Origin of the sequence: Zobellia galactanivorans (assembly GCF_000973105.1) — a bacterium.
In the GTDB taxonomy this organism is placed as follows: domain Bacteria; phylum Bacteroidota; class Bacteroidia; order Flavobacteriales; family Flavobacteriaceae; genus Zobellia; species Zobellia galactanivorans.
In genome coordinates this window covers 3,014,922-3,130,264 of sequence record NC_015844.1, presented here as the reverse complement: position 1 = coordinate 3,130,264, position 115,343 = coordinate 3,014,922, and the positions used below count along the sequence as shown (strand labels likewise).

104 protein-coding genes and 1 pseudogene (2 of these 105 cut by a window edge) are annotated in these 115,343 nt (G+C 42.8%); 63 read left to right on the top strand and 42 right to left on the bottom strand.

The genetic code is table 11. The features are described from left to right. Together ZOBGAL_RS12645 and ZOBGAL_RS12640 are read right to left on the bottom strand one after the other, a co-directional pair. A protein-coding gene (locus tag ZOBGAL_RS12645; protein WP_013994018.1) for a SusC/RagA family TonB-linked outer membrane protein crosses the window boundary here: on the bottom strand, positions 1–1,987 show its 5' portion. Its footprint begins 1,091 nt before the window's first position; only the first 1,987 of its 3,078 coding nucleotides appear in the window; its start codon is at positions 1,985–1,987; its stop codon lies beyond the left edge, outside the window. Positions 1,988–2,229: 242 nt separating this feature from the next. Continuing rightward, on the bottom strand, positions 2,230–3,393 hold the full coding sequence (locus ZOBGAL_RS12640; protein WP_013994017.1) for a DNA-binding transcriptional regulator: 1,164 nt from the start codon (positions 3,391–3,393) through the stop codon (positions 2,230–2,232). A gap of 376 nt (positions 3,394–3,769) precedes the next feature. Between ZOBGAL_RS12640 and ZOBGAL_RS12635 the strand changes: the two genes are divergently transcribed. The 4 genes from ZOBGAL_RS12635 to ZOBGAL_RS23065 all read left to right on the top strand — a co-directional run bounded on the left by ZOBGAL_RS12635 (position 3,770) and on the right by ZOBGAL_RS23065 (position 5,495). Beyond that, positions 3,770–4,360 carry a TetR/AcrR family transcriptional regulator gene (locus ZOBGAL_RS12635; protein ID WP_013994015.1) on the top strand — a complete coding sequence of 197 codons (591 nt, stop codon included), beginning with the start codon at positions 3,770–3,772 and terminating at the stop codon, positions 4,358–4,360. A gap of 68 nt (positions 4,361–4,428) precedes the next feature. Beyond that, positions 4,429–4,887, top strand: a complete 459-nt coding sequence (locus ZOBGAL_RS12630) for a hypothetical protein (RefSeq protein ID WP_013994014.1) — start codon at positions 4,429–4,431, stop codon at positions 4,885–4,887. A gap of 2 nt (positions 4,888–4,889) precedes the next feature. Next, positions 4,890–5,192: a DUF3817 domain-containing protein gene (locus ZOBGAL_RS12625; RefSeq protein ID WP_046287482.1), complete on the top strand. Its 303-nt coding sequence runs from the start codon at positions 4,890–4,892 to the stop codon at positions 5,190–5,192. A 93-nt stretch (positions 5,193–5,285) separates the two neighbouring features. Continuing rightward, positions 5,286–5,495, top strand: coding sequence for a hypothetical protein (locus tag ZOBGAL_RS23065; protein ID WP_013994012.1), 210 nt, complete (start codon positions 5,286–5,288; stop codon positions 5,493–5,495). A 119-nt stretch (positions 5,496–5,614) separates the two neighbouring features. Here ZOBGAL_RS23065 and ZOBGAL_RS22705 read toward each other — a convergent pair whose 3' ends face one another. The 3 genes from ZOBGAL_RS22705 to ZOBGAL_RS22700 all read right to left on the bottom strand — a co-directional run bounded on the left by ZOBGAL_RS22705 (position 5,615) and on the right by ZOBGAL_RS22700 (position 13,463). Continuing rightward, positions 5,615–8,353, bottom strand: coding sequence for a right-handed parallel beta-helix repeat-containing protein (locus tag ZOBGAL_RS22705; RefSeq protein WP_013994011.1), 2,739 nt, complete (start codon positions 8,351–8,353; stop codon positions 5,615–5,617). Between the two features lie 71 nt (positions 8,354–8,424). Next, a complete protein-coding gene (locus ZOBGAL_RS12615) occupies positions 8,425–10,368 on the bottom strand; it encodes a CBM96 family carbohydrate-binding protein (protein WP_013994010.1) in 1,944 nt (647 codons plus the stop codon). Positions 10,369–10,520: 152 nt separating this feature from the next. Further along, positions 10,521–13,463 (bottom strand): carbohydrate-binding protein, encoded by a 2,943-nt coding sequence (locus tag ZOBGAL_RS22700; protein WP_158499728.1) that lies wholly within the window; start codon positions 13,461–13,463, stop codon positions 10,521–10,523. Between the two features lie 1,129 nt (positions 13,464–14,592). Between ZOBGAL_RS22700 and ZOBGAL_RS12605 the strand changes: the two genes are divergently transcribed. From ZOBGAL_RS12605 to ZOBGAL_RS12590, 4 genes are all read left to right on the top strand, one after another. After that, on the top strand, positions 14,593–15,018 hold the full coding sequence (locus ZOBGAL_RS12605; protein ID WP_148560707.1) for a hypothetical protein: 426 nt from the start codon (positions 14,593–14,595) through the stop codon (positions 15,016–15,018). Positions 15,019–15,031: 13 nt separating this feature from the next. After that, positions 15,032–15,844, top strand: coding sequence for a helix-turn-helix domain-containing protein (locus tag ZOBGAL_RS12600; RefSeq protein WP_013994007.1), 813 nt, complete (start codon positions 15,032–15,034; stop codon positions 15,842–15,844). A gap of 74 nt (positions 15,845–15,918) precedes the next feature. Further along, entirely contained in the window at positions 15,919–16,494 is a 576-nt protein-coding gene (locus ZOBGAL_RS12595; RefSeq protein WP_013994006.1) for an NAD(P)H-dependent oxidoreductase, read from the top strand. A gap of 99 nt (positions 16,495–16,593) precedes the next feature. After that, positions 16,594–18,006 (top strand): alkaline phosphatase D family protein, encoded by a 1,413-nt coding sequence (locus ZOBGAL_RS12590; RefSeq protein WP_013994005.1) that lies wholly within the window; start codon positions 16,594–16,596, stop codon positions 18,004–18,006. A gap of 24 nt (positions 18,007–18,030) precedes the next feature. On the opposite strand, the gene ZOBGAL_RS23930 is transcribed toward ZOBGAL_RS12590, so the two are convergent. Next, the gene (locus tag ZOBGAL_RS23930; protein ID WP_013994004.1) at positions 18,031–18,162 is read right to left on the bottom strand and encodes a hypothetical protein; all 132 of its coding nucleotides are present in this window, start codon (positions 18,160–18,162) and stop codon (positions 18,031–18,033) included. 175 nt (positions 18,163–18,337) lie between these two features. Next, positions 18,338–18,559: a hypothetical protein gene (locus ZOBGAL_RS12585; protein ID WP_158499727.1), complete on the bottom strand. Its 222-nt coding sequence runs from the start codon at positions 18,557–18,559 to the stop codon at positions 18,338–18,340. Positions 18,560–18,759: 200 nt separating this feature from the next. On the opposite strand from ZOBGAL_RS12585, the gene ZOBGAL_RS12580 reads away from it, so the two are divergent. From ZOBGAL_RS12580 to ZOBGAL_RS12570, 3 genes are all read left to right on the top strand, one after another. Beyond that, positions 18,760–19,725 (top strand): alpha/beta fold hydrolase, encoded by a 966-nt coding sequence (locus ZOBGAL_RS12580; RefSeq protein WP_013994002.1) that lies wholly within the window; start codon positions 18,760–18,762, stop codon positions 19,723–19,725. Between the two features lie 312 nt (positions 19,726–20,037). Beyond that, positions 20,038–22,050 carry a histidinol-phosphatase gene (locus ZOBGAL_RS12575; protein WP_013994001.1) on the top strand — a complete coding sequence of 671 codons (2,013 nt, stop codon included), beginning with the start codon at positions 20,038–20,040 and terminating at the stop codon, positions 22,048–22,050. Beyond that, positions 22,031–22,327: a hypothetical protein gene (locus ZOBGAL_RS12570; RefSeq protein ID WP_013994000.1), complete on the top strand. Its 297-nt coding sequence runs from the start codon at positions 22,031–22,033 to the stop codon at positions 22,325–22,327. The genes ZOBGAL_RS12575 and ZOBGAL_RS12570 overlap by 20 nt, the downstream gene beginning before the upstream one ends. A 758-nt stretch (positions 22,328–23,085) precedes the next feature. Here the strand turns inward: ZOBGAL_RS12570 and ZOBGAL_RS24095 are convergent. Further along, positions 23,086–23,229 (bottom strand): annotated as a pseudogene (locus ZOBGAL_RS24095) (transposase); the annotation flags it as partial. Positions 23,230–23,488: 259 nt separating this feature from the next. Between ZOBGAL_RS24095 and ZOBGAL_RS22695 the strand changes: the two are divergent. From ZOBGAL_RS22695 to ZOBGAL_RS12510, 12 genes are all read left to right on the top strand, one after another. Beyond that, positions 23,489–24,319: a hypothetical protein gene (locus ZOBGAL_RS22695; RefSeq protein WP_013993997.1), complete on the top strand. Its 831-nt coding sequence runs from the start codon at positions 23,489–23,491 to the stop codon at positions 24,317–24,319. A 207-nt stretch (positions 24,320–24,526) separates the two neighbouring features. Then, positions 24,527–25,165 carry an energy transducer TonB gene (locus ZOBGAL_RS22690; protein WP_013993996.1) on the top strand — a complete coding sequence of 213 codons (639 nt, stop codon included), beginning with the start codon at positions 24,527–24,529 and terminating at the stop codon, positions 25,163–25,165. 282 nt (positions 25,166–25,447) lie between these two features. Next, on the top strand, positions 25,448–25,711 hold the full coding sequence (locus ZOBGAL_RS12555; protein ID WP_013993995.1) for a hypothetical protein: 264 nt from the start codon (positions 25,448–25,450) through the stop codon (positions 25,709–25,711). Between the two features lie 347 nt (positions 25,712–26,058). After that, positions 26,059–26,526 (top strand): DinB family protein, encoded by a 468-nt coding sequence (locus tag ZOBGAL_RS12550; protein WP_013993994.1) that lies wholly within the window; start codon positions 26,059–26,061, stop codon positions 26,524–26,526. Between the two features lie 670 nt (positions 26,527–27,196). After that, positions 27,197–27,739, top strand: a complete 543-nt coding sequence (locus tag ZOBGAL_RS12545; protein WP_013993993.1) for a hypothetical protein — start codon at positions 27,197–27,199, stop codon at positions 27,737–27,739. A 4-nt stretch (positions 27,740–27,743) separates the two neighbouring features. Beyond that, positions 27,744–28,967 carry a DUF4407 domain-containing protein gene (locus ZOBGAL_RS12540; RefSeq protein ID WP_013993992.1) on the top strand — a complete coding sequence of 408 codons (1,224 nt, stop codon included), beginning with the start codon at positions 27,744–27,746 and terminating at the stop codon, positions 28,965–28,967. A gap of 15 nt (positions 28,968–28,982) precedes the next feature. Beyond that, on the top strand, positions 28,983–29,909 hold the full coding sequence (locus tag ZOBGAL_RS12535) for a DUF4407 domain-containing protein (RefSeq protein ID WP_013993991.1): 927 nt from the start codon (positions 28,983–28,985) through the stop codon (positions 29,907–29,909). Continuing rightward, positions 29,902–31,545 (top strand): hypothetical protein, encoded by a 1,644-nt coding sequence (locus ZOBGAL_RS12530; RefSeq protein ID WP_013993990.1) that lies wholly within the window; start codon positions 29,902–29,904, stop codon positions 31,543–31,545. The genes ZOBGAL_RS12535 and ZOBGAL_RS12530 overlap by 8 nt, the downstream gene beginning before the upstream one ends. Further along, the gene (locus tag ZOBGAL_RS12525; RefSeq protein WP_013993989.1) at positions 31,542–32,042 is read left to right on the top strand and encodes a hypothetical protein; all 501 of its coding nucleotides are present in this window, start codon (positions 31,542–31,544) and stop codon (positions 32,040–32,042) included. Before ZOBGAL_RS12530 ends, ZOBGAL_RS12525 begins: the two co-directional genes overlap by 4 nt. Before the next feature lie 2 nt (positions 32,043–32,044). Beyond that, positions 32,045–32,344, top strand: coding sequence for a DUF6804 family protein (locus tag ZOBGAL_RS12520; protein ID WP_013993988.1), 300 nt, complete (start codon positions 32,045–32,047; stop codon positions 32,342–32,344). A 201-nt stretch (positions 32,345–32,545) separates the two neighbouring features. Further along, on the top strand, positions 32,546–33,295 hold the full coding sequence (locus tag ZOBGAL_RS12515; protein ID WP_013993987.1) for a carboxypeptidase-like regulatory domain-containing protein: 750 nt from the start codon (positions 32,546–32,548) through the stop codon (positions 33,293–33,295). Positions 33,296–33,543: 248 nt separating this feature from the next. Then, on the top strand, positions 33,544–34,224 hold the full coding sequence (locus tag ZOBGAL_RS12510) for a VOC family protein (RefSeq protein ID WP_013993985.1): 681 nt from the start codon (positions 33,544–33,546) through the stop codon (positions 34,222–34,224). A 49-nt stretch (positions 34,225–34,273) separates the two neighbouring features. Here the strand turns inward: ZOBGAL_RS12510 and ZOBGAL_RS12505 are convergent, their stop codons facing one another. After that, on the bottom strand, positions 34,274–35,275 hold the full coding sequence (locus tag ZOBGAL_RS12505) for a sugar kinase (protein WP_013993984.1): 1,002 nt from the start codon (positions 35,273–35,275) through the stop codon (positions 34,274–34,276). A gap of 254 nt (positions 35,276–35,529) precedes the next feature. Between ZOBGAL_RS12505 and ZOBGAL_RS12495 the strand changes: the two genes are divergently transcribed. Beyond that, the gene (locus ZOBGAL_RS12495; protein WP_013993982.1) at positions 35,530–36,030 is read left to right on the top strand and encodes a shikimate kinase; all 501 of its coding nucleotides are present in this window, start codon (positions 35,530–35,532) and stop codon (positions 36,028–36,030) included. A gap of 188 nt (positions 36,031–36,218) precedes the next feature. On the opposite strand, the gene ZOBGAL_RS12490 is transcribed toward ZOBGAL_RS12495, so the two are convergent. Beyond that, positions 36,219–36,572, bottom strand: a complete 354-nt coding sequence (locus ZOBGAL_RS12490; protein ID WP_013993981.1) for a hypothetical protein — start codon at positions 36,570–36,572, stop codon at positions 36,219–36,221. A gap of 11 nt (positions 36,573–36,583) precedes the next feature. Then, positions 36,584–37,525, bottom strand: a complete 942-nt coding sequence (locus tag ZOBGAL_RS12485) for a hypothetical protein (RefSeq protein WP_013993980.1) — start codon at positions 37,523–37,525, stop codon at positions 36,584–36,586. Between the two features lie 454 nt (positions 37,526–37,979). Between ZOBGAL_RS12485 and ZOBGAL_RS12480 the strand changes: the two genes are divergently transcribed. From ZOBGAL_RS12480 to ZOBGAL_RS12455, 6 genes are all read left to right on the top strand, one after another. Beyond that, the gene (locus tag ZOBGAL_RS12480; protein ID WP_013993979.1) at positions 37,980–39,599 is read left to right on the top strand and encodes a M28 family metallopeptidase; all 1,620 of its coding nucleotides are present in this window, start codon (positions 37,980–37,982) and stop codon (positions 39,597–39,599) included. 24 nt (positions 39,600–39,623) lie between these two features. Next, on the top strand, positions 39,624–41,303 hold the full coding sequence (locus tag ZOBGAL_RS12475; RefSeq protein WP_013993978.1) for an amidohydrolase: 1,680 nt from the start codon (positions 39,624–39,626) through the stop codon (positions 41,301–41,303). 100 nt (positions 41,304–41,403) lie between these two features. Next, positions 41,404–42,081, top strand: a complete 678-nt coding sequence (locus tag ZOBGAL_RS12470) for a response regulator transcription factor (protein WP_013993977.1) — start codon at positions 41,404–41,406, stop codon at positions 42,079–42,081. Further along, positions 42,078–43,364 carry a sensor histidine kinase gene (locus ZOBGAL_RS12465; RefSeq protein WP_013993976.1) on the top strand — a complete coding sequence of 429 codons (1,287 nt, stop codon included), beginning with the start codon at positions 42,078–42,080 and terminating at the stop codon, positions 43,362–43,364. Before ZOBGAL_RS12470 ends, ZOBGAL_RS12465 begins: the two co-directional genes overlap by 4 nt. Positions 43,365–43,440: 76 nt before the next feature. After that, complete coding sequence (locus ZOBGAL_RS12460; RefSeq protein WP_013993975.1) at positions 43,441–43,884, top strand: PepSY-like domain-containing protein; 444 nt, start codon at positions 43,441–43,443, stop codon at positions 43,882–43,884. A 1-nt stretch (position 43,885) separates the two neighbouring features. Further along, positions 43,886–44,695 carry a DUF2490 domain-containing protein gene (locus ZOBGAL_RS12455; protein WP_013993974.1) on the top strand — a complete coding sequence of 270 codons (810 nt, stop codon included), beginning with the start codon at positions 43,886–43,888 and terminating at the stop codon, positions 44,693–44,695. A gap of 7 nt (positions 44,696–44,702) precedes the next feature. Here ZOBGAL_RS12455 and ZOBGAL_RS12450 read toward each other — a convergent pair whose 3' ends face one another. Beyond that, positions 44,703–45,431 carry a ribonuclease activity regulator RraA gene (locus ZOBGAL_RS12450; RefSeq protein WP_013993973.1) on the bottom strand — a complete coding sequence of 243 codons (729 nt, stop codon included), beginning with the start codon at positions 45,429–45,431 and terminating at the stop codon, positions 44,703–44,705. A gap of 22 nt (positions 45,432–45,453) precedes the next feature. Continuing rightward, positions 45,454–46,422 carry a sugar phosphate isomerase/epimerase family protein gene (locus ZOBGAL_RS12445; RefSeq protein ID WP_013993972.1) on the bottom strand — a complete coding sequence of 323 codons (969 nt, stop codon included), beginning with the start codon at positions 46,420–46,422 and terminating at the stop codon, positions 45,454–45,456. A gap of 519 nt (positions 46,423–46,941) precedes the next feature. Here ZOBGAL_RS12445 and ZOBGAL_RS12440 point away from each other — a divergent pair. The 15 genes from ZOBGAL_RS12440 (at position 46,942) to ZOBGAL_RS12370 (ending at position 64,866) form a co-directional block, all read left to right on the top strand. After that, on the top strand, positions 46,942–49,191 hold the full coding sequence (locus ZOBGAL_RS12440) for an alginate lyase family protein (RefSeq protein WP_148560706.1): 2,250 nt from the start codon (positions 46,942–46,944) through the stop codon (positions 49,189–49,191). A gap of 9 nt (positions 49,192–49,200) precedes the next feature. Next, on the top strand, positions 49,201–49,551 hold the full coding sequence (locus ZOBGAL_RS12435; RefSeq protein WP_013993969.1) for a cupin domain-containing protein: 351 nt from the start codon (positions 49,201–49,203) through the stop codon (positions 49,549–49,551). A gap of 5 nt (positions 49,552–49,556) precedes the next feature. Then, positions 49,557–50,309, top strand: coding sequence for an SDR family NAD(P)-dependent oxidoreductase (locus tag ZOBGAL_RS12430; RefSeq protein ID WP_013993968.1), 753 nt, complete (start codon positions 49,557–49,559; stop codon positions 50,307–50,309). A gap of 458 nt (positions 50,310–50,767) precedes the next feature. Beyond that, entirely contained in the window at positions 50,768–53,893 is a 3,126-nt protein-coding gene (locus ZOBGAL_RS12425) for a SusC/RagA family TonB-linked outer membrane protein (RefSeq protein ID WP_013993967.1), read from the top strand. A 33-nt stretch (positions 53,894–53,926) separates the two neighbouring features. Further along, complete coding sequence (locus ZOBGAL_RS12420) at positions 53,927–55,357, top strand: RagB/SusD family nutrient uptake outer membrane protein (RefSeq protein ID WP_013993966.1); 1,431 nt, start codon at positions 53,927–53,929, stop codon at positions 55,355–55,357. Positions 55,358–55,387: 30 nt separating this feature from the next. Continuing rightward, entirely contained in the window at positions 55,388–56,269 is an 882-nt protein-coding gene (locus tag ZOBGAL_RS12415; RefSeq protein ID WP_013993965.1) for a PKD domain-containing protein, read from the top strand. Between the two features lie 44 nt (positions 56,270–56,313). Further along, positions 56,314–57,201 carry a polysaccharide lyase family 7 protein gene (locus ZOBGAL_RS12410; protein ID WP_231854760.1) on the top strand — a complete coding sequence of 296 codons (888 nt, stop codon included), beginning with the start codon at positions 56,314–56,316 and terminating at the stop codon, positions 57,199–57,201. Positions 57,202–57,442: 241 nt separating this feature from the next. Beyond that, the gene (locus ZOBGAL_RS12405) at positions 57,443–58,171 is read left to right on the top strand and encodes a FadR/GntR family transcriptional regulator (protein WP_013993963.1); all 729 of its coding nucleotides are present in this window, start codon (positions 57,443–57,445) and stop codon (positions 58,169–58,171) included. Between the two features lie 230 nt (positions 58,172–58,401). After that, positions 58,402–59,679, top strand: coding sequence for an MFS transporter (locus ZOBGAL_RS12400; protein ID WP_013993962.1), 1,278 nt, complete (start codon positions 58,402–58,404; stop codon positions 59,677–59,679). Between the two features lie 36 nt (positions 59,680–59,715). Beyond that, positions 59,716–60,471 (top strand): SDR family NAD(P)-dependent oxidoreductase, encoded by a 756-nt coding sequence (locus ZOBGAL_RS12395; protein WP_013993961.1) that lies wholly within the window; start codon positions 59,716–59,718, stop codon positions 60,469–60,471. A gap of 54 nt (positions 60,472–60,525) precedes the next feature. Next, a complete protein-coding gene (locus tag ZOBGAL_RS12390; protein WP_013993960.1) occupies positions 60,526–61,566 on the top strand; it encodes a sugar kinase in 1,041 nt (346 codons plus the stop codon). A gap of 18 nt (positions 61,567–61,584) precedes the next feature. Continuing rightward, positions 61,585–62,811: a 6-phosphofructokinase gene (locus tag ZOBGAL_RS12385; RefSeq protein ID WP_013993959.1), complete on the top strand. Its 1,227-nt coding sequence runs from the start codon at positions 61,585–61,587 to the stop codon at positions 62,809–62,811. 56 nt (positions 62,812–62,867) lie between these two features. Beyond that, positions 62,868–64,136, top strand: coding sequence for an NRAMP family divalent metal transporter (locus ZOBGAL_RS12380; RefSeq protein WP_013993958.1), 1,269 nt, complete (start codon positions 62,868–62,870; stop codon positions 64,134–64,136). A 165-nt stretch (positions 64,137–64,301) separates the two neighbouring features. Continuing rightward, complete coding sequence (locus ZOBGAL_RS23060; RefSeq protein ID WP_013993957.1) at positions 64,302–64,463, top strand: DUF1328 family protein; 162 nt, start codon at positions 64,302–64,304, stop codon at positions 64,461–64,463. 82 nt (positions 64,464–64,545) lie between these two features. Next, entirely contained in the window at positions 64,546–64,866 is a 321-nt protein-coding gene (locus ZOBGAL_RS12370) for a hypothetical protein (protein ID WP_013993956.1), read from the top strand. 58 nt (positions 64,867–64,924) lie between these two features. On the opposite strand, the gene ZOBGAL_RS12365 is transcribed toward ZOBGAL_RS12370, so the two are convergent. The 3 genes from ZOBGAL_RS12365 to ZOBGAL_RS12355 all read right to left on the bottom strand — a co-directional run bounded on the left by ZOBGAL_RS12365 (position 64,925) and on the right by ZOBGAL_RS12355 (position 67,273). Further along, positions 64,925–65,110 (bottom strand): CsbD family protein, encoded by a 186-nt coding sequence (locus tag ZOBGAL_RS12365; protein ID WP_013993955.1) that lies wholly within the window; start codon positions 65,108–65,110, stop codon positions 64,925–64,927. Between the two features lie 102 nt (positions 65,111–65,212). Beyond that, the gene (locus tag ZOBGAL_RS12360; protein ID WP_013993954.1) at positions 65,213–65,623 is read right to left on the bottom strand and encodes an arsenate reductase family protein; all 411 of its coding nucleotides are present in this window, start codon (positions 65,621–65,623) and stop codon (positions 65,213–65,215) included. Between the two features lie 69 nt (positions 65,624–65,692). Further along, positions 65,693–67,273, bottom strand: a complete 1,581-nt coding sequence (locus tag ZOBGAL_RS12355; RefSeq protein ID WP_013993953.1) for a hypothetical protein — start codon at positions 67,271–67,273, stop codon at positions 65,693–65,695. 216 nt (positions 67,274–67,489) lie between these two features. On the opposite strand from ZOBGAL_RS12355, the gene ZOBGAL_RS12350 reads away from it, so the two are divergent. Continuing rightward, on the top strand, positions 67,490–68,068 hold the full coding sequence (locus ZOBGAL_RS12350) for a M48 family metalloprotease (RefSeq protein ID WP_013993952.1): 579 nt from the start codon (positions 67,490–67,492) through the stop codon (positions 68,066–68,068). A 20-nt stretch (positions 68,069–68,088) separates the two neighbouring features. Here ZOBGAL_RS12350 and ZOBGAL_RS12345 read toward each other — a convergent pair whose 3' ends face one another. After that, positions 68,089–69,606, bottom strand: a complete 1,518-nt coding sequence (locus ZOBGAL_RS12345) for a GH3 family domain-containing protein (protein ID WP_013993951.1) — start codon at positions 69,604–69,606, stop codon at positions 68,089–68,091. Between the two features lie 196 nt (positions 69,607–69,802). Here ZOBGAL_RS12345 and ZOBGAL_RS12340 point away from each other — a divergent pair, with 196 nt between their 5' ends. Continuing rightward, complete coding sequence (locus ZOBGAL_RS12340) at positions 69,803–71,188, top strand: exonuclease domain-containing protein (RefSeq protein WP_013993950.1); 1,386 nt, start codon at positions 69,803–69,805, stop codon at positions 71,186–71,188. A 342-nt stretch (positions 71,189–71,530) separates the two neighbouring features. Here the strand turns inward: ZOBGAL_RS12340 and ZOBGAL_RS23925 are convergent, their stop codons facing one another. Beyond that, positions 71,531–71,659 carry a hypothetical protein gene (locus tag ZOBGAL_RS23925; RefSeq protein WP_013993949.1) on the bottom strand — a complete coding sequence of 43 codons (129 nt, stop codon included), beginning with the start codon at positions 71,657–71,659 and terminating at the stop codon, positions 71,531–71,533. Between the two features lie 605 nt (positions 71,660–72,264). Between ZOBGAL_RS23925 and ZOBGAL_RS12335 the strand changes: the two genes are divergently transcribed. From ZOBGAL_RS12335 to ZOBGAL_RS12325, 3 genes are all read left to right on the top strand, one after another. Further along, positions 72,265–72,804: an ASCH domain-containing protein gene (locus tag ZOBGAL_RS12335; RefSeq protein ID WP_013993947.1), complete on the top strand. Its 540-nt coding sequence runs from the start codon at positions 72,265–72,267 to the stop codon at positions 72,802–72,804. Between the two features lie 477 nt (positions 72,805–73,281). Continuing rightward, the gene (porA, locus tag ZOBGAL_RS12330; protein ID WP_013993946.1) at positions 73,282–74,814 is read left to right on the top strand and encodes a beta-porphyranase PorA; all 1,533 of its coding nucleotides are present in this window, start codon (positions 73,282–73,284) and stop codon (positions 74,812–74,814) included. Positions 74,815–75,317: 503 nt separating this feature from the next. Continuing rightward, complete coding sequence (locus ZOBGAL_RS12325) at positions 75,318–75,767, top strand: DUF7079 family protein (RefSeq protein WP_013993944.1); 450 nt, start codon at positions 75,318–75,320, stop codon at positions 75,765–75,767. An 80-nt stretch (positions 75,768–75,847) separates the two neighbouring features. Here ZOBGAL_RS12325 and ZOBGAL_RS12320 read toward each other — a convergent pair whose 3' ends face one another. From ZOBGAL_RS12320 to ZOBGAL_RS12280, 9 genes are all read right to left on the bottom strand, one after another. Then, entirely contained in the window at positions 75,848–77,257 is a 1,410-nt protein-coding gene (locus tag ZOBGAL_RS12320; RefSeq protein ID WP_013993943.1) for an MBL fold metallo-hydrolase, read from the bottom strand. Positions 77,258–77,389: 132 nt separating this feature from the next. Further along, a complete protein-coding gene (locus tag ZOBGAL_RS12315) occupies positions 77,390–79,120 on the bottom strand; it encodes a SulP family inorganic anion transporter (RefSeq protein WP_013993942.1) in 1,731 nt (576 codons plus the stop codon). Between the two features lie 84 nt (positions 79,121–79,204). Then, on the bottom strand, positions 79,205–80,386 hold the full coding sequence (locus tag ZOBGAL_RS12310; RefSeq protein ID WP_046287474.1) for a cytochrome c peroxidase: 1,182 nt from the start codon (positions 80,384–80,386) through the stop codon (positions 79,205–79,207). Positions 80,387–80,490: 104 nt separating this feature from the next. Beyond that, the gene (locus tag ZOBGAL_RS12305; protein ID WP_013993940.1) at positions 80,491–81,351 is read right to left on the bottom strand and encodes an SDR family oxidoreductase; all 861 of its coding nucleotides are present in this window, start codon (positions 81,349–81,351) and stop codon (positions 80,491–80,493) included. Positions 81,352–81,423: 72 nt separating this feature from the next. Beyond that, the gene (locus ZOBGAL_RS12300) at positions 81,424–81,975 is read right to left on the bottom strand and encodes a TetR/AcrR family transcriptional regulator (protein WP_046287905.1); all 552 of its coding nucleotides are present in this window, start codon (positions 81,973–81,975) and stop codon (positions 81,424–81,426) included. 94 nt (positions 81,976–82,069) lie between these two features. Next, positions 82,070–82,702, bottom strand: coding sequence for a Crp/Fnr family transcriptional regulator (locus tag ZOBGAL_RS12295; RefSeq protein ID WP_013993938.1), 633 nt, complete (start codon positions 82,700–82,702; stop codon positions 82,070–82,072). Between the two features lie 9 nt (positions 82,703–82,711). Next, positions 82,712–83,491, bottom strand: coding sequence for an aldose epimerase family protein (locus ZOBGAL_RS12290; protein WP_013993937.1), 780 nt, complete (start codon positions 83,489–83,491; stop codon positions 82,712–82,714). A gap of 63 nt (positions 83,492–83,554) precedes the next feature. After that, positions 83,555–84,535 carry a PLP-dependent cysteine synthase family protein gene (locus tag ZOBGAL_RS12285; protein ID WP_013993936.1) on the bottom strand — a complete coding sequence of 327 codons (981 nt, stop codon included), beginning with the start codon at positions 84,533–84,535 and terminating at the stop codon, positions 83,555–83,557. A gap of 75 nt (positions 84,536–84,610) precedes the next feature. Further along, positions 84,611–85,852: an ABC transporter permease gene (locus ZOBGAL_RS12280; protein ID WP_013993935.1), complete on the bottom strand. Its 1,242-nt coding sequence runs from the start codon at positions 85,850–85,852 to the stop codon at positions 84,611–84,613. 3 nt (positions 85,853–85,855) lie between these two features. On the opposite strand from ZOBGAL_RS12280, the gene ZOBGAL_RS12275 reads away from it, so the two are divergent. Continuing rightward, positions 85,856–87,112: an exo-beta-N-acetylmuramidase NamZ family protein gene (locus ZOBGAL_RS12275; protein ID WP_046287904.1), complete on the top strand. Its 1,257-nt coding sequence runs from the start codon at positions 85,856–85,858 to the stop codon at positions 87,110–87,112. On the opposite strand, the gene ZOBGAL_RS12270 is transcribed toward ZOBGAL_RS12275, so the two are convergent. From ZOBGAL_RS12270 to ZOBGAL_RS12260, 3 genes are read right to left on the bottom strand one after another with little or no spacing between them, the layout of a single operon-like run. Next, complete coding sequence (locus tag ZOBGAL_RS12270) at positions 87,113–87,973, bottom strand: sterol desaturase family protein (RefSeq protein WP_013993933.1); 861 nt, start codon at positions 87,971–87,973, stop codon at positions 87,113–87,115. Between the two features lie 41 nt (positions 87,974–88,014). After that, positions 88,015–88,497, bottom strand: coding sequence for a GyrI-like domain-containing protein (locus ZOBGAL_RS12265; RefSeq protein ID WP_013993932.1), 483 nt, complete (start codon positions 88,495–88,497; stop codon positions 88,015–88,017). Between the two features lie 23 nt (positions 88,498–88,520). After that, positions 88,521–89,018, bottom strand: a complete 498-nt coding sequence (locus tag ZOBGAL_RS12260) for a YkgJ family cysteine cluster protein (protein WP_046287473.1) — start codon at positions 89,016–89,018, stop codon at positions 88,521–88,523. A 75-nt stretch (positions 89,019–89,093) separates the two neighbouring features. On the opposite strand from ZOBGAL_RS12260, the gene ZOBGAL_RS12255 reads away from it, so the two are divergent. Next, positions 89,094–89,801: a class I SAM-dependent methyltransferase gene (locus ZOBGAL_RS12255; protein WP_013993930.1), complete on the top strand. Its 708-nt coding sequence runs from the start codon at positions 89,094–89,096 to the stop codon at positions 89,799–89,801. A 48-nt stretch (positions 89,802–89,849) separates the two neighbouring features. After that, the gene (locus ZOBGAL_RS12250) at positions 89,850–90,779 is read left to right on the top strand and encodes a hypothetical protein (protein WP_013993929.1); all 930 of its coding nucleotides are present in this window, start codon (positions 89,850–89,852) and stop codon (positions 90,777–90,779) included. Positions 90,780–90,783: 4 nt separating this feature from the next. On the opposite strand, the gene ZOBGAL_RS12245 is transcribed toward ZOBGAL_RS12250, so the two are convergent. Continuing rightward, on the bottom strand, positions 90,784–91,416 hold the full coding sequence (locus ZOBGAL_RS12245) for a 7-carboxy-7-deazaguanine synthase QueE (protein ID WP_013993928.1): 633 nt from the start codon (positions 91,414–91,416) through the stop codon (positions 90,784–90,786). Between the two features lie 192 nt (positions 91,417–91,608). Between ZOBGAL_RS12245 and ZOBGAL_RS12240 the strand changes: the two genes are divergently transcribed. From ZOBGAL_RS12240 to ZOBGAL_RS12220, 5 genes are read left to right on the top strand one after another with little or no spacing between them, the layout of a single operon-like run. Continuing rightward, positions 91,609–93,111 (top strand): helicase HerA-like domain-containing protein, encoded by a 1,503-nt coding sequence (locus ZOBGAL_RS12240; RefSeq protein ID WP_013993927.1) that lies wholly within the window; start codon positions 91,609–91,611, stop codon positions 93,109–93,111. A gap of 48 nt (positions 93,112–93,159) precedes the next feature. After that, positions 93,160–93,708: a hypothetical protein gene (locus ZOBGAL_RS12235; RefSeq protein WP_013993926.1), complete on the top strand. Its 549-nt coding sequence runs from the start codon at positions 93,160–93,162 to the stop codon at positions 93,706–93,708. A gap of 38 nt (positions 93,709–93,746) precedes the next feature. Next, positions 93,747–94,712: a YitT family protein gene (locus ZOBGAL_RS12230; RefSeq protein ID WP_013993925.1), complete on the top strand. Its 966-nt coding sequence runs from the start codon at positions 93,747–93,749 to the stop codon at positions 94,710–94,712. A 12-nt stretch (positions 94,713–94,724) separates the two neighbouring features. Further along, positions 94,725–95,564 carry an alpha/beta fold hydrolase gene (locus tag ZOBGAL_RS12225; protein ID WP_013993924.1) on the top strand — a complete coding sequence of 280 codons (840 nt, stop codon included), beginning with the start codon at positions 94,725–94,727 and terminating at the stop codon, positions 95,562–95,564. Between the two features lie 11 nt (positions 95,565–95,575). Beyond that, the gene (locus ZOBGAL_RS12220) at positions 95,576–96,001 is read left to right on the top strand and encodes a VOC family protein (RefSeq protein ID WP_013993923.1); all 426 of its coding nucleotides are present in this window, start codon (positions 95,576–95,578) and stop codon (positions 95,999–96,001) included. Between the two features lie 53 nt (positions 96,002–96,054). Here the strand turns inward: ZOBGAL_RS12220 and ZOBGAL_RS12215 are convergent, their stop codons facing one another. The 9 genes from ZOBGAL_RS12215 to ZOBGAL_RS12175 form a co-directional block, all read right to left on the bottom strand. Beyond that, complete coding sequence (locus ZOBGAL_RS12215; protein ID WP_013993922.1) at positions 96,055–97,026, bottom strand: aldo/keto reductase; 972 nt, start codon at positions 97,024–97,026, stop codon at positions 96,055–96,057. Positions 97,027–97,075: 49 nt separating this feature from the next. Further along, positions 97,076–97,939 carry an alpha/beta hydrolase gene (locus ZOBGAL_RS12210; protein WP_013993921.1) on the bottom strand — a complete coding sequence of 288 codons (864 nt, stop codon included), beginning with the start codon at positions 97,937–97,939 and terminating at the stop codon, positions 97,076–97,078. A gap of 9 nt (positions 97,940–97,948) precedes the next feature. Beyond that, positions 97,949–99,280, bottom strand: coding sequence for a Gfo/Idh/MocA family protein (locus tag ZOBGAL_RS12205; protein ID WP_013993920.1), 1,332 nt, complete (start codon positions 99,278–99,280; stop codon positions 97,949–97,951). A 42-nt stretch (positions 99,281–99,322) separates the two neighbouring features. Continuing rightward, positions 99,323–100,081, bottom strand: coding sequence for a 3-keto-disaccharide hydrolase (locus ZOBGAL_RS12200; protein ID WP_013993919.1), 759 nt, complete (start codon positions 100,079–100,081; stop codon positions 99,323–99,325). A gap of 235 nt (positions 100,082–100,316) precedes the next feature. Then, positions 100,317–101,639: an MFS transporter gene (locus ZOBGAL_RS12195; protein WP_231854759.1), complete on the bottom strand. Its 1,323-nt coding sequence runs from the start codon at positions 101,637–101,639 to the stop codon at positions 100,317–100,319. Between the two features lie 288 nt (positions 101,640–101,927). Then, the gene (locus ZOBGAL_RS12190) at positions 101,928–103,007 is read right to left on the bottom strand and encodes a sensor histidine kinase (RefSeq protein ID WP_013993917.1); all 1,080 of its coding nucleotides are present in this window, start codon (positions 103,005–103,007) and stop codon (positions 101,928–101,930) included. Positions 103,008–103,145: 138 nt separating this feature from the next. Continuing rightward, positions 103,146–104,030 carry a bifunctional methylenetetrahydrofolate dehydrogenase/methenyltetrahydrofolate cyclohydrolase FolD gene (folD, locus tag ZOBGAL_RS12185; protein WP_013993916.1) on the bottom strand — a complete coding sequence of 295 codons (885 nt, stop codon included), beginning with the start codon at positions 104,028–104,030 and terminating at the stop codon, positions 103,146–103,148. A 67-nt stretch (positions 104,031–104,097) separates the two neighbouring features. After that, entirely contained in the window at positions 104,098–105,435 is a 1,338-nt protein-coding gene (ffh, locus tag ZOBGAL_RS12180; RefSeq protein WP_013993915.1) for a signal recognition particle protein, read from the bottom strand. Positions 105,436–105,608: 173 nt separating this feature from the next. After that, complete coding sequence (locus ZOBGAL_RS12175; protein ID WP_052725540.1) at positions 105,609–106,955, bottom strand: hypothetical protein; 1,347 nt, start codon at positions 106,953–106,955, stop codon at positions 105,609–105,611. Positions 106,956–107,091: 136 nt separating this feature from the next. Here ZOBGAL_RS12175 and ZOBGAL_RS12170 point away from each other — a divergent pair, with 136 nt between their 5' ends. From ZOBGAL_RS12170 to ZOBGAL_RS12155, 4 genes are all read left to right on the top strand, one after another. After that, the gene (locus tag ZOBGAL_RS12170) at positions 107,092–107,604 is read left to right on the top strand and encodes an RNA polymerase sigma factor (protein ID WP_013993913.1); all 513 of its coding nucleotides are present in this window, start codon (positions 107,092–107,094) and stop codon (positions 107,602–107,604) included. Between the two features lie 195 nt (positions 107,605–107,799). Next, positions 107,800–108,702 (top strand): FecR family protein, encoded by a 903-nt coding sequence (locus ZOBGAL_RS12165; protein WP_013993912.1) that lies wholly within the window; start codon positions 107,800–107,802, stop codon positions 108,700–108,702. Beyond that, positions 108,692–111,211: a TonB-dependent receptor gene (locus ZOBGAL_RS12160; RefSeq protein WP_013993911.1), complete on the top strand. Its 2,520-nt coding sequence runs from the start codon at positions 108,692–108,694 to the stop codon at positions 111,209–111,211. The genes ZOBGAL_RS12165 and ZOBGAL_RS12160 overlap by 11 nt, the downstream gene beginning before the upstream one ends. Positions 111,212–111,260: 49 nt before the next feature. Next, positions 111,261–112,250: a serine/threonine dehydratase gene (locus ZOBGAL_RS12155; protein ID WP_013993910.1), complete on the top strand. Its 990-nt coding sequence runs from the start codon at positions 111,261–111,263 to the stop codon at positions 112,248–112,250. A 6-nt stretch (positions 112,251–112,256) separates the two neighbouring features. On the opposite strand, the gene ZOBGAL_RS12150 is transcribed toward ZOBGAL_RS12155, so the two are convergent. Both ZOBGAL_RS12150 and argS read right to left on the bottom strand, forming a co-directional pair. Beyond that, positions 112,257–113,084 (bottom strand): zinc-dependent peptidase, encoded by an 828-nt coding sequence (locus ZOBGAL_RS12150; RefSeq protein ID WP_013993909.1) that lies wholly within the window; start codon positions 113,082–113,084, stop codon positions 112,257–112,259. 51 nt (positions 113,085–113,135) lie between these two features. Next, entirely contained in the window at positions 113,136–114,920 is a 1,785-nt protein-coding gene (gene argS, locus ZOBGAL_RS12145) for an arginine--tRNA ligase (RefSeq protein WP_013993908.1), read from the bottom strand. A gap of 140 nt (positions 114,921–115,060) precedes the next feature. On the opposite strand from argS, the gene ZOBGAL_RS12140 reads away from it, so the two are divergent. Beyond that, positions 115,061–115,343, top strand: the 5' portion of a protein-coding gene (locus ZOBGAL_RS12140) for a hypothetical protein (protein ID WP_013993907.1). It continues 143 nt past the right edge of the window; the window shows 283 of its 426 coding nt (coding positions 1–283); it begins with the start codon at positions 115,061–115,063; the stop codon falls past the right edge of the window.

Here is a 115,343-nt window from a genome sequence, read left to right as displayed (position 1 = left end):
CGGTGTAGTTGCCTATTGAGTTGTTACCCGTTAACCCGTAACTCGCCCTAAGCTTCAAGCCTGACACAAAACCGTCTTCGGGAAAGAAAGATTCTTCGGAAACCCTCCAACCCAAAGAAGCGGATGGAAACAGCCCCCAACGATTGTTCTCGCCAAATCTCGAAGAACCGTCCCTACGAATGGTAGCACCTATCAAGTATCTTCCGTCAAAATTATAATTGAGCCTTCCAAAATAAGATACCAAGGTCCATTTATCAACAAGCTCCGAACTCTCTACGGTAGCCGCCGCATTGGGCGTAATAATATCATCGTTGAGCGGATAATTGCTTGCCAATATCGTTGACCTTTCAAATCGTTCCTGTTGGCTACTGAAGCCGGCCAATAGCTCTATATTGTGTTTATTGAAGGACTTTGTATAGCTTAATGTATTCTCATTAAGAAAATTGTTCAAGGTGTTCTTTTGAAATTGTCCCCTAGGAATTGAGGGTGCCGGGTCTCTATAATTTCCGACAGCCGAAGGAAAGTACTGATCTCTGTTGGAGTTATTGTGACTTACATTAAAGGTTGTTTTAAACCTCAGTCCTTCGAAAATTTCCGCATCCACATAAGCATTGATCAACAAGGATACCCCCTTGGTTTCATCCACAAGGTTTTTGAGTCGATTTACCGGATTGGCAAATTGAAAAGTACCGCCTACCCTATCACTGAACGGGCCTCCCACCTGAATATTGGGGTTGTAACTGCCATCAGGGTTATAAATTGGCCCGAAGGGCGGTGTTATAAAGGCTTGGGTAATAAGTGAATTACCATTGTGCCCTTCCGTAGGTCGGCTGTTCTGCTTGGTTAAAGTGGGAACAATATTCAAACCCACCTTTATTTTATCGGTTAAATCGGTCTCGAGGTTCGACCTAAAACTAAATCGTTCAAAATCGGTACCTAGAATAGTTCCTTCTTGATTGAAGTAACTTGCCGATATCACCGATCTTACTTTTTTCGTACCGTTGGTAATGGTCAGGTTGTAGTTTTGCATAGGAGCCACACGTGTGATTTCCTTCAACCAGTTCACCCCTTCCCCGTTACTTGCCGGATTGCGGTAGATCGGATCTAAGGTGTTGATATCGAAAGTGCTTAGGTCGTTGCCTTCATCTACCCAAAAATCTTGGGCTTTCTCGAGTTGAAATTGTGCGAACTCCGTTGCGTTCATCATTTGGGGAAAGAATTTCTGGGAAACCTGTTGCAGGCCTCCATAGGCCGTAAACTCTATGGACGATTTTCCGTTTTTCGCGCTCTTGGTCGTAATCAACACAACACCGTTAGCCCCCCTAGAACCGTAAATAGCGGTTGAAGAGGCATCCTTTAATACCGTAAGACTTTCGATATCATCAGGGTTAATGGTATTCAACGGATTAAAGCTTTTATCACTTCCCGCAACCAATGGAAAACCATCTACAATATACAAGGGGTCGTCACCTGCACCTATGGACCCCGCCCCCCTTATATTAACAACGGCGCCACTACCCGGGGCACCGGAAATTTGCCTTACCTGAACACCAGCTACTTGTGCGCCCAACTTTTGGTCAATGGCCCCAAGTGACATATTCGCAAGCCGATCGACCTTGATGGTAGAAACGGCACCGGTTACATTGGCCTTTTTCTGCGTACCATAGCCCACAAGTACGACTTCATCAAGCGCCGAGGCACTTTCTTCAAGAGCAATATTAAAATGGGTCTGTACCCCAACTGCTATTTCTTGACTGGTAAAACCGATATAAGAAATTACCAGTACGGCATCTGAACCACTTACCTCAATAGAGAAGTTACCGTCAAAATCGGCTTGGGTCCCGTTTGATGTTCCCTTTTCCAGGATATTTGCACCAGGCAAGGGCGCTCCATCCTCCGCAGAGGTAATCGAGCCCGATACTCCGCCCTGTGCCAAGAGGCACATAGGAGCTATGATGAATAGATATAAGAACAGTTTTTGTTTCATAATTTGACGGTTTAGTTAAAGTTGGAGTTATACATTTCTGCTATTTCATGAAAATGGCAATCTGAGTATTATAAGTTGGAAGTTTCGCAGAATACGCCCTTGTAGTGTTCGTTGTTGAGAACGACTAATAGTCACTAAGAGAATAGATTGAAAGAGAACCACTTATAAAACGTGGTAAAGGAAAGGTATAAACTGAAGGAGTAATTGATAAAAAACGCATATAAAATGACAAAATGCGAATTTTACTTTTTGAATTTTTCACGATATTCAGAGGGAGTCATACCGGTCTCATTCTTAAAGTAACGAGAAACACTTTCTTGATTGGAAAAATCCATTACGGCATAAATATCTTTGACCCTGATACTTTTGTCGTTCAATAATTTTTTAAAATGTGATATCCTGTATTTCTTGATTACATGAAGAACGGAAAGTCCTAGTTCCTTTTTGAACCGCATTTCCAACAACCTTCGAGAGAGGCTTGTTATTTTAACAACATCGGAAACCCTAATATTTTTTATAGGCGCATTCTCTATAATGAAGCGTACCGCCTTCTGAAGTTCAATATCCTTTACGGCTACGATATCGGTAGACTTTCGGGTAACAACACCTTCGGGAAGGGTTACAATGTTACCTGAACCCAATTGTTCCCCACGAATTAGACCGTGCATTGTTTTAGCTACCTCGAAACCCGCCCCTATAGCATTCATTCCAATACTAGAAATCTGTGGCTCGGCCAACTCGCAAATATGCACATCGTTATCGCAACCTAGCAATGCAATCTGTGAAGGACAGTGATACCCTGAAATTTCAATGGCCCTATTGGCAAGACTGCTGAATTCATCACAGGCGGCGAACAAAGCCAAGGGCTTGGGCTGTACGGAGAGCCATTCGGCCAAAAGCTCGGGAATCTCGTACCAACTCTTTTTTTTGATAAACTCAGGTGCCTTTTTATAAAATAGCCCCCTGCTTTTCACTTCTTTTTTAAAGGCCTTTTGCCTTTCATCAGACCAATGGTAATCACTATTCCCTATAAAGGCAAAATTCTCAAAACCCAATGCCATAAAATAGTCCGCCGCCATTCTACCAATTTCACGGTCATCACTATGAAAGCTGATTTCATTCTCAATAATCTTTTTATAGGGAGAAAGTATCAGAGGAACCCCCAAAGCCTTAAACTGTTCCCAACCCGTAAATGTCCGCGTAATTACACCGTCGGGAGACCACTTGATAATATTCTCGATAATCTTGTCCATATCATGGCCATGAATATAGTCAGGTGGTAAGTGATAGGTCGACCAATGCCCCATTTGCCGACTAAAATCAATGATTCCCTTTAATACGTCACGATCATACCTTCGGGCCGAATCAAGTAATATGGCAATTCTATTTGGTTTAGTTTTGATCAACAGCTTGAATGGATACTAATAAATTATTGTACGACTCGGTGTGTAAGGTTGGGAACATAAAGCGTATTAACAAACCCACATCTTATCCGTGGTAAAATACGTTATATTTTATCTATAACTTACCACCACCCCCCTTATTATTTTTCCATGCCGTCCACCAAAAACTTCCGGCGAAGGGTCAAGACTTTGTCTTTCTTAAACAAATCCGAAGGAAGAAAAGAAGGAAACGAGTCAAAACACAGGGTCCAATTCAACTCGCCCCCAACACCTTCCTCAAAGAGAAACCCAAACTAAAAACAGGCCACAGGAATTATACCGACTTCCCCTCCCAATATTTTTTTGATTACTTTGCGCAGCATACTAATTAGTATCTTTTATGACAAAGGCATCGAATACCCGACATACCATTCTCGAAAAAGCATTTGACCTAATCTACAGGAAGGGCTACCAAACGACGAGCATTGATGAGATCATAGCAACTACGGAAGTCACCAAAGGGGCTTTTTACTACCATTTCAAGACAAAGGACGAAATGGGAATCGCCATTATCAATGAAATTGTCAAACCGACCATGCAAGACGCCTTTATCGTTCCCTTACAAAATGCTTCAAGTCCCCTCGAGGCAATATATGGAATGACGGAATCCCTGCTGTTCGAAACCCCTTTCCTAAAGCTTGAATACGGATGCCCCGCGAGCAACCTGGCCCAAGAAATGACACCTTGGAACGAGGCGTTTTCCAAAGCCCTGAACGAATTGATCCTAGAGTGGCAGACTACCATAGAAAAGGCCATTCAAAAGGAAATCGAAAACGGAGCGGTACGCAGTGACGTCAACCCCAAACAAGTGGCCTATTTTGTGATGTCGAGCTATTGGGGCATTCGAAATTTCGGTAAGGCCTACAACGATACCGATTGCTATCACGCTTATTTAAAAGAACTTAAACGGTATCTAAACCAGCTAAAATAAATATCATTTTCAAAACATACTAACTAGTATGTTTTTATATCTTTGCATCAGCATTCAATACCTTACTGATGTATCAAGCACTTACTTTTGGCCATTCGGTTGTACGTTGGCTCGTATTACTAAGCCTTTTGTACTCCATTTACCGGGCGTACCGAGGTTACTTTCAAAATTTGGATTTTTCAAAGCACGACAACCGCGTCAGGCATTGGACCGCCACCCTGGCCCATATCCAACTTCTCGTCGGCATTCTATTATACACCCAGAGTCCGATCGTTAGCTATTTTTGGGGCAATACCAATGAAGCCCTAAAACATATCGACACCACCTTTTTCGGAATCATACATATGGCACTCATGCTCTTGGCCATTGTTTTTCTTACCATTGGTTCGGCCCTGGCAAAGCGAAAGCCTTCCGACCGAGAAAAATTCAAAACCCAACTGCTTTGGTTTTCGGTGGCCCTGACCATCATTTTTATAGCCATTCCCTGGCCCTTTTCACCGTTTGCCAACAGACCTTATTTCAGATAATTATGAAGAATCTATTGAAAACAAATATTGGCCGGCTCCGTATCATAGGCTTTCTAGAGGGCATTTCCCTATTGGTACTTGTATTTATTTCGGTACCCTTGAAGTATTACTTTGACTATCCGGAATTGACCAAAACACTCGGCCCGATCCATGGGGCCCTTTTTCTACTTTTCCTATTTAACGCCTTAAGTGTAGGGGTCGAGCAAAATTGGAAATTCGCAACAACTACTTGGAAGGTGCTATTGGCCTGCTTCATTCCTTTCGGCACCTTTTATATCGATAGAAGCATCTTAAGCAAACTCTAATGCCAAGCTTTTTTTGAACCTGAGCCTTCCCTTTTCAAAATACCTAAAGAAAGGCAGGCTTTCAACGAAGCCTAGACCGAAACATTACGACCTATGATACACGTCTTTAAAACAAGCGTACGGACCAAGAGCCAAATCAAAATTTTAAGGCCCCACTTAAATCATTTACTGCCGAAAAGCCATTGGAATTTTGACCTTGAGGACTGTGATAATATCTTACGGATAGAGAGTGACCATTGTTCGGAGCAGAAGGTCATAGAACTGTTACAAAAGCAGAATTTCGAATGTGAAGAACTCGAATAAAAACAGGACGGCCACAACGGTTGCAAAGGGCCAGTTGCCTTATCCGTGATTATGCGTGGGCAAAAAAAAGCTGCCTAAACCCTAAGGTCTAGACAGCTCAAAACACATGAAATGGAGGATTATTGTTTTAGGAATTGTATACTTTCCTTGTCGGAAACGGAAATAATATACACTCCCGATTTAATATCATCTAAAGGAATGGTCTCTTCCAAAGATTTTACGTGTATCTCTTTTATGACTACACCGCTCATATTTCTGATCTTAAGCCTATCGCCTACTTTTATGCCTGCCACCTTGATAAATTCGGTCGAAGGGTTAGGATAGGCTTTGATAGCCACTTCATCTACATTAAGACTGGCCGCTATCGGTAGAATTTTCCACTTTTGGTTACCATTGTCCGCCCCGTAAGAATAGGTAATGACATTCGTGTCCAAGGTGCCGTTATTCCTATCCAAACCTTGCTCTAAACAATGGTTCGGCTTAAGGCCGTAAATCGCATTGCCATTTTCGACCACTTTCCATTTTTGGTGGTCTTGTGCCGCACTGGTATAGGTTGATACCTGCACACTGTTTTGGCACTTTGCATAAGGTACTTCCAAGAAACGGCCATTGGCCTTGTTCTTTATAGTGTAGACGTTGTTCCCTAAATGGTTAAAAACCCATTTTTGATCGGTATAGTCCCCAGGGTTTACCATTCTGGCATTGTAATTTTCCAAGGCCCGGGACAATAGTCTTTGGTTAGACGTAACCGATCCTATGGTATACGTTCCGTTTTCTATGAGTTGGGGTTCTTCGGTCGAACCGTCATTTCCGCTTCCCTTGAGCAATACGATACTGGAATACGCCGGTACGGTAACACTTCCCGAATAGTTTTTATGCTTCGCGTCCACATAGTTTTCCGACCCCAAGTTTACGGCTTTGGCCGTACCTGTGTTGTTTACCACAAACTTTATAAAGGTATTCGGGTCGACCGAGGCACCGAACTTAACAGGGGCGCTTTTACCTTTATTTTCATAATTGGGGTATTTCGTCCTGAATTCGTCCAAGGTGTACTCATCGGTTTTTCTGGCCAATGTTACGCTTATTTGCTTGCTTCCGTTATAGGGCATACAGTAGTAATTGCTATTGATATCGCCCAAGAAGGTATTAAAGCCGGCATCGGTAATTTGGTTGGTGTAACGTGCGGAAACCTGGCTTGGTTTCTTAGAGAAAAATATATTGTCCACCACGGTATTGTCCGTTGCCTTTGCCGTACTTCCTCCGGCCCCAAAGCTATTGTTATAGGTAGATAATACGAGTCCGAATTCGCAATTATAGACGGTATTGTCCCTAATGGTGCTTTTACTTGACAAGTTGGCCATCAATCCCCAACCGACGATGTTATACACTGTATTTTCATATATCAATTGGTTTTGTGAGTCGTTATCGATATAAATACCGGCCGTTTTTACGCCCCTTCCTTCAGGAATGCCCCTAATGGCACCAGGACTGTCATGAACGATGTTCCCGTACACACTGTTATTCGAATTTCTGTTTCCTACGGAATATATTCCGCCCCCATCATCTTTCGTATAGCAATAGTTGCTAATATCGTTGTAGCGTATCTTTAAATTACCCCCGGAAAAAAGCATGGCATGGTAGCCTATATTTTTTAAGGTATTCTTTTCTATTACATTGGCGGAAGACCCCGATCTACTAACGAACCTTGCCCCCGTATAGCCAATAAAACTACGCGCGCCCATACCGGAGCGCATACCAATATTTATAATCTTATTATTGGCAAAAGTGAGTCCGCTTAGCCCCTCCCATCGGATGGCTATGTTATTACTTTGTTCAAAAGTGTTATTGGTAGCGGTGATATTGGTTAGGGTGTATCCTAGGGACAAGTACTCGTTTCCGTTATAAATATGACAATTGGTAAGGGTCATGTTCGATGCCCCACTAATGGCCAAGGTATATTTCAAGCCGCCTTCCAATCTTAAATCCTGAACTTTTACATAGTCAGTATTGTTAAGGCTTAGGGCACTTTCCCCAGAAGGGATTTCTACACTTAAACTGTTCGGGTTCGTATTGCTGTACAAATACAGTACGCCCGCATTGGTATCGTGGGCCCATTCCCCGTTTTTATCCAAGGTATTTACATGGTTCTGAAAAAAGTATCCGAAATTGTTTTCAATGGCATTTTCAAAAGTGGCACTTGGGTCCGATAGCCCGAAGTTGACCGTATTACCACTATGGGAAGTTACCGTTTCTACCTTTACGTTATCATCAGTAGTCCTAATGGTAATTTCGCCCCCTTGAAACCTATTTGAAGCATAGGGCAAATTAGCCCCTTCCGATATGGATTTGTTGTTGCCCGCGTGCGATTTGATCCTTCGGTACCCACCGTTGGCCGCATCAACATTGGGCTCCCTACCGATCTGCTGGGCCACATTGTTTAAAAATAGGGCCGGTGTCCTTCCGTTATCGACCTTAGCCAAGTTGGCCTTCCAGATATTTCCACTGTGACGTGTCCAGTTATTGATTTTTACCGACGCCCTAATAATGGCCTTGTCACCAGAGCCGTACGATTTCAAGACTATTGTTTTTCCCGATGAACCCTTTTTGCCCTTTAGGTCGAGTGAGCCATAGAATACATCGCCCCTATTGAAATGAATAACATCGCCCGGTTTGATGGAATTCTTTACGCTATTCAGCTTATTTATCGTTTTCCAAGGCGAAGCCTCCGATGTTCCGCTATTGGAATCGTTTCCCGAAGCACTTAGATAATAATTGTTCTGTGCGAATGCCGTAGTGGCGCACAACATGAGAAATGCATATAAAACATATGCCTTCCGTCTTTGCTTTATTGGTACCATAATCGTTTTCTTTTTTTTGTTTGACCTTATAAACCGCCCTACTTGTATGTACCGGCAGGGCGGCCTTTGTATTACTTCTTAATAAACTGAAAGCTGTTTTTTCCTTGAACGGAAAGGATGTAGTTTCCTTTTTTCAAAGGGGAAACATCTAAAACGGGCTCGCTTTGTTTGACAACTTCCCTTAGCACGATATTGCCTAGGAAATCGTACACGATAAGCTCTTCCCCAATATTCACATGAGACACGCTTATAAAGTCGCTTGCAGGATTAGGATACACTTTAACGATGGGATCGCTTCCTACCGCTTCCATACTTAGGGCTACATTTTCCGTAGCGGCATTACAATCTGACTTTAGGGTAAGCTTGGGCGCATTGCTGCCTTCCTTAGACCAAAACGATACATCGTTACCACTGCTTTGCTTTACGATCAGGGTGATGGTCTCCCCTGCCTTTAGGCCCGATAATGTCCATTGGTAGGTTTTCCCCTTGGCATAGGTATCTGTCAAAACTCCCAATACTTGGCCTTCCTGTGGCCGATTTGAGGAAGACAGGTTATCTTCCGTCCAATTGTTCGACTTGCCCTTTATAATTTCTATTCGTCCGTTGCCATTGTCGGTAGAAACCGTCAAATCTAATTTAGCGTCGGTAATTGCAGGTAGATCAGCGGGAAGGGTAAATTTGAGAAAGGAAAGCCTTTTATCCTTTTCCACCCTAAGTTCATTGGTATTGAATCTTGTAGTGCCCTGCAGGTAAGCATCCGTATCGGCAAACACGGTTCTAGAAGCATCACAAGAATTGCCCCCGCCGGTATTTCCATTCAAAACTATGGGATAGAGCGTCCCTCCAGATGGGGTTTGGCTTTGGGGCAGTGCAGGAAAATTTGTAGCGGGATCCTTCGGTTTGATTTCCTTCGGTCCCTTATACAATAGATTAGGGTCTGACCAAGGTCTCTTGTTGCCATGGTTTTCTTCTAGACACTGGTTTTTGAATATAAAATTGGGTTTTTCGGAGTTATCGTGCTGACTGGACCAAGGCCCCATAATAGCGTAATAATTGGGTTCCTTATTGCTATTATAGACGGCATTGGGCGTATCTGCCTTAGAGTTGGGCATATCATAGGGCAAGGTGATCCTGTTATTCTCGATTAGGTTATTCCCCTTATCGCCACTGTGGAAACTTACCTCTTGTCTAAAATCGTTGTCGTACACCACATTGTATTCTACGTTCCCCCCTTGAAGCGATATGTGTCTCAGATGGGTAACCTGGCAGCCCGTAATGAGATTATAGGCCCCTTGTATAAAAAAGTATCCTTGGGCCCCTCCGGCTTTTTTGTGTGCACCGTCTACCCGCAGATCCCTTAAGGTAATATGGTTAGCAGGAACCCTCACAGGGTCTTTGGCAGAATTTATGATATCGACCTTGTCCAACCAACAATCTTCCGACTTATTGAACTTCACCGATATATTATCGTTGTTCTTTAATTCGTCGTTGGCATCTAGGCTATAGTTCCAGTCGTATTTTGGTTTGCCCCAACTACCTTCGATTGTCAAGGTATATATGCCGCTTTTTTGGACCTTATAAAAACTAAAGGCATCGCCATTGTTCATCTTTACGATACACTTTACCCCCGTTCTACTCTCTCCTATCAAAGAGACATTCGATTTCATCACCACTCGTTGATCAATGGAATAGGTACCGTTTTTTAAAAGAACGGCCACCAATCCACTCGTTTTTGATGCGTCGACGATAGCCTTGTTGATGGCTTCACTATCGGCACCACTTGTAAGGGTTTTTACGACCTTGACATCCTTTAGAAAGGGAATTCCGCCTCGAACCCCTGCCTTTTGCCATTCCTTCATCTGTGGATAGCGGCTGTCATACTTGCCCGTATCAAAAGTCACCCCTGGGTCACCTACCCTTAACTGGGCACTCCCATGGTACACCGTAGACATCAGCAAGAACAAAGTACAAAGCACTTTAGGCCGAGTATGGCGCATATAAAAATTAACTTTCATAACTCATTGATTTTTTTATCTATTAACAAAATAAACAACAAGCCTTTTTTTCGATGGGTTCTTATATTCTACCATACACAAAAAGGCTTATTGTCCCCTATAAAGATGTAAGGGCCATTCGGGATAGGGTACCCGAATAGCCCTTAATCTTCTTATTCCTTAATAAACTGTAGACTCTTCTCTCCTTGAATGGAAATGATATATACGCCCTTTCTTAGGCGGTTTATATCTAGAGATACATCGGTACTTTGAGACACTGTTTGAAGCACCCTATTTCCCGAGTAGTCATATACCACCAATCGGCTCCCTGGTTTAATGCCCGAAACGGTAATATAGTCTTGGGCCGGGTTAGGATAGGCCACAAGTTTTACTTCCGCAGTCGTTTCGGCTGTAAAAAGGGCACTTGCCGCACTATCTTGCTTATCAAAATCAAGATGGTTTACATTGAACAAATAGCCCGTACCACCGGCAAAATCGAGCTTAAGGTTTTGCTCGCCCGCCTGCAGGTCAACCGTGGTCGTCAGTGTGGTCCATGTTTGCCATCCGCCTGTATTGCCAACGGTAAACTCACCTACTTTTACACCATCTGCCTCTATATTGATTTTGCCACCGGCCGTTTTACTCGCTACCCTTGCCTTTACTTCATACGTACCGGCCTCGGCAATAGTGACATTATAGGTGACATAATCTCCATTTTCTATATAGCCGATATTCTCACCTCCATTGGCATCGGTAGTATTCTCTACCTCAACCCCTGATTGTGTATCGAAGTTTTCAGCCTCTAAAAGCCCGGGAATGGCTATGGAATTATCTATGGCCCCTCCATCATCTTCACACTCTAGCTCTAGAATCAGTTTTGGGGAATAGGAACCTTCCTTTGAAGAGAAAGACACATCGTTGCCGCCCGTTTGCTTTAAGACCAAGGAAATGGTCTGGCCGGGCGTAACACCGCTCAGATTAAAAGTATAGGTAGAGCCCACGCTATAGGTGGTATTCAAGGACCCTAATTTTGTACCTTCGGCAGGTTTGTTGCCACTGGAAAGATTGGCCTCGGTCCAGCTATTTGAGCTTCCCTTATAAACTTCTATCAAACCACTGCCTCCATCGCTACCTACGGTAAGTTCCAATTTGGCATTGGTTACCGTTTTGGTGCTTGCAGGTACCGTAAACATGAGGTAGGCGATCCGGTTTCCACTCTCAACCCTAAGTTCACCACTATTAAACCTAGTGCTGCCTTGCAGATACGCATCTTGGGTCAATGTAGCATTAAGTTTATTATCGCAGTCATCTACATTGCCGTCGCTATCCTTGCTTGTGATCAAAGCCACCCAGTCGTTATTGTCAGGGGCCACCAAATTAGACCCTAGGGTCGATTTCGCCGTAAGGTCGTCGCCTGTTCTTGGGTTGAACCATTGCACATCGTACTTGTTGTTCCCTGCAGGCAAACTCAAAGAGGTACTTCCACCGTTAGGCCTATAAATAGCGTATGTTTTTCCCTCTCTTGCAAAGACATAATCATTGCCATCTGCCGTAACACCATCGTCGGAAACCATGTTTTTTAAGTCCCCCAAAAGGTTGTTCTTAAAAAATTTAAGGGCGTAGCTTCCCTCTTTGTACTTCACCCCTCTTTTTCGGTGGTCTTCACCGTTAAGGTCTCCGTCGTCACTGGTGTAACCACTGTAATATTCGACACCGGCACCACCGGCCAATAAGGTAGCCCAAAGCACCTTTTCACGGACTTCCTTATCGGAAACCCTGATACCTTCGGTGGCACTACCTTGCTCATCATTGGCAACTACCCATTTTCTACCTGCATTTTTAGAGTTTTCTACCCATCTACGAACGTCTTTATGAACGTTGGTCTTACTGGTCTGAACCGATACCCCTGTTAAGTTGGACTTATTACCGATCAAGGGATTGTATCTTTGATCTTGTTGTCCTGGGTAGGTATGCAATACAATATGATGGTCGTATGGATCCACATCTTTAATGTAGTTTACCGTAGCCTTAACCACATCGTCCTTGATCGTACTCTCTTCCGACAGGTTCCAGTTCAAGGCCAAGTGGTGTCCGAACCTTGCGATCAACTCACGGTAGTACAGTTTTCTTTCCCTTCCAAAAGTATGGCCGTCCATTTTTTCGCAATTTTCGGTCTCCATGGTCTTAAAGTGTAGGTAAACCCCCTTTTTATCGGCATATTCCATTACCTTTTCCCATTGTGCGAGTTTAGATACGTCAAAACGATCTTTGTGCAATTTGTCCCATTGCCCCGCTTTTCCGGTACTGCCATAGTCTTGGGCCGAAACTTTTAAAACATGGGGAAAAACGGCACCATCATCGCCACCGGCCGCCCAGGTTAAAAAGGACATTACATTGGCGCCTTGACCCGACAAATAATTTACGGATCCCAAAATTCCTTTACCCTTACCACCATTCCAGGTATAGGCACTTGCATCGGAAGCTACGTAGTCCTTTTCATGGGCTTGCCAAGTTTTACTTTTGGCATTACCGGCCACCGTTCCCGGAGTACCGTCAAAGTCAACATAGTGAAAGCGGTTTTCCGGTGAATCGGCACCGACTTTTAAAAACCAAGGGCCGTTCGGTTCTGTCGGATTTGTTCCGATATGCTTTAAATAGTGTTCTCCCACGTATTTTAACCTTCCTAGGCCCTTACTTCTAAAATCCCTGCCAGATTTGTCCGACTCGGCAATACTAAATGAACCGGTTGCCCCATCCATAAAGCCTCCACTCGACCCTCCGCCATTGATCGCCACATTTGTTCCCGACTTAAAGCTGGCGGTCCAATTCCAGTTTCCTACATCATCAGGGGCAAAATTCACCCGCCATTTGTTGCCCGAATCACAACCTGTATTTTCCGCATCGCCACAAGCGGCGTAATATCCGGGAACCGTATAACTCCTCCCACTGCCACCATGGGTAAAGGTTACCTCTAAACTATAATCGGAAAACGGATTTGGGGTCGAGGTTTCGGTAGTGCTCGGTCCGTTAAAGGTCAACGATAACTTATGCCATCTTTTTAATTCCCCGTCTGGAGTCTGGGCGTTCGATACTGTCACCAACAGTAATAACGCCATGAATAAATTCGATTTTAAAAAATCCATAAAACACAAAATTTAATGTTGTTTAATTAAATACCAATGAATCAGTCACAACTACTATCCTAGGTAAATCAGGGCCTAACCGTTTATTTTCGCTGACCGAAAGACACAACTTTACCTTACCACTTAAGTTTATTGGTTAAAACAGTTTGAAAACAACCACCTAACACCCATCTTTTCAACAAAAAAAATGGAGGAAACAGCGCTATGATTCATTATATATAATGGAGTAATACCGGAAAGAACACCGCCTTAAAGATCCATGACGATTTGTAAAACCTGCCGTAATCGCAAAAAAACGATTCAAAACAGACCTCACTAGGTTCTAGTTTACAAGGAAATGGAAACCACTATATCTTACATTTAAAAATACGTGCATCCAGACTCCTATCATTTCGCGTATACTAATACACCCATGAAGGCACAAACCAGAAAAGGATCATAATTAAATTGGTACTGCTTTCGGTAAAACAGTTAGACTAGCAAATCAATTTTAAGTTAAATTGAATTCGATCAAACTTGCCTTGACAAGTTCTACACTCACTAGTGCAAATAGAGTAGGTCTTAAGTAATAATTTTCTCATTTCATAATGTAATTAAGTTCATAATAAAGGGCGATCAAATTTAAAGAAATTTCTTACCTATCAAAATTTATAATTGTTAATTTTACGAATTTCCGTAAACCAAAGCTCTTTACAAAAGCTATCGCTATGACAAAAAATACTGTACAACAACACATTAACAGTTGTAAAAAGGGCCTAATATCGCATTAAATGTAACTTTTCGCTTCGTCTAAAAAATCACCAATACCTCAAAAATAAATCCCATAAGAATAGAATAAAACACATTACATTGTAAGAATTAACTGATTCATATATCATTTTAATACATAGGCATATAGAAGGATAAAACCTAGGCTTTACTCCAACAAAAGACAAAAACGAAGCCTTCCCCAAAATGACGATCGGGAGGGACACCCCGAAAACCATGAAAAAAAATAATGCTACTTTAGTGGTATCGCCGAGGATAGGGTTCCCTAGGTATTGAAACAGACGCACATACCCAACACCCCTTCCTTCTACGACCGCATCAATCGATTTGAACCGTGAAAAAAACTATAGGCTCCACCCTTCTATTTTTAAGTTTAATGGCATGCCATTACTCAAACCAACTCCGATCAGACCGTCTGTTGACCGAAAAAATCGAAGCGGAATTCAGCTCGGGAAAAAACATAAGCGACTTGGGCAAAATTGACGATTTTGAATGGACCGAACTCTTGATCCTTGCGCCCTACACCTCCATAGATGCCGTTGAAAGCGAACTCGACCTCGACCTAGAATCCTTGGAAAAAAATAATATTGAATACCTCGACTCCATATATCTTCTTGTATTTTTAAACCAAAGAAAACCCGTTAAAATTGCGGAAGTTTCAATTCGTATCGGAAGCTTTACCAACCCGGGCCAAATCATTGCGAGGAACAGGGCCCAATTCACAAAGACCCAAAGCGGAAGCAATCAACTTATCGAATAAGCCAAGTCTTAGAATGGAAAGCAAGCATCCCGACCAAAACGGCGAAAGAATAGAAGTCCCCAAAGATTTCCAAGACGTCTTCACCCATTTCTATAGGGCCGAAAATCAAACGGAACAATCCATAAGCCACACCCTTCTTCCCCACTTTCAAATTATCATGGTCTTTAGTTTGGGCACCCCAATTCAATTAAAGACGGCGGATGACACTCAAATAAGCATTGAAAAATGCCTTGTTCTCGGCCCCTTGAAACAGGCCTTTGATTACACCCTTGCCCCAGGGTCCGACATGTTGGTGGCGAATTTTAAAGACGATGCCTTTTACCGCTTCTTCGGTAAGGTTATCTTGTCCGACTACCTCCCCATACACCCAGATGCGCTCTTGGGCGAAAATTGCTTTACCAACCTCTGGCGACTTATCAAAAACGCAAGCCCTGGCGAGCGGGTCGACCTGATTCTCGATTTCTGCAAACCCTACCTAAGGGAGAGCGATACGGCTTTTCAAAATATTTCGGACCATACGGAAGACTACACCGTGTTCAACCCTATTAAGATTATCGCCCAAGAAACCCAACAGAGCGAAAGAAGCATTCAGCTCAACCACAAAAAATACTTTGGCTATACCGCCAAGGAAAAAGGCCGGTACCTAAGATTCGTCAAGGCCATTTCGCTTTTGCAAGATTCAAGTTCACCGATACATTGGTTCGACATCATCGAGACTTGTGGCTATTACGACCAAAGCCAGCTTATACACGACTTCAAGCACTTCACCGGCCATACGCCGACCCAATACCTCAAATTCCAAGAAAATATCTGCAAGCCCGAATAGCATTTCGTTTTCTTACAATTACAGCCCAAGGCCCTGGGCTACATTTGCTTTATCAATCTAAAAATCTACGGAAAATGAAGCATCTTATTATCTACGCCCATCCGAATGCCGCAAGTCTCAACCATCATTTGAAACAGACCGTAATACAAACCCTTGAACAGGGCGAGCACCAAATTGAAGTAAGGGACCTCTATCAACTCGACTTCAACCCCGTTCTTTCCTTGGCCGATATGGCCGGACAACGCAAGGGCGAGGTTTCCGAAGAGGTTCAAAAAGAACAAGAATACATCACCTGGGCAGAGCATATCACCTTTGTCTACCCGATTTGGTGGACGGGAATGCCGGCCATCATGAAAGGCTATATCGACCGCGTTTTTAGCTATGGCTTTGCCTACCGCTACGACGGGGGCGTTCAAAAAGGACTCCTCAAAGGAAAGCGAGCGACCCTTATCAATACCCATGGAAAATCGCAGGCCGAGTACAAAGGCATAGGTATGGACAAGGCCCTTTCCCTGACCTCCGACACCGGTGTGTACGGGTATTGCGGACTCGAAATAGCGCAACATTTCTTCTTCGACCAAGCGGACAGACCATCGCCCGAACGCATTCAAGAATGGACGGAAATGCTCATAGCCTCCTACCAATACTAATTCCGGGGGCCTAAAGTGTTTGGAATTGGTATATTTATACTTCCTGTTTGGTTTTTCAGAAGTTGGCCACAGGAGACCACAAGCTATACCTAAACCCACATGAAACGAACCATTACCCTAGTACTGCTGACCATCGGACTTTTTACGGGCGCTGCCCAAGACGACACCGAAGTCTATTTTACCACCGGATTCAAAATTGGGGAAGTAACCGATACTTCCGCCATTCTTCTTACCCGGCTTTGTAGATCGCCCCAGCCCGTGGCCGTCTACCACAAGCAACAGGATAAGGTATTTAGGCCTCCCATCGACTTTGACAACAACATGCCCATTTCTAAAATGGAAGGCGCGGTTGAGGGCGCCTCGGGACAGGTAAAGATCAGCCTTAAATCAAAGGACACCCTGATCAGCACGGAATGGACCTATGTTTCGGGCTATAGGGACTTTACCCTAAAACGAAAGTTTGAGGGCTTACGCCCCAACACCCACTATGACATACAGATTCAAGGGAGAAAAAATGCGGAGGCCCCGGTGGCGGAAATAAGGGGATCCTTTACGACCGCCCCGGCCGCCGACCAGGTGGTGCCGGTATTTTTTACCTCATCGACCTGCCAGTTTTATTGGTCGCATGACGATGCCGTTCGCGGTTTTAAAATCTACGACAGCATGCGAAAACTAAACCCGCTCTTCCATTGCCAAACGGGAGACTATGTGTATTACGACAAGCCTGGGCCCATGGCCTACACCGTAGAACTGGCACGACACAAATGGCACGCCATGAATTCGTGGCCCGCCCTCTTCGATTTTTATAAAACTACCCCCGCCTACCTACAAAAAGACGACCACGATCTACTGAAAGACGATGCCAATCCGTATTCCACGCCCTTTGGGGAATTGAGCTATGAGGATGGCCTGGATATTTGGCGGGAACAAGTGCCCATTATCGACAAACCCTACCGTACCTTTAGATGGGGCAAGGATGTACAGCTATGGAACGTAGAGGTACGGGAATTTAGAAGTGACAACAAATCTCCCGACGGAAAGGAAAAAACCATTTGGGGAGAGGAACAGATCGCTTGGTTCAAGGAAACCGTTGAAGCATCCGACGCTACGTTTAAGATCCTGGTCTCGCCTACGCCGGTCGTAGGGCCCGACCGCTCCAAAGGCAAGTATGACAACCACTCCAATACCTCATTCGCCACGGAAGGCAAATGGCTGCGCCAGTACCTGGCCGACCAGAATGTATTGGTCATTAACGGTGACCGACATTGGCAATATGTTTCCGTAGACCCCGCAACCGGACTACGTGAATTCAGTCAAGGACCGGTAAGCGATTTTCATGCCCAAGGCTGGAAGCAGGAAGACAAACGTCCCGAACATAAATTTCTAAGAGTACAAGGTGGATTTTTAGCGGTAAAGGTCTACCGCGAGAAAAAGGATGCCGTCATTGAATTCATCCATTACGATGTAGACGGAAACCAAGTGAACAAGGAGGTCATAAAGAAACGGGTATAGCTTCTTTAAAAGCTCTAACGGGTATTACAAAGGAAGCTCCCTGCTCAAGACTTTCAGAATAAAGAAAACGGAGAGGGAAATAAAGAAACATACGACCATCGCCAAGGTGTCCCCTCCTTCTATACGGATCTTAAGCTTTATATACATGGCTTTCATAACATATAATTTGCTACAAAGTTCCCGCTTATTTCAGGGCAAGGGGCAGAAAGCCGACCAAGTGGACCTATAGAAGATAAGCGGCATAGGGGCCATATATGGTCGTAAAACCGATACCGCACAGCGAATTTATTCCCCTAACTAAAAAATGGGGCCCTAAACCCCAAAATCACCGCTACACCACTACCCTACCGGTTTTTAGGATTCCCCCCAATGGAATGGAACAATTGGGCCTTGGCCGAAAAAAATTGTTGCACACGGCATTCCTTTTTAGTTCGGCATCTATGAGTTTGCTTTCCCGGGAGTTCACCAAAAACTGGGAACTCTCCCCAAAACCTAACTTGCGTTCTTCGGCAGCGACCGTGGTGTTGTAATTAAAAAACACATCGTCTATCAAAACGTTTTGCTTTTTTAGGGCCAGCAATGGCCTAATTACTGTTTGGCCCCCTCTACGGAGGGCCTGTTAAAAACTTTCTTAAAAGCCTTACATAAATCTGTAAGGTAGGTCTTCACAAAGGTGCTACATTAGGGGTCCTAAAAAGAAGGATATAGCATCAATAACAATATCCCATTGTTGTAAAACATTTAAAGAAAACGATGAAATTAATACTAAAAATAATAAAATGGATTGGTAAAATTTTTGCTGGACTTATAATTCTAATATTGGTATCTGGATTATGTTTCCGACTATTTAGTTCAAAACCAGTTCCTCCAGGAAAATTAGTTAATGTTGATGGAACTAAACTTCACATAAGAGCAGAAGGTCCAAAAAATCAATTACCAACTATTATCCTTGAATCAGGTGCAGGAAATGATACAGATGTATTTCATTGGGTTGCTGAGGGATTGAAAAAAAGTTTGAGAGTTGTTCGTTATGACAGGGAAGGAAAATGGTTTAGCGAGCCAAGTAAAGACAGTATTACATCAGAATTTTATGCTCGCCAATTACATAAATTACTAGAAAAGAATGGTGAAAAACCACCCTATATATTAGCAGGTCACTCTATGGGTGGTCCTTATAATCGAATATTCAGAGACCTATATCCAAATGAAATAAAAGCAATGGTCTTTATAGACTCAAGTCATCCAGAACAATGGAAACGATTAGCCGAAAATGGGTTATTTGAAGAAAATCAAATTAGTTTAATAAAAACTCTTGCAGTCCTTTCCGATATGGGACTAATGGGAGTTTATAATTCATTAAGAAGCCGAAAATCTATAGATGAGGATTTACCAAAAGATTGCCAGAATCGTAAACACAATCTTACTTCTTATTCTGGAAAAGTTTATCGTAGATATCTAAAGGAAAATCGTATAAATAATGATATTCTTTTACGGGCTAGTCAATCAAGTCGTTTGGATTCATTACCTGTTTTAGTTTTTACAGCAAAAGAACAATACGGAGATTCTCAAATATGGTACGAAATGCAAAAAGAACTGAAAGAACTATCTACTAAAGGAAAACAGTTTTATATGGATGCAAATCACGGTTCTATAATTACAAAAAAGGAAAATGCTGAAATAATCAATAAAGAAATATTATTAATAGCTGAAACCAATTGAAAGAAAAAAACGTTTTACCATAACTAAGCATTCGTGCGTTCGGCACCCCCGCTAGCGCAAGCGTCACGCTCGTGCCAGCTTGCTTCACTAACAAGCTTATAACTACTAGACATATCAACTACTTTTGCTTTTTAGATTTTAACCCTATTTTTTTTTGAGATTACGCTTTTCTGTAAGAATACAAGTGTAAGATTTTTTATATTGGCATGTATTTGGGCAAGCTAAACGATTACATTTATACCCAAATAAAGAGGTATATGTGTAATTGTACACATATACGTACGTTGGCGGTAATTTAAAAAACATACATAATTGAAAAAAATTGATTTCCATATTCACACCGTTCAATCTGTAAGCGACAGACATTTTGAATTTGACATAGAATCACTTCAGGAATATGTAAATCTTCTTAAAATTGATTGTATAGCTATTACTAATCATAATTTGTTTGACAAAATCCAATTTGAAGAAATATGTAAAAAACTAGAAATTAAAGTTTTTCCTGGAATTGAAATTGATTTAGAAGGAGGTCATTTATTATTAATATCTGAAAATGATATTCTTGATGATTTTGCTTTAAAATGCCAAAAAGTAAAAGACCTTATTCCTACCAAAGATGATTCTATAAATTATGAGCAATTAATTGATATTTTTCCTAATCTCAAAGATTACCTTTTAATTCCTCACTACGATAAAAAGCCAAATATTAAACCAATCACCTTAGAAAAATTAGGAGATAACATCATTGCAGGAGAAGTAACTAGTTTAAGAAAATTTAAAACTTGTATAAAAGAGGCTGACAAACTTACACCTCTAATTTTTAGTGATTGTAGGTTTGTTGAAAATATGTCTTCATATCCAACAAGACAAACTTATGTTGATGTTGAAGAGACAACATTAAATGCTATAAAAGGTTGTTTATATGATAAAACTAAAGTCTTTCTTTCAGAAGAAGATGGAAATGACTTTTTTCAAGCGACTGATGATGGAATTATGTTGTCAACAAGTTTAAATGTAATCGTTGGAGGTCGTTCTTCTGGTAAAACATATACACTCGACAAGATTTGCGAAAATTTTGATAACGTAAAATATTTAAGACAATTTTCTTTACTACAAAATGATAAAGAGAATTTCAAAAAATTAGTTACAACAAGACACAGTTTAGTTACGGAAAATTATCTCAAAGAATTTAAAGATGTTGTTTTAGACGTAAACGAAATAGATTTAAAATCTAATGAAATTTCGCTCGACAAATATTTAATTTCTCTAAAAAAATATGCTTCTGAAACTAATAATTTAGATACATTTTCAAAATGTAAATTGTATAATGAAACGAAATTCACACTTGATAGTTTAGAAAATCTTAAAAAGTTAATATCTGCTACAGAAACTTTACTTGAAACCAACGAGTATAAAGATATAGTAAATAAGCACGCAACAGATATTAGTTTAAAGAATTTAGCTATTGAACTAATTCAAAAGTACAATGAACTTTATGAGCAAAATCTAAAAAAAGATTGGACAAATAATTTAATAGAATCTATAAAAGATAGTTTGAAATTTCGCTCAACAACAACATCTATTGAGGAAGTTGATTTTTCAAAAATTCAATCAGAGAAAATTAAAGTTGAAAAGTTTATTAAGTTGGTTAAAAATGTCCAATCAGAAAAAATTATTGATAGTAAAGAAATACGAGGTTTTAAAGTTTTAGCAAAAACGAAACAATATACAGGAGCTGGACAATTAAAAAAGAAAAGTAAAACCAATTTACGTTTTAGTGATGCGTTCAATAATTACGAGAATCCATATAAATTTTTAATTTCTCTTCAAAACGTAGGAATCGAAGAAACTGAATTCTATAAATATTTTGTAGATATCGATTACAGAACATTAAATAAACACGGCTATGAAGTTTCAGGTGGAGAACGTTCTGAATTTAATTTACTTCACGAAATAAGTGACGCATTAAAGCACGATTTGTTATTGATTGACGAGCCAGAATCTTCTTTTGATAATATTTTTCTTAAAAGCGAGGTAAACGAATTAATTAAAGAAATATCAAAGGAAATTCCAGTAATTGTTGTTACTCACAATAGTACTATCGGAGCATCAATAAATCCTAATCACCTTGTATTTACGCAAAAAACTGTTAATGCAGGAAATGTAGATTACAAAGTGTTTTTTGGTCATCCAACTAGCAAAATATTAAAAAGTGTTGGTGGAGAAACAATTAAAAACTTAGATGTACTTCTAAACTGTTTAGAAGCAGGAGAAGATGCTTATAACCAAAGAAATATAACGAATTATGAAATTCTTAAAGATTAATAATAACCAAGCCTTTTTCCTAAAAGATAAAGCGGAACCGGAAAATTGGACTGAAATTGACAAAATAGAAAAAGAAGATTTAATGAAACTTCTAGATTTCGCAATTGAAGAAGATTTTGAAATGGACGTTTATGATGAAAATAATTTGGCGAATAAAGCACATCAAATAATCTACAAAGGTATTTATGAAAAGCTTAATACGTTCTTAAATAATAAAGACCGTTTTAAAGACGAAACAGAAGCAATTTATAAAGAAGCTTTGGAAAAATATCAATAAAAAAACTACCGCCAACACCGTGTATAATTCATTGCTGGTACTCGCCTACTTACGAAAATCCTCGCGGATTTTCTATTCGGTTTGTATTTGCTAAATTAGTTGCTGAAACACGCAACGAAATCATACACAAACACGTTAACTAAAATGGCTCCAAAAAATAATTCAAGTTTTAAAGGATGAAAAAATATTTTACAAAAAAAACATTAGTTCCTAGTCTTGGAGCACCAGTTGGAATTGCAATTTATGATTACAGTTCAACCAGTCAAATTGAGGTTCTAGAACTCGTTTTTGTGTTTGTCGTTACAATGGTATTTATAATCGCAACTTCTGAAAGGTACTAAAAACATAGGGTGTTCTAAAATAAGATTTATCAAATAAAATGGTCTTATTTGTAACAGACTCGTTACCAAAAAAACAGCTATACTAATTTGTCATTTTAAGGACGTAAGTCCTCAATTTTTGCATTTTTCAAAAGTAGGAATGGAATTCTGAGCAGGTTTGCGCAAATGGACTTTACTCGGGCGCAACTGTCACGCAGATGGACTTGACTCGAACGGAAAAATACGGGAATGGAAACGGAACGTGCTTACTCGAACGTATCGCCACATTTGCTAACAAAAGTAACCGTTGCACAAGCCGTTGATAAGCCAAAAAACGAATTTATATAAGCCTCTTTACGGGGCTTTTTTTATGTCGGATCAGAAACGGAACTCTAATATTGGATGTTTGGCAGAGCGGCCCTGTAAATATAGAAGCGCACTTTCGGGGAACAGTTGGCGCGTAGGGCTTATCGTACTGTGCCAGGGGAGCTCCTCGTCTAAATCGTAACCGATAAAGTAAAGGATGAACAACCGCAGGGAACAATGCGCCATAAGCTAAGGGTCGCTGACGATGTTCTCCAGATTGCTCTGGCCTAGCATTTAAAAAGACGTATCAAATTAGGATGCAAGCCCGAAACCAGGGCAAAACATCGAACCAACATCCTTAAAATGTTCCTTTTCTTCCTTGTGAGACCGAAATATGCGCTCTTAGACCCTATATCCCTATTTATGAAAATCCAACCTTCTTTCAGGCCGATATCCATTGTACCACAAATTGCTTAAATTTATTCAAAATCAAAGGTGGTTTTGAGACAGACTGCCGTTGTAGCTAATTTGAAAAATGAAAATACCTAACTTACCTACAGACAACTTATACAAATTTTTATCAATTTTTGGATTGATTCTTTTTGTTTTTGGAACTTACTTATATAACACCAAACCAAATGAAATCTATTTAAAAGTTGACGACTACAATGTTAAAAACCAAATACTAAAAACCAATACCGAAAAAGATTCAATAATAAACCTTCATCAAGAATTAATTAATGAGAAAATAAAATTAAATGTACTTGAAGAACAAATAAATAGGGATATAAAGAGACTTCCTAAGGAGCTGAAAATGTATTCTGTAATTGCTATAATTGGATTAATAATGATTGGCTTTGGATTTTTTAAATGGTATTTTAAAACCCAATATTACAATGACAAAATATTAAAAAACGAATCTGAAAAACTGAAAAATAACAAGGAAGCATCTATTCACAAAATACAGTTTGAAAAAGAGTTTGAAATATATAATCAACTATGGGGAGATTTAGTAAATATGCGCAATTCTACAATTACCTTGAGACCTAAATTAGACATCGTTAACCCAAAAGAATCAGAAACGGATAGAAAGAAAAGAAAACTTGAAAAATTTCGACAGTCTTTTAAAAAGTGTTTAAATACATTTGAAAATAATAAACCTTTTTATTCTGAATTAGTCTATGAGGAAATAGACAACCTAATAAAGTTAGTTAAGAAAGAAATACTTGAATATAATTTTGAAACTGAAAATGATGATGAATACTGGGAAAATGCAGAAAATAATACGTTAGAAATAATTCGTTCAACAGATAAAATTTGTAAAGAGATGCGAAAAAGAATTGGATTAGTAAGCATAAAAAACTAGCTACAACAATAGTAACCCTTGCACCACCGTCATCAGCAATAAATTGATGGTTTTTGAATTATAGAAAATAATAAAAACCCAATATATCTGTTAGTTATATTTTACAAAAAACTACCTAACAAGTAGGTATTGATGGAATTCATAGCTGCGCAACAGGCCCAATGTATAACCGCAATTTATTCACAGATGTAATTTAAATAAACATTTATGACAAAAATTTTTATCCTACTCCTGTTATTCTCAAATCTAGCTATTAGCCAGGTAGATTCTGAAATCAAATATTTTAAAGATAAATATGGTAAAACAGAAGTTGAAAGTGGACCATATATGCTGGAAATAAAAAAAATTAATGACAGCGTTACAAATCATACTTTCTCAAAAACGAAAAAAGGTCAGAAAATTTGGTCTAAATCCTACTTGGGAAAACAACCCTATGGCTTATGGACACGATATGACAAAAAAGGGAATATTGAATCGACTAGAGACTATAATTTCACTCTAAAATATGGCGAATTTATTCCTGAAAACGCAATTAGATACTGGGAATTGGGAACAGCTACTCAATCTGATCCGAATAACGAAAAAATTCAGCAACATATCATAAAGCATTTTAGATATCCTGAGATAGCCGTAGAAAACGGAACTGAAGGAAGGGTTACTGTTCAATTCACGATAGACGAGAATGGAAAAGTCGATAATCTAAGCATTACGGAAGGAGCTGACATTCTATTAGATACCGAATGTTTTGCAATTATGAATTCTTTAAAACAATTAGAACCTTATAAAAAAAATGGACAAAGTGTAGTAGTCTATAAAACAATTCCTATTACATTCAGACTGAAATAACAACTACTGCCGACAAAACCTGAACGAAATGCGGACTTCTATCCTAAATCGAAAGGTACTGTATATTTATAAAGTCCGCCAAATTGAAAATTACGCGTTGGCGAAATATTCAAAATTTAGCTTTAAACAAGAAAAAACAGAACTAAACAATAAGCTTTAGCTTCGTGCCTAGACGGAAACTGTGCCAACGCGCCAACTCGCCCACTGCTGTCGCAGATGGCGTGCCCCGTACGGTTCATAGCTAAACCGTTGGCATAAATGGCTCAAAAAAATCCTAACCTTATGAAAGACGAAGAATTAAAGAACAAAACCGAATCTGAATTAGAATCAGAAATCAAAAAGTGGAAAGGAATTTCAGGAGCCATCATAGGAGTATCACTTGTTTTAATGGTGGTTATTATTTATGGTATGATAACGAAAGGGTCCAATACGTTGGACATAAATTTGCTAGGGGTTGCATTCGCTTGTTTTGCAAGTGTTAGTGCCTTAAATAGTTATATTAAAAAAATTAAAATAGAACTATCGTCAAGGAAAAATAATAGTTGAATTTTATATGGCAACTTTATTCTGATAGACTTTACGTTTCTGAAATACCTATGTAAAAAGACCTATTGACTAATTTACGCAATGGATTTTACTGAGATGGAAATAAATACGGAAACGTAATCGTTCGTGCTTACTCGAACGTATCGCCACATTTGCTAACAAAAGTAACCGTTGCACAACCCCATAATCATTAAAATAATAACTCCCCCGCCAGCGCAAGCGTCACGCTCGTGCCAGCTTACTTCACTAAAAATAGTGTACCCCCGAACTATTGCTACTTTTTATACCTTAGACCTGCAATAAGCACACATCGGCCTATTAGCGTTACTTTTCGAAAAAAATAGCATATGACCCAATCTGAGCTCATAATTTTAAATTTTACAGAAATAAGGAGAAGAAGTATAAAACTTTGGAATGGACTACCTGAGAAATATTATAATTGGAAACCTGACGAAAAAGCAATGAGTGCGTCAGAAATGATAAGACACGTTTTGGCCGCTGATTATGGATGGAATCTTATTATTAACCAAGGTGATATGACAAATTATAAAACACCTTGGGAAAACCGACCATTCATTAGCGTTACTGATGAACTTGAATTTGCCGAACCTTATAGAAAAACATTTATAGAAAGTGTACGGCAGTTTTCGGATACGGAATTAAATGAAACCGAAATCATTCATCCAGGGAACGGAGAAAAGAAAATACTTGGAAAATATTTATTGCGGATCGGATATCACGAATCAGTTCACGCAGGACATTTTCTGTCGTATTTAAGAGCAATGAAAATTAATAGACCAAACATATGGGATTGAAAAAACACTACAGCCAATCACATGGATGGCTCCGCCATCAAATGACGGAGTACCCCCATCACCCCCGCTAGCTCAAGCGTCACGCTCGTGCCAGCTTGCTTGAATAACAAGTTTATAACTACTAGATATATCAACTGCTTTTGCTTTTTAAATTGGGATTTTGCGATATTTAGAAGCAGTAGGAAAAGGATGTTGGGAATTGAGCGAGAAATAAAAAAATGCGATAGATTACAACACTTGTTTTCTTTTAGATTTTAACCCTATTTTTTTTTGAGATTACGCTTTTACGTAAGGCTGTAACATTCAAAATGGAGATATTTGTAGCGTACCGTTTAATCCTCTTTATTTTCACAAAAACAGGAACAGAGCTATTATGCCATATATAGTTCAAAAAAGGTATAAGATCTAGACCAAATACGATGGTTATGCGGAATTAGGCGCATATCCAGTAGTTGTACGTAATGCGAGAATCGAGTTTAAAATTAAATATTTGAACTAAAAAAACCAACGCACAAACAGCACATTTGTTTTTTTGCCAACACATAAGCCAACACTAAAAAACCACAAGAGCTGTTTCTTGCCAACGCTGAATTAATGATATTACGAAAAATATAGCGAAATGAAATAATTGCAAATTGACTTTCTGAAAAAACCTGACCAACCAAACTGAATGAATATAACCATCATACCTAAAATACAATTCCTCTACACAAATTTATTGTGTTCACTTCAGTTTATTAAAAACTTGCTTTTTGCAAAAAAACTGCACATTGAACATTTTGTTTATACAACAAAATTAACTGTTCGTGGAAATGAAACACAAATAAAATGGAACGTTGTTGGTTGTCATAAAATCATCATATCAAACTTGGCGGTTTTACCAGGTAATATATCTCACCTAGAAGTAAAACTAGAAAATAGAATCAATGACTTCGAAATTACTTTTAATGGTATTGGTGGGCAAAAACAAACCAAGAAAATTAGCATAGAATCAACTTCGCCTTCAGTATTAAACACTTTTTCATCCAAAACCAATTTATCGAATTTAAGCTCAGTTCCTTTGATTAGGAGAGACTTAAAAAAGACTCTTGATGATTCATTCAATTATCAAGTTACCAAAAAAATCAAGCTAAATCGGCCTAAAATCTTATCTAAAGAATTAAGATTGGATTTCGAGCCATTTGTAAAATCTAACTATCCAATCAAACCTTAAAATTATGGAAAGAGACTTCTACAAAAGCCCTAAACCATCTAAAATTATGCGCTTCTTCTGGAAGGCCGCCGGTGGCGACAGCTACATATTAGAACGTTCAACTTATTCTGACCAAGTAAAATATATGTGTCTTGGTGGAATTATTGTTGCAACTGGACTTATGGCCGCATTAGCTGGTGGTTATGCGTTCTACACAATTTTTGAACCAAGAGGTTCAGCAATTGAAGCTGATACTGTAAGTTGGACAACATCCTTGCTTTCAATAATTTTTGGTGTTTTTTGGGGCTTAATGATTTTTAATCTCGACAGATTTATTGTTTCAAGTACAGGAACAGGTGATGGTACAGAAGCAATTACATGGGGAGAACTTAAAGGTGCAATTCCTCGACTACTTATGGGTGCAATAATTGCTCTAACTATATCCAAACCTGTTGAAATTAGAATGTTTAAATCTGAGATTGATGCAGAACTTCACTCTGCGCAAATGCAAAAGCAACAGGAATATATAGCAAGTATTGATTCTTTGTATGCGGGTCGAATTCAAAACGAAAAGGAAAAAATATCGAAATGGGAAAACGAAATTCAAACCAAAGAAGAAAGATACGTTGAACTGGAAAATCAATTGACTAAAGAAATGAGTGGTGACGCTGGCCCAAGAGGTTATGGACCAGAAGCTAAAAAGATTGAACAGCAGATGAAAAGGCTGGATTCTGAAATTAACATTATCAAAAATAAGAATACACCATTAATTGAAAAGTCATATCAAAACATTGTCAAATTTGAAAAAAACAAGCAAAAAGACATCGACAACGCTGAAGTTGTCGCATCTGGTCTTGATGGTTTATTAGAAAGAATTAAACTCGCGCACAAGATAGCTGGCTTTTGGATTTCTCTTTTTATAACACTACTCTTTTTAGCTATTGAATTAACGCCTATTTTCTTTAAACTAATGCTAATCAAATCACCTTATGACTTCTTAAAACAGAACACCCAAGAGCTAATCATAGCAGAACAAGGTATTTACATTCAATACAACTATCATAAAGATAAAAACGGACAAGAACGAGACTTGATAAAGCATTTAGAATCTGAAAAACTATTGTTGGAAAAGAAAGAACTTCTAAAAGCACAAGAAGAGTTAACCCAATACGCCATATCAAAATACAAAGAAGATATGATGAAAAAGATAGATGATAATCCAGAATCTTTCATCAAATCTGAAAGCTAAAATAATTTAGGTGCTATGAAACTTAAAAAGTTTTTCTGGACACTTTCTGGTGATGACAAGAATGTTATCGCAAAATGTAATAAATCAACGAGAAGCCGATTTACTGGAATTGGTGTGCTTGTTGCGGTAATTTTTAGCTTGTGTTTTGTAAGTTGCTTTTTAGCATTTACAGGCTTACTTCAAAATCTATGGATAGGAATAATTATAGGTTTGTTTTTTGCTTGGATGATTACCAACATTTATTTATTCTTACTTTACACGTTATCTAAAACTGGATTTCCCTACATACCAAATAAAACCGCTCGTTTTATATCTGTAAGTATTCGATTAATTTTTATTGCCTTTATATCCATAATTGTGTCAAAGCCAATCGAGAGTTTAATTTTCTCTAAACCGTTAGCACAAGATATTGAAGTTTTTAAGCAAGAAAAAATCAAGCGATATACTCAACTAACAAACTCATATCTGGACAAAGAAATCAGCGAATACCAAAAGCTATTAACTGGAAGCAACGATGAGTTCTATTTGAGATTAATTGAAGATAGGAAAGAAAAGAAATTAACTCTTACATCTTCGATGGAGCGGTTAGTAAGCAAATCAAACTATTACATTCAAGGCATTATTATTTTAAACAAAAAATATCCTGTCAGTTGGGCTATAACAGTATTTATTCTAATACTTTTTATTATTCCAACGTATCTTAAAATCTTCATCCACAAAGACAGTATTTTCTATAAGACTAAACATTATGTTGAGTCGCATCTTGTAAAATATGAATATGAGTTGTTTAAAGAAAAGTATAACGAAATATTCAACCATAAATATGGACTTGATTTGCATTTCGATGAACATTATTCTGATGCACCATTCAACACGAAAAGGAAAAAGAACAAAAGAGAGCTACTCAAAGAGGACGATTTACTAGATAGCCTATATGCCTAAATATGAAACCATAAAAAATCATGTTGAAAGACGGACTTACATTCAAGGTAAGTTCAAAGGCAAGTTTATTGGCTATTTTGACCCAAGAAAATCCGACGTCAAGCACGAAAATTTTTATGACCTCGAAGTAATCTCTGGAGAAATCGTTACCACAAAAAATGAGTTTAATGTAAGGCATTGGGAGACTGGCGAGCCAGAAGCATTTCAAGAAATTAATAATTTCCTTACAAAACTACCAGACAATTTACCACTTGAAATAACTGATGAAAAAGGAGCCTCTAAAATTTACAATGTCAATTTAAACGATAAAAAGTTAAGTGATTATACGCTTTCAAATCAAGTATACGAGGGAAATAAAGTTTTTGGCGATATTACTGGCAATATTTCTGGTTATTTAAAACACTACGACACAGAATATATTGAAGTAGAAATTGAGAAAGACATACCCACAAAATTAAGTTTGCCTTCTGACAAGGTTAAAACTAATAAGCAAACTGGAAATTCAGAAGTTGATGGCAACTACAAGCGTTGGGAATATTATAATTCTGATAAATCTACTTACTGGGGTTCTTGGGTAAAACAATCAAGTACAAGCTGTTCAAGTTTTTCTTTTTGGGAAACGATGGGATTGCTACTTCAAATAATAATTGGAGCTGTTTTTATTATTCCGCTTCTAATTTTTGGTTGGAAAGTTATTTTACCAATCGCCATTTTATTAGGTGTAATTTACTTGTTGTCCTTATTAAGTAGTGTTATTGTTAGCATCTTCAAATGGATTTTTAGATTTGCTGGTATTGCACTTTTATTACTAATGGTATTTGGAATTATATCAGCAATAACTAATACACTAAAATATCCAAACATAAAGAAAACAAATATTGTAGATGATGCTAAAGAAATCACTGAAATAGAAGAAAATCCTATTTTAGGTGATAGTATAATTACGCATCATAGAGTTTGGGAGGATTATACCAACAATTTATATGAAGCAGACATCAAAATGCGTGTTTCAGATTACAAAGATGCCTATCAATTGAGAAATAATCTTTCAATTCCTCTAAACAGCACTTCTCAATACAATAGAATTGTTTCAACAATTTATGACTATGATGTAAATAAACTGGACTTAGTTTATTCAACATTAGACAGTTTAAAAGCTGAAAAAAATCTGAACAAAATTGAATTCGCAGTGGTTGTAGTATCATTAATACAAGACATTCCTTATTCACTCATCTTAGGTGATGCTTGTAATGCTAATATTTATAATGACACTTTTATCAAAGAATATTTAGCGAAAAATGGAGATTGTCAAGGCTTTACAAAATACGGCCTGCTAACACCTGTAGAATTTATGTCAACTTTACAAGGAGACTGCGACACCCGAACACTCTTACTTTTTACAATTTTTAACCACTACAACTACGATGTTGTAATGTTGTCGAGTGAACTTTACAAACATTCAATAATCGGCATTAATTTGCCATTCAAAGGAATTTCAAAATCAATTAACGGAATAAAATATGTTGTTTGGGAAACAACAACTCAAGGCATTCCACCTGGTATTATTTCTCGTGAAATATCAGATATGAGGTTTTGGAATGTTTCATTAATATCAAATAAAAATCTAACCATATGACCAACATTTTAACTCTTTTAGCTATTATATTAAGTACAGCAGTGTCTCTGTTTTTATTGAATGGCTTCGTGAAATCTAAATTAAAAACTAAGCTTTCAGAAAACGAAAACCCAATGAGTATTTCATATTTTAAAGGTGTTTTGTTTTTAGCGCTTGGTCTTCTATTGAGTGAACTCATTAATACTTTTCAAACACTTACAAAAATTCTTCCAAGCCAATTAGAAGGTAATAGTTTAGTCTTTAAAGAAATATCATTTTACTGTGTTTTTTTAGGAATTACCTTGCTTATATTTATAGTGCTTTTTTGGTTGTCAACATTGCTTTTCAGTTTATTTAGTAAAGGCGAAAGTATTTTTATAGAAGTTGCCAATGACAATTTGAACTCGGTAATATTATTCTCGGCTATTCTGTTGGCATTGGTGTTTGCGGTAAAAACAGGATTAACACCATTATTGGATGAATTCATACCTTATCCTGAAATGCCAATATACAGATAGATATGACAATAATTATAAAACTGATATTGGCTATTCTACTATTTTTATGTTTATTGGATATGCCATATGGATATTACCAACTTGTTAGGTTTGTAGCCTTAATAGGTTTCGGAATTTTAGCTTTTAAGGCAAATGAACAAGACAAAAAAACTGAAATGATAATTTACGGTGGACTTGCTCTACTCTTTCAACCCTTTTTTAAAATTGCACTTGGTAGACAAATTTGGAATATAGTGGATGTAATAGTGGGAATTGGACTAATAGCAAGTTTGATTATGAATAGAACGAAAAGCCAACTCTAAAAGCCATACACATTTGCAATTAGCATCTAACATAAGAGGTGATAAAATCACAAGATTATTTAACAATTGACTTGATTTAAAATAAACTACGCGGTATAAAAACCAATAGCACAAAGGTTTTGAGAAGAGTCTACCAAAGCATTAGATAAATCCATCCCTATTTTCTTACATTGGAGAAATGAATCACTTCCTTTAAGCCAAATGAAATACGAAATAAAAATACCGAAACCTTGTAGTTCAAAATGGAGTGAAATGACTCCTACGGAAAAAGGTGCGTTTTGTTTCAACTGCCAAAAAGAGGTCATTGATTTTACTGGAAAGTCTCACTATCAACTGGCCCAACTCTTAGACAGCGAGCATAAAATGTGCGGAAAATTCCTGCCCACACAGCTAAACAAGTCCATCTCATCTGCTCAGAACCATCGGTTCCCAAAAACAGGACTTCTCATGGGTATAACCACCCTACTCTCCTTATCGACTCCTGCACTTAGCCAAAGTGCCCCCCCTGAAAGCCGTAAAATCGAGCAGCGAAATATAATAGGGGAAAAAACGCTTGTGCATGAGAAGACCTCAGATTCCGTTCAGATAAAAGGAAACGTATTTGATGAAAGTGGTGGTTTACCCGGTACAAGTATTATGATAAAAGGCACTTCCTACCGTGCGGAAACCGATTTTGACGGGAATTTTTCAATACCCATCACCACTAAAGAATTGGGTAAGCTCCCCACTCTAGTCTTCTCTTATATTGGATTTGAAACCCAAGAGATAAAAGTCACTTCCCAAACAGGGTTTCTAAAGGTGAATATGTTAGAAGATCCCGCCATACTTGGGGAAGTAGTTATTACGAGAAAACAGAACATTTTTAGGAGGATAGGAAATCTGTTCAGAAAAAAAGGAAATAGAAGTTGCCACTACAGCAACCTAACGGATAAAAAACATGAAAACCCATAGCTCAAAATTCCGATATACCGTAATGGGCCTTTTGAGCCTCTTGCGGGTCAAGCGTGGGGACACGGCAAAATCAAAGCTTTTACACCAGATCAACGTTGAGCTGCATCCCCGGGAACTCCTACCTAAAACACAAAGACCCGTTCACTAAAAAAGAATAGCACATCGCTTTTAAAAACTTCCCTACCGTTCCCCCATTTGCTTTTTTTCATAACTTGTACCATGGCCAGTACGATCCGATGGAATAAAAAATGCAGATTAAGGAATTAACAATATACAGCTCGAAGATCAAGGAACAAAGCGAATTTTACGCCCAAGTCTTGGGATTGCCCCAAATCGAAGAAAGCGCGAACAAACTTTCCTTTCAATGTGGCAAATCGATACTCCATATCGAGTTCAATGCCGATACAAGCCCTTACCATTTTGCCATCAATATTCCAGCCAACAAAGAGCTCGAGGCCTTGAATTGGCTCAAATCGAAAGTAAAAATTCTAAAGGATGGGGATCGTGAAATACAGGATTTTGATTTCTGGAACGCCAAGGCCATTTACTTTTACGACAGTGACCAAAATATAGTAGAGCTCATAGCCCGCAAAAACCTGAACAATCCATCGGACCAAAAATTTGGCCTCGACCAGTTTCTTGAGATTTCAGAGATAGGCATGCCCACTACCGATATTCAAAAGAAGTATGACCGACTGGCCCGTTTAACCGGTATTGAAATCTTCGATGGCGGATTCGAAAGGTTCTGTGCCATTGGCGATGAACACGGACTTTTTATATGTATCGACAAGGCCCTAAAAGATTGGTATCCTACGAACGACAAAGCCTTTTCCTCTGCCTTTGAGATCGAATTGGTCGAAAAGGGCAAGGCCTACCGACTGGCCTATAAAAACGGGAAAATCACGCCCCTAGGAAAGCCAAACTCTTAAAAAAACCGTTCCCCATCGCGTGCAAGTCGCTTTAAAAGGCTTCCTTTTCCTATCTTCTAATGGCGCCCGAGGTATCGCCCTGCATCAAGCTTAAGACGTTTTCCAAAGACACCATATTGGCATCCCCGGGAACGGTATGTTTGAGCGCACAGGCGGCCGAGGCAAACTTCAAGGCCTCTACATCCCCATAGTGCAATAGGCCATAGATGAGTCCCGCCGCAAAGGCATCGCCCGTACCGACGCGATCGATTACGTGGGTAATGTTCAACTTCTTGGTCTTTACATACTTTTCGCCGTCCCACATCTTCCCATGGATCTGCTGGTGCGAGGCACTAATGGATTTGCGGGTCTTCCCTACGACCTTTTCGATCCGGGGAAAGGTGTACATGAGCTGCTCGGCCAAAGTCCGGAATTTATCACCGGCCTTCCCCAGTCCGAATATTTCGCGTATCCCGCGGCTACTGCTAATGACCACATCGCAATTTTGAACGAGTTCGGGCATGACTTCCTGCATGCTCTTGCCAAACTTCCACATGTTCTTTCGCGAGTTGATATCGCCCGATACCTTGATCCCCATTCGGTTGGCGGTTTTTATTCCCTCTAGGCAACACATGGCGGCCCCTTCGGAAATAGCGGGGGTAATGCCGGTCCAATGAAACCAATCCGCATCCTTGAGCACCGCTTCCCAATCGACCATGCCCGGTGCGATCAAGGAGAAGGAAGAGCCCTCCCTTTCATAGATCACCTCACTAGAGCGGTGCACTGCTCCCTTTTCCAAAAAATACTTGCCCAGCATATCACCGCCGTAAAAAACGTGTTCGGTACTCAGCCAATGCTTGCGTAGAAATTGGGTAGCGGCCTTGCCCAAGGCATTATCGGGAAAGCGCGTTACATGGGCCGCTTTCATGCCCAAATAGGCCAGTGAGATGGCTACATTGGCCTCTCCTCCCCCATAGGCCAGCTCAAAAGAGGTGGCTTGGGCAAATTTTGAATATCCCGGAGGCGATAAACGCATCATTACTTCTCCGAATGTGATCACTTTTTTAGCCATAGCATAGATTTTATGTCATATCCTTAGTAGTTTCTTGGCATACGCTTGTATGGAATGGCGCCTCCATTGCATCCGTATACCGACTATCGCCGTGGCAGGCCAAAGCAAAGAAAAGCCCCGAAACCCAAGTAGCGAAACCCGCCCCGTTCACAAGCCCTTGCGATTTTACTTGCCTTTTAGGCCACAAAATTTGATAGTTGAACAAATATACATATATTTGGTTAACCAAATTGGTTAACCAATTAGAGAAGTATATGAAAAAGCACAATTACATCGTTATTTTAGTAGGGGTTTGCGGTTCGGGAAAACGTTCCGTAGGCGAAAAGGTCGCCCAGCGATTGGAAATTCCGTTCTTTGACGCGGAAAAGCTGCCCCTGTCCAAAGCCTTGCCCGAGGGCCAATTGCCCCAAGACGTAGACCTTGAAAAATGGTTGATGTCCATTAAAGAAATCATTCTTGCGGAATCGGCAAAAAAAGGCTGTGTGATCTCATGTTCGGTATTGAAGAAAGAACACCGTTTATTAATCGCGGACCAGGTAGAGCATGAATTGGATTGGGTCTTTATGAACGGTTCGTACGAACACGTGGTACAGCGTGCGGAACAAACGGAAAACCACGACCGCCCGGCTGCCATGATCAAATCGGATTTTGAGGCCCTTGAAATACCCAAACGCGCCCTGACCATCGATATCGCTTCCCCCGAACCGGAAAATATCGATACCATCTTAAAATACCTGGCCCGTAAATACGGATGATATCCTAGTTTTACCTGCTGTTTTTAACAGGAAGACCAGACTGTATTTTTTATACGGAAGGCCTAAGTTATGGAAAGTGGATAGAGCTCGGTTCCCCCGAAACATTCTCCTTTATGCCCCCTAGAACCCGAAACGGGGCCACTTCAAAAGAAAGCTCTTTGCCTTCGGTGTATCTCTATATACCAAGGCTAGGACCTATACTCTTTCGCAGCCATGGCGATCAGGTGCTCATACCGCCTATCGGGGTCGTATTTACGGACCAGTTCGAACAACTCCCGTATCAAGCCGTCATCGCCCCGTTTATATCTAGTTTCAGGACCCTCCTCTATTTTTATGATGGTCTTCTGCACCGTACACCGCAATCGTTCTCCCTTCGACAAGACAAAGCCCCGAAAACCGAGGCCGTCAAAAAAACCATCCGTGGCACTTTCGTCCAAGGCTTCAATGGTATGAAAAAGCCCCATGAATTCATAGGGCCCTATCTCAAATTGTGGATTCTGTCCGCCTGAAAGTATATCCAGTTCCAGTTTGTATACCTCCATGGCCTTCTTATTTAGATAATGGACACACTTTTGCCCGCATAAAAATAATCACAAAAATCGGTATAGTTCAAAGTGGAGCCCGAACCTCGGTCGCAGGTCTCGGGATCGGTAATGAGATCACCGCTATTATCGGTGTTTTTGGCAGGGGTTCCGCCAGGCTTATGCCCCCAAAACCCACCGTCTTGTTTTCTGTACCAGTGGTAATCGACGCCCGGGGCAATGACCAATGCCATCAACCTTCTCGGATATTCACTTTGTGGAAGGCAGTCACATCGCAACTTCAAGCCATCGCGAAGGGAAGCCGCCTTGACCTCGCTACAGCTCATTGATGAAGCCATTTGCCCCGAGAACTTACCCGGCTGGGCAAAGGTGTTGGTCTTCCAGTTCCTTCCATAGTTGTAGCAATTGTTATTGTGTCGCACATGGCTATCGGCATTCCAAAAATTCGGGTTGAACTTGCTTTCCTCGTATTTGCAATCACAGCAAGAAGCATCGTCTACGGTAACCCTTTTGGAGTTTTTAGGAAGTTTGGGATAGCGCTTTTTTATCACCTTTCGAATTCGTTCAAGATCTAGTTGATACTGTTCTATACTCGCCAAGATAATCTTCTGAATATGCTTGTCTATGGGCGTCAGCCTGTGTGAATCGAGGCTCAACTTGCTGTAGCGGGTCATTTGCTCCACGATCCTACTGGCGATTCCAATACTCGTCTTTTGGTCTTCGGCCGTACCGTCGGCAATTTTAAAGGAATTGGGTATGCCCCGTATTTTTTCATCACTGATGACCTCGATCTCTATGCCCCTGAATCCCAAACCGTCGTAACCGGTATTGGGTTTGGAAATGATCTGTTTTTCTTTTGCTATCTGCTTAAGGATTTCTTCCCCATTGGCATCGGCCATGATCCAACTCGGATTGGGGCGACCTGAAAATAAATCGGCTGTAACTCGTATCATCTTTTTCTGTTTTAAGGTGTATAAAGCATTTTTTTTAGCGTCGCCACAAGCTCTTACCTTATGGCGATACGACTATAATAAAGCTAGCAACCAGAGAGTTACATATTCCTTTAAAATGTATGGGCGGTAGCGATACACGTGTCAATGACGCATTTTACCCCATACCGATTTTGAATTTTCAATGCTTTTGGGGTATGGGCCGGGGATGGGTGACATATCGAATAAGAATACAGCGCAGCCCTCCTAAAAAGAAGGGCTGCCTTTATCCCCTCCCTCTCCCCCTATTTTATAACGCCTAAGCGATAGAGACACAAGGCCCTACCTTAATTTCGGTTTGCCCCCTTAAAGTTGGAAAATCCCTTTAGATTTTCGACCTTAGTTCTATAGGTGCTTTAGTAAATCTTAGCGCAACCTATGACCCTATAGACCATCTGTTCAACAAAACATCATCCCTATGACCAAGAATCTCTTGAAATTTTTAGTACTCGCCTTATATATAAGCTGTAATACGGAAAATAAAAACGCCGAAAAACCGGTGGAGATAGACCAAGCCACCTTGGCCAAACATATAGAACGTCTGGCTTCGGATGCCTTTTTAGGGAGAAAGCCCTTTACCGAAGGCGAGGTAAAGACCGTAAATTATTTAAAGGATGAATTTGAAAAACTCGGACTTTCACCGGGTAACGGCGATAGCTACTTTCAAGAGGTGCCCATGGTAGAAATCGATGGAAGCCCTTCGGAAAAAATGGTGATATCGGGAAAAGACGGAAGCTTTGACCTCAAGGTCCTGAGCGATTTTGTGGCCACCACCAGCCAGGTGAAGACCGAAATCGGCCTTGACCGCTCCGAGCTGGTCTTTGCCGGCTACGGCATCGTGGCCCCCGAATACGGGTGGAACGATTACGAAGGTATCGACTGGAAAGGAAAGACCGCCGTGGTCTTGGTCAACGACCCGGGATTTCAATCGGGCGACTCTACCTTGTTCAAGGGAAACGCCATGACCTATTACGGGCGTTGGACCTACAAATATGAGGAGGCCGCAAGACAAGGGGCCGACGGGGTTATTATCGTTCACGATACCGAACCGGCTTCCTATGGATGGAACGTGGTCGAATCGGGTTGGAGCGGGGCCAAATTGATCATTGAAAGCGACCTGCCCCTCTTAAAGGTCGAGTCTTGGGTAAACCAAGAAAGCGCCCAAAAGATCTTCGATGCCTCCATCATGAAAGGGGAAGACTATAAGGTATTGGCCCGAAGCAAGGGCTTTGAACCCATCCCCTTGGGCCTAGACGTTTCCGTTTCCATTCAAAACAAAATCAAGAAAGACGTTTCAAAAAACGTAATCGCCCTTATTCCGGGTACGGAAAAAAAGGACGAGGTCATTATCTACTCGGCCCACTGGGACCACCTTGGCGTAGGTAAGCCCATTGATGGCGATTCCATTTACAACGGTGCCATAGACAATGCATCGGGCACCGCGGGCCTTCTTGCCATTGCCGAGGCCTTCAAGAAAAACGGTCCCACAAAACGTTCCGTCGCCTTTATAGCCGTTACCGCGGAAGAGCAAGGTTTGCTAGGCTCCGCCTACTATGCCGAGAATCCGATTTTCGATCCTAAAAAAACCGTAGCCAATATCAATATGGATGCCTTGGGCAGTCCCGGAAAAATGAAAGACCTGACCATAACGGGTTACGGTCAGTCGGAAATGGACAAATATGCCGAGGAAGCCGCACTGGAACAAGGGCGCTATATTATTCCCGATCCCCATGCCGAAAAGGGCTACTTTTTTAGATCGGACCATTTTAACTTTGCGAAAATCGGTATCCCCGCCCTCTACGCCAGTGGCAGTTACGAAGGTTTCGACCAAAGTATGGAATCGATAAAAGCCACCCTAGACGACTACAACACCCATAAGTACCATCAACCTTCGGATGAATACGATCCCGAAACCACCGAATTGAGTGGGGTAAGCTTCGACCTACAGTTGTTTTTTGAGGTAGGAAGAAAATTGGCCAACGAGACCTATTTTCCGAAATGGTATGAGGGAAGCGAGTTTAAGGCGGCCCGGGAATAGGATGTAAAGTAAAAAAAGAATTGTATGAAGAACGGCCTGCCCTTAAAAGTACTGCCTCCTTACCTTTTTTTCTTGGCCCTGCTTTCCTTGATCTCTTGTCAGGAAGCCGCCCCAAAAGCAGACCTGATACTCACCAATGCCAACATTTGGACGGGCAGCGAGTCCCAACCCAGTGCGCAGGCCATTGCCGTATTGGCCGATACCATTTTGGCCATCGGCTCAAATAGCGAACTGGAGAAATACAAGGGCCATACCACGGAAATAATAAATGTAGGCAACCGTTTTATCACGCCTGGTTTTATCGATTCGCACGTGCATTTGCTTATGGGCGGTAACAGCTTGCTGAACGTTGAACTCCGCGATGCGCAAACACCGGAAGAGTTTACCCGGCGCATCGCCGATTTTGCCGAAACCATAGACCCGGGAACCTGGATCATGGAAGGCAATTGGGACCATACCCTTTGGGGTGGTGAACTGCCAAAAAAAGAATGGATAGACCCCTATACACAGAACAATCCCGTAGCTGTCTACCGTCTTGACGGACATATGGTCTTTGCCAATTCCGCCGCCCTCGATTTTGCAGGTATAGACAAAGACACCCCTGACGTCCCTAATGGCGAGATCGTAAGGGATGATAAGGGCATACCGACGGGAATTTTAAAGAGTAATGCTATGGGACTTTTACTCGACAAGATTCCTCCACTGACCAAAACACAAAAGAAAAAGGCCCTTAAAGAAGCTTCGCATTACTTTTTGTCGCACGGTGTGACCTCCGTACACGATGTGGATAGTTTGGGCACCGCCGAAGTAGCCCAAGAATTGCTGGATTCAGGGGAACTCTCCCTACGTATTTATTCAGCAAAACCACTGAACCGATGGAAAGAAGCCCAAAGAAAAATAAGCTCAGACGAACTTTGGTTAAAAACAGGAATAGTCAAGGGCTTTATCGATGGGTCCCTGGGATCACATACCGCTTCCTTTATGGAACCCTATACCGACAAACCCGCCGACAATGGATTATTTATTAACAGTGAAGCGAATCTATACCAATGGATTTCGGAGGCCGACAAGGCCGGCCTTCACATTCAGGTCCACGCCATAGGCGATAATGCCATTCACACCTTATTGGAAATCTATGAACGCATCGTCAAGGAAAACGGAAAAAAGGAACGCCGACTGCGCATTGAACATGCCCAGCACATCTCAAAACAAGACCTACACCGATTTGGCGAACTAGACATCATTGCCAGCGTGCAACCCTATCACGCCATTGATGATGGAATATGGGCCGAAACCTTGATCGGGCCCGAACGGGTCAAGACCACCTACGCCTTTCAATCGCTCTTGGATGCTAAAACTATATTGGCCTTTGGCAGTGATTGGCCAGTGGCCCCCGGCAATCCTCTAACCGGTATATATGCCGCCGTTACCCGAAATACCTTAGATGGCAAAAACCCGAATGGCTGGGTGCCGGAACAAAAAATAAGTACGGAAGAGGCCTTGCGGGCCTATACCAAAAATGGGGCCTACGCCTCTTTTGACGAAACGGTAAAGGGCACTCTTGAACCCGGAAAACTAGCGGATTTCGTCATCTTAAGCGAGGACATACAAAAAATAGACCCAAAGAAAATCAGGGAAGTCAAAGTTATGGCCACCTATCTTGGAGGAAAATTAGTGTACGAAAACGATCAAAAGGAAAATTAGGCACGGCCCTCGATCCGCAAAACACTACGACCTGGAAAGGAAGTCCAAAAAAAATCGGAAATTCCCAATTCTTTCCAAAATCTTGTAGCAATTTTGCAAGGTGAAGATTTTAGTAATAGAGGACGAAGCCCAGCTGCAGAACAGTATAACGGAATCACTGGAAAAAGAAAATTTTTTAGTGGAGACCGCAGCGGACTACCATACCGCCATGGAAAAGGCCTTCGTCTACGATTACGACTGCATCTTACTCGATATTATGCTGCCCAACGGCAGTGGATTGGATATTCTAAAAGAACTGAAAAAAGAGGGCAAGAGCGGGAACATCATTATCATTTCGGCCAAAGATTCCCTCGATGACAAACTCAAGGGTTTGGAACTTGGGGCCGACGACTACCTTACCAAGCCCTTTCACCTTGCCGAACTCAACGCACGTGTCAAGGCCGTCCTCCGCAGGAAAAATCTCAATGGAAAAAACAGCATTGAATTCGCCAATACGGTTTTGGACCTGAGCGATCGTAAGTTTTCCGTAAACGGCAATAGTACGCCCCTCAACCGCAAAGAGTTCGACATCCTTAATTACTTCCTTCTCAACAAAAAACGATTGGTCACCAAAACCGCACTGGCAGAACATGTTTGGGGAGACAACACCGACCAGGTCGACAGTTTGGACTTTGTATACTCACAAATCAAAAACTTGCGAAAAAAACTGCAGCGCTCCGGAGCCGATATAGAAATAGCCTCCGTTTACGGGGTGGGCTATAAACTTGTTGAAAAATGAAGCTCCTCAACCAATCGCTGAAATATTTGTCCATTTCCATTTTGGCCATCGTTACGGTATGGAGCGTGGTCTTTTATATGAGCATGCTCAATGAGATCAAAAGCAGCATCGATGAAGGTCTGGAAAACTACAAGCGCATCATCATTGAAAAAGCACAGACCGATTCTACCATTTTGACCAAAAGCGGTTTTGACGAGAGTTTCTTTACCCTGCAAAAAATCGACAAGAAAAGGGCGCTTTCGGCAAAGGACCAATACGTCGATACCATCATCTACATGCAAGATGCCGACGACAAAGAACCCGAACCCGAACCGGTACGCATGCTTACCACCTCTTTTGAAGTAAAGGGACAGTATTACGAGCTAAAGGTCGCCAACTCCATGGTGGAGGAAGACGACCTTATCGACGAACTGTTCTGGGATGTGGTCTGGCTCTATATCATTCTAATCGCCAGCATCATACTCATTAACAATGTGGTATTGAAAAAGCTCTGGAAACCCTTTTACGACTTCTTGCACCAACTAAAAAGTTACCGGCTCGGAAGCACCGAAAAACTTCCGGCAACTTCCACAAAAACCAAGGAGTTCAAAGATTTGGAATATGCCGTAAACACCTTGTTGCAACATAGCATATCGGCATTCGAACAGCAAAAGGAATTTATCGGAAATGCCTCCCACGAGCTGCAAACCCCCTTGGCCATGGTCATCAACAAACTCGAGCTGCTCTTGGAAAAGGAAGACCTGAAAGAAGCGCATGCGCTAAAGATCGCCGAAATCTTTCAGATCGTCGAGCGCTCGGTCCGACTGAACAAATCCCTGCTCCTACTCTCTAAAATAGACAACAAACAGTTTTTTGACAATCAGCAAATCCATTTAAATCCCATCGTCAACCAAACCTTGGGTGACCTTGAGGAAATCAGTAGTTATAAAAAACTAAAAACAGAAGTTTCCGAAACCGATGAACTACAGGTACACCTAGACCCTACCCTTGCCCAGATCATTGTTTCGAACCTACTTAAAAATGCCATACTCCACAATCACGGGAACGGCACGGTTGAAGTACATATTTCGAAGGATACGCTTACCGTCCGCAACACGGGAAAAGACAAAACCTTGGACAAGGGCAAGGTATTCAGCCGATTTCACAAAACCGACTCAAAAACGAGCGGAAGCGGCCTGGGTCTAGCCATTGTAAAAGCCATTGCCGACCTATACGGCTTCCCCCTAACTTACGGCTTCGAAAAAGGCGTGCACTCCTTCAGTATACGCTTCTCCACAATATAAGCCCCCACTTCGGGCATTCCCAATTGTTTCCAAATTCACATGCTTTCTTTACGGTATAAATTAAAACAGTATACACATGAAAAAGCAAATTTTATTCTTAGCGGCATTGGGAACCCTCAGTTTTTCACAGGCTCAAGATCTTCCTAAAAGCCAGGTTCCTTCCGTAATCTTAAATCAGTTCAACAGCCAATATCCAAAAGCCACGGATGTAGAGTGGGAAATGGACGGCAAGCTATACAACGTGGAATTTGAAACCGGATGGAACACGGAGCACGACGTATGGTACAATGCCGAAGGAAAGATGGTAAAACAAAAGGAAGAAATAGCTTCAAAGGAATTGCCCCAAGCGGTACATAAAACTATCGAAACCAATTTTCAGGGCTACTCCACCGACGATGTGGAACGCATAACCGACGAGGGAAAAATCTTCTATAAGATGGAATTGAACTCCTTGCTCAAGCAAGACTGGGAAGTGGTTTTCGATGCCAATGGAAATATATTGAGCCAAATTGAGGACTAAGATGGAAGGAAGTATTCGTAAAGTTATTCCCCTTCTTCTTTTCGGACTTCTAACCCAAATAAAAGGCCTTGCCCAATTTTCCCCTCCGGGATTGGGTGAGGTCCATACCGCCGCATGGTTGGCCCTAGGGGCAAAACAGGACCTTGGCCAAAAAGGGACTACAGTGTCTTCCACCTATTTAGGATTCGGTAGTGTAAGTGACCCGAACAACTATAATCCGATAGAAAAACCATCGATTTACGTGATAAACCAAGAAGTCACACACCGCTTCAAACCCCACTGGAAGTGCGCCTTGGCATTGAGTTACCGATGGCAAAACAAGTATACATCGACCCCTCCTTACGACTACGACACCCCAAAAGCACGTCAAGAACTACGGGCTTACGGCAGTATCTCCTATCTCAATTCCTTAAAAAAAATCAACTATGCGTTCAGTTACCGCCCAGAGATCCGACGCTTTTACGATCCCGACTTCACTTTAGCGACCGAATCTTTACAATTCCGCTCCCGTTTCAAGGCCAAACTTTCCTTTTATCTCAACCGCTCAAAAACGCAGCAGATCAGCACCGCTGCAGAATCGCTATTCGCAACGGGCAAAACGGAAAACTGGAGTAAATTCGCCTATAAGGAAAGTCGTTTTTCCCTCTACTACTCCCTGACCCTGCCCCAACAAGATATCACCCTTAATATGGGCTACATGAACAACCTCTTGGGAAGGGATTTTTCTAAAGACGCCCATTATCTCGCCTTTGATGTAGCGATCAAAAACCCCTTCAATCGCAAGTCGGCGCAGGGAAGCCATTCGCAGTAACTCCGGACTATGACTTTTCCTTGTCTTTTAAAAACATCCATGCATCAAAACGGGCCTTGTACTCTTTATCGGTAAGCGGATAGAGCCCCATAATCGACTTCCCTTTTTGGACTTCCTTCATCACATAGTCTTCAAAAAGGGTCATTTTTGTACACTCTTCCGCCACCCCTTCGGCCAGGTGGGCCGGTATTACCATGACCCCGTCATCGTCACCTACAATAAAATCCTCGGGAAATACCGCCACATCGCCACATGCGATAGGCTCATTAACGCCAATGGCGTGGTGCAAGGTCAAATTCGTAGGCGCCGATGGCCCTTGGTGATAAGCCGCAAAATCAAGATCGGCAATCTCGGCGGAATCCCGAAAGCCGCCATCGGTCACCATACCCTCTACCCCACGCACCATTAAACGCGTTGCCAAGATGGAACCCGCCGAAGCCGCACGGGCATCTTTTCGACTATCTATGACCAGAACATATCCTTCGGGACATTCCTCTACCGCAACCCGCTGCAGGTGTCTCCGGTCTTGAAAAACCTCTATAGGGTTGAGATCTTCGCGTGCCGGAATGTAACGCAGCGTATAGGCCCTCCCGACCATTGTGGGCCGACCGGGCTTGAGCGGCCTAACCTTCTGTATAAATTGGTTTTTCAGCCCCTTTTTAAACAAACAGGTGGCAATGGTAGCCGTACTGACCTTTCTCAATTTCTCTATGGTACTCTCTTCTTTTTTACTCATACCCTGGTTGGTTAAATTTATATTATTCCGCTGCTTTCCATGCCTTCCTTAAAAAGGTCAAATCTTTTTTCATCATGGCATAGACCACTTTTTTGTCGATGCTTATTTGTTGGGCACCATGTTCGGCTCCCCCTAGATCGTATTCCAAGTGCAGCGATATCGGTACGTTGATCCCGTATTTTTTTAGCAAAGAAAAATAGCGGCCAAAGTCTACCATACCCTCACCAAGCGGCGTATTCACCGGTTTCCATTGGCCTTCTTGCATTCCCCATTTAAAATCCTTTATCACGATCGACCTTATATATGGCGCTATAAGCCGAAGGTCGAGTTCCCAGCTCATACCACCTTCGACCACCGCATGCCGTATATCGTACTGACTGCCCAAATGTTTGCTTTGCGGGCCGGGCAGCATAGGAGGCAAATCCCAAATAGGCGCCCCAACGTGGTTGCCCGCATGGTTTTGATAACAGCCTATCAAGCCCCATTTTTCGTTCGCCGCTTCCAAGGATTTGAAAAGGGACTTATAGATTTCTTGGCTTTCTTGAATACTTCGGTCTTCAGGATAACTGAGCCATCCGGTCCTATAATGGGTCAACCCTAGTTTACTGGCCGTTTTCAACACCTGTTGGTCTATTTCCGCATGGGCATCGAGCACGTTAGTGGTCATCATTTTAGGTTGCAGTCCGTATTTACGCATGGCCTCAACGGCCTTGGGCAGGTCATCTTGCACATTTTCCGGCAATACATGGCCTTTCGGCCTTACGGTCAAATCCAATCCGTCAAAACCGATATCCGCGGCAACCTCCGACATTTCTTCGTAGCCCAAAAACTGTAAGTGCTTAGAAAAAAGATGTACCTTGATATCCTCTTCCGATGTATTGGAAGATAAAGCGTTCCATCCATGTAATGGCATAAAGGGCACACTGCACAATGCGGCGGCCGTCCGTTTTGAAAAATGCCTTCTTGAGATATAATCATGTCCTTTCCCCATAACACCTGCTTAAATAATTAATTAACCCCACTAACTGTTAAAAATTTGCTAGTTCCACAAATATACTTATTTTTGGTCAACCAAATTGGTTAACCAATTTTACAGTCAATATGAAATCGCCTTTCGTCCCTAGTATTTCTTTTGTGACTTCCCTTGGTAATACCGATGGAACACAAACCGACTATACAGGTTCGGCGAATGGGTTTGTTCCTTAAAAATGCCACTGCCTCTATGTCATAAGGCAATGTTCAGGAAAAAGATCGTAAACTACCTCGGGGCAAGCCCACGAGGCATTAAAAGGAATACACCTTGATTTCGAGCCAAGCCTCGGAGCATTTAATCTCGATTATCGAGTAAAAAGAAAACATATAATGATAGTAGGACCATTAGCATGCACTTGGTCGTCGGTACGCCCATAGCAACAATACCTAGGCTCTTTTAAAACATCAAAAGCAACCGATGACCAATTTTTTTCACTAATGGGTTCCATTTAGGCCCAACACCTAATTAGATATGAACATGACCAAATACATACCCGTACTACAATCCCTCCTCTTCGTTCTGTTGCTTTCCTTCAGCGGACATGCACAAGAACACCCGAGTCTGATACTGACCAAGGCGGGAGTAGAAAAAATAAGGGCCGAATTGGGCAACATCCCCATTTTTGACGCCACCTTGGAAAAGGTAAAGGCCGAAGTGGATGCCGAAATAGCATTGGGCATAGATACGCCCCTCCCTAAAGATTATTCCGGAGGCTATACCCATGAGCGCCATAAGCGCAATTTTTTCATCCTTCAAAAAGCAGGGGTATTGTACCAAATTCTAAACGATGAGAAATATGCCCTATACATAAAGGACATGCTGTTTCAATACGAAGGAATGTACAAAGACCTACCGGTACACCCACAAACGCGTTCTTACGCCCGGGGAAAGTTGTTCTGGCAGTGCCTAAACGATTCCAATTGGCTGGTTTACGTGAGTCAGGCCTATGACTGCGTATATGACTACCTTTCGAAAAAAGAACGCAAGCAACTTGAAAAAAACCTTTTCAGGCCATTCGCCGATTACATATCCATAGAAAATCCGCAATTCTACAACCGCGTACACAACCACAGTACTTGGGGCAATGCCGCCGTAGGGATGATCGGTTTGGTAATGGGCGATGAGGAGTTGATCCAAAGGGCGCTCTACGGTATTGAAGACGACGGCTTGCCGATCGGGGCCAAGGACAATGACGGAGGATTCATAAAGGTGGAAGGCCAAAAAGCCGGTTTTCTGGCCAATATAGACGAGCCTTTTTCCCCTGACGGATATTATACCGAAGGCCCTTACTACCAAAGGTATGCCATGTACCCCTTTTTGATCTTTGCCGAGGCCCTGCACAATGTAAGGCCCCAACAGAAAATATTCGAACACAAGGATGGCGTATTGCTAAAATCGGTAAACACGCTTTTGAGCCTCTCCGATGCCGATGGCGAATTCTTTCCCTTGAACGACGCCCAAAAAGGTATGTCATATCACTCCCGAGAGCTGGTTACCGCCGTTGATATCGCCTATCATTACGGAAACCACAATCCGCAATTGCTCAGCATAGCCGAAGAACAGGGCCAAGTTTTATTGGACGATTCGGGGCTGGCCGTAGCCTTGGGCATTAGGGAAGGAAAAAGCGAGGACTTCCAAAAAAAATCGATCAAGCTTAGCGATGGGGCCAACGGCGACCAAGGGGGCGTGGCCATACTCAGGTACGGCAACGAAGCTATGACCTTGGTCTACAAATATGCGGCGCAAGGGCTAAGCCATGGGCACTACGACAAACTATCGTTCTCACTTTACGAAAAGGGAACCGAAATATTACAAGATTACGGTCTCGCCCGTTTTGTCAACATCGAGCAAAAAGGCGGGGGCAATTACCTCAAGGAGAACACGACCTGGGCCAAACAGACCATAGCCCACAATACCCTTGTACAAAACGAAACCTCACATTTTGAAGGAAAGTACGAAGTGGGGAGCCAACACCATTCGGAGCTCTACTTTTTTGATGCTTCCAACCCAGAAGTACAGGTGGTGAGCGCCAAAGAACAAAACGCCTATCCCGGTACGGAAATGCATCGGACCATGGCCCTGATAAAAACCGATGGTTTTGAAAAGCCCTTTGTACTCGATATCCTAAGGGTCGGTTCGAATGCCGCGAACCAATACGACCTTCCCTTCTACTTCAAAGGACAGGTGATGCAAACCAATTTTGATTTCACCACCCCAAAAAGCTTGGAACCCCTAGGTTCCGATAACGGCTATCAGCACCTTTGGTCAGAAGGCCTAGGACAGCCCAAAGGCGACAACTCCCAGCTCAGCTGGTTGGAAAACGGACGCTTCTATACCCTGACCACGGCAACGAACAACGACGACGAGCTACATTTCGTACGCATCGGGGCCAATGACCCAGAGTTCAACCTAAGAAGGGACGCCGGTTTGATCATCAGAAGAAAGAACACAAAGAACACCACCTTTGTATCGATACTAGAATCACACGGCCATTATAGTCCTGTTTCAGAGTTTTCGGTAAATGCGAACAGTTCAATCTCTAAAATCGAGCTTATGTTAGATACGAAAGAGTACACGGCAGTATTGATCGATGCCAAGTCCAATACCGAACAAACACTATTGATACTGGCCAATGAAAACAAAAATGTCAATAAAGAGCATATTATAGAAATCAAGGGCAAGGAATACCGTTGGACGGGGCCCTATCAATTTATTAAAATCAATTAAAATTAAACTATGGAAAGTTTTGGATCAAGTAAAGAGTTTTTAATCGGGGACGAAATCCCCTGGGAAACCGTTGGCGAAGGCGTACAACGTCAGATTATGGGCTACGACGATAAGATCATGCTCGTAAACGTAAAATTTGAAAAAGGCGGTATAGGCCCCATGCACGAGCACTACCACTCACAAGTAACTTACGTCGTTAGCGGAAAATTCAAGATGACAATAGGTGAAGAGACCAAAATACTAAAAGGAGGCGATTCGTTTTACATTCCTCCCCACGTAATGCATGGAACCGTTTGTCAAGAAGCAGGTGTATTAATAGATGTTTTCAGCCCGATCAGGGAAGATTTTATGACTAAATAATAACTATGGATTTAAAAGGAAAAATTGCCGTTGTCACAGGCGGAACAAGGGATATTGGCAAGGCCATTTCACTTAAATTGGCAAAAGAAGGAGCCAAAGTAGTAGTCAACTATTACAACAACGAGGCCAACGCAAAGAAAACCCTTGATGAGATAAGGGCAATTTCGGGCGAAGCCATAATCGTTAAAGGGGACATGACCCAAAAGGCCGATGTTGACCATTTGGTATCGGAAGCGATAAAGGCATTTGGAGGTACCATTGACATCTTGGTAAACAATGCCGGTGGATTGGTAGCCCGTAAGAGTATTGCCGAAATGGACGAGGCTTTCTTTAATAAGGTCATTGCCTTGAACCTCAACTCCACCTTTCTGGTCTCACAAGCCATATTGCCCCATATGAAGTCTGGTGCCTCGATCATAAACATTGCATCGCAAGCAGGCCGTGATGGCGGTGGCGGCGGTTCTTTGGCCTATGCCACTTCAAAAGGCGCCGTTATGACCTTTACACGAGGTCTGGCCAAAGAAGTAGGCCCCAAGAATATTCGCGTCAACGCCCTTTGCCCAGGAATGATCGCCACGACCTTTCACGACACTTTCACTACGGGCGATGTACGTAAAAAGGTAGCGGGAGCCACCCCATTGCGCAGGGAAGGTACGGCTGAAGAGATAGCCAATACCGTAGCTTGTCTTGCTTCCGACGAAACTACTTTTATTACCGGGGCCAATATCGACATCAATGGCGGACTCGCCTTTTCATAAGCTAGAACGGCCTCAAATTACCAATATGGCAACTTAGTGCTCCTTTAAGTATTAGATACCTAAAATTAACATCATAAAATTTGACATTAATTTTTTTTTAACAAACTATTAAGTTATATTTGGTAAACCAAATTGGTTAACCAATATGGAAAACCAATTAAAACTTGTAGAAAAGCTAATACTAATAAAAGAAAAATACTAATGATACCATAGGATATTTTCAATAAAAAAAGGATGGGTGCACGCCCATCCTTTTAAAAAAATTTACTTCATTCTGAAGGGAAGTAATACTAAGAACATGTACACTTTACTATACACGCTCATTACAAAAGTACAAAATTCAGGGACATTAATGAGTAACGTGCACTAGTAAGTTGAAGAACAAATGCGATTCTATACAATCTCATTTAGGTATCGGACCTTAACCGATGAACATTACTAACTTAACATTATTACAAATGAATTTAAAAACTCAACTCACACTAATAGCATTATTGTGTCTCAATATATCGCTATTTGCCCAAGACGGTTACACACTGTCAGGCACGGTTTCCGATGCGGACAATGTTCCAATACCGGGAGTTAACGTCATAATCGCCAATACAACCAAAGGCACCTCAACAGATTTTGACGGATTATTTCAAATAAACGTTTCAGAAGGCGATATTCTTCAATTTTCATACATCGGCTATGTTACACAAACCATACCCATAACGGGCCAGACCGAGTTAAATATAACCATGGCCGAAGACGCCAAACAATTAGACGAGGTGGTGGTTATAGGTTACGGGGGAACCCAAAAGAAATCACATTTGACCGGTTCGATCTCAAAAGTAGTCAACGAAAACCTCGATCAAATAGCAGTAGCTCGTGTCGATGATGCCTTGGTCGGGCAGGTATCGGGGGTAAACATACAAGCCACCGACGGAGAAGCAGGAGCCGCTCCTACCATAAATATCAGGGGTGTAGGCTCTATGGCCGGTGACTCTACCCCATTGGTCGTTGTCGATGGTGTAATTGTAAGTTCAGACTTCCTAGGTTCATTGAACATGAACGATGTAGAGTCTTTCGAGATTTTAAAGGATGCAGCATCATCTGCCATTTACGGTTCAAAAGGTGCCAACGGTATTATCATGATAACCACAAAAGGTGGTGTTGAAGGTAAGACCCGTATCAACTATAGTACCTATACTGGTTTTAAAGAAGCTAGACATAGTGAAGCGTATACCTTTTCAATAGAAGAAACTGCACAAGCCCAATTGGCCGCCACCGGGTCATTATCCGACAGGACAAAATACAAACAACTCATAGGTGTTGACCGTTCTTGGCAAGATGTCATTTTTGACGGTGGTACCATTACCAGTCATTCCCTATCGGCTCGCGGTGGAAGTGAAAAAACCAAGTATAGCACCGCCCTTAACTACTCACATGACGAAGGTGTCTTAATTACCGATGATTTCAAAAAATACGGATTAAGACTTAAAGTAGATACCAAAATAAACGATAAGTTTTCCTTTGGTGTGAACTTCACCCCTTCTTACACAAACAGAAGAAGGTTTGATGGAAGTACCCACGATATATTAAGACAGACCAATTGGCTACCACTTTACCATGATGAAAACACTATTCAATTTGTAAATAGGGTTCAAGATAATGGGGCGTGGGCCGATGTGCAAGTCGGTGATTACGCACAACAATATCATTTTGACGGCTACGACCTCGACGCCGGTGCCCCTGCAGATTCTGGTGGGGTAAGTATCAGTAACACCTCGAATGCCAACCCTGCGGCCAAAGTATTGGAGCGCGAACGTTACGACAAAAAATTCAAAATGTTCGGTAGCGTTTACGGTAATTACAACATTATTGACGGTTTAAGTTTCCGATCTACCCTTTCCGGTTCGTATCAAGACACCAAAAGAACAAGATGGCAAGGTACCCTATCCAGTAGAAACGGTGCCGCAGGCGCCTCAATGGATGAATATTCACAAAAGGAAATCTACCTTATTACCGACAACTTTCTATCCTATAACAAGAGTTTCGGTAAACATGATCTAAGTGTAATTTTAGGTGTAACCGCTGAAACGAAAAAATCGTTTTATTCACAAATTAGCGGAACTGGTTATACTTCCGATGCCGTTAAGCAAATCACCAACGCCACGACCATTTCAAACGCAGATGCCTTTGAATGGGAAAAGAACGGCCTATCATACGTTTCCAGACTGAACTATGCTTATGACGATAAATACCTAGCTTCATTTAGCTTTAGAAGGGACGGTAGCTCTATCTTCGGTCAAGACTTCAAATACGGTAATTTTACTGCCGCCTCTGTTGGTTGGAACCTTGCCAAAGAAAACTTCTTACAGGATAGTGATATCGTAAGCACTTTTAAATTAAGGGCCAGTTACGGTCTAACAGGAAACGATTTGCTCAACGTAGGTAGTGTTGATCCCGATACCAGTAGTAGTACGAGTTCTTTGAGCACAGGTAATATCTTGGTAGACAACTACCCATACTTGGCCCTTTTAGGCTCAACGACCTATTCCGTAGACGGTTCATTACAAGCGGGCTTCAACCCTCTGAACATAGCCAACGCGGGACTGCAATGGGAGCGTTTGAGAGAATTCAACCCTGGTTTGGATTTCGGCTTTTTTAACAATAGGGTATCGGGCTCCGTTGATTATTACCAACGAACCAGTGACCAACTATTATTGAACAATCCGATTTCAGTGACTACAGGTTTTAACAGTGCCCTTGTTAATTTAGGTGAAGTCAAAAACGAAGGTTATGAAATTGAACTGAGAACAAAGAACATTGTTACAGAAAACTTCAGGTGGGCCTCTACCATCATAGCTTCAACGAACAAGAATACTTTAGTAGACTTCGCCGACTCCAACGGTCAAATTACAAATGTAGACTCTAAAAGGGCAGCAGAGTGGATCAACCTTGAAGGACAACCGATTTCCACATTCTACGGTTGGGTCGTCGACAAAGACATTCCGCTTGAATACTTGAACGATGCTTTCCACCCTGTTGGTGGCGAAGCCCAAGATGTTTACGTAAAGGATTTAAACGGCGATGGTATTATTGATGATGAAGACAAAGCTGCTTTAGGAGACCCATATCCAGAATTAGTCTGGAGTTTCACCAACGAGTTTAATCTTGGCAAGTTCGATTTTAGTTTTATGTTCCAAGGTTCACATGGGGCCGAAATCAGGAACATGGGAGACCAATACCTGTTCAACCATTTCAATTCTTCTCAAGATTTCAATCCTGAAACAACGCCTAACCAAGAATTTATCAAAGAAAAAATCTTTACTGATGATATTATTCAAGACGCTTCGTACGTAGCACTGAGAAACGTAAATATTGGATACAATTTCCCAAAAGACGTTTTGAGTGATTATGGTGTGTCTGGTTTAAGAATATATGCTAGTGGCCAAAACCTTATGTACAAGACGGCAGATGACTATACAGGTTTCAATCCTGAATCCGTAGACAGAACAAGTCCTACAGCTTACGGTTACCAAAGAGCAGGTTCCCCTATATATAGAACGATTTCTATAGGACTTAACCTTGATTTTTAATCAGAACAGTATAAACAAAATTCACGATATATTATGAAACAATTCAAACTAATAACGATGCTTCTGGCGGTAGTCGTATCCTTTACGGCCTGCGAAAAGGACTTCTTGTCTCCCGCACCAACATCAGGAGTATCTTCGGAAACCTACTTCTCTACAGAAGAAGAATTAGAAACCGCTTTGATCAATATGTATGACGGTATTCAAGGAGTAAATTCGACGGATCCCGATGACAGACATGGTATTCAATACGAATTCTACATCACCGAAATGCGGAGCGATAATACCCGTACCAAAAGTAGCGAGGGTGAAGCAGCACAATTCGAAAGTTATAACATAACACCGAACAACGGTATTATTGCCAATTATTACGAGAGCTATTACAACATTATCTATAGGGCCAATGTAGTATTGGACAATCTTGATGTAATAGAAAATGCAGCGACTAAAGCATCATATGAAGCCGAAGCTAAATTCGTTAGAGCCTATGCCTATTTCAATTTGGTGCGCCTCTATGGTGATGTTCCTTTGATAGATAGGGTAGTCGGACCTTTGGAAACCGATATTCAATTTGCCCGGGTTGCGGCATCTTCTATATATGACTTTATAAAGAGTGACTTGTCCACTGCAGTTGATGGGCTAGACAACACCTACCGCACAAGAGCCTCCAAAGCTGCTGCACAGACCCTTTTGGCAAAAGTATATTTGACCTTGGGAGAAAACTATTCAGAAGCCCAAACCCTATTGGAAAGTGTAATGGCTTCAGGCTATTCCCTAGAACCCGACTTTGAAGACGTATTTTACAACGAAGAAAACAATGAAGTTATCTTCTCGATAGGCTACCTTCCAAACCTAAGTTCAGACAGTCAAAACTTTTCAGCCGAATGGTTGAACGGTGTAGGTAGAACTTCTGGGGTGAACTATGTAACCAGTGAAGCCGTTGCCGTATTAGATGAATTTGGGGGTGATAGGACCGCGGTCTCATATAGGCCTGACCCTTCGCAGGTAGGTCAGTATCAGGTAACCAAATACCTTCCGAACGGCGAAGATGGCGGATCGAATGGGAAAAGCTTTGATAGCGACCCAACACTTGCTGGCAACGATTGGATCGTAATCCGATACGCCGATGTACTTCTTCTCCATGTAGAAGCTATTATGGCCGGTAGCGCCAGCACTACCGCTTCAAAAGCTTTGACCTCGTTTCAGGCTGTACGCGACAGGGCGGGGCTTACCGACCCAGTTACCGAAGTTACAAAAGAAGATTTGTTGTTGGAAAGAAGGGTCGAATTGGCCTTCGAGAATCATCGTTTCTTCGATTTGGTTCGATTTGGTCAAGCGGAATCCGTTTTTTCCGCCTTCTCCTCAGCGAATAACCTTGGGTATTCTTCAACCGACTTGTTACTGCCTATTCCGCAAAACGAGATTAACCTGAGCAACGGATCAATGAGTCAAAATCCGGGATACTAATCACTTGGTTTACCATAAAAACTGTAAAAAATGAAACATATTTTAAATATCGAAATATTGAAAAACAAGTACTACGGATTTCTATCGCTTGTCGTAATCCTATCCGGTATTGCTTGTGAAGACACCTTCGAGTACGAACTGCCCGAAGCAAATTCAAAGGCTGACCTGACCCCTCCATCGGCAAGCTTTTCAATATCGCCGACCGATGACTTCCTGACGTTTACCTTTGGTAACAACTCCAGTAGTGCTACTGATTATGAATGGGATTTTGGCGACGGTAATACGTCTACAGATGTAGATGGCAGCAATACCTACCCAGATGAAGGAACCTACACGGTTACCTTGACCGCTACCGATAAATTAGGCGTATCAAGTACGGTATCACAAACCGTTGAAGTAGTTGAACCTGAAATTCCACTAGCGATAACACCGGTAATTGGCGGGGCCGCTTTTGATGACGGTGTCGATGACAGTTGTCTTGACAGTAGGGATTGTTGGAGAATTGAAGGGGCGACCATTCACCAAACTACCAGTGACGGGGAAGCCGATACAAGAGGTGCCAAATACCCCTCCGGAAGCGATAACAACCGTGTCACCTATCAAGCCGTTAAAGTTTCCCCGAACACCAAATATGTCTTGACCGCCAGATATGCATTGCAAGCTGACGGAGACAGTGTACGGGCAAGTGTTATCGATGGACAACTGAGTAATTTCAGCGAGTTTGCCGATGCTACCTTATTGGCACAAGAATCAGGAACCGTAAATGAAGGCAAAGGCAACTTTAACACGCTTACGGTAGCCTTCGAAACAGGTGCCAATGGTGAAATAAGCATATTGTTCGACCACGACGGTAACGCAAAAGATTCCTACTTGGATAATGTTGCCATTGCTCCAGTAGAAGAACAACCTTAAATAAAAAAATGCAGTTTTTAAGCAACTTTTTTAGAGCTTGTTATTTGAGTTTAGTTTTGGTTTCTGCCGGAAACTGCCAAGACAGTAATGACTTGGCAGTTGCGGCAAATCATCAAGATGGGCCCTATGCGAATTCAGACACTCCGGAAACCGAGAGTGTCGACATCAAGAAATATAAGTTACCCAAAATAGACCTGAGTCATTGGAAGCTTACCCTTCCTGTTGGAAAACCAACAGAAGTTGAGCCTCCCGAAATTTTGGAATACGCTACGAATGAAGTCGTACGTCCCTATTTCTATAATGATTCCACCGATGGTTCATTGGTATTTTATGCTTTTCCGAATTCAACTACGGCCAACACCAAGTATTCAAGAAGCGAGCTACGCGAGCAAATGGTACCCGGTGACAACAATGTGAATTGGACATTTGAACAAGGAGGAAGGATGAAGGGAACTTTGGCGGTAGACGAAATCACCAAAGATTCCGATGGCAAGTACCATCGAACCATAATCATGCAAATCCATGGCCGATTGACCAACGAGCAAAAAGAGCTCATTGGGGCAAAAGACAACAATGCCCCGCCCATATTAAAAATATATTGGGACAAAGGCTATGTACGGGTAAAGACTAAGGTACTGAAGAACAAAAGCGCTTCGGATCAAGAAATTTTACACGAAGAAGCTTGGGGCGATGATGAGGGATATACCTTCCCCGACTATGTCGGATTTAAAAAGTTCAAACTTGAGGTCAAGGTTTCCAAAGGGAAATTGGTAGTCATTATGAACAATACGGAATATGCGGTCTATGATGATGTCAATATCAAAAGGTGGGGAATCTTCGAAAATTACTTCAAGGCAGGAAACTACTTTCAAAGTAAGGATGAAGGGAGTTACGCCAAGGTGAAATTTTACGATTTAGAAGTTATACACTAGTTGGTTTTTCTATAAAAACGAAGTACCTACTATATAAAATAAGAATTAAAATTATGTTGTTTTGAGTTAGATTGGCAGTAATTTTGCCGACCCGCTCACCACGGGTCGGTAGAATTCTAAAAATCGCTTCAATGCCCCATGAAAGCTGATTTTTATAAAACAAAAAATACTTTTTTAGTAGGTTATTTTTTTATAATTTTAACAAACCAATCTGGTTAACCAATTTTGAACCGCTTACGCTATGAAACTAGAAATATTGACCAAACACGAAAATAGGGATATCCAAAATGGGATCATCGCCAAGATTCGTGATCTTATCAATTACAAAAACCTTGAACCTGGGGATAAACTACCTGCCGAGCGGGTACTCTCAGAAAAGTTCGGTGTTAGCAGAAGTAACGTTCGCGAAGCCATTCAAAAATTGGAATTCTACGGCATATTGAATTCTAAACCCCAAAGCGGGACTTTCATCGCCAATATTGGCCAAATTGCCATGAACGGTATGATCGACGATATTCTTAGCTTGGAAGAGCAAGATTTTAAATCACTGGTCGAAACCCGTATTTTACTTGAACTCAAAACCGTAAAATTAGCGGCCCTCAGAAGAACCGAGGAAGACTTAGAACGCCTTAAACAGGCCTTTAATGCCTACAAAACAAAAATGATAGCCGGTGATGATTGCCTTGAAGAAGATTTACTCTTTCATTTGGCGATCGCTTCGGCAAGCAAGAACAGCACCATGAACACCCTCATGCTATTGATTACCCCCGAGATTATCGTGGCCTATGACCAAGATCGCGTTTGTGATGGCGATGTAGCCTTGGCAGAGGTAAAAAAGCATGAAGACATCTATATGGCCATTAAGGACCAAAACCCACAACTCGCCAAGGAAAAGATGAAATTGCACTTTAGCAAATTGTACGATTACATCTATGGCAAAGACCGTAAAATTAAAATTGGAAAAGGATAAAAGTGCACGATTTATCCTGATCTCAAATACTGAAGGGAAGACTAATAATACTAAAAAACAACTTATCCTATGAAGGTAGACGGCTAAGCCGCCCATGCCATATCCTATTTACATAATACGTATTTAAGTCCCTTAAATACAGGTATCCTGAATTGCTTATTGCCTATCCCCAAAGGACTAGGCCTGCTATTCGTCTGCCTAAATACAATGAATAATTTAAAAGAACGAAGATGAAAGTCAAAGGTTTAAGATGGTGGGTTATCGCCCTAATTTGTTTGGCAACGGTCATTAACTATATAGACCGTACCGCTTTTGGTGTTATGTGGCCTGAAATGGGTAAAGATTTGGGTATGGACGAGTCCGACTACGCCATAATGCTCAATGTTTTTATGATCACCTATGCCGCCGGTAAGTTTTTATCGGGCAAGCTCTATGATATCATCGGCACCCGTATGGGTTTTGTGGTCTCCATAGTTGTGTGGTCCGTAGCATCAATTTTCCATGCTTTCGCCAGAGGTTTGGTTTCATTAACGCTCTTCAGGGCCATGTTGGGCTTGGGAGAAGCCGGAAACTGGCCAGGAGCGGTAAAGAGCAACGGTGAATGGTTCCCCGTTAAACAGCGGGCCATTGCACAAGGTATTTTTAACGCGGGAGCTTCACTAGGAAGTGTTATCGCCCCGGTACTTATCGCCTATCTATACGGGCATTTCGGCTGGCGCACCACCTTTATCATCATCGGTGCCATCGGCTTGCTTTGGGTCATTCCTTGGTTGGTTATCAACAAGGCCAAGCCTGAAAACCACCCTTGGATCACCGAAGAAGAACAAAAGATCATCCTTGCCGATCAAATTGCCTTTAGTTCGCCAGAGAAGAAGGAAAAAGGACTTTCGGTACTTAAAATATTGAGTTATAAGGAATCTTGGGGCGTACTCATGTCCCGTTTTTTCATCGAACCGATATGGTGGCTCTTTGTAGGATGGATGCCACTCTACCTCAACTCGAAGTTCGGTTTCAGTATCGAAGAAATAGGATCTACTATTTGGATCTCGTATTTGGGCGGTATGGCAGGAAGTATTGTCGGCGGCTGGTACAGCGGTAAATTAATGGAAACCAAAACGGTGGATGCCGCGAGAAAGATTACCATAACCATTGGGGGCGCATTGATTTTCTTAGGCTTGTTGGGCATCATATTCCTGGTAACCGAAAAGAATCCGATGACCTTTATCTATATCGTGGCTGTCGTACTCTTCGGATTTCAGTTTGCCATTGGTAATATCCAGACCATTTCAAGCGACCTGTTCCGCGGACCCTCCGTGGGCACCTTGGCCGGTTTGGCCGGTACCGTGGCAGCTGTCTCGGTCATCATTATGAACTCTTTGATTCCAATGATAGCATCAGTATCATATACTCCCGCATTTATTGTAATTGCCGTACTGGCTCCCCTAGCGGTACTATCGATCTATGGATTGATAAAGCGGATACGCCCCGTAGAACTTGAGTCAGTTTAATCAAAAAAAAAATCATTAACAGTAACTAACATACAAATGAAAAGAAAAGTAGCAGTAATAACAGGAGCAACAGGTGGAATAGGTTTTGCCGTAGCAAAAAGATTAGGGCAAGATGGGTATACCGTTATTTTAAATGGTATAGACGATGAAGCCGGCGCAGAAAGGGTAAAGGAACTTACTTCAGAAGGTATTGAAGCTGAATATTATAGTTTTGATGTTACCAATGAGGAAGCCGTCACCAAGAATATTAAGGCAATTGGCGAGAAATACGGGAAAATAGATACCCTTGTAAACAATGCCGGAGGTCTAGGAGGTCGATCAAGATTTGAGGAAATGACTACGGAGTTTTACCGATCGGTAATGGCACTGAATCTAGATTCTACCTTTTTTGCCTCACGGGCGGCTATTCCTTATCTAAAAAAAGGAGAAGGCGCTTCTATCATAAATTATACTTCAAATGCAGCTTGGACCGCTGGTGGACCTGGAGCGGGAATCTACGGAACCTCGAAAGCGGGTGTTAACACTATTACCAAAGCATTGGCTAAAGATTTGGCCGAATATGGGATTCGGGTAAATGCAGTATCCCCAGGTACCATAGACACCCCATTTCACGCACAGATCAAAGCTACCAAGCCCGAAGTTTTTGCTTCATGGGCCAACAGCATTATGCTGGGCAGATTAGGTCAACCCGAAGATGTAGCCGGTGTAGTATCTTTCCTAGCAAGCAGCGATGCAAAATTCATTACCGCCGAAACCATACAAATTGGGGGTGGGCAAGCTTTAGGAATCTAACCGCTTATATCTAAAATAGCACTTAAAAACAGTAATATAGTAACACGATTTAAAATGAAAAAAGTAGTAACCTTCGGAGAGATCATGCTCCGTTTAGCACCTCCAGGATTCTTACGCTTCTCACAGGCCAACAGCTTTGACGTTGTTTACGGTGGTGGCGAATCCAATGTCGCGGTATCACTCGCCAATTACGGGGTTCCGGTAGATTTTGTTACCCGTTTGCCCAAAAACGACATCGGTGAATGCGCCTTGATGGAAATGCGAAAAAGGGGCGTCAACACCCAAAACATTATTTTTGGTGGCGACCGTCTCGGAATCTATTTTTTGGAAACCGGTGCCGTAAGCCGAGGAAGCAAGGTAGTCTACGACCGTGCCCATTCGGCCATTTCCGAAATTGAACCAGGAATGATCGACTGGAAAAAAGTCTTTGAAGGAGCCGGATGGTTCCATTGGACGGGCATTACCCCTGCCATTTCACAGAGTGCCGCCGATGTTTGTTTGGAGGCCGTAAAAGTGGCCAGCGATATGGGCATTACCATTTCCACCGACCTGAACTACAGGGCCAAGCTCTGGAACTATGGTGGTGACCGCGAGGCCATAATGACCGAGCTTACCTCCTACTGCGACATTATCTTGGGCAACGAGGAAGATGCCGAAAAACATTTCGGGATCCATCCTGAAGGACTTGACGTGCACAAACAAGGCAGTGAGGTAAAGGCCGAGGCTTTTCTATCGGTCTGTAAACAAATGATGAAAAAGTTCCCGAAAGCCAAAAAAGTGATAACCACTTTAAGGGGCTCCATATCCGCATCGCACAACACATGGGCCGGTGTACTTTACGATGGTAAAAAAATGTACGAGACCCGACAGTATCAGATTACCGATATCGTAGACCGCGTAGGTGGTGGCGATTCTTTTATGGGTGGATTGATATACGGTCTTTTGCAATACCCCGAAGACGACCAAAATGCCCTCGATTTTGCCGTGGCCGCATCTTGTTTAAAGCACACCATTAAAGGTGATGCCAATTTGGTTACGGTAAGCGAAGTAGAGAAATTAATGGGTGGCGACGCTTCCGGAAGGGTAGCGCGGTAATTTTTTAAAATAAAAAAGATGGCTTCTAAAAAGTCGATACTGATCATTTGTGGCGGAGGTCCCGCACCGGGCATCAATGCCGTTATAAGCACCGTAGCTAAAATTTTTCTCAAAGATGGCTACCGCGTACTTGGCCTTCACGAAGGTTTTAAAGGTATTTTTTCCGAAGAACCGCAAATCAAGGAATTCGATTTTGCACATGCCGATCGTATTTTTAGTCGTGGCGGATCTACTTTGATCATGAGTAGGTTCAAACCGAGCGACGAAAAGATAAATACGAAACTTTTTTCCGATAACAATGTAAAACTGTTGGTCAGTATTGGCGGTGACGACACCGCCTCTACGGCCAACAGAATTACAGGGTACCTGTTAAAAGAGAACATATCGATCTCGAACATACATGTGCCCAAAACCATAGATAACGATTTGCCCTTGCCCGACCGAAACCCAACTTTTGGATTTCATTCGGCCAAAGACGAAGGAGTACGTATCGGTAATACCACATACGAAGATGCACGTACGAGCCAAAACTGGTTCGTAATGTCTACCATGGGGCGCTCGGCGGGCCATTTGGCCTTCGGTATCGCTGCCAGTTGCCATTTTCCGATGATGGTCATCCCCGAAATGTTCAACCAGACCCCCATTACTTTTGACAAGGTGGTACGCTTGATCATATCGTCTATTGTAAAACGAAAGATAAAAAACATCAACTACGGTGTTGCCCTGGTAAGTGAAGGGGTCTTCCACATCATGCCCGACAGTGAGCTCGATCATTGTGGTATCAACTTCACCTATGACGACCACGGCCATCCTGAATTGGGCAACGTGAGCAAGTCACACATCTTTAATATGCTCGTTCAGGTAAAATTGAAGGAACTGGGCATCCATATAAAAAGTAGGCCCGTAGAGCTTGGCTATGAACTCCGCTGTTGCAGACCCATAGGTTTTGACCTTACGCTCTGTACGCTCTTGGGAATTGGCGTTAAAAAGCTATTTGACCAAGGCCTTAGCGGCTGTATCGTTACGGCGAACTCCCGTGGCGAGGTCACTCCCCTGTTTTTGGAAGACCTACAAGGTGAAGACGGCAAAATAGCCCCCCGGCTAGTGGAGGTAGACTCTGAATTTGCGAGGCTCTTCTTTCAGAACATGCACTATATCGAAGAGAGCGACTACGAAGCGGCCAAGGCCTATCTTCCCGACCCCGAATCGTACGATTTCAACAAAATTCTATCCGGAGAAGTGTAAACCGGTGGCCGCTATTGGGCAATAGCCATAAACAAACTTTTAAAATATTTGAAACAATGCTTGAAGAGAAACCGGGCTTGCTAAAAAAGATTCTTGCTATGGTACTGGCCTTTGGCCCTGGTATCTTTGCCATCGGATACACTATTGGCACGGGAAGCGTCACCTCTATGATCGTTGCGGGAAGTACCTATGGTATGCAGCTATTATGGGTCTTGGTCCTAAGCTGCGTTTTTTCGGGCATGCTCATGTTCGCCTATGGCAATTATGCTTTGGTAACAGGCGAAACCGCCCTCTATGCGTTTAAAAAACACCTAAAATGGGGCAAACCCATTGCCATACTGATTATTTTGGGGGTTTCTTTCGGCCAATGGAACTCGCTTATGGGCATTCTTGGTATCTCGGCCAATATCATCTTTGAGATATTCCTCATCTATTTTCCAGCCCTGGCGGCTTATCAATATGAATTGGTCCTCACCATTGCCGTTGTGGTCATTATTGTCATGTACTATTTTCTGCTTATCGGTAAGTATACCTTTTTCGAAAAGATACTGGTGATTTTCGTTACTATAATGGGACTCTCATTTTTAGTGTCCCTATTCATGGTATACCCCCTTCCCATAGAAGTGGCCAAAGGACTTATACCGACCGTTCCAAAGGTCGAGGGAGGAGGAATGATGGTCGCTGCCTTTGTTGGAACCACCATGGCCGCGGCAACGTTTTTATCACGCCCCTTGTTCGTTAAAGGAAAGGGATGGACCATCAAGAACCTAAAACAACAAAAGAGAGATTCCATTATAGCGGCCTCTTTGGTCTTTATCATCAGTGCTTCGGTCATGGCCGTTGCCTGTGGAGCCCTTTTTCATCAAGGACAACCCGTGACCAAGGTGCTCGACATGGTAAACACCCTTGAGCCGGTGGCGGGCAAATTTGCATTGACCCTTTTCTTTTTTGGTACATTAAGTGCGGGGCTATCTTCTATTTTCCCCTGTTTGCTCATTGCCCCTATTCTACTTGCCGATTACCAATCGGGAGAATTGGACACGACCTCAAAACAATTTAAGATCATTACCGCCATTGCCTGTTTATTCGCCTTGATCGTACCCGTATTCGGGGCCAACCCGATCCAGATGCAGATTGTTTCACAGGTCTTCAACGTATTTGTGCTTCCCCTCGTGATCCTTGGCATCATACTGTTGTGCAACAACAAAAAACTCATGAAGGAACACAAGGCGACCGCATTGCTTAATATTGGACTCACAGCGGCACTGTTCTTCTCCATCATCATCTCGTATAATGGAGCCGTGGCCCTCTGGAATTATTTCTAGAATAGATGGTAACCCCTTCCTATACTCCCTGTTAATTAAGGCATACGGTTATTTTTATATCTAATTCAGCTAAGCGGTATACACACCTTTTGGGACATTTGTAAAACATGGAGCAAGACAACCCTTGCCGATGACAAATGAACAGTAATCTTAAAACCAAAAACTATGTTACGTTGGACCGTTATATTTATCATATTAGCCATAATCGCAGGAATTTTCGGATTTGGGGGAATTGCCGCCGGAGCTGCTAGTATTGCCAAGATTTTATTCTTTATCTTTATAGTACTTTTCATAATCAGTTTGATTATGGGCCGCAAGAAGATATAGAACCGATCACGATATAAACTTTTACTTGTAGAGGATGGTTATGCGGCCATCCTCTTTTTGTTTCACCTTAATACCTAACATTATGGACAGTGAATACGCCAAGCATGAAATGGACGCCATGAACGCTTATGAAAAAAAAGGATACACCCGCCGATTCCGCTATGAAGCCGGTACCTTGGTCGATCTTGAAACACACAAGGGTTATACCCCTCAAGAGATAACCATCGTCAAGGAAATCAGATATGAGGGCATGAGCGACCCCGAAGACCTCTCCATTCTCTACATTATTGAAACGAACGATGCTATTAAAGGCACCTTCCTTATGGCCTATGGACCGTCGGCAGATACCGAAACGGGCGCATTTTTCACGGCCATACCCGATAAAAACTACCATAGGGAATAAAAAAAAGGCCCGGACTTAAATGCCCAGGCCTTCTTATTTCGATTGGTATTGACTTGTGTTACCAACTGGCAATTTCCTCTTTCAATTCTTCTTTGCCCTTTCCGATCTTTTCTTGTACCCTACCCAACATTTCGTCGAATTTACCTTCTGAATAGGTGACATCGTCATCGGTCAAATTTCCATATTTCTGTTTAATTTTTCCTTTTACTTGCTTCCACTTACCTTCTAATTGTTCTTGGTTCATTTTCTTTATTTTTAAGATTCTACTTCTTTTAAACTATACCTAAAGTTAAGCAGGTTCCCCTTCATAGTTTGGCGCAAAAAATTCTGTTTTTGACCTAAACGGTTATGAGTAGGGTTTATCTATTCCTGCACTATCATCGTCTAAGAACTTCACAAAATCCGATGGGTTTTTTATCGGAATAAAGCGGTCGCCCTTTATAACGACGGGATACGCCAAGGTAGATGGCGACTTTTCCAATACCCGCAACCAATCATGTTCGTTGAGGTCTACCTTTTGGTCACCGTATTTTTCCTTAAAATCAGGGTGGTCTTGGTTTACAAGACTTCCTACGGGCCGGTTCATACTATGGGCAATCTCCGCCCATTGGGTACCGGTCACCTTTGTTTTTGATATGTCTATCGCCAATATATCTTCATCCGCGGATTCAACGTAGGCATAGGTCTGCTTACCTATTGAATTCTCCGAATTATAATATAAGGTGATTTTCTTTTTGTCTTTTGATATAACTCCCATTTTTCCGTGTTTTAGTTTATGATACCTTTAAACTATGACTTTACCGTGTGCCTCCTTAGCCCAAAAAAATTATTTTTTTCTCCTTTCGTTCTTTCCGTTGCCGATAATGGTGGAAGTCAGCCCATCGCTCACATTTAACCATAGGTAATTAAAAAAGGACTTGGTAGGATCTCTTTGGGCCTCTATGCCACCGTAACGATATCCGTTTTCATCGGTGTTCGACCCATCGTTTACAAAAACCTTTCCTATGGCCGTCAATAATTTATTGATGCGCAAGCGGTCCTTTTTTAAAACGGAAAACTCAAAATCCTCATATTTCATCTTCATATCCCCTAAGGAAGATACGGCGTCCCCACTCACCGTAAAATACAGTTCTTGAATGTCGCCCCGGGCCCTCACCCGTAGATTGGATTCCAAAAAGGGATTCAGGTTCTTCGGGTTAAACCCCTTTACCGTTCCGGAAGCCAAAAAGGCATCCGATTTCTTCTGGGTATCAAAAGACCAGTTGAGGGTAATAGGCGCTTCGTTCATTAATAAGGCCTTGGCCTCCACACTTGTTTTCACCTTCTTGCCCGGAATGTTCTGCACATGGAGGATTTGGGCACTCACTTCGGCGAAATTAATTTTCCCCGGAGCGGTTTCCGTATTGACCCGTTCACTATAGGCAATATGCCCCCCGCTTATCTCTATCTTGGGTATATCCAATTGTATGGGGAGCTCACGAAGCGCCTCGCTATATAATTTTTTCCGTTCGGTATCATCGGGCAAGAGCTTATCCCGATACAGTTCGAGGTCAGGCCCCTTCATGACCGCTATCCCAGTACGCAACCTATATTTATTTTCACTATACCCCAATTCCATGTTTTCAAAACTGAGCTCGGGAATTTTTAAATCAATAAAGTCATGTTCCTTATGCAGATGCCAAGACAATTCTTTTTTGGAATATTTCGACTTTAGCGCCAAATCAGAGATGACCAACGCCCCATGCTTTATTTCGACCTTACTTACCCCTAAAGTTTCATACGGGCCCAGGTCGGCCATTAAGGAAGCCCCACTAAACCCAAGGGAGGAATAAGTAACCGGAAGCTTGGTAACGATACGGGACGCATCGGTAGCCACATCACTGATTTCAATATTTACCGAATCGAGCTTTAAGGCAACACTGTCGCTTTGATCTTTATAGAGTGTAACATCACCGTCCACTACCTTGATACTACCAACCTCCAGCGCTTGTACGCTGCCTAAGGGATGCTTCCCCCTACGGGTCGTATCACTCTCCTTGTCCTTCAAACCATAGGTCAGGATCGGCCTTTCAATGTATAAAGTCCTTAAGGTGATTTTCTGATGGACAAGAAACTGCCAATACCCCAGCCCGACAACCTCTAAGGCATTTATTTTGGCGGTACCGTCCCGTAGGGAATCTTGGGTTCCCACTTTTAACGCTATCATTTTTAATTTGGCGCTACCCGTCAACACATTTACCTCGATATCTTCATAATCCAATTGAATACCGGACGGCAATTCGTTCTTCAAAAAACCCGCTATGGCATCTTTGGCCATCCATTGGGCACCGATAATCACAAGCACCAAAAAGGCCAGCAGCATGAGAAGCCCCCTAAAAATATTTCTTTTTGTCCGTTGTAGATGCATGCCTGTATATGGTTTTAACGAATGGTACCAACGTACCCTCCTAAAACCTAAAAATCCCCCTTTACCGCCAAAAATGCGTGTGTTTTTAGAATTATAATTGACCGGTTAAGAAAAACGGGGTCAAAATATTCAAGGGTTTTATATCTTGAGGCTAACCCGTCATTTAAAACCGATAGTATTTCAATTTTGCATCCTTTTCAACTCTGTATATTCCTTATGGCCTTTGTTCAACTCCATGCACAGCACCTTGCTCCCGACGCAATTAAGGAAGAGGCGGGTATCGCCCTTTCCCATTACCCCGAGCTGGCCGACACCCCTATTACCTTTAAAATCGTAAAGAAAGTCAAACAGTCTACCATGCGGGCCCAACCGAAATTCAACAGCCTCATCAAAGGAAGGAAAAAACGGGCCTATGTTATTCTGATCAGTGAACACATAAAGATTTCAAACCAAGTGTTTTTAACCCAAGATGTACCAAAAGATATTATGATCGGCTGGTTGGGCCATGAGCTGGGCCACGTGATGGATTATCGGGAACGAAGTACCTTAAACCTCATCTGGTTCGGACTCAAATATTATTTTTCAGGAGCCTATATCAAGGAAGCCGAACGCGCTGCAGACACTTTTGCCGTAGCCCATGGCATGCACGAATACATTCTAAAGACCAAGACGTTCATTCTTGAAAATGCCGATATAGATGAAAAGTACAAAGCCCGTATACGCCGCTACTACCTTTCCCCCGAAGAAATAATGGCCATCGTAAAAAAACGTGAAGCTTCCGGGCCAAGGTCCTAATATCGAATCGAATCAGGGCCTTACGATTTTACAAAAGCTTCCCATTCTTCAAACTTCTCTTCGCCCATAACGCGTTCCATCTTTACTTGTCCGCCCTTCTTTTTATTCTTGCCGTTCCAGTCATGGAATACGGATGGCGGAACCGAAACGACCTTCACGCCCTTCAGCGCTTTTGAGCGGGCCACTTTATAATTCTTATTGGCGTTTTTAAGGGATGCATCCAAGGCACGGGCCAACTCTTGATCATCGGTTTTATCTTCCGTGCCTAAATACCAACAATGGTAAAATTCCCCTTCTATCCGTTTGGCACAGAGGGTATATTCGGGAATACGGATCCCGAATTTTTCCTCCAAACCTTGTACACCATCATCCAACTTATTTACGGAAAGTTGCGAACCTACGGTATTCAAAAAGAACTTGGTCCGCCCTGTGATCTTTATTTCCGCCCTTTCCACATCGGTGAACGCTATGGTATCCCCTATCAGGTAACGCCATGCCCCGGAAACCGTACTGATAAGAAGCACATAATCTTGCCCCTCTTCCACTTCCGAAAGCTGTAGGGCGGGTGCATCATCCCTTAACGACCCGTCTGGTTTTATATATTCGGGTTCAAAGGGTACAAACTCAAAATAGATACCTGAGTCGGTAGAGAGCTGCATTGCATCGGTTTCAGGCCTGGCCTGAAATGCCATAAATCCCTCCGAAGCCAAATAGGTATCTATTACGGTAATGGGTTTCCCCAAGAGTGCGTTAAAACTCTTTTTATACGGGCCAAAAGCCACTCCTCCCGAAGTATATACCTGAAGGTTGGGCCAAATCTCGTGAATGTGGTTCAGATTATGGTAATCTATGACCTTTTGTAACATCAGCTCGATCCACGACGGAATTCCGCTCAATGCCCCAATATCCCAATTGGGTGCTTCCTCGGCTATTTTTTGCACGCGTTCGTCCCAATCATCGATTTCAGCTATTTCCTCGCCCGGCTTATAATACCCGCGAAACCAAGTGGGAATATTACTGGCACTGATGCCGCTTATCTCCCCTTCTTGATGACCTTCCACCTTATTCAGATCCGTTGAACTGCCCAGCATCAAGATACCAAGTTCAAAGAAATCGGGGGGCAAGTCGAAATTGCTCAAGGCAAAGACCTGTTCCAACCCGGTTTTTCGGATGGCGTCTATCATAGCATCGGTTACGGGAATTTTTTTGCTCGTCTTTCCCGTAGTGCCCGAACTCAAGGCAAAATAATCGGGCCTGCCCGGCCAGGTCACATCCGCTTCCCCATCATGTAGTTTTTGCCACCATTCCTTATCGATCCGGTTGTAATCGAAATAGGGAACGGACTTGGCAAATGCTTCGACAGGGCATTCCGATTCTAGAATCGCCTTAAAGTTATAATGCTTCCCGAAAGAGGTGTTTTCCGCCTTTTTTAAAAGTTCGTCAAGCACGACTTTTTGTTCCGCTATAGGGTCTTTCGATCCTGAAAGCTTATCCCTTACTTCAATAAATCCCTTAATAAGATGTCCTATGATCGGCATGTGTATCGTTTTTCGTAAAAATAGGCCTAGGCCCGTTCTGGCCTGCTCTTTATACAATGTTTGATCGACTCAAAAGCCCGGTCATCGAGGCATCCACGGTTTTAGGACCTTATCCCACTTGTCGACATAACGTTAAACTTTGTTATGTCGACCTTAGTTTGCTTAATTTTAGGGTATAATTCCACCTCATTCGCATTTGTACAGCATCGTAGACATAGAAACCACCGGCAATGGCATAAAGGGTAATAAGATTACCGAAATATCCATTTTTAAATTTGACGGTTACGAAATCGTCGAGGAGTTTACCTCCTTGGTAAACCCGCAATGTGAAATACCCTATTTCATCACGCGACTGACGGGAATCGATGGCGATATGGTCCGTGATGCACCTACACTGGACGAAATTGTGGATGACATTCTGAAAATTACGGAAAACACCATTTTTGTAGCCCATAGCGTAAACTTCGACTACAATGTAATCAAGAACGAATTAAAACTCTTGGGAAGGGACTTTATTAGGAAAAAGCTCTGTACCGTCCGTTTATCGCGTAAGCTCTTGCCTGGATACCATTCGTACAGTCTAGGAAAGCTATGTTCTTCATTGGGCATTCCCTTGACCGACAGGCATCGTGCCCGCGGCGATGCCCATGCCACAACCCTACTTTTTAAAAAATTATTGCGCGCAGATGGGGCCGAAGAAGTGTTCAAGAGCCACCTCAACGCCCGCTCACAGGAAACCACCCTACCCTCTTCCCTGCCTAGGGAAGCCTTTGAAAAACTGCCTGCAGCGCCCGGCATTTATTATTTCAAGGACGGGAAGGGGAAAATCATCTATGTAGGAAAGGCCATTAACATCAAGAAGAGGGTGTTAAGCCATTTTTACGACAAGTCTACCAAGGAAATACAGCTCTGCCAGGCCACGGCCGATATCGATTTTGAACTCTCGGGAAGCGAGCTCGTGGCCCTGTTGATGGAATCGAATGCCATCAAGCACCACTACCCCGAATTCAACCGCGCCCAAAAAAGAAAGATTCAACCCTACGGCATATTCAGTTATGAAGACCGCAACGGCATTATGCACCTGGCCTTCAACAAACTGAAAATGGCCCCAAACTCGGTATTGACCCTCTACGGACCTACCGATTGCCGATTGTTCATCGAAGAAATCTGTAAGCGCTTTAGGCTCTGCCCCAAGTATTGCCATCTGCAGGAAAACGTAAAGAGCTGCTCACATTACCGCATCGAATCTTGCGACGGCATCTGCCGTGAAGAAGAAGCCACCGACCATTACAACGAAAAAGTACATCGGGCCCTACATCACATTCGGGCGCAAAAAGAAGATTTTGTCATAAGGGAAAAAGGAAGAAACGCAAACGAGCAGGCTTTTGTATATGTAAAAAACAGTACGTATATGGGGTATGGCTTCGTCGACCGACAAGAACACATAAGTGCCGAACACGAACTGGAAACTTTTCTCGTTCAGCAGAACAACACCTTGGAAACGGAGAGTATTATCAAATCATATCTTAGTAAGAACCCCGATAAAATCGTGATTTTAAACAGCGAACATCACAACGATTAAGGGTCGGGCTTATTTGTTCAACTTTTTGTACATAAGAATTACAAACAACAACCACACACTAAATATTACGATTACAACAGTGGTATATATCCATATAGCGTCCATAAGTTTGGTTTCAGGTGGTACAAAGATTGGTGGCCATAAAAGCACTACAATACCGGCAAAAGATACACTTCGCTAGATTGTAATCCGATTCTTATTAAAGATAACCAAAAATCAGTAAAAACAACCCTTATGAATTAAGATTGCTTTAACATTTGTAAAAATGTTAAGAAAAACGTCCAAACCATGACTTATTCGCAATAAAAAATAACTTAAATACAGATAATCAAGGATATACAACTATTTTTTCTTGCCGCTATTCATAAAAAGTACAACGGTGACTACCAGGGCCAAGCACACTATGGCGAAAACGGCAATCATGATAATGCCATTGCCGTAATTGACGAGAGGTAAATTTTGTGAGATCATAGGTCGATTATTTATTTCCTTCAAATTTAATATGAAGTCCTATTTTAAAATATGATAATTATCAGTATTACAATATTTTAGATAAAACAAAGCGAACACACTATAGGTGTTTCCAGTAATTTGCCCTGAAGATGCCACCTACACGAAACCAACTGAAAAAAGTTGATCTTGATATAGCAAAAGCTGAATATGGACTTAAAATCCCTTGACGGCCTAACCCCCAAAAGGCCCATACCTATTCAATTGGGAGCATCACACCCAAAGACACCCTCTACTAAATAATAAAATGCCGCTTCGTCTAGCATTTATGGTCATGTTGCCCAAAAAGCACCGAGCTTATCACAAAACCGATGAATACGAAACCAAGTACTAAAATTATTACGCTTCTAAGGTCGAAATCTAACGATGAGAAAATTTGAGAGATCATAACTTTGATTTTTAAATTACTACCTAAAGTTAAAATGAAACCTCCTCAAAAAATATGATAATTATCAGGGGCTCCGTTCTTTCTAATCCCTATTACCCCTTTGAAGGTTACAGATATTTACATTACTTTTCGTTTAACCAACAAGACAGCCGCAAAATCCAACAAAATCCAGAATACAATGAAACACCTCATCCTAATTACCTTTCTCGTATTAAGCAGCTGTAAAGGCGAAACAAAAGCGGAGCAAGAGCTTGCCATAAATCCTTCCGTTCAAGAGATGTGGGAGCGTTTTACCACATCCTATCCGGAGTTTAAGGAAGAGGAACAACCTGAGTCTTGGTTTTTTCACGATAATGAAGAAGATGCCAATCGTTTGGCCGAATTGGTCGTACAAGGGAAAAAGCAAGCGGGTTCAGGACTCTATTCTTGGTACAAAGAAGCCAAGGCAAATTTGCCATCCGTAGGCACAAAACACATTATTACCGATTTTGACGGAACCGCAAGGGCAATCATTGAAACCAAAAAGGTAGATACCATTCCCTTTAACCAAATCTCTGAAGCTTACGCCGCCCTAGATATGGGAACGACCAATGAAGCCCTACAAAAATGGAAGAAGGCGCATTGGGATTTCTTTACAAGTACAATGAAAGAAAGCGAAAAGCAAGCCACGGAAGACATGCTCGTTGTTTGTGAGTATTTTGAAACCCTATGGCCGTGAGGACAAAACAACCGTTTCATGAATACGCATTAATAAGAAAACAAGCGCTGGTTCAAATGGTAGATCCATTTTTACGATTATTTCTTATTCCCATGTAAAAAGACCAATCGACCGAAATAGAAAACCGAATGAAAGACGTTAGCAACTAGCAAGCATCGATCCCAAACCGCATTAAGAAGAAAACTCCACCCTCTTTTGTTCAAAGGATTTTCAAACCTTCGCCCTACTTATAAGATTGTAGGGCAAACATAGTCCGTTAACGGAATATCTGCATTCCTTATGGCTCGTAAACCGCCGCCCATATCAAGAAAATCATGTTCCCCTACTCTTTAAAATCGCTTCCGCTATGACTGAGCGATAGCCTCCGGTACAGGAAACAAAACATATATTTCTTTAGGAAATACCCCTTTTAGTCATTCCCAAAATCCAACAATCAATTTTGTACGTAAACACTTACGTAACTCTAAATCTTACAACATGAAAAAAGTATTACTATTTTTAATTTTTTTAGTAAGCGCAAATCTTTCTGCGCAATTACCATCTCCTACAAACGGGAAGAAATGGGAAAAGGTTGAACAATTATCCGATGAATTTAACGGCAACTCCATTGACACCAATAAGTGGTATGATTACCACCCTTTTTGGGAGGGCCGAGCCCCCAGCAATTTTAAAAAAGGGAATGCTTTCGTAAGTGACGGTTTCCTAAACCTTCGTTCTACATTAAGAAAAGAACCAAGTAGCGTTCAAGATCCTTTTAAGGATATTTGGGTAGATGCTGCCGCGGCGGTTTCCAAGACCAAGGCCCAACCCGGATATTATTACGAGGCTCGCTTTAAGGCCTCCTCTTTGTCTATGACTTCTTCGTTTTGGTTCCGCGTTGGCCAATTTTCTGAAATCGATGTTATCGAGCATATTGGAAATCCATCCAAAGAAAACCGACAGGACGATCTTCCTTATCAATATCATGTTAATACACATTATTACGGAAAACATGCCGGATTGCAACCACTTGGAACCGAATATAAAATGCCCGGCAGGGGAAGGGATAATTTTTACACCTATGGATTCTGGTGGAAGAGTCCTAATGAACTTCTTTTTTACTTCAATGGCAAGCAGGTTATGCGTATCGTTCCAAGAGTGCCTTTAGACGAGGAATTAAGAATGATTTTTGACACAGAAGTATTCCCTTTTGCCACGGCAGGTGTTGCCAATATCGGACTTCCTAAGCCGGAAAACCTCCGTGACAATTCTAAAAACACCATGAAAGTAGATTGGGTACGGGTGTATAAATTGGTTGACGGCACCGCCGCGGAAGACAGTTCCGATGCTCCGATCGGCAGTTACATTTCCCTCAAAAAAACGCAAGGCGACGGTAAATTTGTAACCGGTGAAAAAGATGGCAGCCAATTGGTTGCAAGAGGCTCGACCGTTCAAAGCTGGGAAAAATTCAAAGTAGAAAAACACCCTAAAGGCGGGATTACCCTTAAGGCCAATTCCAATGGTAAATATGTACAAGTTCAAGGAAGCGACATCAACAAACCGGTAAGGGCCGCGGGCGATTTTCAGGGCGATTGGGAACAATTCGAATGGAAATCCAAAGGAAACGGACTTGTAGCCTTGAAAAACGTGCTTACGGGCAAATGGCTACAGGCTCCATGGACCGAAAACAACGCGATAATCCGACCGAAAGGGCCCGTAGATAATGGTTGGGAAACTTTTGCTTGGAAAAAGGAGACATCACCTACCGCCAGTACGGCGCTTTCCGCCCAGTTGGAGACAAAGACCGTAGATGGAATAAGAGTGTATCCCAGCCCCGCATCGGAAACCTTGACTATTGAGGGAGTGGAGGGCGAAAATGGTTTACGTGTTTTTGACTCGACGGGCAATCCAGTCCTTAAAAAAGAAGGCATACTAGGCCGTAAAGAACGATTAAACGTTTCCGGTCTTATCAAAGGCAACTACCTATTGCGCACTGGATCAGGTGAACAAACCTGGTTTCAGAAAAACTGATTTTGGAGGCAACTATAACATAGCCTCATCTAAAGTTTATGATAATTTTTCCCGGGCCCACGACAAATTCAAAGCTTTGTCAAGGCTCGGGATTTTTTATAATTATTATCAAAAGAACGTCCCATATAATCGGCTGAAATACTTGGGTCCAGCCCCAAACGCATGACATCCGTAGTCTTTTACATGAAAGCCGAATCGCCAAGAAGTGGGGAGTGATCGGGGGTAAAAAACCGTGGGCCTAAACGTAAAAACAGGCATTTAAAGCCTATTGCCCGAAAGGCCAAATAAAGTAGAAATATGGTTAAATTACAGCCCTATTAGAAGATTTGATCATAGCAAGCCTATTAACCCCCTAAAGAACATGGGGGCTGCACTTACATTTGAGATTTCTTAGCAAGTATGCCGAAAACACCTCACCAAACAAATACATATAGTATACGCGATATGTCATGAAAAATTCAACCGATAAAAATTGAAAATGCAGTTGAAACAACCTTTTCTATATGAAAGCTGATAAAAAGAAACCTAAAGCATCCCTAGGCAAATTGCCTGATGGTTCATGGGCGGGAGACAAATCCCAGAACGTAGTATTGGAGCAAAGACTTCCGATATGGCAATCCATTTCAGAACTATATCTAGATACGGAACTACAACCTCACGATTACCATTCCATCACCCGTACTTTTCTTGACTCAGGTCTATCGCTAAACGAACTAAAAGCCATTGACCGGTACGAGGTTTTTCCCGTGCTAAAGGCCAATTTAATAAATACCTTAGGTGAATGGAGAGGTTTCGATGAGACCTGGTTGAACGAAGAATGCACAAAGCACTATCTAAAAAGAAACAAGCGCTGGTTCAGATGGAAGATTCGATTTTACGATTACTTCCTATTCTCCATGCGAAAAGACCATTGGATAGAAATAGAAAACCGAATGAAAGACGCCAGCAATTAGCTAGCCACAATCCCAAACAGTTTTAAAAAGAAAAACCCCATAGTCTTTTGCCTATGGGGTTTTTATAATTTCGCACCTTCTTATAAGGTCGTAGGGCAAACATAGTCCGTTGACGGAATACCTGCATTCTTCATGGCTCCGAAACCGCCGCCTATATCCACAAAATTATGTATTCCCCTACTTTTTAATATCGATTCCGCTATGACCGAACGATAGCCTCCGGCACAGTGAACAAAAAATGTTTTTTCCTTAGGGAATTCCCCCATGTAGTCGTTTATAAAATCCAATGGTGTGTTTTCCGCATTGACCGCGTGTTCCGAAAGATACTCACTCTCTTTTCTCACGTCGAAAACGGGCATTTCCTTATTTTCGATCTGTGGTTTTGCCTCTTCCGCAGAAACGGAGTTAATGGTATCGTAATCTTTCCCGGCTTTCTTCCATGCTTCGAATCCCCCTTCAAGAATTCCGATAGTAGCATCAAAACCAACACGGGACAAACGGGTTACCGCCTCTTCTTCCATACCTTCCGGCGTCACCAATAAGAGCGGTTGCTCGGTATCTGCAATAAGGGCTCCTACCCACGGAGCAAAATCGCCGTTAAGTCCGATAAAAATCGACCTAGGGATATGGCCTTTTACAAAATCGTCTTGATGCCTTACGTCCAACACCACGGCACCGGTTTCATTGGCCATGGCCTCAAAGGCATCTGGATCCAAAGCGGTGGTGCCCCGATTCAAAACATCGGCTATATCTTCATAGCCTTCTTTGTTCATTTTAACGTTCAGCGGAAAATATTTTGGAGGAGGAAGCAAACCGTCGGTCACTTCTTTGATGAACTCCTCCTTGGTCATATCGGCCCGCAATGCGTAGTTTACCCTTTTTTGATTGCCCAAGGTATCCACTGTTTCCTTCATCATATTCTTACCACAGGCCGAACCTGCACCATGTGCCGGATAAACGGTAATATCATCGGACAGGGGCATGATCTTGTTCCGTAAGCTATCGAACAATAGGCCCGCTAGATCGTCTTGGGTCATATCGGCCGCCTTTTGGGCCAGGTCGGGTCTACCTACATCTCCTAGGAACAAGGTATCACCTGAGAAAATGGCATGGTCTTTTCCTGTTTCGTCCTTCAACAAATAGGTGGTACTTTCCATAGTGTGCCCAGGGGTATGTAATACTTGTATACTAATATCCCCAAGCTTAAATACCTGTCCGTCACTTGCTATTATAGCGTCAAAGGAAGGGTTGGCATTGGGTCCGTATACGATGGGTGCACCGGTTTCCTTGGAAAGGGTAACGTGGCCACTGACAAAATCGGCGTGAAAATGGGTCTCAAAAATATATTTGATCTTTGCCCCGTCTTTTTCGGCCCTTTCGATATAGGGTTCTACTTCACGAAGTGGATCAATAATCGCCACTTCACCTTTGCTTTCAATGTAATATGCGCCCTGTGCCAGGCATCCTGTATATATCTGTTCTATCTTCATAATTGTTTTTTTTTATTTCCCGATAGGAAAATTATACCTTCCTTATACATTCCTTATACATTCCCGAAAAGGGAAGTCTATCTTCATCATTCCTTACAAAAATACCTCTAATCGTTGAATATGGGCGTAACATTAGTTACTGTTCCGATGGTTTTGGCAGGCCACTTTCTCGCTTAAAATGGACAAGGGGGTCATGTTATCAAAATAATCGACCGCTTCCTTTGTCTGAACGAAGAGGCACTTCTTGTTCAGGGCATCGATAATACCACTGCTGAAAATCGTGTCCCTTGTCGGCCCTGTTGCCCCCGAAATATAAAACTGAAGTCCTTTATCGTGAAACTCTTCAATCACCCGTTTAAGCATTTGTGCCGCACTGGAATCGATATAACTAATGGCCTCGGCATTAAGTATGATGCCTTTGAGCTTGCTGCCTTTTTTAGCTACATTTTTTAAAAGTTCTTTTTTGAAATAGTTTTTATTCCCAAAATACAGCTGTGAATCAAAACGTACAATAAGCAAATCGTCACGTACCAAAACATTCTGGCTGAACCTATCGATATTTTTATAATAATCGGACCCTTCTATTCTCCCCAAAACAGCAAAGTGGGGCTTTGAGCTTTTGTATACCATCAACAACAGCGACAATAACACACCGATCAATATTCCTTCCGATATACCGGCAAAAAGCGTAATCAAAAACGTGATAACCAGCACAAAGAGTTCGTCTTTACGATACTCCCAAAGGCTTTTCGGGTAGGCGATATCGATAAGTCCGAATACCGAAACCATAATAATGCTCGCCAAGACGGCATTGGGCAAATAATAGAAAAGCGGCGTAAGAAACAAAAGGGTGATGGCTACGACAATGGCGCTAAAGAACAAGGCCATAGGGGTTTTTGCCCCGGCTTGTGCGTTAATGGCCGAACGCGAAAAACTACCCGTTACCACATACGACTGAAAAAAGGACCCCAACATATTCGAGCTGCCTAGGGCAATAAGTTCCTTATTGGCATCTATGGTTTCTTCCCCGGTTTGTTCCTCCAACGATTTCCCTATGGAAATTGCCTCCAAATACCCAATAAGTGCAAGTGTCACCGCAATAGGCGCCAATTCCAGCAAGGCATCGACATTGAAACTGTGAAGCCGGAACGAGGGCAAGCCGGTAGGAATCTCCCCTACGATGTGCACCCCAAAAGCGGGCAACTGCAATAAGTAAACCACCAAAATACCCAAAATGACCACGAAGAGTATACCAGGTATACGTTTATCGATTTTTTTTAAGGCCACAATAATCACAATGCCCACCAAACCAATGGCAAAATCGTATAAATTAGTGTCGGGCATCTTTTCAAATGCGTTCACCAATAATACGTCAAAGCGGTTGCTGCGGGTGATATCTACCCCCAAAAGGTGCTTCAACTGGCTGAACATAATTATCAATGCCGCGGCCGAGGTAAAGCCACTTATGACCGGTTTCGATAGAAAATTCACCAAAAAACCCATTCGTAAAAGTCCTAATGTCAATTGTATAGCCCCAACGGTAAAAGCCAAAAGCAGGGCCATACCAATATAATCGTCTACCGAAGTAATAGCCAAGGTAGCCAAACCTGCAGCCACCAAAAGCGAGTCCATGGCAACTGGCCCCACGGCCAATTGCCTAGACGTACCGAAAACGGCGTAGGCAATCATGGGCAATAAAGAAGCGTAGAGACCGTATACCGGAGGAAGGCCTGCAATCATGGCGTAGGCCATGCCCTGTGGAATCAATATGATCCCTACCGTCAGGCCTGCCACCAAGTCTTTGGAAAACCAGTTCTTGTTATAGTCTGGAATCCACTCCAAAAAAGGGAGAAATCTTCGCATGGGACAAAGGTACCATTTAATCTAAAACAGCTATGTTACCTGTGTTACATGAACATCAAGAAACCAGACCTAAAACCAAAAAAATTATTGAATATTGCCCCCTACCGGCAAGCCACTGGGTACGCGCTCGGGTACGGTCTTGTCAAAACCATCGTCGTTAAGCGTGTTTAAAAATGAAATGATTTGGGACATCTCCTTGACCGACAAGTTGAGATCGCGCACAAAAGGATCGTACTTTTGTACCGGTACATGTGGGTTACGCTCCTTACCATTGGCGATATCCTCATAAAATTCCAGCACCTTTTTGAGGGTAGGCAAACTCCCATTATGCATATAAGGGGCGGTAAAGCGTAGATTCCGTAAAGTAGGCGTACGAAAGGCAAAGGTATCCTTCACTCCTCTATCGGGTTCGCCCAGCTTATCGTTTTCAGGGGTACCCAATACGTGCATCTTATAATCAGAAAACATGGGACCATTGTGGCAATTGACGCAACCTACCGACTTAAACAGTTCAAAACCTTCTTTTTCCGAAATTAGAATTGCATCCTCATCTCCCCTCATAAATTGATCGAAGCGCGAATTGTTCGTTACCAACGAACGCTCAAAGGCGGCGATGGCCTTTCCTAAATTTTCTACCGTTACCGCATTCGGCACACCAAAGGCATCGGCGAACATTTGTTGATATTCGGGAATTTGCTTTACGCGATCCACCACAACCTGCAATATGCTATCGACACCTATACCGTGCCCACGCATTTCCTCAAAGGCCTTTATCGGCTCCAAGGCCTGTTTTTCAAGACTCTTAACACGATCGTCCCAAAACATAGTGGCTTGTTCCGGATCATAGTTGCCGAAGGGGTCTATTCCATTGTAGGCCGAATTGATAATGGTTGGGGCATTTCTTTTTACAAAGGGAATATCGTTGGGCGCATTGAATTTCCTACGGGCACCCAGGCCAGTAGCATTGGGACCAATACTGATATCCAAAAACTCTGCATAACCGTTTTGGGGGTGATGGCAGGTGGCACAGGCCACATCCTTGTTTCCGGAAAGAACGGGGTCGTAAAAAAGTAATTTCCCCAAGGCCTCCTTTTCAGGGGAAGCCGGGTTGTCCTTAGGTGATTTCACCTTTTTGGGCAATGCAATATAAGTTGTTACGACCCGGTTCGATTTTGACGTTTTTTTGGGCTTCCCATTGGTGTCCCTACAGCTCACCAATAACAAGACTACTATTAAACGCACCCCTATTTTCACCATTCTAGCCATATCTTAATTGCACAAGTAGAAAGGTAAAAATAAGTAATTCAATAGAAATTACACAGAAAGAGGATAAATTTGTCCGAATATTTTTTTCGGCCCCTTTCCAAATCCTATAAAAAACTACGTTTGATCTGATCTACCAATTTGGTTCCATCGGGATCGGCCTTGGTTTTAAGTTCACATAGATTTTGGGCCCATTCCGAAGTACGGATACGCATCGGCGGATTTTCGTTTTCGGCCACATCGAGTACGACTTCGGCAACCTCTCGGCCCGTTTGATAGACTTGCTCTACAGATTCGGCCGCCCTCTGCTGGTTGCCCGCGAGGTAACGCTCAAAAATAGGAAGGTATTCACCCGAGGCCAACTTACCGTCAACCGCGGTCTTTTCAACGGCCGAATTCATAAATTCGGTAGAGATCCCCCCTGGTTCTACATTACTGATCTTGATATTGAAAGCGTCGGTAACATAGGCCGCCAAACCCTCAGCAAAGCCTTCTACCGCAAATTTCGCGGCGCAATAGAGCTCATTAAAGGGCTGGCCTACCAATCCACCCACCGAACTTAGATTTATAATTTGCCCCGATCTTTGTTTACGCATATGTGGCAAGACGGCTTGGGTGCAAAACACCGTGCCTAGATAATTGACTTCGGTGACCCACCTTATTTCCTCTTCGCTCGCCTGTTCCACGGCTTTTGCAAAACCTGCCCCGGCATTATTGATCAAGACATCAATCCTACCCTCTTTCCCGATAATGGTATCCACTGCGCCCTTGATACTGTCGACCTTGGTCACATCGAGTTCCAATATGTCAATGTCTAAATTGCCTTCTTCTATTTTTTCCTTTAGGCGGTCGGCCTTTTTTAAATTCCTCATGGAAGCATAAACCTTATACCCCTTCTCCGCAAAAAGCAGGGAACTTTCAAAACCTACTCCCGATGACGTACCCGTAACCAAAACAACTCTTTTCATTTTTAAAATATTAAATAGTTCACCTTATTTATATTGGAATGAACGTTCACTCCAATGTTCGTGTAAATTTTTTTACTCTTTTATCCCGTCCCAAACCATTCGCACCTGGTTTTGAACAGAGGACGTCTCTACTTTCCCTTGGCTATGGTACCACCTTAAATACGAAAATACCGAACCTCCGATGAACTGGATCAATTCTTCGGTTTCCAAATTTTTAACAATGCGTTCTTCCTTTCCCCTTTTAAGCAAATCATAAACCGGTGCCACCGTTTCCAACCCCTTTTTTCTGGTCTCCTCGGTGATGATGGGCGAAGCTTGAATTTGTTCCATAAACTTGAAGTACTCGGCATTCTCGATAAAAAATTCAACAATCGCCGTATAGTACCGCTCGAATTGGGTCTTTATGGGGCGGGTGGTATCAAACTCCGGGAAAATGGTATTTTCCTTTTCCTTTATTCCGGCGTAAATCTCGTTGATCAGAACTTCCTTATTGGGAAAATAGTTATATATGGTTCCCATACCGGTACCCGCATTTTTGGCAATGGCCGACATGGGGGTGTTATGTACTCCCTTTTCAACCAAAAGCGCTAGAGCCGACCGTAAGATGCTTTCTTTCTTATTCACAGGGCAAAAGTAGCGTTTTGGAACAAACATTCCAAAACGCTTATCTATTTTATATTTTTTTTTGGAAAAATGGTTTCCTACGCCAACGCCCCCTTTATAAGTCGATGACCTTGATCCGGTTACGCTGCATTTCTATCTTTCCTTCCTTCTCAAGCTTTTTAAGCAGCCTTGAGATGACCACTCTTGAAGTATTCAGGTCATAGGCAATATCTTGATGTGTTGTCTGGACGTATTCGTCGTGGTTGACCATGGCCTTGTCTTGAAGGTGCTTGAGCAGCCGTTCGTCCATTCGAAGGAAGGCAATGGTATCGACGGTTTCGAGCAATTCGGTCATTCGCGTATGGTAACTGTCCAAGATAAACTGACGCCATGTGGCATATTTTGACATCCATGCTTCCATCTTATCTACGGGAATCATGATAAGCTCCGTATCACTTTCGGCAACGGCCCGTATCTCACTTTTATGGGTTCCTACACAACATGAAAAGGTCATGGCACAGGTATCGCCCCGCTCTAAAAAATAAAGTAACAGTTCGTCTCCGTTTTCATCTTCGCGCAAAATCTTGATCGCTCCGTTCAACAATAAGGGCATATGTGAAATGGTCTCACCGATATCCATGATTACCGTACCCTGACCATACTTTTTTACCAAGCCTACCTCTTGCATCTCAGCCAAGAGTGCATCTTCAAAGAGATAGCCATAATTCTGCAAAAGACCTTCTTCCATATTTCCTATTTAATTGACCGCACTTATAAAGACCCTCAATTGGGCATCTTCGTCCTTCAAATAACTAAAACCTTCAAACAGCTTCACCTGTGGCACGGCATACGGATAAAACGTAATTGGTTCTATACACAGCATATTGGGCACTTCCGTCCACAACATAAAATTGCCAAAGCCTTCGGTACGGACACGAAGCTCTTTTTGGTCCTTCAATACAATTTCCTCGCAGTCGGCCACTTCTAGCGCCCGGCTTCCTACCGCCATGATCTCATCAAGGCTTATTTCTTTATCGCCGGCGATTACTACGGGACTTTCGGTGTGCAGCTTAAAAGCAGGGTGATAACCCAGCATAAAGGGCATATCGCGTTCCCCGGAAACCGTAAAGCTTACTTCCAGCCCGTCTTCCCCCAATCGAAAGGTCTTTTTAAAGTTGAAATCATAGGTCCAAAACAACCATTCCTTGTTCGACTTGTCCGGATATTTCGAATTCTTCACCCGCGAATTGGCCTTATACGCCTTTTGAAAAACCGCCTCCATCTCCGTTTCCGATATCAACTCGTACTCCATCTCCCGTAGCAATCCGTGCTGATCTTGAACCGCAATGTCCCTTGGGGTCTGTACCATAAATTTGGCATCGGCGGTGGGGCCGATGATCGGAAACATTTCGGTATCGGAACTGCGCCATCCCGGACTGCCTTTTTGATGGATATACTCGTGCCCGTTTACGGTATAACCTACCAATTCACCGGCATCTATTTTTACATTTTGATCTTTAAAACTTAACTCTGTCATCTCTCACTTTTTTATAGCCTTCCACTAGAATAGAAGTCGCTTTTCTTGAACACGCTTACAAAACTAATCTAAAAACCCCTTTTCACGCATCCAATCGTCATTGAACATTTTTCCGACATAGCGACTTCCGTGATCATGGAACAACACGACCACCACATCGTCTTTCGTAAAATGTTCCTTGAGCTGCAATAGCCCTTTTATGGCCGCACCTGCCGAATTCCCCAAAAACATGGCCTCTTCCCTGGCCAAACGTCGGGTATAGATGGCGGCATCTTTATCGGTAACTTTTACGAAGCCGTCAATAATGTCAAAATCTACATTTTCCGGGAGAATATCCTCCCCGATACCTTCGGTAATATAGGGGTAGATCTCATTCTCGTCGAACACTCCGGTCTCGTGGTATTTTTTAAAGACCGAACCATAGGTATCGACGCCCCAAACTTTTATATCGGGATTTTTCTCCTTCAAAAATTTACCCACGCCCGAAATCGTACCTCCGGTTCCCACACCAACGACAAAATGGGTAATCTTACCGTCGGTCTGTTCCCAAATTTCCGGCCCGGTACTAAGGTAATGGGCCTTTGTATTACTAGGGTTATCGTATTGGTTCACGTACCAAGCGTTCGGAGTTTCCTTGGCCAGCCTTTTGGCCGTGGCATAATAACTTCTTGGGTCACTCGGTTCAACGTTCGTAGGACATACGTGCACTTCACTGCCCATGGCCTTTAGTATATCTATCTTTTCTACGGATTGCTTATCACTTATCACACAAATGAGCCTGTAGCCTTTTATCGTAGCGGCCAATGCCAAACCCATTCCGGTATTGCCCGAGGTGGCCTCTACAATGGTACCGCCCGGCTTTAAAAGCCCAGCCGCTTCGGCATCTTCTATCATTTGTAGGGCCATACGGTCTTTTACCGAGTTGCCCGGGTTAAAGGTTTCGTACTTGGCCAATACCAGGCAAGGAAGGTCGGAGGTCAACTTATTTAGCTTTACCAAAGGCGTATTCCCTATGGTTCCAAGAATATTTTCTGCGTATCTCATGAGCTATAAATTATCATGTAATCTAGCAAAAAAAATAGAAAGACCTTACCACAGAGAAATACCCCAAGGCATTTTCTATTCGAATTTGATGGCCTTGACCGGAGAAATTTTGGTGATAATATACGATGGAATCAACAGCATCAGCACACATAGGATCAACACGCCCGCATTGAGGGCCAAGACCGTAAATATGTCGATATGTACGGGCACGTATTCTATGTAATACTCTTTCGGGTTCGGAAACTTCAATATCTTGAACCGGTCTTGCAGTACAATAATGCCCAAGCCAATAAGGTTCCCCCAAAACAGACCGATACCGATAAGGTATGTAGCGTTGTACAAAAACACCTTACGTATGCTCCAATTGGCCGACCCCAAAGCCTTGAGGATGCCGATCATTTGGGTGCGTTCTAAAATCAGCACCAACAGTGCCGTAATCATATTGAACCCACTTACGATGATCACGATACCGATGATCAGAATGATATTAAAGTCGAAAAGACTGATCCATTCAAAGATCTTGTAATATTTGTTTACGATGGTCTGTGTATCTAGTGTAGAGACGGTATTCCCGTAAATCTCATTGCTTTTGGCGTCGATATCGTCAAAACTGTTCAAGAACACCTCGAAATTACCTACTTGGTCATCTTCCCACTTGTTCATACGTTGTATGTGCCGTATATCGGTAAAAAGATAAAGTCCGTCAAACTCCTCAAATCCGCTATCGTAGAGGCCGGTAATTTTAAATTTTCTTTGGTTGGGCAATTTCGACACATCGCCATCCTTGAGAAAAAATGCGTAAAAGGTATCGCCGGTTTTTAGGTGTAGTCGGTTGGCCATGAGGTCTGACATCAATACCTCTTCATTCAAATCGCCGGAGTAGTTCGGCAACTGACCCTCTACCAAATATTCCTCAAATGCCGTCCAGTCATAATCCGCCCCTACCCCCTTGGCAATAATACCTTCAAAGGTGGTCTCGGTTCTAATAATGCCCGCCTTGCTAGCAACGGCCTGTATGTGACGGATACCGTCAATAGTCTTGAACTCGGGATAAAACTCTTGATCCAATGAAACCGGAATGACCGATACATCGGATGCATTATTGTCGTAACTGGAAATTTGGATGTGCCCGTTGAAGGCAGCTACTTTTTCCCGTATCTTGTACTTCAGGCCTATTCCGGTAGCTATCGCAATGAGCATCATTACCACCCCCAATGCAATAGCTGCAATAGCTATTTTTATTATTGGTGCGGAAATACTAATTTTATGCGCCTCACCTTTGATGAGCCGCTTGGCCAAAAAATATTCAAAATTCAATCTATGGCGTTTTTAAACTCTCTCAAAAGTACATTTTTCATTTGGTTTTTGCTTCTTATCGCCTGCGGAAACCAGACGAAAGCCGAGAAAACCCAATCAAAACCTGCGGTGGCAATGAACGATTCGGTCAAAGTAAAGCCCGTTGTAGTGGCGGCCAATAGAACCGAAGCCTACCTTCCTTTACTTAAGGGAAAAAAAGTCGGCATTGTAGGAAACCAGACGACCATTATTTTTAAGGACGAGGTAAAAGATGCCCCCCTTCCATACGTCCATCTCGTAGATTCGTTGTTGGCACACCATGTCGATATCAAAAAAGTGTTCGCTCCCGAGCACGGTTTTCGAGGTAGGGCCGATGCCGGTGAAAAAGTTAAGGACGGGGTCGACAATAAGACGGGACTTCCCTTGATTTCCCTCTACGGAAAAAACCGGAAACCTTCCGCCGAGCAATTAGAGGATATCGATATCGTTCTTTTCGACATTCAAGATGTGGGGGTCCGCTTCTACACCTATATAGCCACCTTACAATTGGTCATGGAAGCCTGTGCGGAACAGAATGTTCCCATCATAGTACTTGACCGCCCTAACCCTAACGGCGCTTACATAGATGGCCCGACCATGAAAAAAGAGCACTCCGGCTTTTTGGGCATGACCGAAATCCCCTTGGTCTATGGCATGACCATCGGCGAATACGCCCGAATGATCAATGAAGAGAAATGGCTTGGGAGCGGCGTTAAGGCCGACCTTACGGTTATTCCATTGGAAAATTGGACTTATGACACCCCCTACAGCATACCGGTCAGGCCTTCACCGAACCTGCCCAACGATACGGCGATCAACCTTTATCCGAGCCTGGGTCTTTTTGAAGGAACGAACATCAATGCCGGACGTGGAACCGAATTGCAATTTCAGTGTTACGGGGCCTCTTTTCTCGATAGCACCCAGTATAGTTTCAAATATACCCCCATGCCTAATTTCGGTTCAAAATCCCCAAAGGAAAACGGAAAGACATGCTTCGGAAAAGATTTATCCGGATTCCCTAAAATGAACGAAGTTTCCCTGCAATGGCTCATAGACGCCTATACCAACACCCTAGACAAGAGCAAGTTCTTCAATACTAAAGGCTTCACCGCCCATGCAGGAACCGAAACGCTTCAAAAACAAATTGAACAAGGGATAAACGAAGAAGAAATCAAGGCTACTTGGCAAAGCGACATTGACAAATTCAAGAAAATCAGAAAAAAATACCTGATGTACCTCTAATTACAGGGGCTGCCCTTTTACCGATTCGGCTTCAGGCAAGGTGGTAGGCTTTCTGTATTTATGGAAAGGCTGCCGTAACAGCCCTTTGATACTGGAGTTCTCGACCTCATCGGGAAAGGTATCTACCCCGTATACAATCTCTTCCCTGTCCAACTTCATATAGGTACCGAACAAGCGATCCCACAGCGAAAATATATTACCGTAATTACTATCGGTATACGGTAATCGATAATGGTGATGCACCTTGTGCATATCGGGTGAAACGATCAACAGACTTAAGAGGTCGTCTAAGCCTTTGGGCATTTTTATGTTGGCATGGTTGAATTGGGTCGCCACAAGTGATAAGGACTGATACAACATTACAATACCGATAGGCGTACCGACCAGAAAAACCCCTAAAAGGGTAAACACAAAACGAATCATACTTTCCAAAGGATGATGCCGATTGGCCGTAGTCGTGTCTACATTATGGTCGGTATGGTGCACCAGATGTACCATCCATAAAATTTTCACCTTGTGCTCGACAAAATGGGCCAGGTAGGCCCCGACAAGATCCAGCAACAACAGTCCTACGATAACATAGAGCCATAAGGGCATATCGGGAAGCCAATTGATAATCCCAAAATCATGTATTACCGTAAAATCGGCGGTCTTGAGCAGCAAAAAAGCGAGGGCGAAGTTTACGACAACCGTCGTCATCGTAAAAAATAGGTTCGGAAGTGCGTGTTGCCATTTCTTGTACCTAAAACCAAAAAGGGGCACGATGCCCTCAAGAAGCCAAAAAAAGGTGATTCCCCCGACCAAAATAAGCGAACGGTGCAACGAGGGGATATTTTCAAAGTAATCGATAATGGGCTCCATGTCTTAAAGATAACAAAAACCTTTTAAGAACGATGCCCGCTTCACTTCGGCCGGATGGGGATCCACACCTCTTCTTCCGATTCGGGACGGTCGTTTTTGTATTTGCTTCCGAGTAGTTCAAAATGGGGCCTATGGTCTAGGCGATAATCGGATACGGGAAGCCATTCCTTAAAAATAAAATCCATTGTCCGATTAAATTCCGAAGACAGGCCCTTATGTAAGAATACGGCATAAAGTCCCCCGATCAAACATAGGGTTTCCAAGCCATCACCATACGACGCCTCCCCCTTCACCTCTACCGCAGCCCATTTTTCAAAGCTGGTATCCGGCCCAAAACTAGTGCCTTCGGGCATTTCCGAAAACACCTGAACGGAATACAGATCACTACCCACGGGGTCGGCTATGGTTTTCCTCAAGGGCATAAAACCGCTCCAAAGTTCAAAGGTTCGGTTATGTGCCAAGCTCATATTCAAGCGGCGGCCCACTAGTGTTTTCTTCGGTAGGACTTCTGTTCTAAGGTACATATGGGGTTTCTATTTAGGGTTGTCTAGCCGTTCCCGATGCTTTTTTTCATTTTTTCGACAATATTGAAAGCCGCAGGGCAAATAGCCACATTCTTTAGCGTAAGGTTCGATATTTGCTGGAATTTCTTCCGGTCGGTATGCGGAAACTCACGGCAGGCCTTAGGGCGAACATCATAGATAGAGCAGTAATTATCGGCACCCAAAAAGGAACAGGGTACCTGCTGAAGCACGTAATCGTTATCTTCATCGATCCGCAGATACGCTTCAATAAAGGCTTGGGGTTTCTGCCGAAGGAATTTGGCAATTCTTTCGATATCGGCCCTAGTGAACAAAGGCCCCGTAGTTTTACAACAGTTGGCACAATCAAGACAATCGGTTCGCTCAAATTCCTCTTCATGCAGTTCTTGCATAATGTAATCAAGATTCTTGGGCGGGCGCTTTTTAAGTTTCGTAAAAAACTTCTTGTTTTCGTTCTGCTTATCTTTGGCCTTCTTTGGAAGTTCACGTAAAATTTGGTCCATCCTCTTAAAAATCTGCCCAAAACTAAGCAAGAAATACTTAAAAAGTCCATTTTTGCCATACAAAGCTATTGTGATATGATCGACATTTTCGGAAATGCAGTATTAGACTATCAAAAAGGAAATTATACCGAAGACATAATCACCTTCTCTTCTTTGGACGAAGAGGATAAAATACCCCTGCCCTATCTCTTTAGGGATTACAAGGAGATGCCAGAGCTGGAACAAAAAGCCCTTGACCTTTACAAGGGCAGCGTACTCGACATAGGATGCGGGGCCGGAAGCCACAGTCTCTACCTTCAGAAAAAAAACCTCGACGTAACCGCGCTCGACCACTCCAAAGGCGCCATAGAAACCTGTACCCTAAGGGGCATCAACAAGGTGGCACATAGCGACATATACGACTTTAAAGGTCCTAGATTTGACACCTTGCTCCTATTGATGAACGGTATTGGCATTGTTGGAAGGCTGAACAATATGTCCCGCTTTTTAGACCATTTAAAAACCTTGTTGAATCCGGGCGGGCAAATTTTACTTGACTCCAGCGATATCATATACATGTTCGACGAAGACGAAGATGGGGGCCGCTGGGTACCCGATACCGGTTCGTACTATGGCGAAGTCGAGTTCAGTATGAAATACAAGAATCAGGAAAGCGAACCATTTTTCTGGCTCTATCTCGATTACAAAACCTTGGAAACGGCCTCGGAAGCCAATGGATTCAATTGCCAATTCGTAAGAAAGGGCGATCATTACGACTATTTGGCCAAGTTATGGTTGAAATAAGATCATTTTTTGCCATTTTTGTTCTTGTACGACTGTCCCTAAAATTCAATGATGAAAAAATCGCACTTATTTTTATTGGTCTTGTTCACCGGCCTTTTCCTAAGCTGTACCAAAGACGACGACACCAATAGCGCTGAAAAGGAAAAAATTCAGGCAAAAGAGGCCAGTCTAAAAAGTGCCGGCGACTCAGCCAAAGACATTCTATCGAACGAAAGGTTTACAAAGCTGCTTATCGAAATTGCCTACGTAAAAGATTTCAAACCTACGGACGAAGCCATGTTGGGTTTTGTCTCCTACCTAAAAAAAAGAACGTTCAAGGAAGATATTGAACTCAAGTACACCCAACTGGAATCGCCCGATGAAGAAAATTTGACCTTGGAAGAAATAGCCAAACTCGAATCGGAAAACAGAACCGTTTTTAACGAGGGCTCTACTTTAGGTCTCTATATCTATTTTGCCGATGCACCGGCAGAAGGCGATGATGAGGAAGTGGGACTTGTTACCTTAGGTGCGGTATATCGCAATACTTCTATGATCATTCATGAAGTAACGGTACGAAAACTGGCCAATCAAAGCTTTTTTATTACCGCTGCCGACGTAGAAAGCTCAACCCTCAACCATGAATTCGGCCATCTTTTCGGCCTTGTAAATTTAGGAACGGCGCCGATAAACGACCATGAGGACATAGAACGTGACGAAGACGGCAAACCAGTTTTAGATGAAGATGGCAATACAAAAGGAAACAGCCATTGCTCGGTAGAGGGCTGTCTTATGCAGGCCGAACTACAGTTTGCCGGATTCGCCAATAAATCGGCCAAGACGGAATCGTATGAAAACGGATTAAAAGCCGCCTGTCGCCTAAGCGGCAAAGACGTACTTCGAATGTTGGAATCAAAAACCTCAAAAGGTCTTTTTCCCGACCCACCAAGCCTTGACCCCGAATGCCTATTGGATCTAAAATCCGCAGGCGGTCGTTAAGATATTAAGGGATATTCAAATATTTGTGGGTCTGTAGACTTACCTTCCACTTAGGGTTTTGCATCACATAATCGACGATCATAGGCGTAACCTTATCACGTACGCTCCATTCGGGCTGTAAGTAGAGAATACATTTTCCGTTCACCTTTGCCGCTTCCTGTTCGGCAAAGATCAAATCGTGTTTATTGTAAACAATGACCTTAAGTTCGTGGGCCACCTCATAAATTTCATCTACCGGAAGCTTGTTCTTTTTGGGCGAAAGGCAAATCCAATCCCACGTACCGGTCAAGGGATATGCACCCGAAGTCTCTATGTGGATCTTAAGGTTCTTCGCCTTTAGGGCATCGGTCAAGGGCTGCATATTCCAAGTAAGGGGTTCGCCACCCGTAATGACAATGGTATCAGAATATTTTGAAGCATTTTCGGTAATTTGCCGAATATCGGTGGGCGGATGGGTTTCCGCATTCCAGCTCTCTTTCACATCGCACCAATGACATCCGACATCGCATCCTCCGACACGAATAAAATATGCCGCCGTACCTTTATGGAAACCTTCGCCCTGTATGGTGTAGAATTCTTCCATTAGGGGCAACATCATCCCTTTCTCCACTTCCTGTAAAACTTCATCTTTGACCATCGTGCAAAGATAGGCCTTGCAAATTCCAAAACCCAAATTCTGATTCTTAAATTCACCATTTGCCCCATAAGCAAGATTTCAACGGTAGAATACCACCAGAGGGCCAAGGTTCAGCCTTGACCAATCCCAAACTTCTCTAAAAGTAACGGCCAAACAGTAAAATTCTCTTATTTTTACTCCAAAATAGACCGAATGGCAACTAGAGACGAATTCTTTCAACACATTGAAGCAGGGTATACTACCAAAGGTGACTCCATAATATTGGGCGCTGCCATGCTCGATGGGGAGGCTATTACCGATGCCCATGTAAAAATACCTTTAAAAACGTTGAACCGTCACGGACTTATCGCAGGGGCTACGGGAACTGGAAAGACAAAAACTTTACAGGTACTGGCCGAAAACCTTTCTGAAAAAGGAATCCCGGTCTTATTGATGGACCTTAAAGGGGATTTGAGCGGCTTGGCCCAACCGAGTCCCGGTCACCCGAAAATAGATGAGCGCCATGCCAAAATAGGCCTGCCCTTTGAACCCAAGGCGTTTCCGGTCGAGATCCTCTCGCTTTCCAAACAAGACGGCGTAAAACTTCGGGCCACGGTATCGGAATTCGGACCAGTGCTCCTATCCCGTATACTTGACCTATCGGATACCCAAGAAGGTATCGTATCGGTAGTGTTCAAATATTGCGACGACAATAAACTTCCGCTTTTAGACCTAAAGGATTTCAAAAAGGTACTGCAATATGCCACAAGCGCAGGCAAAGCCGAATTCACCAAAGATTACGGAAGAATTTCTTCCAGTTCCACGGGAGCCATCCTTAGAAAGATCATAGAACTCGAACAGCAGGGAGCCGATCTCTTTTTTGGTGAAAAATCATTTGATGTCGAAGACCTTACCCGTGTAGACGAAAACGGAAGAGGCTATATAAACATTCTACGTCTGACCGATATACAAGACCGGCCCAAACTTTTCTCGACCTTTATGTTAAGCCTACTGGCCGAGATATACAGTACTTTTCCAGAACAGGGCGACAGTGATAGGCCTGAACTGATCTTGTTCATCGATGAGGCCCACCTTATCTTTAACGAAGCCTCAAAGGCCCTACTCGACCAAATAGAAAGTATCGTTAAATTGATACGTTCAAAAGGTATCGGTCTTTACTTTGTTACACAAAACCCGACCGACGTACCCAATGAAGTACTCTCGCAACTCGGACTAAAGGTTCAACACGCCCTGCGTGCCTTTACTGCCAGAGACCGAAAGGCCATAAAACTAACGGCCGAAAACTACCCCATTTCCGATTATTACGACACCAAAGAGGTTTTAACGGCCTTGGGTATAGGTGAAGCACTGGTATCGGCCTTAGATGAAAAGGGACGACCGACCCCCTTGGCCGCAACCCTGTTGCGCGCCCCTATGAGCCGTATGGACGTTCTTACCGAAACCGAACTCAATACTGTAATCGGCACCTCTAAACTGGTAAAGAAATACGGCGAGACCATTGATCGGGAAAGCGCGTATGAAATTCTGAACGAAAAAATAGAACGGGCCGAAGCCGAGGCCGAAAAAGAAAAAAAGGCACCCAGAAAGACCAGCCGAAGTAGGGCCAGTACCCGACAGAACCCGATCATTAAGGTTTTGACCAGTGCCACCTTCATTCGTGGAGTTTTGGGAGTTCTGAAGAAAGTAATGCGTTAATGTACCGACCTAATTTCAGAATCAAATTTTAACTTTGCACAAAAATTCATGAAAACAATAGTAACCTTAAGTTGTCTAATCATTTGCCTTACCAGCTGTAAAGATGAAAAAGACACCTCATTTTCAATCATTACCGACCGAGTAGGCAAACTGGATCGCATCAGCTTGGTACGCGACCTTGACATCATTTACGAGAACGATTCCATCGTAAAAGACAGTACGATAGCCAATAGGGCGAACAACAGTAAAAAAATAAAGATTTTCGAAAAGGGAGGAAAACCGCTCTTGACGCTTACACCAAACTCCGATAGTATTCCGACAATCGAGAACATTCGTATTGAAGACCCCCGTTTCACTACCGAAAAAGGGGTTGGCCTAAACAGTACCTTTAAAGACATAAAGGACAACTACACCATCAGAAAGGTAATTACCTCTATGAACAATGTGGTCATCCTTCTAAAGGATAGCGATGTCTATTTTACGATCAGTAAAGAAGAGCTCCCTTCAAGCTTGCGTTATGCTTCCAGTGTCAATATCGAAGCCGTTCAAATTCCCGATGATGCAAAAATCAAATATATGATGGTAGCTTGGGACTGATCCTTTTGCTACTGCCTTTAGTTTAAACATTCCGTACCATGAACACTATCTTACAATACATACTGGTACAACGCGCCAAAAATAAACTAAAGAGCGAAAAAAACGTGGCCAAGCGCCAATTGGTCAAAGAAATACGCGTGGGCCATGTGGAGTTAATGCACGCCCTAAAGGAAATCTTGTTCATCGCCATTGGCGTTGGCGCGGCAGGGTTTGGCCTAAAAGGCTTCTTATTGCCCAATAATTTTATCGATGGCGGGGCTACGGGCGTATCTTTATTAATTCAGGTAAAATCGAACATATCACTGGGAATTTTGCTCTTATTGGTGAACATCCCCTTTATACTGCTCGGGGCCAAGACCATAAGCGGAAAGTTCGCGATCAGAAGTATTTTTGCCATATTGGCCTTGGCCATTGTCGTTCATTTTGTTCCCTACCCAATAATAACAAGCGACAAGCTTCTTATAGCCGTTTTCGGTGGTTTTTTCTTGGGCCTAGGTATAGGAATGGCCATGCGTGGCGGAAGCGTCATCGATGGCACCGAGGTATTGGCTATCTACCTGAGCCGAAAATGGCATATGACCATAGGCGATATACTTCTGCTTATAAACATTCTGATTTTTTCGGCTGGGGCCTACCTATTAAGTATAGAAACGGCACTTTACGCCATTCTTACCTATTTGGCGGCGGCCAAGACCGTGAACTACGTGGTAGATGGTGTGGAAGAATACATTGGCGTAACCATTATTTCCCCGAAAAATGAAGAAATACGGGTGATGCTCACCGAAAAAATGGGGCGGGCCTGTACCGTTTATAGCGGAAAGGGCGGGTATGCCAAAGATGGTACGGCACGTATTTCTACCGAAATCATCTATACCGTAATGACCCGCCTAGAACTGGCCCGGTTAAGCACCGAAATAGACAAAATAGACAAAAACGCCTTTATCGTTATGGGCGTTATAAAAGATATAAGAGGCGGAATGATCAAAAAGAAGCCCTTAAAATAGACCGAAAAATCTATGCGTAAAAACCTGAACAAAATGCTCCCCAAGGTCTACGGGCGCTATTTTAACTTGCTTGCCAGAGTATCCCCCAAAAAGGCTGCGGAGAAAGCGTTTTATGTTTTCTGTACGGTTCGAAAAGGAAGGGTTCTCCCCAATCAAAAAGAATATCTAGACCAAGCGAAAAACGGAACCATAAACGTTCAAGGCCACACCTTGCAGACCTATGCTTGGCCCAGCAACAAAGAGACCGTACTCTTGGTCCACGGTTGGGAAAGCAATACCTTTCGCTGGCGCAACCTCATCGCCAAACTCCGTGAAGCCGACTATAATATCGTAGCTTTTGATGCGCCCGCACATGGATATTCCTCAGGGCAGCACTTAAACCTCCCCCTGTATTCCGACGGTGTTCAAGCCATGATAGAAAAGTATGGCCCAAAGTATCTTATTGGCCATTCTATGGGAGGAATGACCCTCATGTACAACGAGTTTTGCCATCAAAATGCATCTGTCGAAAAAATGGTAACCATTGGCTCGCCTTCGGAGTTCTATGAAATAATGGACCACTATCAAAAGCTGCTCAATTTCAACGACAAAGTCAGAAAGGAGCTCGAAGCTTTTGTCCTTGATCGCTTTGGCTTTACCGTAAACGAATTTTCTTCTTCCCGCTTTGCGAAAAAAAATACCAAAAAAGGACTCCTACTACACGATGAACTTGATAAACTGGCCCCTTTTCATGCCTCGGAGGCGGTACACGCCCAATGGAAAGGCAGTATCTTTATCCGGACCAAGGGCCTTGGCCATTCTATGCACCAAGAACATGTGAACGATCAGATTGTAGATTTTTTAAAAAACTAAAACAGACATCGATGCAAGCCGTAACCCCTTTTCATATTGCCATACCGGTCCATAATCTAGATGAATGCCGAAGCTTTTACAGGGAAGTACTCAACTGTGAGGAAGGGCGAAGCAGCGACCATTGGGTCGACTTCAACCTGTTCGGGCACCAATTGGTCATTCACTATAAGCCCAAAACCGAAACTGAAGCCCTACACAGCAATCCGGTAGATGGCAAAAATGTTCCAGTACCGCATTATGGTGTGGTTTTACCGTGGGAAGTATTTGAATCTTTTGCCGAGGAACTTACCGCGAAAGGCGTAGAATTTGTAATAGAACCTTATGTACGGTTCAAAGGCCAGACCGGGGAACAGGCTACCATGTTCTTTTTAGACCCTGCAGGAAATGCCTTGGAGTTTAAGGCTTTTAAAGATATGGGGCAGTTGTTTGCCAAATAACCCCCTAAAAAAACAAGTCGCCCTGGGCTCAGGACGACTTGGGTTACTATTTCTTATTGCGACCATTCGGTGGGCTTTCGTACCCAACGGTGCTTTCGCAATTCGTCCATCAATTCTTTTGGGAGTCTTTTACCATCGCTCGTGGCGGTATTGGCCAAAACATTACGTTCTTTTCGCATACCCGGTATGGTCGTACCTATGGTCTTGTTCTCCAAAATAAACCGAAGGGCCATCTCGGCCATATTCATACCTTCAGGAATCAAGGGTCGCAGGGCATCGGCATGCTCTACACTTGAGTTTAGGTTTTCAGGCACAAAATAGGTTCCGCGCCAATCCCCTTCGGGAAAAGTAGTTTCCTTGGTAAGATTACCGGTCAAGGTACCTTCGTCAAAAGGCACCCTTGCAATTACGGCTACATCCATCTTTTCACATAAAGGAAAAAGCACATCTTCCGGGTTTTGGTCAAAAATATTGTAGATGACCTGTACGGCATCTATTAGGCCGGTCTTAATGGCCTCGATACCATTTTCGGGTTCCCAGCGGTTTACACTGATACCCATAGCCGCAATTTTTCCGGCTTTTTTCAAATCCTCTATAGCACGTTGCCATTCGTCACGGTGCGACCAAGAGTCGTCCCAGGTATGAAACTGCATCAAGTCAATGCGTTCCATGCCCAAATTGGTCAGGGTTTTCTCGGTATATTCTATAATATGGTTCTTAGGATACGAATCCTCAAACCTATACTCGGGCTTTGCTGGCCAATTAAAGTTCTTGGGAGGTATCTTACTTGCGGCATATAGTTTAGTCCCAGGATGCCTTCTAATGAGCCCTCCCAGCAATTCCTCACTATGTCCTTCACCGTAGCCCCAGGCCGTATCAAAAAAGTTCACTCCGTTTTCCACGGCCAAATCCAAGGACTTTGCCGATTGCACATCGTCGGACTCCGTCCATCCGGCCATACCCCACATACCATATCCCACTTCGCTTACTTGCCAGTCGGTTCTTCCAAATCTTCTATATTTCATATTGCTCTATAATAGATTACTGCCCTTCAAAAAAACGTACTATTGGTCGTTAATATTGATGAAAAGCATCGGATACAAACTCCAAGACCTTGGGTAGGGATGCCCTCCAATACGTCCAACTATGTCTACCGTCACGCACCCTGTACTCATGCGGAATCTTTTTCTTGGTCATGGCAATATGCATCAGACTGTTTCCTTCAAAGAGAAAATCATCGTCACCACAATCGATATACCAACGTACGGACTTCACATCTTCAACGGGAACGGTCTCTAGCAATTCCAAAGCATTGTGTCTTTTGAAATAGGCCTTGATTTCCGATTCGCTAAATTTGACATCACTTTTCTCTAGGCGTTCCTTAAGGTCGGCAATGGTCAATGGCCCTACATAAGCACTCAAGGGACAAGCCGATGAAAATAGTTCAGGGTGATGTAGCGCATACATAAAAGAACCGCCACCCCCCATGGAGAGTCCGGCTATGGCCCGATATCTCTTAGTGGATTTAATACGGTATTGTTTCTCTACATAGGGCATAAATTCCTCAAAGAAGAAATCTTCATACCGCCAATCGTCGCCTTGGTTAAAATAGCCCCTTTTGCCTTGTTCGGCATCGGGCATAATAATGACCATGGGCGTTGCCGTACCGTTTTTGATAGCCTCATCGGTAATACGCAGTACTTCCCCGAACTGCACCCAACCGGTTTGATCATCACCGGCACCGTGCAATAAATAGAGTACGGGATACGACCGTTGCGAAGTGTCATAATCAGGGGGCAGATAAACCGCATACTTGCGTTCCCCCTTTAATATTTCACTTTTCATCGTCAGTGCATCAAAGACCTTTCCCGTCTGTGAAACGACGGAAAAAGACACAAAAAGACAGGTAAATACGGTACAAGCGAGTTTCTGTATCATCGGTATTTATTAAAATTCCCTATAAGGCGAATCTAAAAACTGATTGGCCTCATCTTCGGCGAATCTGGCCGATTTAGCGTCCCAATGAAGGGTCTTGTTCGGAAAACGGCCTGCGATAACGCCCAACAATATGGTTTCCGTTAAACGCGATGCATAAGAAAACGGGGCACTCGTTTCTGCAGTACCCAAACAGGCGTCGACAAATTGATGGTAGTGTTTCTTCCCTTCGCTTTCATAATCGCGAACCGGTTCCCCTAGATTGAATTTTTCAACATCTATCTCCTGGTACTCCCCATCTACGATGACCTTGGGAAGCATTTGAAAATGCGGCAAATACAACCTTCCTTTTTCCCCTATGAACATTGCTCCTTGATCATGGAGCTTCTCACCACCGGGAAGCATCAAATCTTCACGTTGTTTATCGGCTCCCTCGCCGTCATACCACACCCACTTTAGCGTGTCTGCCGTATATTTTGTACCGGGAAATTCATAAGTTACCATATTCTGCTCCGGATAGCCAAAACCATTGGGCTTTCTACAATTAGTGGTAATGGTCCTTGGCACATCCAGTTCCAAGGCATTATAAGGCGTATCAAAAATATGAACCCCCATATCACCTAGGGTACCACAACCGTAATCAACCAGTTTTCTCCAGTTTCCAGGATGGTATACCCCTTTTTTATAAGGTCTTTCGGACGAAGTACCCAACCAAAGGTTCCAATCTAAATTGGCCGGAACGGGATCTTGTCCTTCTGGCAACGGTCCGTCATAACCCCAGTTTTTCGGTGACCAGGCCCTTACGGTGTGTACTTTCCCGATGATACCGGACTGAATCATCAAGGTCGCCAGTTTATAGTCGTAAAAAGAGTGCACCTGAATCCCCATTTGGGTAACCAAATTTTTCTCTTTGGCCAATTTTTTCATGGCCCTTGCTTCGGTCACGTGATGCGTCAAAGGCTTTTGGCAATATACAGGCTTGTCCATTTCCATGGCCATCATAGAAGCTGGGGCATGGGTATGGTCTGGTGTAGAGACTACTACGGCATCGATTTTTTTCTTCATTTCCTTTAACATCACCCTATAATCGGTATAGGTTTTAGCGTCCGGATGCAAGGCCTTGGCCTTGGCCAAAAGCTCGGAATCAACATCACATAAGGCCACCACATCTACTGCAGCATGTGACGAAATCGCCTTTAAATCTTCACCGCCCATATTACCGACACCGATGTGTGCCGTACGCAAGCGTTTCTTTTTTGACTTGGAAAAAGCCATGGCCCCTGAAGGCAACAGGGTAATCGTTGACAAGGTAGCAGCATTCTTTAAAAATTCCCTTTTATTCATTTCTAGTAGTTTGGATTATTGGAGGTTGTTCTAAGTTCTTAATTATAATGGCCTAATCTTAACGTTCTTAAGCCAAAGTGGACTGTCGTGATCTTGGAAACCGATATAGCCCTTTTTAAAAGAACCGTATTTTGGGCTGTTTTTCCATTTCCCTTTGCTTTTTCGCTCTTCCCAGTCTTTCGACCAAGGCACGAAGGACAGTAATTTTTTACCGTTGAGCCAGTGCTCCACATTTTCTGGGGTAAAGATGATGCGGGAGGTATTCCATTCCCCTGCAGGCTTCACTATCTTTTGGCTATTATCGGGCAAGTGCATGGCGTAATCCGCTCCTGTTTTTTGCCATTCTTCCAACTTGGCATTGTTGATTTCTTCCCACTTCAGGTCGTCCAACATCTGGTATTCGGGAGAAACCTCGGGAATGCTCCAATCGCCTTCTTGGATATGGTACAACAATCCGCTATTTCCTCCCTCGGGAATTTTCCATTCCCAACTCAGTTCAAAATTGTCGAACTCTTGGGCGGCATAAATAATATCCTTCCCTCCTTTACGGTTGGCTTCGGTTCTTTTCTCCGTATCAAAAGTCAAAGCCCCGTCTTTAATAACCCATTGTGGAGGTAGGTCATCCCCATTGTACGCCCGCCATCCTTCGGTAGTTGTCCCGTCAAAAAGATAAATCCATTCATCAATTTCAGGTTTAGTTTCGGTGCTAGCCTTCTCAACGGTCGCTTCTTCTTTTTTGGTTTCACCTTTACATGAAACAATGGCTACCGCTAGAGATAGCACCAAGGCAATTTTCTTCATTAAACAAGTTGTTTTGTATCTGGTTTAGCACGCCGGCATTACCACAAGCACGGCAAGCCCTGTACAATTTCTAAATCTAGCAACATTACCCCAAGAATCAAAATATATGTCCCGATAACGGCAAGTCAATACATAAATATGCTAACTTTTAAGTATTGCGTATTCTTTTTCTTAACCTTTTACACGAAAAACAAAGAAAAATGTAAGTAAAAGAACCCTAGTGAAAACAGATTCTTTATTGCGGGTTATTGGCCTTTACCGACGCCAAGGCCAGAAAAAGCAAAAAGCCCAGACCTAGATAACCTAAGGGCCTATAAGTATCAAAAGTCGAGAAACACAAACTAAAAATGGACGGTGCCAATGCACTGGCCAAAATCAAGAACGACATGACCTTACCCGTTATGGCCCCTAAATGGGTCCGCCCGTAAAACCTCGGCCAAACGATGGCATTCAAGACGGCAAAGAAGCCTCCTAAAATACCAAACCCACCTATCAATAGAGGAATACCTACGACAGAGGATAGAAACAAAAATCCGACCGAAGCCATAATTCCGCCCAAGATCATCAAATACAAATACAATTTGAGATGAAGGTAATCACTCAAGAAATTAAAAATCAACGATACCGTTACGGCCACTACCGAGGCGGGAAGAAAAATGGAAATCGCATCCTCTTTAGGAAAGCCTTCACTGGCAAATACCGATACTACGTGAAAGGTGAGTCCCGTTATAAAAAAACTATTAAAGGCCAATATCAAGGCATACATCCAAAATGCCCTTGTACGCTGGGCCTCTTTGGCGGTGTACTGTTTCGCCAGGGGTAGGTGTTCAGGGTCGCTTTCCGTTTTCTTAGGTTCCCCATCGGGCAACAGACCGTGCTCTTCGGGCCGGTTCTTATAGAATATTAAAATCAAAATAGCGAAAAACAATAAGGCTACCGCCAATATCTGCCATGTAATTTGCCAGCTATAACCCTCTATCAAAGCATTTACCCAAAGCGGGGAAGAAGAAAAACCAAAGGAAATAGCCACACTACTAATGGCATTGACCTTTCCACGGTTTTTATCGAACCATATCATAATCAGGTTTCTTGATGCCATGGTGAGTACACCTTGACCCGAAAACCTCAGCACAAAAAACAGCAAGGCCATCAATACAAAGGGCACAAGCCAGGTATCGAGCTTCAAAAGGTGCTTCATAAATTCGCTCATCCGCACCGACCACGAGCACAACATAAGCGCCCCGGAAAGTGTCAGGGCGGCAAAGAAAGCCACATAACGTGCCCCGTAGCGATCGAACCAAACACCGGCCCGGCCAATGACCAACGAACTACAAATGGTTCCGATCATATAGGCATTGCTAAATTGATTTCTGCTCAACCCGAGTGCGTCTTTTACTGGATCGGTAAACACCGACACCCCTATGGTCTGCCCCGGTATACTAAAATAAATACCGATCGTACCGATAACCAAAATGACATAGCCATAGAAAATAGGACTTTTAGCGGGGTCGATAAAGGAAAAATAGTTTTTGGACATCGGCGAAACGAAAAAGCGCAAAAGTAACGGTTTTGCCCCATTGCAAGGGGTAGAATCGATAAAGATTACAGAAATCCTATACGGAAAACGAAGTTTTAAACGTTATATAACCTCAATTACATTTAAGTTTTCGATCTATGAAAAAATTAGCAAGCCTATTATTCATACTCACCACAATCATAATATTTAGCAGTTGCAGTGTTGACGACAGTAACGATATAGAAATTATAAAGCCGGGAGACACCGTTATTATGGGAAAGGTGGCTTTAAAGAAACTCAATTAACCCTATTCGGCACTAGGCACCCCTATCAAGATTGAAACTTGATAGTAAAAGTGGTTCCTTGGTTTACCTTACTAGCAACATCGATAGTACCCCCAAGACTTGTTACATGGCTATGCACTAAAAACAGACCTACCCCCTTACTATCTTTGGTATCGTGAAACCTTTGGTTTAAGTTAAAGATCAAGCCCCCAACTTTATCCATATCAAATCCGAGACCGTTATCGGAGAAAGTCAAAATGCTTTCCCCCTGCTCTTGAAACGAAATAATCTTTATTTCAGGGGAAACATCGGGCCTCATATATTTGATGGAGTTGGTAATCAGGTTCAGAAAAATACTTTCCATATAGGCCGTATTGAAGTGTACGCTCTCCATGCCGGAAAAATCGACACAGAATTTTGCCTTTGAATTATTGATCAAGGAACTGATAGATCCCTGAACCTTTTCAAAAACTTCCCGTAGGCCTACTTTCCCCAAGCCAACCGTTTCCGCTTCATTTTCCTTCAGGGCGTCAACATACGAGTTCAGAGAATTTTTCAAGCCTAGGGCCGATTGTTTAATATAGTCTATAATCTGTAGATTCCCCTCTTCTTTACCACTCTTACAATCTATCATCTCCACAAGGCTCAGCAAGTTGTTTACCGGCGACCTTAAATCATGTGAAGTAGTGTAATTTAACTGCTTGAGCTGTTGGTTTATTTTCGAAAGGCGGGCCACGTGGGAGATCCGCTCCGATTCCATATTCTTTTTATGGGTTACATCTTTGGCGATTGCGTAAACCAATTGCTCGTCTTTTAAAGGTATGGAAGTCCAATGGAGCCATACCAATTCACCCGATTTACGGACATAACGATTTTCAAAATTCACCAAAGGCCTATTCTTGATCAGCCCCTCTCTTTGCAAGGCCGTCAGGTTACGGTCTTCCTCGTAAATAAAATTATCGATCGGCTTAGAATACAGGTCGGCCTCTGAATAGCCCAAAAGCCTCACGAAGGCCGGATTGACCCTTCGAAAGTACCCATCAAAACCAGCAACACAGAGATAATCCATAGACAGATCAAAAAAAGGGTCTAGTAGAATATGCTTAGCTTTTAATGCTGGGTTCATTTGGGGCAGGTATATCAGGAGCGAACGTAAAACTATAACAAATTGTTGTACATTAACATTAGTTAACGACTAATAATCAACAACTTTGCCTAATTTGTAAGAATACCCTACCAATAAGACCCACTACGCAATAAAAAACTAATTGGCATTTCTATGCCGCTCCCTGGCCAAAAGCGTGTTCTTTAACAGCATGGCAATGGTCATTGGACCAACGCCCCCAGGAACCGGGGTGATAAAAGAAGCTTTGGGACCCACACTTTCAAAATCTACATCTCCGGTGATATAATACCCTTTTTCCTTGGTTTCATCGGCTACCCTGGTAATACCCACATCGATAATTACGGCACCTTCTTTGACCATATCGGCCTTGAGAAAATGCGGAACACCCAATGCAGACACCACGATATCGGCTTGAAGCGTAAGTTCCTTGATATTTTTTGTTCGGCTATGCGCCAAGGTTACGGTGCAGTTGGCCGCCTTTCCTTTTTGGCTCATTAAGATACTTATTGGCCTCCCTACGATATGGCTACGTCCGATTACCACGGCATGCTTGCCCTCGGTATCTACGTCATAACGCTTTAGAAGTTCCATAATACCGAAAGGGGTGGCCGAAATAAAGGTCTCCATATCCAAGGCCATTTTACCAAAATTGGTCGGATGAAAACCATCTACGTCTTTATCGGGGTTTACCGCCATCAACACTTTTTCCTCATCGATATGTTTGGGCAAGGGAAGTTGCACGATATACCCATCAATATCGGGATCGGTGTTCAACTGATGGACCTGCTGCAGCAATTCTTCCTCTGTAGTTTCACTCGGTAAGTGGATCAAAGTAGATTCAAAGCCAATCTTTTTACACGAACGCACTTTACTGCCCACGTAAGTTAAACTGGCCCCATCGTTACCAACAAGAACGGCCGCCAAATGCGGCACCTTCTCGCCTCTTTCCTTCATTCCCGCCACTTCTATGGCGATTTCATCCTTGATTTGGTTCGATACTTTTTTTCCGTCTAGTAATTTCATAATGTTCGGTTACGGTCTACGCTATTATCATAAGGGGCGAACCCCATTTTCCTTATTCGTTCGGGTATTATTTCATACCTTTCATATTGCCCATCATCTGCATCATCTTTTTGCCACCGCCACCTTGCATCATCTTCATCATTTTGCTCATCTGGTCAAACTGCTTCAACAGTTGGTTCACTTCCTGCATATCCCTACCACTTCCCTTGGCGATTCGCTTTTTACGGCTTACGTTCAGTTTAGAAGGGTTAGCGCGCTCATCAGGCGTCATACTGTGAATTATGGCCTCGATATGCTTAAAGGCATCATCATCGATATCCAGTCCTTTCAAAGCCTTTCCGGCTCCCGGTATCATCCCCATCAAATCTTTGATGTTTCCCATCTTTTTGATTTGTTGTATCTGGGAAAGGAAATCATCGAAACCGAATTTATTCTTGGCAATTTTCTTTTGGATCTTACGGGCTTCTTCTTCATCGAACTGTTCTTGGGCCCGTTCCACCAAGGAAACCACATCGCCCATTCCCAAAATTCGCTCGGCCATACGTGAAGGGTGAAAGACATCTATAGCTTCCATCTTCTCGCCGGTACCGATAAACTTTATCGGCTTATCAACAACCGATTTAATCGAAATTGCCGCCCCACCACGCGTATCACCGTCCAACTTGGTCAGTACTACCCCGTCAAAATTCAGGATATCGTTAAAAGCCTTGGCCGTATTGACCGCATCTTGACCCGTCATCGAATCCACTACAAAAAGTGTTTCTTGGGGCTGAATGGCCTTATGGATTTCAGAGATTTCGTTCATCATCTCTTCATCTACCGCCAAACGACCGGCCGTATCTATAATGACCACATTATAACCTTCGGACTTGGCCTTGGCTATACCGGCCTGTGCGATAGCTACGGGATCGGTATTCCCGCGGTCGGAATATACCTCTACCCCTATCTGCTCTCCTACTACGTGCAACTGATCGATAGCCGCAGGACGGTATACATCACAAGCTACCAAAAGAGGTTTCTTTGTTTTCTTGTTCTTAAGGAAGTTCGCCAACTTACCCGAAAAGGTCGTTTTACCCGAACCTTGAAGCCCGGACATTAAAATAACGGAAGGGGTACCGGAAAGGTTGATGCCCTCGGTCTCGCCTCCCATGAGCTCGGTAAGCTCGTCTTTAACGATCTTTACCATTAACTGCCCTGGTTGAAGGGTCGTCAAAACATCTTGCCCTAGGGCTTTTTCCTTGACCTTATTGGTAAACTCCTTGGCTATTCTAAAGTTGACATCGGCATCTAGCAAAGCCCGTCGGACCTCTTTAGTAGTCTCGGCAACGTTAATTTCCGTAATCTGCCCATGTCCCCGTAGGGTGTGGAGCGCCTTATCTAACTTTTCACTTAAATTGTCGAACATCGTCTTACTTGCTTTTGAAGAAAGGCAAATTTAATAATAACTGGGGGAAAGAACGGGGCGTAAAGAAAAAAATATGAAATCACAAAAAAAAGCATCCATCTTTCGATGGATGCTCTTCAAAACTCTGTGGGGCAAAAATAGGTGTCGGGTTATTCAATCTAAAACAAAAATCTTTATTGACAAACCTTTGTCAAGACTGCAATTTCTTCTTTTCTCTTTATTTTTATACGGTCTTCGTAGCACTGATATAACTGCCACTCTCCGGTATATCTTTCCAAATCACTTTGTAGGACCGTAAGGGTCAATTGGTTTTCTGACAACCTCCAAGTTCCCTTGTCGACAATTTGCCCTTTGGCATCGTAAACCGTCATATCGGTTTGACCAAAACCCATGGAAAGCTCTGTGGTCGATTCGCCTTTTTCGTCGGCAATGGTCCACTGGCACGTCATTAATTTTTCGCTGACCAATTGATCCGTACAGGGTTCTGCCGGCACATACCCGCAATAACGCTCTAAAATAATGGCATCATCTTCTATGAACATCTTGATCTTGCCTTCGACCATTTCATACACATACCAACTATCATTAAATTCAGCAGCTTCCTTAAACTCGAGTTCTACCACCACACGGTACCCAACTACGGAAGTACTCCACACCCCTTCTACACTATACCCGTAATCGTCATAAGCGATTACTTTTCCTTCTTCCGAAAAAATAAGGGCATATTTAACGTATTGTGCGGTATTATCGAAAGCCTTCCGATCCATACGTACAATTTGCCATGGGCACTTTATCAGCTCCGCCCCAAGGTCGGTCTCGGTAAAATCGTCATCGTTATGATCGTTGTTATCATCTTCATTGCAAGCCTTGACCCCTTCCTTAAGGGCAGTGGCCAACTCACTATTTGAACTTACTACAAGACTACTGCCATCGAGTACTGTCAGGCTAACGGGAAAATCGATGCTGATCAAATCGGAATCGGAAAGACCTGCTAAAAATCGCCTTACCTCGGCATCATTCTCTAAGGCGAGGGTGCCGGTTTGCTGAAAATCACGATTGTACGTAAACACCGTTACCGGATACGATACATCCAAACATTCAATATCGGCATCGTCGCCGCCCTCGACACATTGTTCCGCCAAATTTTCAAGTTCCTCGGCCGAATTTACCTCAACTTCCAAATAATCGGCCGTTACTACCGTAATGGGAAAAATAATCTTCAGTTCGTCTACATCGTCATCGGCTACATCTAAAATATCTTCTATAAGCTGAAAGACCTTGGCCGATTCAACCTCTATTTCCTCTTGATTGACAACGATCGTGTAGGGAAATTGGACTTCCAAACAACTGGCCTGATCAATAATATTATCATAAGAACCATCGTTCGACACCGTGCGTTTCAAAAGATCCAATACCTCCGACCCTGAAGTTAAGGTCAACTCCGTGTCTATATGCTCTTCAAAGGGCTCTTCTTCCTGACAAGAGGTCAAAGCCACAAACGTGGCCAGTAGGAAAGCCACTAAGCAAAATTTAAAACACTTTCTCATATTCGATTTGGAATTTATCGGCACTTCAAGTTTGAAACAACCAAAATTTAAAATACCCTACCTGTTCAATTTCGATTTTTTCAAATACCTTTGAAAAAAATCAACTTACTTGGAAACCAAAAATACAGGCAATGTTTGCGAAGAACAAGTCTTTGATGCAATTTTCAAAGCTAATTCTAAAACGGTTTTCAACTATATATATTATAAGTTCGGCAATGAGGAGAAAGCCTACGACGCCGTTCAGGAAGCATTTTTGAAACTTTGGGAAAACTGCGGTAAGGTAGCTCCTGACAAAGCTAAATCTTATGTATACACAGTAGCGAACAACATATACCTTAACGTGATAAAAGCCGAAAAGGTCCGTTTAAAATATGCCGACAAGACCTTAAAGAGCACAAACGAGTCGCCCGAATTTTTAATGGAGGAGGAAGAATTTAGACAAAAACTCCAGCGTGCACTCGACCGTTTGCCCGAAAACCAACGTTCTACATTTCTATTGAACCGTATAGATGGAAAAAAATATGCGGAAATTGCCGAAATGGAAGGGGTAAGCGTAAAAGCCATTGAAAAAAGAATGCATTTGGCCCTTAAGGCCCTTAGGGAAGAAATTGAAGGAATATAGCTATAGTAGTTAGTAGTTAGTAGTTAGTAGTTAGTAGTTAGTAGTTAGTAGTTAGTAGTTAGTAGTTAGTAGTTAGTAGTTAGTAGTTAGTAGTTAGTAGGAAAGTTATTTTTTTCCTCATAACAAACAAGTAGTACCCATAAAAAGTAGGGTATTTACGTAATGAGTTGTTATTAAGGCATAAAGCTAGAATCGATGCAAGAAAATCACTTAGCAAAATGGTTGAACAACGACCTCACCGAGGCCGAGCTCGCAGCATTTAAAAAATCTGCCGAGTACGCTTCGTATGAACGAATCGTTGCTGCTTCCAATCAGCTGAGAAGTCCTGATTTCAACGCAGACGAAGCCCTTATGGCCCTAAAGAACCAACGCACCTTAAAAGACAGCAAGGTAGTACAGCTACATCCGTTTAAAAAGTTTTTACGCGTTGCGGCCGCGGCGGCCATAATTATGTTCGGCTCTTATTTTTACCTCAACACTTTAGATAAAAATATAGTGACCCAATATGCCGAAAACAAAGAAATTCTACTCCCCGACAATTCCGAAGTGTTATTAAATGCCGATTCCGAACTTTCGTTCAGTGAACGGAAATGGAAGAAAGAACGCAACGTTTCCCTTAAAGGTGAAGCCTTCTTTAAAGTCGCCAAAGGCAAACGTTTTACCGTTGCCACCGATGCCGGAACCGTTGCCGTATTGGGCACGCAGTTCAATGTAGAGAATAGGGATGGTTTTTTTGAGGTCACCTGCTACGAAGGATTGGTAAGCGTCACCTTTAAAGGCAAGGAAAGCAAACTACCTGCCGGCAGTTCGTTTATGGTAATAGACGGCAAGATTATAGAAACGACGGCACCAAAAGACGAGCAACCTTCTTGGCTGAACCATGAAAGCTCTTTCAAGAGCGTACCGCTCAAATACGTTTTGAACGAGTTTGCGCGACAGCACAACATTAAGGTAGAAATCGAAAATATTGATACCGACCAATTATTTACAGGCACTTTCAGTAATACCGATACTAAGCTTGCCTTAAAAAGCATAAGTGCGCCTTCACAAATAAAGTTTAAATTTGAGGGCAGCAAAGTGCTCTTCTATGGCAATTAAAATTCGTAAACTCTTTCATTTTTTAATCGCCCTCATGAGTTTTTTCTGTTTCTACGGCATTCATGCCCAAAACAGGGCTAAAATTCCCTTGACCACATATCTACAGGAAGTAGAGCATAAGTTTGATATAAAATTCTCTTATGCCGATGACGATATACGCGATGTGCTTGTCGAGGCCCCCGATGCCACCGAACTTAATACCATCTTGCAGCTGATCGAATCGCAAACCCAGGTCTTGATCGAAAAACTGAACGACCGCTACTACACCCTCACCCGAAGCACAACAATCGATATCTGCGGCACGGTTTACGACAACTTTAAAATGAATACCCTTATCGGGGCCACGGTAACCGTACTGGGTACCGATTTTAGTAGCGTCATTGATGAAAACGGAAATTTCTCATTTAAAGGGGTCCCCCGCGATGCCAAACTCCAAATTAAATATTTAGGCTACAAGACCCTTTTTGTCAATGCCGATGAGCTGGTGGCCAAAGAGCCTTGCAAGACCCTGTTGCTCGCCCAATATTACCAACAGCTCGAAGAAGTGGTCGTCTACGAATTTTTGACCAAGGGACTCATAAAACAACTCGATGGCAGTGTTCAAATGAACAGTAAGGAGTTTGGCATTTTACCCGGACTGATAGAACCCGACGTTCTTCAGACCGTTCAGGCCTTACCCGGTATCGAAAGTATAGACGAGACCGTATCGAATATCAACGTACGCGGCGGCAGCAATGACCAAAACCTCATTTTATGGGATGGTATCAAGATGTACCAATCGGGTCATTTTTTTGGGCTGATATCCGCTTTCAACCCCTACCTGACCGACAAGGTCACCCTGATTAAAAACGGAAGCAGCAGTCAATATGGTGATGGCGTAAGCGGCATTATCGATATGCGGACCAGAGACAGTATCGCCGACACCTATTTTGCCGGTGCAGGCCTAAACCTTATCGGCGGCGATGTATACGCCCACCTGCCCCTGAACGAAAAATTGGCCGTTCAGTTTTCGGCGCGAAGATCCTTGACCGACTTTTTAGACACCCCTACTTACGACAAGTTCTTTACCCGTGTCTTCGAAGACAGCCAAGTCTCCCGAGACGGTAATTTTTATTTCTATGACTTTACGGGAAAGCTACTCTACGACATCAACCATAAACACAAACTAAGGTTGAGCTTCATCAATATCAACAATCTCTTGGACTATTCGGAAAGGGACATAGACACGAACGATGAAATTCAAAGTGCATTAAGCCAAACGAACCTATCTTTGGGGGCCTCTGTAAAAAGCAAATGGAACAAAAAGCTCAGCACCTCTTTAAACGCCTACCAAACACGCTATAAACTTGAGGCCCAGAACATATCGGGCAATGCGGAGCAAGTTCTTTTCCAGAACAACGAAGTACAGGAAACCGCATTGAAACTGAACACGAATTACAGCCTTTTCGAAAATTTAGATTGGCTGAACGGCTATCAATTTATTGAAACCTCTATCTCGAACAAGACGGCGGTCACTCAACCTCCCTATACCAGCAATCAGCGTGACATCGTTAAAAGCCATGTGCTGTTTTCCGAATTGACCTACACTTCAACCGATAACAGACTCTACGGCCGTGCGGGTATGCGCCTGAATTATTTGGACAATCCGAAATCGTTCACCAAATATCTTCTTGAGCCCCGATTGAGCATGAACTACGCCTTTACCAACAGGTGGAAGCTACAGCTGTTGGGCGAATTTAAAAGCCAGGCCGTCAATCAGATCATCGACCTAGAACAAAATTTTCTCGGAATAGAAAAACGGCGCTGGATCGTTTCCGACGACGATAGACTACCGATTACGAAAAGTAAACAGGGCTCTATAGGGATCAACTACGACCACAAAACCCTATATATCGGCCTTGAAGCATTTTATAAGGAAGTCAACGGCATCAGTACATTGACCCAAGGATTTCAGAACCAGAACCAATTCAATGGTGAAACGGGAAAGTACAACGTTAAAGGCCTTGAGTTCTTGATCAATAGAAAAACGGACGATTACAGTATATGGGCCAGCTACACCTACAATTTGAACAACTACCACTTTTCGGAAGTTCTGCCCCCCGATTTCCCGAACAACCTAGACATTAGACATACCGCCACCTTTGCGGGCACCTATAATATCAACAATTTTAAACTGGGTCTAGGCTTAAATTACCGTACGGGCAAACCCTACACCGAACCCAATATAGAGGAGCCCTTGAACACCTCCTTTTTTCCAAACCGCATCAACTACCAAGAACCGAACGGCAGTCGCTTACCCGAATACCTACGCGCCGATGCCTCGGCCATCTATGACTTTGACATAGGCAGAAAGCTAAAGGCTTCAGCAGGAATTTCGGTTTTGAATTTTACGGGCCGGAACAATATATTGAATACCTACTATCGCCTCAACGAAACCGATGAAATTGAAAAAGTAGACAACGTTTCCCTAGGTCTGACCCCCAACGCCAGTTTTAGGCTCCGATTTTAGCACTGCTCTAGGGAATGTGTCCGTTACCGTAATACAATAAAAATTTCCTATGCCTACCATTGAAGACATCAAAAAAGCCAAGATACGCATCCACGGCCTTGTACACGAAACACCGATTTTCAGTTCTTCCCTTCTAAACAATTGGCTCGGACATGAAATCTATTTTAAGGCGGAATGCCTCCAGAAAATAGGAGCCTTTAAAGCCAGGGGCGCCTGCAATACATTGGCTTGGCTCGTTGAAAACAAAGAGAGGCCCGAACATGTTATTGCGAATAGTTCGGGCAACCACTCGCAGGCCGTGGCATGGGCCGCCCGACAGTTCAACATTCCGGCCACCATCTATATGCCGGCCTACGCCTCTAAAATAAAAATACAGGCCACCCAATCGTACGGAGCCCATGTTGAACTATGCAAAGACAGAAATATGGCCGATGCCCTTGTCATTGCAGCTTCCAAAGAAAAAGGAGCCTATTGGATCCCCCCGTACAACCATCATCAAGTAATAGCCGGCCAAGGCACCGCCATTTGTGAGGCCATCGAACAAGTCGATAATCTTGACGCCGTTTTTGCGCCCTGTGGCGGAGGGGGACTTTTATCGGGTACGCTTATCGCAACCCATGCCCTATCGCCCAAAACCCAAGTTATCGGAGTTGAACCTTTAAACGCCAACGATGCGGCGCAATCGTTACGCACCAACCGTATTCAAAAATTAAGTTCAACGCCCGACACCCTAGCCGATGGCGCCATGACCATGGCCGTAGGCGATATTACCTTCGAGTACCTCAAATTGCTCGATGCCCTTTACGAAGTCGAAGAACCAAAGTTGATATACTGGACCCAATGGCTGACCCATTTATTGAAATTGCATGTTGAACCTACCAGTGCCATGGCCATGGCAGGGGTGGTCGAATGGCTAAAACACAGCACATCGAAAAAACGCGTAATGGTAATCTTGTCCGGTGGAAATATCGACCCTAGCAAGCAAAATAAAATTTGGAACACCGATCATTTAGATTCTAGGCCGTGTTTGGAACCCTAGCCCGTATCACGTACCCATGGCCACCCCTGAACGATGTTCTGGAAACACCTGAAAGTCGAAGCCCAACATTTTTTGGATAACGGCGTACAATTCGGGAAACTCGGCCAAGAATATTTGGGGCGTTTCGGCATAGTTCTCTACGGCTACGGAAAAAAATTCCTGTAGATTGGTCATACCATACTCCCTAAAATATTTTGAATCGGCCAGCCTTTGGGCATAGCCTTCCCTTAGAAAAAGCTCCTTAATCTTTTTGAGTCCCACCCTAAACTTACGGGCCTCCCACGAATTCTTTCGAATCATTTCAAAGCTGAGGGCATGGGCAAATTCATGCAAGGCCAAATTTACATTGTCATCGGAAATGCGAAAACCTTCCCAAATCGTATCGGCAGAAAAAATAACGGTCTTAAAACGGGGGTTGTACTCCCCCAGATGGTGCTTTCGGTTTATACGGGAATAATATTTGGAAGGATAAACAACGATCCGCAACAGCGAACGCATCATTTTGTAGTTCTTCAACCCCAAGGTCATTAATACGGCAGAGGCACTTAAAAGCAATTTAAGTTCTTTCCTCCTTTCGACCTTTCCATAAAAAACAAATCTTTTTCTACTTCTGAACCATACGATGCGTTTATCGCACTTTTCCCTTAAATCTATGGGCAACTTGGTATAAATAGGAAAATTATCGGCAAGCAGTTGTTGCTCCGAGGGCGAAAGCGGCTTTTTTTTTATAAAGGGATTTAGGTGATAAAGTCCAATCGTATAATAGAGGATATACAGCGCTTGGACACACAAAAAGAACAAGGCCAAAATCTTGATATCATGCTCTGTAACCATACTGCTAACAACTCCAAAAACGGAATTAAATTGTATAGGTTTCCCCGTGCCTTACATTCGCTCCGGAACGTCTATGCCCAAAAGACCGAAAGCCGAAGCGATAACTTCACTGACTTTCTTTGAGAGCTGTACCCGTAACAATTTTTTCTGGGCATCGGTTTCGCCCAAGATCGAAACCTGTTGGTAGAAAGAATTAAATTCCTTTACCAAGTCGTAGGTATAGTTGGCAATCAAGGCGGGACTATAGTTTTCCGCTGCCAATTGAACGGTTTCCGGATAGAGTTGCAACTGTTTAATAAGTTCTTTCTCCTTGTTGTGCAATCCATCGATATCCCCCATGGCCACATCGACATTGGTATCAAAATCGGCCTTTCTTAAAATCGACTGGATACGGGCATAGGTATATTGGATAAACGGACCGGTATTCCCTTGAAAATCGACCGACTCTTCGGGGTCGAAAAGGATCCGTTTTTTAGGATCTACTTTTAAGATATAGTATTTTAGGGCACCGAGACCTATCAATTTGTACAATGAGTTTTTCTCTTCTTCGGAATAACCTTCCAACTTGCCCAATTCTTCTGAAATTTGGGCGGCAGTATTGGTCATATCGTCCATAAGGTCATCGGCGTCGACTACGGTTCCCTCCCTACTCTTCATTTTACCGCTGGGCAAATCGACCATTCCATAGCTCAAATGGTGCAGGTTTTCAGACCAAGAAAAGCCAAGTTTTTTCAAAATCAAGAACAGCACCTTAAAGTGATAATCTTGCTCATTACCCACGGTATACACCATACCGCCTACGTCTGGATAATCTTTTACCCTTTGTATGGCCGTACCAATATCTTGGGTCATATAAACTGCCGTTCCATCGGAACGAAGCACTATTTTTTCATCAAGGCCTTCATCCGTAAGATCGATCCAAACGCTACCGTCTTCCTTTCTAAAAAAAACGCCCTTTTCAAGGCCTTCGGCCACTACATCCTTCCCTAACAAGTAGGTATTACTTTCATAGTATAGGGTATCAAAATCTACCCCAAGGTTTTTATAAGTGACATCAAAACCTTTGTAAACCCAAGCGTTCATTTCTTTCCAAAGGGCAACCACCCCTTCATCGCCGGCCTCCCATTTCTGAAGCATTTCTTGGGCTTCCAAAAGAATGGGGGCTTCTTTCTCGGCCACCTTCTTATCGGTTCCATTGGCAACCATTTCGGCTATTTCCGCTTTATACGCCTTGTCGAAGGCCACATAATAGTTCCCAACGAGCTTATCACCTTTCAAGCCGGTACTTTCTGGCGTTTCCCCATTGCCAAAACGCTGCCAGGCCAACATACTCTTACAGATATGGATACCTCGGTCATTAATGATCTGGGTCTTATATACTTTCTTACCGGAAGCCTTTAAAATCTCGGCAACGGAATATCCTAAGAGGTTATTTCTAATATGCCCTAAATGCAAGGGTTTATTGGTATTGGGGGAAGAGTACTCTACCATTATGGCATCGTTCTCCGAGGGAGAAACAAATCCGTAAGCGGCATCGTTCTTGACCCCATTGAAAAAATCAAGATAATACCCATCACCGATTACGAGGTTCAAAAAACCTTTGATAACGTTAAATCCGGTAACCTCGGCTACTTCCTTTTCCAAATAGGCCCCTATCTGCTCTCCTATCTGTACCGGATTCCCCTTAACAAAACGAAGCATGGGAAATACAACAATCGTTACATCACCTTCAAAGTCCTTTCGGGTCGGTTGAAATTCCACTGATGGCAGCTCCACATTGAAAATAGCTGCTATTGCCTCTTTAACCTTGGCTTCTAAAATTGCTTGAATACCCATATCATCTTTCGTTTCAAGCTGCAAAACTAATCATTTTTTACGCTTTTACCCTAAGACGGGCGGTAATGGCCCCGCTTTTCTTTAACTTTATAAAAATGTCGCCCTTGGTCAGGTCTTAGGGTTTTTAAAACGAAGTCCATATGCTTTTAAACGTATCGTACACGGACAAACGGATTACCAAAAAAATAGATGAGGCCGTAGGCAAGCCTTTTACGCTCAAAGAGCGTTGGGCCATGGGGGGTATCGGCTCGCCTAAATTGTTCATTACCGAGACCAGTATCGGCATTAGAAACCTGCTGATTTTAGACAACAATCTCGACCAGTGCAATATTGAGCTTCGCCCCAGGGGCATTATCCTAAGATTCAGGTCGCTGCTCGAGACCTATGCCTTGGTCATTCCGTTTTACAAGCTCACTTTGTACA

Bases quoted from the DNA above. Each gene is read 5' to 3' on its own strand.
- ZOBGAL_RS12415 (WP_013993965.1), top strand. From the start codon at position 55,388: ATGAAACATATTTTAAATATCGAAATATTGAAAAACAAGTACTACGGA.
- ZOBGAL_RS12550 (WP_013993994.1), top strand. From the start codon at position 26,059: ATGACCCAATCTGAGCTCATAATTTTAAATTTTACAGAAATAAGGAGA.
- ZOBGAL_RS12635 (WP_013994015.1), top strand. From the start codon at position 3,770: ATGACAAAGGCATCGAATACCCGACATACCATTCTCGAAAAAGCATTT.
- ZOBGAL_RS12305 (WP_013993940.1), bottom strand. From the start codon at position 81,351: ATGAAAAGAGTTGTTTTGGTTACGGGTACGTCATCGGGAGTAGGTTTT.
- ZOBGAL_RS12430 (WP_013993968.1), top strand. From the start codon at position 49,557: ATGGATTTAAAAGGAAAAATTGCCGTTGTCACAGGCGGAACAAGGGAT.
- ZOBGAL_RS12215 (WP_013993922.1), bottom strand. From the start codon at position 97,026: ATGAAATATAGAAGATTTGGAAGAACCGACTGGCAAGTAAGCGAAGTG.
- ZOBGAL_RS12460 (WP_013993975.1), top strand. From the start codon at position 43,441: ATGAAAAAGCAAATTTTATTCTTAGCGGCATTGGGAACCCTCAGTTTT.
- porA (WP_013993946.1), top strand. From the start codon at position 73,282: ATGAAAAAAGTATTACTATTTTTAATTTTTTTAGTAAGCGCAAATCTT.
- ZOBGAL_RS12630 (WP_013994014.1), top strand. From the start codon at position 4,429: ATGTATCAAGCACTTACTTTTGGCCATTCGGTTGTACGTTGGCTCGTA.
- ZOBGAL_RS22700 (WP_158499728.1), bottom strand. From the start codon at position 13,463: ATGGCGTTATTACTGTTGGTGACAGTATCGAACGCCCAGACTCCAGAC.
- ZOBGAL_RS12490 (WP_013993981.1), bottom strand. From the start codon at position 36,572: ATGGAGGTATACAAACTGGAACTGGATATACTTTCAGGCGGACAGAAT.
- ZOBGAL_RS12540 (WP_013993992.1), top strand. From the start codon at position 27,744: ATGGAAAGAGACTTCTACAAAAGCCCTAAACCATCTAAAATTATGCGC.
- ZOBGAL_RS12345 (WP_013993951.1), bottom strand. From the start codon at position 69,606: ATGCCGATCATAGGACATCTTATTAAGGGATTTATTGAAGTAAGGGAT.
- ZOBGAL_RS12530 (WP_013993990.1), top strand. From the start codon at position 29,902: ATGCCTAAATATGAAACCATAAAAAATCATGTTGAAAGACGGACTTAC.
- ZOBGAL_RS12555 (WP_013993995.1), top strand. From the start codon at position 25,448: ATGAAAGACGAAGAATTAAAGAACAAAACCGAATCTGAATTAGAATCA.
- ZOBGAL_RS12370 (WP_013993956.1), top strand. From the start codon at position 64,546: ATGGACAGTGAATACGCCAAGCATGAAATGGACGCCATGAACGCTTAT.
- ZOBGAL_RS12425 (WP_013993967.1), top strand. From the start codon at position 50,768: ATGAATTTAAAAACTCAACTCACACTAATAGCATTATTGTGTCTCAAT.
- ZOBGAL_RS12320 (WP_013993943.1), bottom strand. From the start codon at position 77,257: ATGAAGATAGAACAGATATATACAGGATGCCTGGCACAGGGCGCATAT.
- ZOBGAL_RS12295 (WP_013993938.1), bottom strand. From the start codon at position 82,702: ATGGAAGAAGGTCTTTTGCAGAATTATGGCTATCTCTTTGAAGATGCA.
- ZOBGAL_RS12150 (WP_013993909.1), bottom strand. From the start codon at position 113,084: ATGGTTACAGAGCATGATATCAAGATTTTGGCCTTGTTCTTTTTGTGT.
- ZOBGAL_RS12480 (WP_013993979.1), top strand. From the start codon at position 37,980: ATGACCAAGAATCTCTTGAAATTTTTAGTACTCGCCTTATATATAAGC.
- ZOBGAL_RS12260 (WP_046287473.1), bottom strand. From the start codon at position 89,018: ATGGACCAAATTTTACGTGAACTTCCAAAGAAGGCCAAAGATAAGCAG.
- ZOBGAL_RS12155 (WP_013993910.1), top strand. From the start codon at position 111,261: ATGCCTACCATTGAAGACATCAAAAAAGCCAAGATACGCATCCACGGC.
- ZOBGAL_RS12395 (WP_013993961.1), top strand. From the start codon at position 59,716: ATGAAAAGAAAAGTAGCAGTAATAACAGGAGCAACAGGTGGAATAGGT.
- ZOBGAL_RS12230 (WP_013993925.1), top strand. From the start codon at position 93,747: ATGAACACTATCTTACAATACATACTGGTACAACGCGCCAAAAATAAA.
- ZOBGAL_RS12365 (WP_013993955.1), bottom strand. From the start codon at position 65,110: ATGAACCAAGAACAATTAGAAGGTAAGTGGAAGCAAGTAAAAGGAAAA.
- ZOBGAL_RS12445 (WP_013993972.1), bottom strand. From the start codon at position 46,422: ATGGGGAAAGGACATGATTATATCTCAAGAAGGCATTTTTCAAAACGG.
- ZOBGAL_RS12420 (WP_013993966.1), top strand. From the start codon at position 53,927: ATGAAACAATTCAAACTAATAACGATGCTTCTGGCGGTAGTCGTATCC.
- ZOBGAL_RS12325 (WP_013993944.1), top strand. From the start codon at position 75,318: ATGAAAGCTGATAAAAAGAAACCTAAAGCATCCCTAGGCAAATTGCCT.
- ZOBGAL_RS12485 (WP_013993980.1), bottom strand. From the start codon at position 37,525: ATGATACGAGTTACAGCCGATTTATTTTCAGGTCGCCCCAATCCGAGT.
- ZOBGAL_RS12210 (WP_013993921.1), bottom strand. From the start codon at position 97,939: ATGATACAGAAACTCGCTTGTACCGTATTTACCTGTCTTTTTGTGTCT.
- ZOBGAL_RS12165 (WP_013993912.1), top strand. From the start codon at position 107,800: ATGCAAGAAAATCACTTAGCAAAATGGTTGAACAACGACCTCACCGAG.
- ZOBGAL_RS23925 (WP_013993949.1), bottom strand. From the start codon at position 71,659: ATGATCTCACAAAATTTACCTCTCGTCAATTACGGCAATGGCATTATC.
- ZOBGAL_RS12590 (WP_013994005.1), top strand. From the start codon at position 16,594: ATGAAACGAACCATTACCCTAGTACTGCTGACCATCGGACTTTTTACG.
- ZOBGAL_RS12435 (WP_013993969.1), top strand. From the start codon at position 49,201: ATGGAAAGTTTTGGATCAAGTAAAGAGTTTTTAATCGGGGACGAAATC.
- ZOBGAL_RS12520 (WP_013993988.1), top strand. From the start codon at position 32,045: ATGACAATAATTATAAAACTGATATTGGCTATTCTACTATTTTTATGT.
- ZOBGAL_RS12580 (WP_013994002.1), top strand. From the start codon at position 18,760: ATGAAATTAATACTAAAAATAATAAAATGGATTGGTAAAATTTTTGCT.
- ZOBGAL_RS12200 (WP_013993919.1), bottom strand. From the start codon at position 100,081: ATGAAGAAAATTGCCTTGGTGCTATCTCTAGCGGTAGCCATTGTTTCA.
- ZOBGAL_RS12465 (WP_013993976.1), top strand. From the start codon at position 42,078: ATGAAGCTCCTCAACCAATCGCTGAAATATTTGTCCATTTCCATTTTG.
- ZOBGAL_RS12270 (WP_013993933.1), bottom strand. From the start codon at position 87,973: ATGGAGCCCATTATCGATTACTTTGAAAATATCCCCTCGTTGCACCGT.
- ZOBGAL_RS12255 (WP_013993930.1), top strand. From the start codon at position 89,094: ATGATCGACATTTTCGGAAATGCAGTATTAGACTATCAAAAAGGAAAT.
- ZOBGAL_RS12455 (WP_013993974.1), top strand. From the start codon at position 43,886: ATGGAAGGAAGTATTCGTAAAGTTATTCCCCTTCTTCTTTTCGGACTT.
- ZOBGAL_RS12245 (WP_013993928.1), bottom strand. From the start codon at position 91,416: ATGGTCAAAGATGAAGTTTTACAGGAAGTGGAGAAAGGGATGATGTTG.
- folD (WP_013993916.1), bottom strand. From the start codon at position 104,030: ATGAAATTACTAGACGGAAAAAAAGTATCGAACCAAATCAAGGATGAA.
- ZOBGAL_RS12290 (WP_013993937.1), bottom strand. From the start codon at position 83,491: ATGACAGAGTTAAGTTTTAAAGATCAAAATGTAAAAATAGATGCCGGT.
- ZOBGAL_RS12335 (WP_013993947.1), top strand. From the start codon at position 72,265: ATGAAACACCTCATCCTAATTACCTTTCTCGTATTAAGCAGCTGTAAA.
- ZOBGAL_RS12440 (WP_148560706.1), top strand. From the start codon at position 46,942: ATGACCAAATACATACCCGTACTACAATCCCTCCTCTTCGTTCTGTTG.
- ZOBGAL_RS12310 (WP_046287474.1), bottom strand. From the start codon at position 80,386: ATGGCTAGAATGGTGAAAATAGGGGTGCGTTTAATAGTAGTCTTGTTA.
- ZOBGAL_RS12190 (WP_013993917.1), bottom strand. From the start codon at position 103,007: ATGAACCCAGCATTAAAAGCTAAGCATATTCTACTAGACCCTTTTTTT.
- ZOBGAL_RS12615 (WP_013994010.1), bottom strand. From the start codon at position 10,368: ATGAAAGTTAATTTTTATATGCGCCATACTCGGCCTAAAGTGCTTTGT.
- ZOBGAL_RS12535 (WP_013993991.1), top strand. From the start codon at position 28,983: ATGAAACTTAAAAAGTTTTTCTGGACACTTTCTGGTGATGACAAGAAT.
- ZOBGAL_RS12400 (WP_013993962.1), top strand. From the start codon at position 58,402: ATGAAAGTCAAAGGTTTAAGATGGTGGGTTATCGCCCTAATTTGTTTG.
- ZOBGAL_RS12350 (WP_013993952.1), top strand. From the start codon at position 67,490: ATGGCCTTTGTTCAACTCCATGCACAGCACCTTGCTCCCGACGCAATT.
- ZOBGAL_RS12275 (WP_046287904.1), top strand. From the start codon at position 85,856: ATGGCGTTTTTAAACTCTCTCAAAAGTACATTTTTCATTTGGTTTTTG.
- ZOBGAL_RS12160 (WP_013993911.1), top strand. From the start codon at position 108,692: ATGGCAATTAAAATTCGTAAACTCTTTCATTTTTTAATCGCCCTCATG.
- ZOBGAL_RS23060 (WP_013993957.1), top strand. From the start codon at position 64,302: ATGTTACGTTGGACCGTTATATTTATCATATTAGCCATAATCGCAGGA.
- ZOBGAL_RS22695 (WP_013993997.1), top strand. From the start codon at position 23,489: ATGAAAATACCTAACTTACCTACAGACAACTTATACAAATTTTTATCA.
- ZOBGAL_RS12495 (WP_013993982.1), top strand. From the start codon at position 35,530: ATGAAAAAGCACAATTACATCGTTATTTTAGTAGGGGTTTGCGGTTCG.
- ZOBGAL_RS12315 (WP_013993942.1), bottom strand. From the start codon at position 79,120: ATGCGAAGATTTCTCCCTTTTTTGGAGTGGATTCCAGACTATAACAAG.
- ZOBGAL_RS23065 (WP_013994012.1), top strand. From the start codon at position 5,286: ATGATACACGTCTTTAAAACAAGCGTACGGACCAAGAGCCAAATCAAA.
- ZOBGAL_RS22690 (WP_013993996.1), top strand. From the start codon at position 24,527: ATGACAAAAATTTTTATCCTACTCCTGTTATTCTCAAATCTAGCTATT.
- ZOBGAL_RS12515 (WP_013993987.1), top strand. From the start codon at position 32,546: ATGAAATACGAAATAAAAATACCGAAACCTTGTAGTTCAAAATGGAGT.
- ZOBGAL_RS12225 (WP_013993924.1), top strand. From the start codon at position 94,725: ATGCGTAAAAACCTGAACAAAATGCTCCCCAAGGTCTACGGGCGCTAT.
- ZOBGAL_RS12240 (WP_013993927.1), top strand. From the start codon at position 91,609: ATGGCAACTAGAGACGAATTCTTTCAACACATTGAAGCAGGGTATACT.
- ZOBGAL_RS12355 (WP_013993953.1), bottom strand. From the start codon at position 67,273: ATGCATCTACAACGGACAAAAAGAAATATTTTTAGGGGGCTTCTCATG.
- ZOBGAL_RS12285 (WP_013993936.1), bottom strand. From the start codon at position 84,535: ATGAGATACGCAGAAAATATTCTTGGAACCATAGGGAATACGCCTTTG.
- ZOBGAL_RS12450 (WP_013993973.1), bottom strand. From the start codon at position 45,431: ATGAGTAAAAAAGAAGAGAGTACCATAGAGAAATTGAGAAAGGTCAGT.
- argS (WP_013993908.1), bottom strand. From the start codon at position 114,920: ATGGGTATTCAAGCAATTTTAGAAGCCAAGGTTAAAGAGGCAATAGCA.
- ZOBGAL_RS12475 (WP_013993978.1), top strand. From the start codon at position 39,624: ATGAAGAACGGCCTGCCCTTAAAAGTACTGCCTCCTTACCTTTTTTTC.
- ZOBGAL_RS12360 (WP_013993954.1), bottom strand. From the start codon at position 65,623: ATGGGAGTTATATCAAAAGACAAAAAGAAAATCACCTTATATTATAAT.
- ZOBGAL_RS22705 (WP_013994011.1), bottom strand. From the start codon at position 8,353: ATGGTACCAATAAAGCAAAGACGGAAGGCATATGTTTTATATGCATTT.
- ZOBGAL_RS12600 (WP_013994007.1), top strand. From the start codon at position 15,032: ATGGAAAGCAAGCATCCCGACCAAAACGGCGAAAGAATAGAAGTCCCC.
- ZOBGAL_RS23930 (WP_013994004.1), bottom strand. From the start codon at position 18,162: ATGAAAGCCATGTATATAAAGCTTAAGATCCGTATAGAAGGAGGGGAC.
- ZOBGAL_RS12380 (WP_013993958.1), top strand. From the start codon at position 62,868: ATGCTTGAAGAGAAACCGGGCTTGCTAAAAAAGATTCTTGCTATGGTA.
- ZOBGAL_RS12220 (WP_013993923.1), top strand. From the start codon at position 95,576: ATGCAAGCCGTAACCCCTTTTCATATTGCCATACCGGTCCATAATCTA.
- ffh (WP_013993915.1), bottom strand. From the start codon at position 105,435: ATGTTCGACAATTTAAGTGAAAAGTTAGATAAGGCGCTCCACACCCTA.
- ZOBGAL_RS12390 (WP_013993960.1), top strand. From the start codon at position 60,526: ATGAAAAAAGTAGTAACCTTCGGAGAGATCATGCTCCGTTTAGCACCT.
- ZOBGAL_RS12405 (WP_013993963.1), top strand. From the start codon at position 57,443: ATGAAACTAGAAATATTGACCAAACACGAAAATAGGGATATCCAAAAT.
- ZOBGAL_RS12570 (WP_013994000.1), top strand. From the start codon at position 22,031: ATGAAATTCTTAAAGATTAATAATAACCAAGCCTTTTTCCTAAAAGAT.
- ZOBGAL_RS12505 (WP_013993984.1), bottom strand. From the start codon at position 35,275: ATGGCTAAAAAAGTGATCACATTCGGAGAAGTAATGATGCGTTTATCG.
- ZOBGAL_RS12595 (WP_013994006.1), top strand. From the start codon at position 15,919: ATGAAGCATCTTATTATCTACGCCCATCCGAATGCCGCAAGTCTCAAC.
- ZOBGAL_RS12525 (WP_013993989.1), top strand. From the start codon at position 31,542: ATGACCAACATTTTAACTCTTTTAGCTATTATATTAAGTACAGCAGTG.
- ZOBGAL_RS12385 (WP_013993959.1), top strand. From the start codon at position 61,585: ATGGCTTCTAAAAAGTCGATACTGATCATTTGTGGCGGAGGTCCCGCA.
- ZOBGAL_RS12510 (WP_013993985.1), top strand. From the start codon at position 33,544: ATGCAGATTAAGGAATTAACAATATACAGCTCGAAGATCAAGGAACAA.
- ZOBGAL_RS12250 (WP_013993929.1), top strand. From the start codon at position 89,850: ATGATGAAAAAATCGCACTTATTTTTATTGGTCTTGTTCACCGGCCTT.
- ZOBGAL_RS12265 (WP_013993932.1), bottom strand. From the start codon at position 88,497: ATGTACCTTAGAACAGAAGTCCTACCGAAGAAAACACTAGTGGGCCGC.
- ZOBGAL_RS12625 (WP_046287482.1), top strand. From the start codon at position 4,890: ATGAAGAATCTATTGAAAACAAATATTGGCCGGCTCCGTATCATAGGC.
- ZOBGAL_RS12235 (WP_013993926.1), top strand. From the start codon at position 93,160: ATGAAAACAATAGTAACCTTAAGTTGTCTAATCATTTGCCTTACCAGC.
- ZOBGAL_RS12205 (WP_013993920.1), bottom strand. From the start codon at position 99,280: ATGAATAAAAGGGAATTTTTAAAGAATGCTGCTACCTTGTCAACGATT.
- ZOBGAL_RS12545 (WP_013993993.1), top strand. From the start codon at position 27,197: ATGAATATAACCATCATACCTAAAATACAATTCCTCTACACAAATTTA.